The following is a 112,097-nucleotide window of genomic DNA, read 5'->3' as shown; positions in this document are numbered from 1 at the left end:
GCCGAACGCGGTGCGCGAAGCCACAGCCGGAACGCGGCTCGCGATCGCGACCCCGGCACGGCCCTTCGCCGTCGCCTCGTCGTGCACGAACGACCAGCCGGGGAGAGCGGCTTCGAGGTGCTCGTCTTGTCCGCGGACCTCCTGGAGCGTGAGGATGTCGACACCGGCGTCGTCCAGCCACCCGCTCATCCCGTTGCGAGCCGCCGCTCGGATCCCGTTGACATTGACCGTGGCGATACGCAGATGAGGCATGCTCCCAGCCTAACGAGAGCCGCCGACATCCCTTCCCGACCGGTTCAGCTCCGCCAGCAGACGCTGCGCGAGCGGCGTCGTCGCTGCCGCGGGTGGGGGAGGGGACGCTTCGAGGTCGGCGAGTTCCTCCTCGGCGTCGCGCACGGCCCGATTCGCCACCCAGGCGCGGTACCAGGGCGCCTGGGTGCGGGCCGCGTGCGCTTCCCGCACCCGGATGCGCGCCGCCGTCAGCAGGGTCTGATACTCCGCGATCCGACGTTCGGCCTCGGTCTCCTGCAGGAGGGGGAGATCGTGGTCCTGCGCGGAGACCGCGATCCAGGAGGAGGCCACCAGCATGACGACCCCGTTCACTCGGAACCACAGCAGCAGACCGATGAAGATGGCGAACGTGGCCAGCAGCGGATTGGAGGGCGTGTAGCTCAGCAGGAATCCCGCCCCGTACTGGAGGATGGTCATCGCGCCACCGCCGAGGAGCGCGCCCGGCCAGATCGTGCGCCAGCGCAGCGACGTTCCGGTCAGGAAACGCACCATCGCCGCCAGCGCGGATGACATGAGCGCGAAGGACACGATGACCGTGCCGATGCGGATGCCGAGGTTGAGGCCGTCCGATCCGGAGTCCCAGCCGAGGAGGCTGAGCAGCCAGCTCAGCACCGCGGCGCTGGCCGAGCTGAGGAGCGAGCCGACGATCAGGGAGATGCCGAAGATCAGCGCAGCCAGCAGGTCGCGCGCCTTCAGGATCACGTAGCTGCGGCGGTCCGGTGGTAGCCCGAAGATGTCCCTGGTCGCGCGGCGGGAGAAGGTCACCCAGCCGATCGCCGTCCAGATCACGGTGCCGAGGGCGATCAGACCGGTGATGCTCAGCACTCCGGTGGTGCTCGCCGCGATCTCCTGCACCTGCTCGGGGGTGACGACACCGCCCTGTCCCTCGGGGAGGATCAGGTTCGGGATGTAGCTGTTGATCATGGCGATCAGGCCGTTGACCGCGTCCTCGCTGCCGCCGAGCCAGAGGCCGGCGATCGCGAAGGCGAGATAGATCGCCGCGAAGATGGCGAACAGCGCCTGGTAGCTCACGCCCGCCGCGAGGAGGAAGCCGTTGTGCTGCAGGAAGTGGCGCCAGACCCGCACGGGGAAGAGCGCGAGCGTGCGCTGGGTCAGCGCAGTGGCGCGTTCGACGGCCGCATCGAGGCGACCGGGCTCGGACGCGGCGTCAACGGGTTCAGACACATCCCCACCCTATCCAAGCGTGTGGGGCGGGAGAGAGGCGCCGACGCGAGAACAGGCGGTCCCCGGAAGGGAACCGCCTGTTCTCGAAGGAGTCTGAATCAGTGGGTCAGGGCTGCCCGCGGAGGATCGCCTGCTTGACCTCGGCGATCGCCTTGGTGACCTCGATGCCGCGGGGGCACGCCTCGGAGCAGTTGAAGGTCGTGCGGCAACGCCAGACGCCCTCCTTGTCGTTGAGGATGTCGAGGCGCACAGCGGCGTTGTCATCGCGCGAGTCGAAGATGAACCGGTGGGCGTTCACGATCGCTGCGGGGCCGAAGTACTGTCCGTCGGTCCAGAACACGGGGCACGACGAGGTGCACGCGGCGCACAGGATGCACTTGGTGGTGTCGTCGAAGATCTCGCGGTCGGCGATGGACTGGACGCGCTCCTTGCCCTTCTCCGGCACCGAGCTGGCGACCAGGAACGGCTGGACCTCGCGGTACGACGCGAAGAACGGCTCCATGTCGACGACGAGGTCCTTCTCCAGCGGCAGACCCTTGATGGCCTCGACGTAGATCGGCTTCGAGATGTCGAGGTCCTTGATCAGCGTCTTGCAGGCGAGGCGGTTGCGGCCGTTGATGCGCATGGCGTCGGAGCCGCAGATGCCGTGCGCACAGGAGCGGCGGAAGGTCAGCGAACCGTCGACCTCCCACTTGATCTTGTGCAGGGCGTCGAGCACGCGGTCGGTGGAGTACAGCTCCACGTCGTAGTCGACCCAGTGCGGCTCGGCGTCGACCTCGGGGTCGAACCTGCGGATGTTGAAGGTGACGATGAAGGACTGGATGGCGGTCTCTTCGGTCGTGTCGGCAGGTGCTTCTGCGATGGCAGTCGACATGCTCAGTACTTCCTCTCCATCGGCGGGTAGTTGAACTCGCCCTGCTCGTTCTTCGTGAACACCACCGGCTTCCAGTCGAGCTTGATGTGATCGCTCGGCGTGGAGGAGTGCGGGTCGCCGGTCAGGTACGCCATGGTGTGCTTCATGTACTTGTCGTCGTTGCGCTTCGGGAAGTCGTCGCGCATGTGGCCGCCGCGGCTCTCCTCGCGGTTCTGCGCGGCGTAGACGACGACCTCGGCGATGTCGAGCAGGAAGCCGAGCTCCACGGCCTCGAGGAGGTCGGTGTTGAAGCGCTTGCCCTTGTCGTCGACGTGCACGTTCTTGTACCGCTCGCGCAGCTCGGCGATGACACCGAGCACGTGCTGGAGGGACTCGTGCGTGCGGAAGACCTGCGCGCCCTTGTCCATCTCGTCCTGGAGCGTCTTGCGGAGCACGGCGATGCGCTCGGTGCCCTGGTTGTTGCGCAGATCCTCGAGCATGCCCGAGACGAATCCCGCGGGGTTCTCGGGGAGCGGCACGAACTCGGCGGTCTTGACGTACTCGACCGCGTTGCGACCTGCGCGCTTGCCGAACACGTTGATGTCGAGCAGCGAGTTGGTGCCGAGGCGGTTGGCGCCGTGCACCGAGACGCACGCGCATTCGCCGGCCGCGTAGAGACCGGGGACGACGGTGGTGTTGTCCGCGAGGACCTCGCCGTCGTTGTTCGTGGGGATGCCGCCCATGGCGTAGTGGGCGGTCGGCATGACGGGCACGGGCTCGACGACCGGGTCGACGCCCAGGTACGTGCGAGCGAACTCGGTGATGTCGGGCAGTTTGGTCTCGAGGACCTCGGCGCCCAGGTGCGTGCAGTCGAGCAGCACGTAGTCCTTGTGGGGGCCGGCGCCACGGCCGTCCAGGACCTCCTGCACCATGCAGCGCGCGACGATGTCACGAGGAGCGAGGTCCTTGATGGTGGGGGCGTAGCGCTCCATGAAGCGCTCGCCCGAGGCGTTGCGCAGGATCGCCCCCTCTCCTCGTGCGCCCTCGGTGAGGAGGATGCCGAGGCCGGCGAGACCGGTCGGGTGGAACTGGAAGAACTCGAGATCCTCGAGGGGGAGGCCCTTGCGCCAGACGATGCCGACCCCGTCGCCCGTGAGGGTGTGCGCGTTGGAGGTCGTCTTGAAGATCTTGCCGAACCCGCCGGTCGCGAAGATGACGGCCTTGGCCTGGAAAACGTGCAGCTCGCCGGTCGCCAGGTCGTAGGAGACGACTCCCGCGACCTGGGTGTTCCCGTCGGCGTCCTTCACCGTCAGCAGGTCGAGCACGTAGAACTCGTTGAAGAAGTTGATGCCGAGCTTGACGCAGTTCTGGAACAGCGTCTGCAGGATCATGTGGCCCGTGCGGTCTGCGGCGTAGCAGGCGCGGCGGACCGGGGTCTTGCCGTGCTCGGCCGTGTGTCCGCCGAAGCGTCGCTGGTCGATCTTGCCCTCGGGCGTGCGGTTGAAGGGGAGACCCATGTTCTCGAGGTCGATGACCGCGTCGATGGCCTCCTTCGCGAGGATCTCCGCGGCATCCTGATCGACGAGGTAGTCGCCGCCCTTGACGGTGTCGAAGGTGTGCCACTCCCAGGAGTCCTCTTCGACGTTGGCGAGCGCCGCGGCCATACCGCCCTGCGCCGCACCGGTGTGCGAACGCGTGGGGTACAGCTTGGAGATCACCGCGGTCTTCGCGCCGGGTCCGGCCTCGATGGCCGCACGCATCCCGGCGCCGCCGGCGCCGACGATCACGATGTCGAACTGGTGGTAGTGCACGCCGTCACGGACGACGGAATCCTGCGTCTCGGTAGTCACTTCTTCTTAGCCTTCTTCTCAGTTCCCGACCAGTGCGGCGCACTCGGACCACAGGACGCTGTCCTCGGTCACTCCCAGGCACGGGTCGAACGTGAAGACCACGAGCGTGCCGAGGATGATGAGCAGACCGGCGGCGAGGCCGAGCGCCCAGGTGAGCGCCTTACGAGCGGTGGTGTTCGTGACGTAGTCGTTCACGATCGTGCGCATGCCGTTCGCGCCGTGGATGAGCGCGAGCCACAGCATCAGGACGTCCCACCACTGCCAGAACGGCGTGGCGAACTTGCCGGCGATGAACGCGAAATCGAGGGCGTGGATGCCCTCGCCGAGCATGAGGTTGACGAAGAGGTGGCCGAAGATCAGGACGACGAGCACGATGCCCGACGCGCGCATGAAGACCCAGCCCCACTTCTCGAGGTTCACTCCGCGGCGACGGCGCACCGGGGCGGCGACGGTCTGTGCAGACATCAGTGTCCTCCTCCGAACCCGGCGAATGCGAGCATCAGGTGGCGGGGCACGAAGCCGGCCATGATGATGCCCCACACCAGCAGCACGCCCCAGAAGAGCTGGCGCTGGTACTTCGCACCCTTCGACCAGAAGTCGACGGCGATGATGCGCAGCCCGTTCATGGCGTGGAAGACGATGCCCGCGACGAGCACGACCTCACCGAGCGCCATGATGGGGTTCTTGTACGTGCCGATGACGGCGTTGTACGCCTCCGGCGACACCCTGATGAGTGCCGTGTCGAGCACGTGCACCAAAAGGAAGAAGAAGATGGCGACTCCGGTGATGCGGTGAAGCACCCACGACCACATGCCTTCGCGTCCCCGATAGAGGGTGCCGCGGGGGGTCTTTGACGTGGTTTCCGAAATCGACGGTGTCAAGCGCGCGCTCGTGGACACGGTCGTCCTCCCTGATCGATGTGCGTCGGTCGCGTGCGCTGCTCTCGTTCAAGTGTGTGCTCGTCGAAGTGGCAGGCACGCCCGATCGCTGTCCATCCTATTCCTGTCCGAACACGGGGAGCGACGAAGGCGAGCCTAAGTGTCCGCAACGGCTCAGGAGGCCGCGGGTACCCTGGCAGGGTGAGCGAGACCATCGAGGATTTCTATGCGGTCATTCCCGCCGGCGGCATCGGCAGTCGGCTGTGGCCGCTTTCCCGCGCGGATGCGCCGAAGTTCCTGCACGACCTGACGGGATCCGGGCACTCCCTGCTCCACGACACCTGGGATCGCCTGGAGCCGCTCACCGGGCCGGACCGGATCGCCGTCGTCACCGGACGCGCCCATCGCGCTGCGGTCGAGGCGGAGCTGCCGGGCATCGCCGATCTGAACGTGTTCCTGGAGTCGGAGCCGCGGGAGTCGGCGGCGGCGATCGGACTGGCCGCCGCGATCCTGCATCGCCGTGAGCCCGACGTGATCGTCGGGTCGTTCAGCGCGGATCATGTGATCCGTAGCACCCGGGTGTTCGAATTCGCCGTCCGCGACGCCGTCGAGGTCGCCCGCGAAGGCTACATCTGCACGATCGGCATCACACCGACGGAACCCGCGATCGGCTTCGGCTACATCAAGAAGGGCCCGGAGCTCGTGGTCGAGGGCGCCAGGGAGGCCGCGCTCGTGGAGAGCTTCGTCGAGAAGCCCGACCTGGACACGGCGAAGGCGTACCTGGCGGACAGGGGCTACCTCTGGAACGCCGGCATGTTCATCGCGAAGGCGAGCGTGCTGCTCGACGAGATCGCGGCGAACGAGCCGGAACTGCATGCCGGCCTGCTCGAGCTCGCCGAGGCCTGGGACGATCGCGATCGGCGCGGACCCGCGGTGGATCGAATCTGGCCGCGCCTCAAGAAGATCGCGATCGACTACGCCGTCGCCGAGCCGGCCGCTCGCCGAGGACACCTCGCGGTCGTCCCCGGGCACTTCGACTGGGACGACGTCGGCGACTTCGCCTCGCTGACCAAGCTCATCAACAACGGACGCAAGAACGACCTCGCCGTCCTGGGGCCGAACGCACGTGTGCTCACGGACGGGGCGAGCGGGATCCTGGTCAGTCAGACGTCGCGGGTGATCAGCCTGGTGGGTGTCCAGGACATCGTCGTGGTCGACACCCCCGACGCCTTGCTCGTCACCACGGTCGAGCATGCCCAGCGGGTGAAGGGCGTCGTCGAGTCACTCAAGCTCACCGGCCGGGGGGACGTGCTCTGAGGCGTGCGCCGATGAGCACGATCCCACGCTCATCCGGTGGGTTGATTTCAGCTTTGTAACCTTTGGCCAGCACATGCGGGGCGAGCGTGTGCAAAAGCTGAAACAGTAGGTAACTTTGATCGATCCGCGATGGCCGCGGGTTCGTTGAGGGAGGCATCAGTTGACCATCTCCACCACCAAGAAGCTGCTCGGCGCGACGGTCGCCGCGGGCGTCATCTTCGCACTCGCCGGCTGCGGCCAGGCCCCGACCGACAGCGGGTCGGGTTCCGAGAAGCCGGTTGACTCCGACTTCCTCCCGTGCCTCATCTCCGACGCCGGCGGATGGAACGACAAGTCGTTCAACCAGTCCGCGAAGGAAGGCATGGACGCCGCCGCCGAAGAGCTGGACATCAAGCCGCTCGAGTTCGAGTCGGCGAACGACAACGACTACGCGCCCAACCTCGAGACCGCGGTCTCCGAGGGCTGCTCGCTCATCGTCTCGGTCGGCTTCAAGCTGTCGGCTGCGACCGTCGAGTCCGCCCTCGCGAACCCCGAGATCGACTACGCGATCATCGACGACTGGGCCGACAACGACTTCGACGGCAATGTCGACGCCCCGAACATCAAGCCGCTGGTCTTCGACACGGCTCAGGCCGCCTACCTCGGTGGCTACGCCTCGGCCGCCTGGTCGGCGCAGAGCGGCGTGAACAAGGTCGGCACCTTCGGCGGGATGCAGATCCCGTCCGTCGCCGTGTTCATGGACGGCTACCAGCTCGGTGTCGAGAAGTACAACGAGGACAAGTCCGCTTCGGTCCAGGTCTTCGGTTGGGACGCCGCGACGCAGAAGGGCTCGTTCACGGGCGGCTTCGACGCGAACGACACGGCCAAGCAGACCGCTCAGGGCGTGCTCGACCAGGGCGTCGACGTGATCCTGCCCGTCGGTGGCCCGGTCTACCAGAGCGCGGCAGCGGCGATCGCCGACAGCGGCAAGGACACGCTGATGCTCGGTGTCGACAGCGACCTGGCCGTGGCTGACCCGAGCGTCGCCGACATCACCCTGGTCTCGATCATGAAGGCGATCGACGTCGCCGTGAAGGACGCGACCATCGCGGCCGCCGCCGGCGACTTCGACCCGGCCCCGTACGTGGGAACGCTCGAGAACGAGGGAGTGAAGCTCTCCGGCTTCGGTGACTTCGAGTCCCAGCTGCCCGACGGGCTCCTCGACGAACTCGCCGAGCTGCAGAAGCAGATCATCGCGGGCGACATCACGGTGGAGTCCGAGAACTCCCCGTAAGTCGTCGCAGGTCCAGCACGGGGCGAGTGGTGAGCAGGCTGCCACTCGCCCCGTGCCGTGGACGGACGATGATTCTCCTGGATGACTCTTCTGGATAAGGTGCAGATATGAAGCTCGAACTTCGCGGCATCACCAAGCGATTCGGCAGCCTCGTGGCGAACGACCACATCGACCTGGTGGTCGAACCGGGCGAGATCCACGCGCTGCTCGGCGAGAACGGCGCGGGCAAGTCCACGCTCATGAACGTCCTCTACGGCCTGTATCAGGCGGATGAGGGCGAGATCCTCCTCGATGACGAGGTGCAGCGCTTCCGCGGACCCGGTGACGCGATGGCGGCGGGGATCGGCATGGTCCACCAGCACTTCATGCTCGTTCCCGTCTTCACGGTCGCCGAGAACGTCATGCTCGGCCACGAGCAGACCAAAGCCCTCGGCACGCTCGACATCGCGAAGGCGCGAGAGCACGTGCGGTCGGTCGCGGCCCGCTTCGGATTCGACATCGACCCGGATGCGCTCGTGGGTGACCTCCCCGTCGGAGTGCAGCAGCGCGTCGAGATCATCAAGGCGCTGTCGCGCGACGCGAAGGTGCTCGTGTTCGACGAGCCGACCGCCGTGCTGACGCCGCAGGAGACCGACGAGCTGATGAACATCATGCGTCAGCTGCGCGACGAGGGCACGGCGATCGTGTTCATCACGCACAAGCTGCGCGAGGTGCGCGAGGTCGCCGACAAGATCACCATCGTCCGGCTCGGACGCGTCGTGGGTGAGGCATCGCCCACCGCGACGAACGCCGAACTCGCCTCCCTCATGGTGGGCAGGGCCGTCGAGCTCACGGTCCAGAAGGATCCGCCGCGCCTCGGCGAAGGAGGTCTCGAGGTCTCGGGACTGCGCATCCTCACGCCCACCGGCGCGATCGTCGTCGACGGCATCGATTTCTCCGTCCGCCCGGGCGAGGTCCTCGCGATCGCGGGTGTCCAGGGCAACGGCCAGACGGAACTGGTGGAGGCCATCGTCGGCCTCGCCGCCCGCGTGGAAGGCAGCATCTCCCTCGACGGCAAGGAACTCGTCGGCCGGAGCGTGCGTGCGATCCTCGACGCGGGGGTCGGGTTCGTGCCGGAGGACCGCACGGAGGACGGCCTGGTCGCCGGCTTCTCCGTCGCCGAGAACCTCATCCTGGACCGCTCGGACGATCCGGCGTTCAGTCGCGCGGGCACACTGCGCCGCGCCGCGCTCGACGAGTTCGCCCGTGCGCGCATCACCGAGTACGACATCCGTACCCAGGGGCCGGAGACGGCGGCAGGCACGTTGTCGGGCGGAAACCAGCAGAAGGTCGTCATCGCCCGTGAGATGAGCCGCGACCTGCGGCTGCTCGTCGCCGCGCAGCCGACCCGCGGCGTCGACGTCGGCTCGATCGAATTCATCCACAAACGGATCATCGAGACGCGGGATGCCGGCATTCCGGTGATCGTCGTCTCCACGGAGCTCGACGAGGTCGCGGCTCTGGCCGACCGGATCGCGGTCATGTACCGCGGCACGATCGTCGGCATCGTCCCCGGCGACACGCCCCGGGAGACGCTCGGACTCATGATGGCCGGAGCGGCCGAAGGGGAGGTGGCCGCGTGAGCGGAGCGACACCCGGCGCAGGAGATGTGACCAAGGGCATCCCGCCGCAGGAGCTCGCGACGAGCACCGGCACGGTTCCGCGCGACCCGTCCGACGTGCCGCCGCCTCCGCGCGGCAACGTCATCCTCAAGGAGATCCTCCGCGGCAACGCCGTGACGACGATCCTCGCGATCGTGCTGGCGCTCATCGTCGGCGGCATCCTCATCGCCGTCACGAACGAAGACGTGCAGGCGGCATCCGTCTACTTCTTCGCCCAGCCCGGTGACACCTTCGTCGCCGCCTGGAACGCCGTGTACAACGGCTACGAGGCGCTGTTCCGCGGGGCGATCTTCAACGCGAGGGGTGCCGACTTCGCGGCGCAGATCCGGCCGCTGACGAACACCCTCGGCTTCGCCGCCCCGCTCATCGCCGCAGGTCTCGGCGTCGCTCTGGCGTTCCGCGTCGGGCTGTTCAACATCGGTGCCCGCGGTCAGATGCTCATCGGTGTCGCCGTCGCGGCGCTGTTCACGTTCTCGCTCGACCTGCCGATCTGGCTGCACATCCCGGTCACCCTCATCGCCGGTATCGCGGGCGGTGCGCTCTGGGGTGCGATCGCAGGACTCATCAAGGCGCGCACCGGTGCGCACGAGGTGATCCTGACGATCATGCTCAACTACATCGCGTACTACCTGCTGCTGTGGATGATCCGCACGCCGGGCCTGCTGCAGAAGCCGGGCACGAACCAGGCGCTCGGCTCGGCGACGCCCGAGAGCGCGCAGTTCCCGACGCTGCTGGGCCCGCAGTTCCCGCTGCTCGACCTCGGCTTCGTGATCGTGATCGTGGCGACGCTCTTCGTCTGGTGGCTCATCGAGCGCTCCTCGCTCGGCATGCGCATGCGCGCCGTGGGGGAGAACCCGCATGCCGCGCGCGCCGCGGGTATCAGCGTGCAGCGCGTCTACGTGTACGCGATGCTGTTCGCCGGGGGGCTCGCGGGCCTCGCCGGGATGAACCAGATCCAGGGGGCGGTCACGACGGGCGTCACCGAGACCATCGACGCCGGCATCGGGTTCGACGCGATCACAGTCGCGCTCCTGGGCCGCAGCCGCGCGTGGGGCACGTTCGCGGCCGGTATCCTGTTCGGCGCGCTCAAGGCGGGCTCGTTCTCGATGCAGGCGCAGGACATCCCGGTCGACATCGTCCTCGTGGTGCAGTCGCTCGTGGTGCTGTTCATCGCTGCGCCGCCGCTGCTGCGCTCGGTGTTCTTCCTGCCGAAGACCGATGCGGAGAAGGCCGCCAAGGCGAGAGCCAAGGCCGCGAAGAAGGCGGTGGCCGCATGATGTCCCTCACTCAGACCGTGTCCGCAGGCGGCGCCGTCCAGCTCGAGACCGTCAAGGAGCGGCACCTCAAGGCGCCGATCGTCCTCGCCGTCGCCACCGCGCTGCTGGCCCTGCTTTTCCTCACCGTGCCGCGCGACGGCATCAGCACGTTCCGGCTCTCCGACCCTTCGGCGGCGCTCGGGCTCCCGGATGTCGCCTTGCCCACGGCATCGACCTTCTGGGTCGTGTTCGGCATCCTGGTGGTTCTGACGGTCGGGGCGTTCCTCCGAGCCTGGATCTACCGTCCGCCGTCCCTCTGGCTGGTCATCGCCTACAGCGTGCTCGCCGTTTTCGCGTTCCTCGTCTGGGCGTCCGCCGGGGGACTGGTCCCCGTCACGAGTCTGCTGTTCGGAGCGGTGTCCCTGTCGGTGCCGCTCGTGTTCGGTGCGTTGGGCGGGGTGATCGGCGAACGTGCCGGCGTCGTGAACGTGGCGATCGAAGGACAGCTGCTCCTCGGGGCGTTCTCCGCCGCGCTGCTCTCCAGCATCACCGGCAACCCGTTCGTCGGTCTGATCGGCGCGATGGTCGGTGGCGTCCTGGTGGCCAGCGTGCTCGCCGCGTTCGCCATCAAGTACCTCGTCGAGCAGGTCATCGTCGGTGTGGTGCTGAACGTGCTCGTCACGGGTCTCACCGGATTCCTCTACGGCGCGCTCCTCGCGCCGAACGAGGAGGCGCTGAACACGCCGGTGCGGTTCCCCCGAGTGGAGATCCCGCTGCTGAGCGACATCCCGATCATCGGACCCGTGCTGTTCAACCAGACCTTCATCGGATACCTGATGTTCGTGACCGTCGCCGTCGTCGCGTGGGGGCTGTACCGCACGCGGTGGGGCCTGCGCGTCCGCGCCGTGGGAGAGCACCCGCAGGCGGCTGACACCGTCGGCATCAAGGTGAACCCGACCCGCTTTTGGAACGTGCTGCTGGCCGGCGCGATCGCCGGCATGGGCGGCGCGTACTTCACACTCGTCTCGGTGCCGCAGTTCGGCAAGGAGATGACGGCGGGTCTCGGCTTCATCGCCCTCGCGGCCGTGATCTTCGGGCGCTGGGATCCCATCCGTGCGACGCTCGCGGCCCTGCTGTTCGGTTTCGCCACGAACCTGCAGAACCTGCTCTCGATCCTGAAGACGCCGATCCCCGGCGAGTTCATGCTCATGCTGCCGTACGTCGTGACTCTGCTCGCGGTCGCCGGGTTCGCCGGACAGATCAAGGCCCCTGCCGCCGACGGCAAGCCGTACATCAAGTCCTAGCCCTGCCGGGAAAGAGAGAAGTATCGCAATGACCGACATCGACTGGGATGAGTTGCGCCAGGTCGCCACGGAAGCCATGACGAAGGCGTACGCGCCGTACTCGCGCTATCGCGTGGGGGCGGCCGCTCTCGTCGGGGACGGGCGGATCGTGGCCGGGTGCAACGTCGAGAACGCCTCCTACGGGGTGACGCTGTGCGCGGAGTGCGCGCTCGTCGGAGACCTGCACATGTCGGGTGGCGGCCAGCTCGTCGCCTTCGTGTGCGTGAACAACGAAGGGCAGACGATCATGCCGTGCGGCCGCTGCCGTCAGCTGCTGTTCGAGCACGCGATGCCCGGGATGCTGCTCGAGACCGTCTCCGGCATCCGCACGATCGACGAGGTGCTGCCCGACGCGTTCGGGCCGCGCGACCTGGAGGACGCACGATGACGACGGTGGAGCCTTTCGACGCGGTGGATGTCATCCGCGCCAAGCGCGACGGGGGCGCGGTCCCCGAGGCCGCGCTGCGCTGGATGGTGGACGCGTACACGCGCGGCTACGTCTCGGACGCGCAGATGGCCTCGTTCGCGATGGCCGTCTTCCAGCGGGGGATGGAGCGTGACGAGATCCGCGTGCTCACCGACGCGATGATCGCCTCGGGGGAGCGGATGAGCTTCGCCTCCCTCGGCAAGAAGACCGTCGACAAGCACTCCACCGGCGGTGTCGGGGACAAGATCACGCTTCCGCTCGCGCCGCTCGTCGCGGCCTTCGGCGTAGCCGTCCCGCAGCTCAGCGGCCGCGGACTCGGTCACACCGGTGGCACGCTCGACAAGCTCGAGTCGATCCCCGGCTGGCGCGCGGCGCTCAGCAACGAGGAGATGTTCGCCCAGATGCAGGGCGACGTCGGCGCGGTCATCTGCGCCGCCGGTTCGGGGCTCGCCCCCGCCGACAAGAAGCTGTACGCGCTCCGCGACGTCACCGGAACCGTCGAAGCCATTCCGCTGATCGCCTCGAGCATCATGTCGAAGAAGATCGCGGAGGGAACGGACGCGCTGGTCCTGGACGTGAAGTTCGGCTCCGGCGCCTTCATGCAGGACATCGATCGTGCCCGCGAGCTCGCCCGCACGATGGTCGCGCTCGGCACCGATTCGGGCGTGGCGACCACCGCGCTCCTGACCGACATGAACGTCCCGCTCGGACTCGCGATCGGCAATGCCAACGAGGTCCGCGAGTCGGTGGAGATCCTCGCCGGCGGTGGTCCCGCCGACGTGCGGGAGCTGACGCTCGCCCTGGCGAGGGAGATGCTCGCACTTGCCGGACAGCCGGATGCCGACGTGGAAGCCGCCCTCGACGACGGGCGTGCGATGGACACCTGGAAGGCGATGATCCGCGCGCAGGATGGAGACCCCGACGCCCCGCTGCCCACGGCACGCGAGACGCACGTCGTCACCGCCCCGGAAGACGGTGTGCTCACGCGCCTGGACGCGCTCCCGTTCGGGGTCGCCGCCTGGCGACTGGGGGCGGGCCGTGCCAGGGCTGAGGACCCCGTGATCTTCGAGGCAGGAATCGACCTGCACGCGAAGCCGGGCGACCGCGTCACCGCCGGGCAGCCGCTCTTCACGCTGTCCGCGGCGGACGAGGCCCGCTTCCCCCGCGCGATCGAAGCTCTCGAGGGCGCCTGGGCGATCGGTGGCGAGGTGCCGGAGGCCGGTCCCATCGTGCGCGAGCGCATCACGGCGTGACCGCGGACCGCTAGCCTGAACTGAGCACATCCGCGACGGAGGAGGATCACCATGTCGATCGACGCGAACGGCGATGTCACGCTGCAGGGCGTCTCCCTGCGGAGCCTCCCCAAGGTGTCGCTGCACGATCATCTCGACGGTGCCCTGCGCCCCGCGACGATCATCGAGCTCGCGGACGCGATCGGCCTCGAGGCCCCGAAGTCCGACCCCGCGGCGCTCGGTGCCTGGTTCGCGAAGCAGAGCGACTCGGGGTCGCTGGTGGAGTACCTCAAGACCTTCGATCTGACGACCGCCGTCATGCAGACCCCGGAAGGGCTCACGCGCGTCGCGCGCGAGTTCGTCCAGGATCTCGCGGCCGATGGTGTGGTCTACGGCGAGGTGCGCTGGGCTCCGGAGCAGCACCAGGCCCGTGGACTCACGCTCGAACAGACCGTCGAAGCGGTGCAGCAGGGCATCGAAGAGGGCGAGGACGCCGCCGACCGCGATGGTCGGAGCATCCGCGTCGGCCAGTTGATCACGGCCATGCGCCACACCGATCGGGCGAGGGAGATCGCCGAGCTGGCGGTCGACTTCCGCGGTCGCGGCGCCGTCGGGTTCGACATCGCGGGGCCGGAGGACGGCTTCCCGCCGTCGAATCATCGCGCCGCGTTCGACTATCTCGCCGGCAAGTTCTTCCCGGTGACCGTACATGCGGGAGAGGCCGCGGGGCTCGCGTCGATCCGTTCGGCTCTGCTGGACGGGCGTGCGCTGCGACTGGGCCACGGCGTCCGCATCGCCGAGGACCTCCAGGTCGTGACGCAGGAAGGCGATGAGGTGCAGGTGCAGTTCGGCGACCTCGCCCGGTGGGTCCGCGACCGCGAGATCCCGCTCGAACTGTCGCCGTCCTCGAACCTGCAGACCGGGGCGATCGCGGCCTGGGGCAACACGCTGGCAGACCACCCGTTCGACCTGCTGTACCAGCTCGGGTTCTCCGTGACCGTGAACGTCGACAACCGCACCATGAGCGCCACGTCGCTCACGCGCGAGCTCGCGCTGCTCGTCGAGACTTTCGAGTACGACCTCGACGACCTCGAGACGTTCCAGTTCAACGCCGCCGCAGCTGCCTTCCTCCCGGTCGAGGAGCGGGAAGAGCTCGTCGAGTTGATCGCCGAGGGCTTCGACATCTGATCGGACGCGTCAGGCCTCGCGGGCTGAGGCTCAGGGGGCGAGCGGTGCGAGGAAGTCGTCGACCAGGCGCGTGACCTCCGCATGCATCTCCTCGGAGGAGATCGTCGGGATGCCGTCGCCGTCCTGCGGCCCGTAGTCGCCGAACGAGGCATGAGAGGCGCCGTCGATCTCGACCATCTCGGCATCCGCAGGGAGCTCATCGCGTGCATCGGCGATCTTGTCCGCCGTCGAGAGGCCGTCCTCACTGCCCGAGATGCTCAGGACCGGGAGCCCGCTCTGCGAGAGGTCGTTGGCGCAGTAGGAACCGAACAGCACCAGCGCATCGGCGTCCGGGGCGAGCTGGCAGGCGCGCACACCACCGAGCGAGTGTCCTCCGACGGCCCACACACCGACTTCCGGAGCGGCGGACGTGAAGGCATCGAGGCCCCGAGGGTCGAAGAAGGCCAGATTCAGCCAGGGGCGGGTGATCACGACCGTGACACCGTCTTCCGCGAGGCCCTGGAGGATGGCGGCATAGGCCCAGGGGTCGACCTTGGCCCCGGGGATGAAGACCAGCCCGACGTCGGACTCGCCGTCCACCGGCTCGAGCACGATCCCCTGATCGGCATCCGTCACCGTGATCTGCGGGTTCTCCTGCACCGTCGCGAGCGGCTCGGGCTCCGCGGCCATGACACCGATCTGGCTCCACGCGACGACGCCGCCGACGGCGAGCACCACCACGATCGCCAGGCTCCACAGGACGCGCTTCAGGATGCGACGGCCACGAGTCTTCTCCACGCGTCAACGTTACTCCGCGGCGCGGCCCTCACCGGCGACGGCAGGGTGCGTGCGGAGGTACTCCTCGAAAGCCTCAGCGGTCGTGCGTCGCGGTGTGTATCCGAACTCGTTCTTCAGACGTCCGTTCGCCAGCACCGGCCGATAGCGGAGGAAAGGCACCTTCTCCGGTCCGTGCTCCGTGAGGCGGAGCGTCCGTCCGATCCGGAGACCTGCGGCCAGCACCCCCGCGGGGACCACGAGCTCGGGCTTGCGCAGTCGAGCCGCGATCTCCGGCACGGTCATGCGTCCGTCCCCGGCGACGTTGAAGATCCCGGGCGGGCCGTCCGTCGCCGCACGGACCATCGCTGCGGCGACGTCGTCCACCCAGACGAAGACGAACGGGGAATCCGAACCGGCGATGCGAAGGATCCGCCTTCCGTCCCAGAGCGCGGTGATCTGATTCCGCACGGACGGACCGAGGATCGTGCCGATGCGGAAGACCACCTGCTCGAGCTCCGGGTGGGCCGTACGGTACTCGGCGAGCATCTCCTCGACCAGACGCTTGTGCCGTGCGTAGGGGAAGGCGTCGTTGCCCCGCAGCGGCTGGTCCTCCTCGATCCAGTCCGCATTGTCCGCGTGATAGCCGTAGGCGGCTCCGGAGCTGGAGACGACGATGCGGCGGACGCCGGCGTCCACGCAGGCGGCGAGGACGTTGGCCGAGCCGGTCACGTCGACGCGGTACTCGAGGGCGACGTCGCGGCCCGGATTCACGATCGCCGCCAGATGCACGACCGTGTCGATCCGGTGCTTCCGGAGCGTCGGAGCGATGGCGGCGGCATCGGTCACATCCAGTGTCTCGTCGATGATGCCGTGGCGCGGCGTGCCCGGGCGCAGGTCCGCGGCGACGACGAGTTCGACATCGTCGCGCGCGGCGAGGGCCTCGGCGACATGCGACCCGAGGAAGCCTCCGCCGCCGGTGATGAGCACCCGCGACATCAGGCGGCCTCGATGGGTGCGCGGCCGCTGCTGTCTCCGGTCGCGGTCCCCGTGCGGCGTCGCGTGTGGCGGGCCCAGAGCCCGGCGAGCACGAGACCCGCGATGATGTCCCAGATGCCCCACCAGCCCGCGACGACGGCCATGCCTCCGAGCCCGTCGAAGAACAGGAACACCAGGCCCAGACCGAGGCCGGCGTTGCGGATGCCGACTTCGAACGTCATCGCCTTGCGCTCACGGGTGCCGAGGCCGCCCACGACGGCGGTGCCGTAGCCGAGTGCGAGCGCGACGGCGTCGTGGACGGCGACGACCAGCAGGATGACACCCAGGACCTGCACGAAGACCGCCCAGTTGCCGATGAGCGCCGCCACGATGAACCCGAGCAGGGCGATCAGGCTGAACCACTTCACGAACGGCTGCACCCGCGCGCTCATCCCCGGCACTTTCGCGCGGAGGAGCAGTCCCACCGCGAAGGGGAGACCGATGATGAGGAAGATCTCCAGCAGCATCCGCCAGGGGTCGAGCGAGACATCGCGCAACAGGGCGCTGGCGGTGGGATGCAGGGACGCCCAGAACGTGATGCTGAGGGGCATCGCGAAGATGTAGATGAGGTTCCCGACCGCGGTGAGTGAGACCGAGAGCGCGACGTTGCCGCCGGCACGATGTGTCAGCACCTGCGAGATGTTGCCAGGCGGGCAGCACGCGACCAGGATCATCCCCAACGCCATCGACGGGGGGATGGGCAGCACGAGGGTCAGCAGGAACGTCGCGACGGGCAGCAGGAGCAGCTGCGCGAGGATCGCGATCACGAACGGCTTCGGGTGTTTCGCCACCACACGGAAGTCGCGTGGCGAGGTGTCCAGGGCGATGCCGAACATGATCAGCCCCAACACCACGTTCAGGATCGTCAACGTGCCGGGCGTGAACGACAGGACGACGTCGTCGATGTTCATGCCGAGGCCTCCAGTGCGCTCATCTCGCGTCGCACCGCGCTGCGATAGGCGTCCTTGTTGACGTAGTACGCCATCCGGCCGAGGCCGAGGTAGTGATAGCCGCCGGAGGTGTCCGGCCACGCCGTGCCGGTCACGCGGTCGCGGAAGCGTGCGGCCCGCGCCGGGTCGTGCTCTGCGGCGTCGAGGTAGGTCGCGAGCAGATCGGCCTGTTCGTACCGGCCCTGCCAGCCGATCCCGGAGGCCTCGATCATGCCCATCACGTACAACCCGTTGAAGGAAGCGGGGAAGACGTTGAGGAACAACCGAGGCGACGCGCCGCGCCAGTGGAGGTGTTCGCGATCCACGAACGGATAGTCCAGGGTGTAGCCGGTCGCCAGCAGCACGAGGTCGTACTCGTCCGAACCCCCGTCGCGGAAGTGCACGGTCTTCCCGTCGAACCGATCGATGTCCGCACGGATGCGCAGATCGCCCTGCCCGAGGTGGTTGAGGATGAGGGTGTTCACGATCGGGTGAGACTCGTAGATGCGGTAGTCGGGCCGGGGGAATCCGAACCGCACGGGGTCTCCCGTGAACGCACGCAGCACGCGGCTGTCGACAGCCTGCTTGATCCGCGCCGGCAGGGGGCGCCCCTGGTTGAGGGTGTCGCTCGGCTTGCCGAACAGGTAGCGCGGCACGAAGTAGTACCCGCGGCGGACACTCATATCGATCGAGTCGGCATGATGCACGGCGTCCACCGCGATGTCGCAGCCGGAGTTGCCCGCGCCGATGAGCAGCACCCGCTTGCCCCGGAGCATCTCCGGGGATTTGTAGGCGCTGGTGTGCAGCAGCTCGCCGGTGAACTCGCCGCGGAACGAGGGCACGTTCGGTTCCGCGAGGGTGCCGTTCGCCAGCACGACCCCGGCATACCAGCGGGTCTCCTCGCCGTCGGGGCCGCTGCTCGTGAGGTCCCACCCGCCGTCGCGCGGTTCGAGACGCGTGACCTTGGTCTCGAACCGGAACAGGTCGGTCAGCCCGAAGCGGTCGGCGTACTCCTGGAAGTACTCCTTCAGCACGCGGTGGCCGGGGTAGTCGACCCGGGTGCGCATCGGGAACTCCGAGAACTCGGTCGTGGTGCGGGAGGAGATCAGGTGCGCCGACTCGTACATCGTGCTGCGTGGGTTCGTGATGTCCCACAGCCCGCCGACGCCGTGGGACGCCTCGTACCCGTCGATGCCGATACCGCGCCGGTGGAGCGCACGCGCCGCGGCCAACCCCGATGGTCCCGCCCCGATGACGGCATATCTGTTCATGATGCTCCCCGCACGTCGCTGTGCTCGAAAAAACGCCCCCGTCCACCGATCGTATCCGGTGGGCGGGGGCGTCGAGATCCGTGGATCAGTCGGGCCGGAGGTGCTGCTGCCGGTCCACCACGGCGTCGCGCACGCGAGGGAACAGCGGGTGCTCGGGATCGAGTCCCGTCGTGCGTGTCGTGAACGCGGTGGCGTCCTCGGTGCGCAGCAGCGCCTGCAGTTCGACCGACTGCTCATCGGCGGGGTCATCGAACTCGAGCGCGGCGGCGACGGCGGCGACGAGCGCATCCGTCGGCAGGTCGCGTTCCGCAGCCATCGCGGCGGGTCCGATGAAGCGCTCGTGTCGCGAGATCTTGCGCAACGGCTGACGGCCGACGCGCTGCACGGTGTCGACGAGCGCGGGATTGCGGAAGCGGTCCAGGATGGTGGCCCGATAGGCGGCCAGGTCAGCGGGGTCGAGCCCGTGTTCGGCCACCAGGACGGCCGAGGTCTCCTCCAGCGCGGCTGAGACGCTCGAGGCGATCGCGGGGTCGGCCAGGGCATCCGAGATGCGCTCGATACCCGCGCGTGCGCCGAAGTATGCGGTGGCGGCATGCCCCGTGTTCACGGTGAAGAGCTTGCGCTCGATGTACGGCGCCAGGTCGTCGACGAAGTGGGCACCGGGGATGTTCGGCAGCGCGCCGCCGAACGGGCCGGCCTCGATGGCCCACTCGTAGTACGGCTCCACCGTGACGTCGACGCCGCCGTCCGCCGGCTGCGCCGGGACGATGCGGTCGACCGCGGTGTTCGCGAAGACGGCGCGCGCGAGCAGCAGGTCGGCATCCGCCCCGGCCGCGGCCACGACCTCGCGGCGCAGCAGGTCGGTGGCCCCGATCGCGTTCTCGCAGGCCATGACCTGCAGCGGCGCGGCATCGGGGGAGCGGAGAGCCAACCCCGCCACGATCGTCGGTGCCACGAACCGCAGCACGGTCGGCCCCACTGCGGTCGTGACGACATCGGCCGAGGCGACCTCCTCCGCCACGGCGGCCGGATCGGTGCGGCTGTTGACGGCGCGGAAGCCGGTGACGACGTGATCGGTCCCTCCGGGGCCGGCCTCGTGCACGGTGTACTCGGCGGCCGCATTGATCGCGTCGACCAGGGCATCGGCGACGTCGGAGAACACGACCTCGTAGCCTCCCTGGCGCAGCAGCAGACCGACGAAACCGCGACCGATGTTGCCGGCCCCGAAGTGGACCGCCTTCATCCCTCGTTCACCTCCGAGAGGAGGGCGTAGAGCGCCTCCGGTGTCTGAGCGGCGGAGAGCCGAGCCACGTCATCCTCCTCGGAGAACAGGATCGCGATGCGCGAGAGGATCTCCAGATGCTCGTCGCCGACGCCGGCGATGCCGATCACGAATGTCGTGGGATCGCCTGACCAGTCGACCCCGCCGTCGTAGCGGACGACCGACAGCGCGGAGGCGAGGATCGCGTCCTTCGCGTCGTTGGTGCCGTGCGGGATCGCCAGTCCGTTGCCCATGAAGGTCGAGACCGTCTCCTCGCGCTGTCGCATCGCGTCGACGTAGGCCGGGGTGACGGCTCCGGCGGCCACGAGGATGTCCGTCGCCTCCTGCAGGGCCTCGTCCCTGGTCGCGCTTCCGGGATGGATGCGCACCTGTTCGGGGGTGAGAACGCTCATTCTGCTTCCTTTCGCTGCTCGCGCACCATGTCCACGACCTCGTCGTACTTGGGCGAGTTCATGAAGTTGTCGACCGACACGTGGACCGAGTCCGGCGACTTGGCCGTGGCGCGCTCGGTGAGCTGCTGCTGGGTGATCACCACGTCGGCCGTGCCGTCGAGGTTGGCGATCGCCTGGTTGGTGACCGTGATGTCCTCGATGCCCGCCTTCTTGAGCTTGTTCCGCAGGACGCTCGCGCCCATGGCGGAGGAGCCCATACCGGCGTCGCAGGCGAAGACGATGCGCTCGATCGGAGTGGTCGCGACCGCGGTGGTGCTCGGGGCGGCCGCGGAGGCCGTGGTCGCCGTCGACGTGCGCAGCGCGTCCATCGCGGCGGACGACTTGCCCTTGTTCGCCTCGGTCTGCGCGATCGCGGCACCGAAGGAATCGCCCTCGGCTTCGAGGTCGCGCTTGCGCGAGGCCCGCAGGATGACGCCGGTGATGAGGAACGTCACCGTCGCGGCGATGATGACCGACAGGTACACGACGAGGAGATTGCCGACACCGGGTCCGATGGCCGCGGCGGTCACCGCGATGATGCTGCCGGGGGCCGCGGGGAAGGCCAGGCCGCCGCCGAGGACCATGTTCGTGGTGACACCGGCTGCGCCACCCGCGATGAGTGCGAGGATCGTGGTCGGCTTGCTCAGCGCGTACGGGAAGTAGATCTCGTGGATACCGCCGAAGAACTGGATGATCGCCGCTCCGGGGGCCGAGGCCTTCGCAGCGCCCACGCCGAAGAAGGTGAATGCCAGCAGCAGGCCGAGCCCGGGCCCGGGGTTCGCCTCGATGAGGAAGAGGATCGATTTGCCGGTCTCCGCGGCCTGCTCGATGCCCAGCGGGGTGAACACACCGTGGTTGATGGCGTTGTTCAGGAACAGGACCTTCGCCGGCTCGACGATGATCGACACCAGCGGCAGCAGGTTGAGCGTGACGAGCCAGTCGACGGCTGCCCCCAGTACGGCACTGATGCCGAGCATGACGGGCCCGAAGGCGAAGAACCCGACGATCGCGAGGATCATGCCCAGGATGCCCGCCGAGAAGTTGTTGACCAGCATCTCGAAGCCGGGGCGGATCTTGCCGTCCCACAGGCGGTCCACCTGCTTCATGATCCAGGCGGCGATCGGCCCCATGATCATGGCGCCGAGGAACATCGGGATGTTCGTGCCGACGATGACGCCGACGGTCGCGATCGTGGCCACGACACCGCCGCGCTCGCCGTAGACCATGCGGCCGGCCGTGTTCGCGATCAGCAGCGGGAGCAGGTAGGTGACCATCGGGCCGACGAGGCCGACGTAGGCCAGGACGTTTCCGTCGGCACTCTCGGTGACGGCCGTCATCGCGCCCTGCCAGCCGAGGACGGCGGAGTCGCCGCCACCGCCGATGATCTCGGCGACGCCGGCCCAGTGCCAGCCGAAGGGACTCTCGGCCCCGAAGAAGCCCTTCGGGATGAAGAGCATCGTGATGAAGCCCCAGGCGATGAAGGCCGCGATGTTGGGCATGATCATGCCCGAGAGGAACGTGCCGAAGCGTTGCACTCCTACGCGGACGCCGCCGGTTCTCGTGGCGGCAGGTGACGTCGTCGTCATGATGTCGTCTCTTTCTTGTGGAGGGTGATTTCCGCGGCGAGCGTCGCCACGGCGGTTCGGGCGGAGGAGGCATCGTCAGCGGCCAGGGCGGCTTCGGCGAGGCTCCGCGCCTCGGACGGGGTGTGTTCGGAGAGCGCGTGTCGCACGTCGGCCAGCGCGGACGGGGCCATCGAGAGGCTCGTGGCGCCGAGCCCGACGAGCACGACCGCCAGCAGGGGGTCCGCCGCCGCTTCGCCGCAGATGCCGACGGGCTTCGCGAGACGCGCTCCCGCATCGCCGACCTCGCGCACGAGGCGCAGGACGGCAGGATGCCAGGGGTCTTGGAAGCCGGCGACGGAGCCGAGCATGCGGTCCGCCGCCATCGTGTACTGGGTCAGATCGTTGGTGCCGATCGAGGCGAAATCGGCGTGCGCGAGCACGCGGTCGGCGAGCAGAGCACTCGCCGGGATCTCGACCATGACGCCGGCCGTCGTGAGCCCGTACTCGCGGGCGAGGTCCGTGAAGTACCTGGTCTCCTCGACGGTGGCGACCATGGGGGCCATCACCCAGAGGTCGGCCTCGGTCTCGGCGTCCGCCTCGGCGAGGGCCGTCAGCTGCTCGCGGAGGATGTCCTCGCTCGCTCGCAGGGCGCGAAGGCCCCGGAGCCCCAGCGCAGGATTCTCCTCGTGGGCGTCGTTGAGGAAGGCGAGGGGCTTGTCCGCGCCGGCGTCCAGCATCCGCACCACGACCTTCTTGCCGGGGAACGCGGCCAGCAGCTCGCGGTAGGACTCGCGCTGCTGGGCGACCGTCGGCGCCTGAGCCGAGGAGAGGAACAGGAACTCGGTGCGGAAGAGCCCGACGCCCTCGGCCCCCCGAGCGACCGCATCCGCGGCGTCTGCGGGCTTCCCCAGATTCGCGAGCAGCGCGACAGGCGTGCCGTCGGCGAGGGCGCCGGGAGTCAGCGGAGCGGCGTCGGCTGCACGACGGGCGGCCGCGCGCTCCGTGGCGCGGCTCTTCTGCTCGTCGGTGGGCTCGCGGGTCACGACGCCCGCGGCCGCATCCACGATCACCGTCTCACCCGTCATCAGCTGCGCGCCGTCCGCGACGCCCACGATCGCGACGATGCCCTTCTCCCGGGCGAGGATCGCGGTGTGCGAGGTGGGCCCGCCGTCGGTCGTGATCAGTGCGAGCACCTGATCCAGGTCGAGCAGGGCGGTGTCGGCCGGGGCGAGATCGCGTGCGACCAGGACGAACGGGTGCCCGGGGTTCGGAACACCGGGCGCCTCGACGCCGCGGAGGTGCGCGAGCACACGCTGAGCGATGTCATCGAGATCGGCGGCGCGCTCGCCGAGGTAGCCCCCGACGGCCTCGAGCGTCGCGCGGAAGCCGGCGAAGGCGTCGTGCACGGCCCACTCGGCGGTCGCGCCGGCATCGATGCGGGTGTCGACCTCGTCCTGGAGTGTCGGATCTTCGGCGATCATCGCCTGGGCCTCGAGCACCTCCTGAGCGGAGCCTCCTGCGGTCCGGCCGCGCTCGTTCAACTCCCGGGCGACGGTCGCGACGGCCTCGTGCACACGGGTGCGCTCGGCGTCTGCTCCGGCGGTGCTCGGCGTGTTCTCCGGAGCGGGCATCGCTTCGGACATGCGGATGACCGGTCCCTGTGCCACCCCGAGACCGATCCCCACACCCCGCAGCTCGCTCATCCGGCTGCCTCCTGATCATGGTCTGTGGTGAGGAGCTCGGTGAGGGTGTCGAGCACGCCCTCGGCACCGTCGCCCTCGGCGGTGAGCGTCACGTAGTCGCCGTACTCGACCGCCAGGGCGATGACACCGAGGATGCTCGCCGCATTGACAGGCTTGCCCGAATCCTTGGCGATCGTGACGGCGACGCCGGAGTCCTTCGCCGCCTGCGCGAAGAGTTTTGCCGGGCGGGCGTGCAATCCGTGGGAGGAGCCGATCCGGACGGTGCGGGTGGCGGTCATGATGTTCCTTTCGGGGTGTCGCCGGCGGCGGCGAGGATCGATCGGGCGTAGACGAGGGTGCGGGAGCCGTCCCGGTCCGTGAAGACGTCCCCGGGAAGCACCGCGACGGGCGCGTGCGCACGGGCGCGGATGGCTTCCAGCCGGTCGCCCAGGTGAGGGCCGACGAGGACGAGGTCGACATCGGAGTCCGACACGGAGCTCTCCATCCCCGCCGTCGCCTCCCAGCCGAGGCCAGCCGTCGCCGCCGCACTCCGGAGCCGCTGTGCGACGAACGTGCTCGACGCGCCGGCGCCGCACACCACGAGGATCCTCATCGATTCCCACCTTCCTGAGAACAGTCTGTGAACCGGAAGGATCCTGCGCCAACACGTTCCTTTCCGCCCCCGCGGAACAGCGCCTTCCGCCCGAGCGCGTCGGCAAGCTGACATCATGGAGACCACGTCGAGACAGTGCGGTCAGCACGCGGGAAGGGAAGGCTCATGTCGCGCCAGCGTCAGGACCAGCTCCTCGCCGTGCTGCTGCGACAAGAGGGCTGGGCGACGGCGGGCAGCCTCGCCGATCTGCTCGGAGTCACCCCGCGCAGCATCCGCTCCTACGTCGCCGCTCTGAACGCGCGGTCGCCCGGTGCCGATGTGATCGAGTCCTCTCCGGCGGGCTACCGCGCGGGACCCGGGGCTCGTGGAGCGCTCCGGAGGCGACAGGCCGGGGAATCCGCACCCCGTGACCGTCTGCACACGCTCGTGCGGCGGCTTCTGGATGTGCCGGCGGGGATCGACGTGTTCGACACCGCAGACGAACTCCACGTCAGCGAGGCCACCCTCGAAGCGGACCTGGTCCGCGTGCGGGGTCTGCTCGACGGCACCGAGCTCGTGCTCGAGCGCGACCGGGAGAACGTGCGACTCCGCGGCGACGAGGCGGCGCAACGACGTCTTCTCAGCCGACTCGCCCACGACGAGATGGACGACGCCTCCTTCCACCCCGAGACCTTCCGTCGTGCCCTCTCGGGGTCCGCGGTCGCCGCCAGCGCTGTGGGTCCCTTCAAGTCCGCGCTGGTCCGGGAGCTGGGCGAGCTCGGCTACTACGTGAACGAGCTCGCGATCGCCGACGTCCTCCTCCACATCGCCATCGCGGCGGAGCGTGTCGCCGCCGGACACGCGCTCGACTCCTCACCGGCCGGTGCGCGGGAGGAGATCCCCCGGGTGGGTGCGGTCATCGCCCGGCTGGCGTCCGAGCACTTCTCGGTCGTGCTCGGTGAGGGCGACAGCGGTCACCTCGCCTCCCTCGTCCTGACCCGCATCGTCGCGCCGGGGGAGGCCGCGACCCGCGAGGTGGCACGCAGCGGGGTGGACCCCGCGGTCGAGGCCGCCGTCCGTGCGGAGATCAGCAGAGCCGCCGAGGACTTCCAGGTGGACCTCGTCGACGAGACGTTCGTGCTCCGGCTCGCGCTGCACGTGCAGAACCTGTTGCGACGAGCGGAGGAGAGCGCGTTGACGCGCAACCCGCTCACCCGCTCGCTCAAGACCACCTATCCGATGATCTTCGAAGTGGCGGTGTCGATCGCGAGCGGCCTTCACGACCGCGTCGGGACGCCCATCCACGACGACGAGATCGCGTACATCGCGATGCACGTGGGCGGGAGGCTGGAGCGCAGCCGCAAGGCCGAGTCGATCCTCACGGCCACGATCGTCTGCCCCGGGTATCACGAGCTGCACGAGCTGCTCCGCTCGAGTGTCGACCGCTCGCTGGGGTCGGCGATCGAGGTCACCACCGTCGTGACCAACGTCGACCCCGATTGGGCGTCCTTCGACACCGACCTTGTGCTCAGCACGATCGAGCCGGGTCAGGCGGGCGACCGTTTCGTCCGGATCCAGCCGTTCCTGACCGATGCCGACGTCGACCGGATCCAACAGGCCGCCGCCCGGGTGCGCCGCGGACGACGGCTCACCCGCCTCCGCGGCGAGCTCGCCCGCTACTTCCTGGCGGACGCGTACGTGTTCCCGCTGCCGGACGAGGGGGAAGAGGCGATCATCCGCCGCCTCGGGGGGTTGCTGGTGCAGGCAGGGCTCATCGGTGAGGACTACATCGAGAACACGATCGTGCGCGAGCGGATGTCATCGACCGCGTTCACCGATGCGCTCGCCGTCCCGCATGCGCTGCAGATGACCGCGACCCGCACGGCCATCGCGATCGGGGTGGCGGACGGCTCGGCCGCCTGGGGCGACGGCCGGGTGCAGGTCGTCGCGCTCGCCGCGTTCAGCGAGAGCGACCGTGCGGCGTTCCAGACGGTGTTCGAGCAGCTGGTCGAGGTGTTCAGCGAACGCGAGAGCGTGCAGCGGATCGTCCGTCGGGGGTCGACCTTCGAGGCGTTCCTCGATGAGCTCGTCGCCGTGATCGACGGCTGACCCGCCGTCACCCCCGCGGGGCGAGCACCTCGGCGAGCTGATCGAGGACGGCCTCCGCGGTGTCGGAGGCCGTCGTCTCGAGCACCACGGCATCCCCGGACGAGATGCCGAGGTCCATGACGGCCAGTACGCTGCTCAGATCGACGGTGGTGCCGTCCTCCGTCCGCAGGGTCACGGGGGTGCCGTGCGACTGCGCGAGGCGCACCAGCTCCGCCACCGGACGGGCGTGCACGCCGTTGTGGGCGCTGACGATGACGCGTCGGACCGGCATGTCAGGTGCGCTCGTCGAGCAGGGTCCGCACTCCGGCCTCGAGCTCCACGACGGCCGCAGCGGCGGCCTCGGAGGAGTCGGCCCGGGCGTCGATGTAGACCTTGAGCTTGGGTTCGGTGCCGCTCGGGCGCACGATCACGCGCGAGCCGTCGCCGAGGCGGTACCGCAGCACATCCCCGGAGGGTGCGCCCGGCGCGGCGTGCATCAGGTCCTCGGCCGAGGTGATCGAACGTCCGGCGATCTGCGTCGGCGGCAGCGTGCGCAGGGCGAGCATGACGTTGCCGATGACCGCGAGGTCCTCGACGCGCACCGACACCTGTCCGCTGGCGAAGTGCCCGTAGGTCTCGCCCAACTCGGCGAGCAGGTCGACCAGCGTCGCGCCGCGGTCACGGGCCTCGGCGGCGAGCCCGAGGATCGCGACGGCCGCCGACACTCCGTCCTTGTCGCGAACCGTCTCCGGGTTCACGAGGTAGCCCAGGGCCTCCTCGAAGCCGAAGACGATCCCCGGGGCGCGCGAGATCCACTTGAAGCCGGTGAGCGTCTCGTGGAAGTCGAGTCCGTGGTGGGCGGCGACGGCGCCGAGACCGGGGGAGGAGACGAGGGAGCATGCGAGGGAGGCGCCCGGTGTGCCGGCGGCCGCGCGGGCGGCACGTGCCCCGAGCAGCAGCCCGACCTCGTTGCCGGTGAGTCGACGCCAGCCGTCCGCTGCCGTCTCGTCCGGAACTGCGACGGCCAGGCGATCGGCATCGGGGTCGTTGACCAGGATGAAGTCCGCCTTCACCCGCCGAGCCCGCGCGAAGGCGAGATCCATCGCTCCCGGCTCCTCCGGGTTCGGGAAGGAGACCGTGCGGAAGGTGGCGTCGGGCGTGAGCTGCTCATCCACGACGAAAGGCTGCGGGTAGCCCGCCTCGCGCACGATGCGCGACACCGTCTCCCACCCCACTCCGTGCATCGCGGTGTAGACCCATCGCATCCCGGTGGCACCGGCGGGTGCGGGGGCCACGGCGGCGGTGGCCGCGACATACGCGTCGACGACGTCCTCGCCGGCGGTCTCGTAGTCCGTCGAGCGCGGCAGCGCGGCGATCGAGCCGGCATCGGCCGTGCGCTGGATGTGCGCGGCGATCTCGGCATCCGCCGGGGCGACGATCTGCGAACCCTGGTCGGCGCCGCCGAGATAGACCTTGTAGCCGTTGTCGTTCGGCGGGTTGTGGCTCGCGGTCACCATCACACCGGCGTCGGCGCCGAAGTGCCGCACGGCGAAGGCGAGCACGGGCGTCGGCAGCAGGCGCGGCAGGAGGATCGCTCGCAGACCCGCGCCGGCGAACAGCTCCGCCGAGTCGGTCGCGAACACGCGCGAGTTGCGTCGTCCGTCGTAGCCGATCACGACGGTCGGGGTGGTTCCGTGCGTCTTCTCCCGCAGATACGCGGCGAAGCCCGCCGCGGCCTGGGCCACGAGCACCCGGTTCATCCGGTTGCTTCCGGCGCCGAGCTCGCCGCGGAGCCCCGCGGTGCCGAACTCCAGGCGTCCGCGGAACCGGTCGTCGAGCTCCGCGGCCGCTGCCGCCTCACCGGCGGACGCCCGCGTGATCAGGCCCGCGAGCTCGTCGCGTGTCTGGTGATCCGGGTCCTGACGCAGCCAGGCGCGCGCCTGCGCGAGTCTCTCCTCGTTCACAGGGCCTCGACCACCCTCGCCAGGAGAGCGGAGATCACCGGCTCCGCCTCACGACCGGCTTCGATCACCTCGGCGTGGCTCAGCGGGGTCTGCTGGATGCCTGCGGCCAGATTCGTGATGAGCGAGAACCCGAGGATCTCCATGCCGGCCTCGCGGGCGGCGATCGCTTCGAGCGCGGTCGACATGCCGACGATGTGTCCGCCGATGTGCTTCGCCATCTGCACCTCCGCCGGGGTCTCATAATGCGGACCGCGGAACTGCGTGTACACGCCCTCATCGAGCATCGGATCGATCGTGCGCGCGAGGTCGCGCAGTCGCTTCGAATACAGGTCGGTGAGGTCGATGAACGTGGCGCCCTCGAGCGGCGAATCGGCGGTGAGGTTGATGTGATCGCTGATGAGCACCGGCTGACCGGGTCGCCAGGTCTCACGGATGCCACCGGCGCCGTTGGTGAGCACCATGATCTTGGCGCCCGTGGCCGCGGCGGTGCGGACACTGTGCACGACGCGCCGGACGCCGTGGTCTTCGTAGTAGTGCGTGCGCGCGCCGATCACCAGGACGTTCTTGCCGCCGGGCGTGCGGATGCTGCGCAGCGTGCCGACGTGGCCCTCCAGTGCGGGCTTGGAGAAGCCGGTGACCTCGGTGGCGGGGATCGTGGCGACCGTCTCGCCGATGATGTCGGCGGCCTTGCCCCAGCCGCTGCCGAGGGTGAGGGCGATGTCATGGTTCTCGACACCGGACAGTCGCGCGATGTCGGCGGCGGCCTGCGCGGCGACCTCGAAGGGGTTCGCGGTCGGGTCGTCGAGGGGGTTGCTGTGCGTTTCGGGCATGGATCCACTCTAGGAAGGTGCAGGCTCGGGGGCCAGGATTGGGGAAGAATGGATTCCATGTCTTCCACCACTTTCGAGCGCACTCAGCGCGTCGCCGTCCTCGGCGGCGGTCCCGGCGGTTACGAGGCGGCCCTCGCGGCCGCTCAGCTCGGGGCCGAGGTCACCCTGGTCGAGCGGGTGGGGGTCGGCGGATCGGCCGTCCTCACCGACGTGGTCCCCTCCAAGAGCCTGATCGCGACCGCGGATGCCGCCGTCGCCATCTCCGAGGCGAGTGACCTCGGAGTCAACTTCTACGCCAAGGGCGAGAACGGCAAGCCCCTCAAGCCCGAGATCGCGATCAATCTCGCGGCCGTCAACAAGCGCCTCCTGGCCCTCGCCGGTCAGCAGTCGGAGGACATGCGTGCCACGCTCCTCGAGGCCGGGGTGCGCATCCTCTCCGGGCACGGACGACTCGAGGGGCCGACGGCGATCGTCGTGTCGACCGGTCAGGGCGGCACCGACTTCGACCGGGTCGAGGCCGACACGATCGTCGTGGCCGTGGGGGCATCGCCGCGTGAGCTCGACTCCGCCAAGCCCGACGGCAAGCGCATCCTCACATGGACCCAGCTCTACGACATGAAGGCGCTGCCCGAGCACCTCATCGTGGTCGGGTCGGGGGTGACCGGAGCGGAGTTCGCCTCGGCCTACATGAACCTCGGTGCGAAGGTCACGCTCATCTCCAGCCGCGAGCAGGTGCTCCCGGGGGAGGACCAGGACGCCGCGCGCGTGCTGGAGAAGGTGTTCAAGCGCGGCGGGATGCAGGTGCTCTCGAAGTCCCGCGCCGACCGGGTCGAGGTCACCGACGACGGGGTGACCGTGACGCTGTCCGACGGCCGCACGGTCGACGGGAGCCACTGCTTGATGGCCGTCGGCTCCATCCCCAACACCGCGGGCATCGGTCTGGAGGAGGCGGGCGTCGAGCTCGATGATTCAGGTCATGTGCGCGTGAACCGCGTCGCCCGCACCTCGGTGCCCAACATCTACGCGGTCGGCGACTGCACGAACTTCTTCCCGCTGGCCTCCGTCGCCTCCATGCAGGGACGCACGGCGGTGTTCCACGCACTCGGCGACATCGTGATCCCGCTCGAACTGATCAAGATCACCTCGAACATCTTCACGGCACCCGAGATCGCGACCGTGGGTTTCTCGCAGAAGGACGCCGAGGACGGGGTGACCGACGGTCTCGTCTACAAGCTTCCCCTCGCCGCCAACCCCCGCGCCAAGATGATGGGCATCAAGGACGGCTTCGTCAAGATCATCGCCCGCAAGGGGTCCGGCACGGTGATCGGTGGCGTGATCGTGGCCCCGAAGGCGTCGGAACTGATCTACCCGATCGCCGTGGCCGTCGAACGTCGTCTCACGGTGGACCAGGTCTCGCGGGTGTTCGCCGCGTACCCCTCGCTGTCGAGCAGTATCACCGATGCGAGCAGGGCGATGCACCTCGTCAACATCTCCTGAGCTCTACGGCTGAGCTCTGCGGCTGAGTTCTGCGGCGCGACGGATCGCCGAGACCCCCGCCTGACGCCGAAACCCCGTGTGGCAGACATCTGCACCACGGGGTTTCGGCGTTCACCGGGGGTCTCGGCGAACAACGCGATGAGACCGGACGGTGGAGGTCAGCTGATGGTGAGCAGCTGATGTCCCGCGGAGACCGTCGTTCCGGCGTCCGCGTTGATGTTGCCGATGACGCCGTCCTTGTGCGCCTGGAGCGGCTGCTCCATCTTCATCGCCTCGAGCACGACGACGAGGTCGCCCTTGACGACCTGCTGACCGTCCTCGACCGCGATCTTGACGACGGTCGCCTGCATGGGGGACTTCACCGCATCGCCGGAGGCTCCGGCATTGGCGGTGGTCGCGTGGCTGCGACGGGACGGCGGCACGGCAGCCGGGCGACCCGCGGTGCCCGGGGCGACGGCGACGCGATCGGGGAGGCTCACCTCGAGGCGCTTGCCGGAGACCTCGACGACGACCGTGTGGCGCGAATCGGCGGGTGCCGGGGCTTCGAGCTCACCGTCCCAGGCCGGGATGTCGTTGACGAACTCCGTCTCGATCCACCGGGTGAAGACTCCGAACTCGCCGTTCTCCGCGGTGAACGCGGGATCGCGGACGACCTTGCGGTGGAACGGGATGACCGTGGGGAGTCCGGCGACCTCGAACTCGTCGAGTGCGCGGCGCGAACGCTCGAGCGCCTCGGCGCGGTCCTTGCCCGTGACGATGATCTTCGCGAGGAGCGAATCGAAAGCCCCCGAGACCGCGTCCCCGGCGGTGACGCCCGAGTCGAGGCGGATGCCGGGACCGCCGAAGGTCTTGAACACGTGGATCGGCCCGGGCTGGGGGAGGAATCCGCGACCGGGGTCCTCGCCGTTGATCCGGAACTCGAACGAGTGTCCCTGGGGCTCGGGGTCGTCGTAGTCGATGGTGCCGCCGGCCGCGATGCGGAACTGCTCGCGGACCAGGTCGATGCCGGTGACCTCTTCGGAGACCGGATGCTCGACCTGCAGTCGGGTGTTCACTTCGAGGAACGACACCGTGCCGTCGGCACCGATGAGGAACTCGCAGGTGCCGGCACCGACGTAGCCGACCTCCTTCAGGATGGCCTTCGAGGCGGAGTACAGCTGCGCGTTCTGCTCGTCCGTCAGGAACGGGGCCGGAGCCTCTTCGACGAGCTTCTGATGACGGCGCTGCAACGAGCAGTCGCGCGTCGAGATCACGACGACGTTGCCCGCGGCATCGGCCAGGCACTGGGTCTCGACGTGGCGCGGCTTGTCGAGGTACTTCTCCACGAAGCACTCGCCGCGGCCGAACGCCGCGACGGCTTCGCGGGTGGCCGACTCGAAGAGCTCGGCGACCTCGTCGAGCTCGCGGGCGACCTTGAGGCCGCGGCCGCCGCCGCCGTAGGCGGCCTTGATGGCGATGGGGAGGCCGAATTCCTTCGCGAAGGCGATGACCTCGTCGGCACCGTCGACGGGACCGGGTGTGCCGGGCGCGAGGGGCGCGCCGACCTTCTCGGCCACGTGGCGCGCGGTCACCTTGTCGCCGAGAGCCTCGATGGCCTCGGGGGACGGGCCGATCCAGGTCATCCCCGCATCGATGATCGCGCGCGCGAACTCGGCGTTCTCGGCCAGGAAGCCGTAGCCGGGGTGCACGGCGTCGGCACCGGCACGGCGGGCGATCGACAGGATCTTCTCGATCTGGAGGTACGTCTCCGCGCTGGTCGAGCCGCCGAGAGCGTAGGCCTCGTCGGCCAGACGCGTGTGCAGGGCGTCCCGATCCTGATCGGCGTAGACGGCGACCGAGGCGATCCCGGAGTCACGAGCGGCGCGGATGATGCGTACGGCGATCTCGCCGCGGTTGGCGATGAGCACCTTGGCGATAGCAGGCATGCTTGCCAGCCTAGCGAGAACGCCCCCGATCCCTTTGACGACTCCCCACAAGAAAGTGGCAGAAACGTGGAGGGGAGTCTACGACCACAGGTCCGTCCACGGCACGCCGAGCTCGGTGGCCAGGCGCCGCACGGTCGACAACGACATCCCCACGACGGTGGAGGGGTCGCCGTCCACGCGGGTGATGAAGGCCCCGCCCAGGCTGTCGACCGTGAACGCCCCCGCCACATGCAGGGGTTCGCCCGACGCCACATACGCGGCGATCTCGGCATCGCTGACATCGTCGGCGAAGGTCACCGCGGCCTCGGCGACCGCGGTCGCCTCGACGGGCGTCCGGCCGGGCGCGACACGGAAGACGGAGTGCCCGGAATGCAGGATGCCCGTGGCACCGCGCATCTCCTGCCAGCGTCGCGTGGCCTCCTCGGGGGTGTAGGGCTTGCCGTAGACGCGCCCGCCGAGTGCGAACATCGAATCCCCGCCGATCACGAGGCCGTCGAAGACCCCCTCCTCGGCGAGACCCCGCGCGACCGCGGCAGCCTTCGCCCGGGCGAGCAGCAGCACGAGCTCCGCAGGGGCCAGCGGGGTGCCGCGCTCTTCCTCCGCGGCGGCGGCGACGGCGTCTTCGTCGACGTCCGGGGAGACGGTGAGCGGTTCGATGCCCGCCTGCCGCAGCAGCATGAGTCGGGCCGGTGAGGTCGAGGCGAGGCAGACGCGCATGTCCACCACCGTATCCTCGAAGGATGACTTCCTCCGCAGCCGACGTGCTCGAGCTCGACATCACCGGCATCGCACACGGGGGCACCTTCATCGCCCGCCACGAGGGGCGCGTGGTCTTCGTCTCGGACGCGGTCCCCGGGGAGCGCGTCCGTGCGCGACGGATCGCCCCGCAGGACGGGGCCGATGCCTCGACCCGCAGCTTCTGGCGAGCGGAGACGATCGAGGTGCTGGAGGCGTCGGAGCATCGGCGGCCGCACATCTGGGCCGAGGCCGACGTCTCGAGGGATCCCGCGGACCGCCCCGGCGGCGCCGACCTCGGGCACATCGCGCTCGACCACCAGCGAGTGCTCAAGCGCCAGGTGCTGACCGAGGCGCTCGACCGTTTCGCCGGGGAGGGACTCGTCGCCCCGGAGATCGAGGCCGTCGAATCCGGAGACGGCACCGGATGGCGTACGCGTGTGACCCTGCACGTCGACGACGCGGGCGAGGTGGGGCCGTTCGCCGCACGCAGCCACCGGGTCGTCCCCGTGTCCTCCCACCCGCTCGCTCGCCCGGCGATCGCGGAGGCCGCGCTCGCGCTCCGCGGTGAGGCTCCCGGTCGTATCGAGCTCGTCGAGCCCGCCGACGGTCGCGTGCGCATCATCCGCCGCGAGGAGACGGCGCGTCCGGCCAAGGTCGCGCGCGGCTTCCGGCGCCGTCCGACTCCCGAGACGATCCAGGAACTCGTCGGAGACCGGCCCTTCCAGCTGGACGCGACGGGATTCTGGCAGGTCCATCCGCGGGCGGCCTCCGTGCTCGACGCCGCGGTGTACGGCATCCTCGACGGACACGTCGACGAGGCGAAGACGCACTACGACCTGTACGGCGGTGTCGGTCTCTTCGCCGCGACACTCGCCGATCTCGGCGGCACCGACATCGTCACGGTGGAGTCGAGCGCACGGGCCACTGAGCACGCGGCCGCCAACCTCGCGCCGCTCGAGGTCACCGCGGTCACCGCGCGGGTCGACCGCTTCCTGTCCACGCGCCGGAGCAGCGGTCGCACGGGGGCCGTGATCCTCGACCCGCCTCGCGCAGGAGCGGGCCGTCAGGTCGTCGAGGCCGTGCACGCGCTCGCGCCGGAGGCCGTCGCCTACGTCGCCTGCGATCCGGTCGCCCTCTCCCGTGATCTCGGGACCTTCCGGGCGCTGGGGTGGAACGTCGATCGTCTTCGAGGTTTCGATCTGTTCCCGCACTCGCACCACTTCGAGGTCGTCGCGCTGCTGACGCGCTGAGCCGTCGGCGACCGTCTGCGCGGACTCACTAGGCTGGGTGGATGAGCAGGGTCGCACTCATCGACGATCACGAGTCCGTTCGCCTCGGCCTCGAGGCCGCGTGCGCGCGCGACTCGCAGACGGTGGTCTTCTCCGGGAGCACGGTCGTGTCGTACCTGGAATGGCGGGCCTCGGCGTCTGCCGCTCCTGCCGACGTCGTGGTCCTCGACCTCACCCTGGGCGACGGCAGCACCGTGACCGAGAACGTGTCATCGCTGGTGAACGACGGCGCGAGCGTGGTCATCCACAGCGTCGCCGACCGTCCCGCGGCCGTGCGTGAGGCTCTGTCCGCCGGTGCCGCAGGGGTCGTCAGCAAGTCGTCCGCTCTCGATGACGTGATGGATGCGATCCGGACCGTCGCTCAGGGCGAAGCGCTCAATAACGTCGAATGGGCCAGTGCCGTCGACGGTGACCGGGCCTTCGCCGACGCGCAGCTCTCCAGCCGGGAGCGGGAGGTGCTCCGGCTGTATGCCGCGGGCCTTCCGCTGAAGGCGGTCGCCGAGCGTCTCGGCGTCGCCTACTCGACCGCCAAGGAGAACATCACGCGCGTACGCGTCAAGTACGTCGAGGTCGGTCGGCCCGCACCCACGAAGGTCGATCTCCTCCGTCGAGCGATGGAGGACGGCATCGTCGCGGCAGACGGGGCGTCGAGTGCCCGCTGATCCGCTCAGCATCCGCGATGCCTGGAGCAAGATCCCGTCTCCGGGCAGCACGGAGACCGAGTTCGAGCGATTCACGGGCAAACGCATGGAGCGGATCCTCGCGATCGTCGTCGCGATCGGATCCTCGGCCTTGGGCGCCCAGGCGCTGTTCGCCGCGGTGAACACCCTGTCCCAGGCGGACGTGGTGCACATCGTGATGGTCGTCGTGGTGTTCGTCCCGCTCGCGGCGATGCTGGTCGCCTGCCTGGTCGGCCGCGGCGTGCGCACCTTCTCGGGCCTCTTCGCCGTGGTCTACCTGCTGGCGCTCGCCGCGTGGCCGACGGTCGTGGACCCCGCCGACAAGAGTGCCGGCGATCAGCCCTGGATCTTCTTCCTCGTGAACGTGGGGGTGGTCGCGGCGATGCTCGCGTTCCCCCTCCGGCTCCAGTTCGCGTGGGCGGCCGTGATGCCGTTCGTCTACGGTTACGTGCGTCTCGTGCAGGGCGAGTTCTCGCGGGAGTTCTGGGTCACGACCGCCTTCGATGTCTCCTTCACGCTCATCCTCGGCGTGGTGATCATCTCGCTCGGCTGGATGTTCCGCTCCGTCGCAGCCGGCGTCGACGAGGCACGAGGGCAAGCCGTCGCCTCCTACTCCACCGCAGCCGCTGCCGCCGCGGCCGAGGAGGAACGCGTGGCGATGTCGGCGCTCATGCATGACAGCGTCCTCGCGGCGTTGATCGCCGCCGAGCGGGCGGAGGGGGAGCGGGCGGAGGAGCTCGCGGTCGCGATGGCTCGGGAGGCTCTCACACGTCTCGCGAACACGGAAGCCGCCGTGTCCCAGGAGGGCACCGACGAGCCCGTGGGGATCGCGCAGATCGTGGTCGAACTCCGCCGTTCGCTCTCGGAGCTCGGTGCCGACGCGATCGTCGAGGAGCGCGGCGGGATCGGAATGATCCCCGGACGGGCGGCGCGAGCCCTCGTGCTGGCCGCACGGCAGGCGATCGGGAACGCCGTGTCCCACGCGAACAGCCGCGGGTTGCACATCATCGTCGAGGCGTGTGGTGACCGAGGGATCTCCGTGACCGTGTCGGACACGGGGCCGGGTTTCGACATCACGGCGATCGGCGCCGACCGGCTCGGGATCCGCGCCTCCATCTTCGCCCGCATGGCCGGAGTCGCCGGCACCGCGGACATCCGATCCGATGAGCAGGGCACGACCGTCGTGCTGGGGTGGGAGCGCTCGTGAACCGGACCGTCCGCAGCGTCGCCACCTCGCTCGCCGTGGGGTTCGCGCTGTACTTCGCCGCGCGCGCGATCTGGTGGATCGAGCAGCCGACGGCGCCGTTGTTGATGATCGTCGCGATCGGCATCTACCTCGTGGCCGTGAACATCGCGATCCTGGGCGACGCGACGTCTGTGCGGATGCCTCTGTGGTCGGCGGTGCTGGCCCTGCTCGCGAGTGCCCTCATCCCCGCCCTGGTCACGTTCTCTCTGGAGCCCGCCGACCGCACCGCCCCTTTCGCCACCTGGTACATCGGCGGGCTCGGGCTCCTCGGTGTCGTATGCATCGTCCGCCGTCGGTTCCTGATCGGCTGGCTGACGCTCGCGGTTCTCGTCGCGGCCTCCTCGGCATACCTCGGGATCGGCGTGGCGCTCACCCTCGGCCTGGTCGGCTCGATCATGTGGATCGTCGTCGCCCGACTCCTCGTGATGTTCTGGGATCGCGCGGTGCGCGACACCGAACGGCTCGCCGAGATCCAGCAGGCGGTCTCGGCCTGGCACGCCACCCAGAGCGTGCGCCAGCGGGAGAGGCGTCTGCGCACGCAGTTCGCCCTGGCGGTCGCCGGGCCGGTGCTCGGTCGTGTCGTCGCCTCCCGTGGCGCCCTCGACGACCGGGAGCGACTCGAAGCGCGCCTCGCCGAGGGGCGGCTGCGCGACGAGCTGCGCGGAGCGGATCTGCTCAACGACGCCGTGCGCAACGCGATCGACGCCGCCCGTCTGCGCGGCGCCGTCGTCACGGTCTTCGACGAGGGCGGATTCGACGGCATCGACGAAGCGCGACGCAGCGAGATCCGGGACGAGCTCGCCTCCGTGCTCATGCAGGCGCAGAGCGCGCGGCTCATCATCCGTTCGGCTCGCGATGCCCGTGTCGCGGTGACCGTCGTCGGGCGTGCGGGGACGCGTGCCTCGGGCGACGATGACGCAGTCGACCTGTGGCATGAGATCGCTCGGGAGGCCGAAGCCGTCTGAGGACGCCGCGCTCCCGACAGGATGAGGAGAGTGGGCGAGGGGCGGCGTTGTCGCCAGCCCCTCGCCGTGCGGACAGTTACCCGAAAACCGTCCGCTGGTGGCCGATCAGCGTCTGTCTACCCTGGGACAGAGAGACCAGCCGAACGCGAAGCGTCTCCTCCAGTCTGGGGGTTCTTCCATTCGTTGTCTGTAGGTATTTTGGGGGACACGATTTCTCGCTCGATGAGGGATCATAGGACGATGGGAACGCGTCGGGGAACCAACCTTCCGCGGATGGGGGACTTCAATCAGTCCGTTGTCCTGGAGGCGATCCGACAGTCCGGGGAAGGGCTGAGCCGCATCGAACTCGCCTCCGCCACCGGGCTGTCCGCACAGACGGTGACGAACATCACCCGCCGACTCCTCGATGATGGATTCATCCGTGAGGCGGGGCGCACCATCAACGGTCCGGGCAAACCCCGCGTGACCCTGCGGCTCGTCCCGGACAGTCGCTTCGCGGTGGGGGTGCACCTCGACCCCGCCATCATGACCTTCGTCCTGCTCGACCTGTCCGGCGCCGTCGTGCGTCGGAAGAGCATACGCACCCCGGCGAAGGATCCGCGGTGGATCATCTCCGCCATGGCGGCCACCATCGACGCCTTGATCGCCGAGGCGGACGTGGACCGGGACCGGATCGCCGGGGTGGGAGTCGCCGCCCCCGGGCCCCTCGATGCGGAGAAGGGCACGGTGATCGACCCGCCGAAGCTGCTCGGCTGGCACCGGGTGCGGCTGCGTGCGGTGCTCGCCGAAGCGACCGGTCTTCCCGTGCTGATCGAGAAGGACACGACTGCCGCTGCGTCGGGCGAACTGTGGACGCGGCGCGCGTCGGCCGACGATTCGTTCGTCTTCATCTATCTGGGTACCGGGATCGGGGCCGCCCTCGCCAGGGAGGGGGAGGTCGTGCCCGGGAGCACACGCAACATCGGAGAGGTCGGGCACGTGATCGTGGATCCGGACGGTCCGCGGTGCACCTGCGGTTCTCGGGGATGCGTCGAGGTCGTCTGCACGCCACAGGCCATCGTCGAACAGGCGGAGCGTGCGGGGGTGTTCCAGGACGATCGCGAGGCGAGCGATGTCGAGTCCGTCGACGAGCGCTTCGGGGAGCTCTGCGAGCGTGCCGGCCGCGACGACGTCGCCGCTCTGGCCGTGCTGCGGCAGGCGGCTGTGCACATGTCCGTCCTGACCGCCGCGCTCGCGAACATGCTCGACGTGGACCGCGTCGTGTTCGGAGGCCCGTTCTGGTCGCGGCTCGCGGAGGTGTACCTCAGCGAGATCCCCGGTCGCCTCGATCGGGCGAGCGCGACACGGGCGGTGCGCACGCTGCCCGTCGACGGGACGGTCGTCGGCGACGACGTGGGCGCGGTGGGCGCCGGCTGCGTGGTGCTCGACTCCGTGCTCAGTCCCCGCGCCTCGGGGCTCCTGCTCGACGGCTGAGCTCTCACCGCCTGACGCACGAGGCGCAGGCCGGGGGCGTCACCCGGAGAAGCGCCCCCACGGGATGTCACGGCGCAGCGGACGCCGGAGCGGACGCTGCGTGCGGGTCCAGGCGGACACGGTCGGCTCATCGGCCACGGCGTCCGCCGCTTCGGACGCATAGGCCTCGCTGATCACCGCGATGAGTGCGGCCAGCTCTTCTTCAGTGGCTGAACCGCGCGTGATCGTGAGCATCGACGCCGCCTGCTCCGATGCGTCGGCCCCGGCCTCCCGTGCGGTCACAGCGGGATGTTCCCATGCTTCTTCGGCGGAAGCTCGGCGCGCTTGCCCCGCAGCGCACGCAGTGCCTTCGCGATCGACACGCGCGTGTTCGCCGGCTCGATGATGCCGTCGAGCTCTCCGCGCTCCGCCGCGAGGAACGGTGAGGCGACGTTGTACGTGTACTCGTTCGCCAGGCGGGTGCGCACGGCGGCGACGTCTTCGCCGGCGTCCTCGGCCTTCTTGATCTCGCCGCGGTACAGGATGTTCACAGCACCCTGCCCGCCCATGACGGCGATCTCCGCCGTCGGCCAGGCGAGGTTCACGTCGGCGCCGAGCTGCTTCGATCCCATCACGATGTACGCGCCGCCGTAGGCCTTGCGCAGGATCACCGTGACGAGCGGGACCGTGGCCTCCGCGTAGGCGTAGAGCAGCTTCGCGCCGCGGCGGATGACACCCGTCCACTCCTGGTCGGTTCCCGGCAGGTAACCGGGGACGTCGACGAGGGTGACGATCGGGATGGAGAACGCGTCGCAGAACCGGACGAAGCGGCTCGCCTTCTCGCCGGCTTCGATGTTCAGCGTTCCGGCCATCTGCGACGGCTGATTCGCGATGATGCCGACGGAGCGGCCCTCGATGCGGCCGAACCCGATCACGATGTTCGGGGCGAACAGCGGCTGCACCTCGAGGAAGTCGCCCTCGTCGACCACGTGCTCGATGACGGTGTGGATGTCGTACGGCTGGTTCGTGGAGTCGGGGACGATCGTGTTCAGCACACGGTCGGCGTCGGTGGTCTCGAACTCGAAGGTGCTCTCGTACGAGGGCAGCTCCGCCATGTTGTTGTCCGGAAGGAAGCTCAGCAGCGTGCGCGCGTAGTCGATCGCGTCGTCTTCGTCCTCGGCGAGGTAGTGCGCGACGCCCGAGCGCGTGTTGTGCGTGAGCGCGCCGCCGAGTTCCTCCATGCCGACGTCCTCGCCGGTCACGGTCTTGATCACGTCGGGACCGGTGACGAACATCTGGCTGGTCTTGTCGACCATGATGACGAAGTCCGTGAGCGCGGGGGAGTACACGGCGCCACCGGCCGCGGGGCCCATGATGATGGAGATCTGAGGGATCACGCCGGAGGCGCGGGTGTTGAGGCGGAAGATCTCGCCGTACTTGCCGAGGGCGACGACGCCCTCCTGGATACGCGCACCGCCTGAGTCGAGGATGCCGATGCAGGGCATCCCGCCGGCGAGGGCGAACTCCATGATCTTCACGATCTTCTCGCCGGCGACTTCGCCGAGTGAGCCGCCGAAGGTCGAGAAGTCCTGCGAGTACACCGCGACGGTGCGCCCGTTGATCGTGCCGACACCGGTGACGACCGAGTCGCCGTAGGGGCGGGAGCGGTCCATGCCGAAGGCGGTGGTGCGGTGGCGCACATACTCGTCGAACTCGACGAAGCTTCCGGGGTCGACGAGCAGTTCGATGCGCTCACGGGCGGTCATCTTGCCCTTGGCGTGCTGCTTCTCCTTCGCCTTGGCTTCTGCGTCGACGACGGCTTCGGTGTAGCGAGCGCGCAGATCCGCGATCTTGCCGGCGGTGGTAAAGAGGTCGGGCTTGTCCGTCACGGATTCCACCCTAGCGCCGGGTCGGCCCGGTCTGTTGGATGCTCGGCACAACGGGTCGGCCGATCCTTTGGCGACCTACGCGCAGTGCTCAGTGTGCGGCGTCCGCATCCGCTGCCGTCGGGGCGTCGTTCTCCCGCTTCACGTCGGCGGTTTTCGCGGGATCGTTCTCCTCCAACTCCGGGTCCGACTTCGGGGAACGGCCGAGGGAGAGGGCCTTGCGACCGACCCAGCCGACTCCGCGGACGGTCGTTCCTGCCGCACCGGCCACGGCGTTGCCGGCATACCGCGCGCCGCGGAGCATCCGCAGCTCGAGCTTCTCCGCTCCCGGCACCGGTTCGAGCTCGAGCGGCAGATCGATCGGAGCCGCACCGAAAGCCTTGTGCGAGGTCGTGAGCACGCGACGGCCGAGGATGTTGTTCCCTGCCCCGCCGATGGCTGCGCCGACGCCGAACGGGAGGGCCTTGCCGATCATGGAGGCGCCGCCCTTCGCGGCGAACTGCTTCACGAACATGCTCTTGAGCTGATCGACCAGTGGGCCGACGGCGGCGCGGGGGAGCGACTTCGTGACGAGTTCACCCCAGTACGACGATCTGCTCCCGCCGCGTCCGGCTACCTGCCCGGCGAGCTGACCGACCAGATCGACGCCCTCCTTGCCGAGCATCAAGGTCATCACCAGGGCGCGCGCACGGTCGGGGTTGGCGACCGCGATGCCGTGCACCTCGGCGACCGACTGCGCGAACAGGGCCGTCGACTCCACGAAGCCCACGGTCTCGACACCGGACAGCGCGAGAGTCACGCCGGTGCCGATGCCGGGAACGACGGCGGTCGCGCCCACCGCGGCACCACCGGTGGTCACGGCGGCGAGATAGCGGCGTTCGAGGATCCGGATGATCTCGGTGGGCGTGGCCTGAGGGTGGCGAAGACGGATGCTGCGGATGTGCGCGAGCACGAGCGGGCGCTGGATCGAGAGCACGCGGTCGAGGCCGCGTACCATCATCGGGTGCTCGGAAGACCCGGAAGGGGGCACGCCCTTGTCCCACGGAGCGTCATCCGGCAACGAGTGGATCTTGTGCACCTGGCGAGCCATGGAGCGATCTTACGAAGCTCGGCCGCGAAAACGCCGAAAGCCCGGTCCCTCGAGGGAACCGGGCTTTCGCACGACGGATCAGATCAGACGAAGAGGTTCGCCCGCTCGAGGTCTTCCGCGAAGTCGACCTCGACCGCGTACAGGTCGGAGACATCCATCGGCTCGAGCAGCAGGGCGTCTTCCGCGATGGCGAGCTCGAGGCCGCGCTCGAAGTAGTCCTGGTCCTCGACGCGCTGCAGCTGGCGCATGAACGCCTTCTTGTGCGTGGACGAGATGTAGTTGATGCCGACCGCCTCGCCGAGCCCGCCCTTGACGGTCTTGGAGAGCTCCTTGATGAAGCCCTCGGCCGTGACCGTGTACTTCACCTCTTCGTCGCTGACCTTCGAGGTGTTGACGGTCACGAACGACTGGTCGCGCTCGATGTAGGCGGCCGCGCGGCCGAGGATCATCGGGTCGAAGACCACATCGCCGTTCATCCACAGCACGCCGCCCTTGCCGGTGGCGCCGAGAGCGCGCAGCAGGCTCTTCGACGTGTTCGTCTCGTCGTAGCGCTCGTTGTGGACGTAGTTGACCTGGGGAAAGGCTTCGATGATGGTCTCTGCGCGGTAGCCGACCACGGTCGTGATGCGCGCGTCGGACCCGAAGGCGGCGCGGATGTTGTCGTGCTGCTGGCCCATGATCGTGCGGCCGTCGCTCAGTTCGGTGAGCGGCTTCGGCAGCGCGCGCCCGAGGCGCGAGCCCATGCCGGCGGCGAGGATGACGGTCTGAAGAGTCACGAGTGCTCCTAAAGGAAGTTGTGTTCACGGTCGGTTCACCGACCAGACACTTCGTCGTGCCGCGTTCATGGTAGCGATTCAGGCTGGGAAGCTCGGGGTGCGAAGGCTCCCGTTGCCATTTCGTGACCGAGTACACACCGGACGCACAGGCTCGCACACGGAGCGCGATCGCCCCGGATCGCGGGGATCCGGCGGCGGTTTGTTGCGCGGCGGCTTGGCTTGCGCCCACCCCTTGATACCGTAGGACGGTGACTTCCTCCCCTGACGACCGCACCGCCCAGGTGGACGATACCGAAGCCTTCCCGCGGGACACGTCGGTGAGCAGTTCGGCATCGTCCACGCAGGCCTCGGAGGCGTCGATGGATGCCGAGAAGCCCGCTCCCAAGAAGTCCGCGCCCAAGAAAGCTGCGGCCAAGAAGCCCGCTCCCAAGAAGCCCGCGGCCACGGAACCTGCCGCCAAGAAGTCGGCGGCCACGAAGCCGACGACCGCACGTACCTCGGGGACGACGCCGACGAAGACCAGCACGACGAAGACCAGCACGACGAAGACCGGCGCGGCGAAGAAGCCCGCGACCTCGAAAACCGCCGCGAAGACTTCCGTGAAGGCTCCCGCGAAGTCCACGACGACAAAGGCTGCGGCGGAGAAGGCCGCCCCGACTGCCGAGGTCGTGGTCGAGCCGTTGCCGAAGGCGATGGACGAGCAGCCCGCGAAGACGACCAGCACCGCGCGAACCGCAGCGGACGCGCGGAAGGCAGCGGCGAAGAACACCGCCTCGCGAGCTGCCGCGACGAAGTCCTCCGGATCGACGGCTGCCTCGGACCGCGCCGCGGCCGTGCGTGTCGCCGCACCGCGGGCCGCCGTCACCGGGGCGAAGGCCGCTGCGCCGAAGGCTGCGGGAAAGACGCCCGCGACGAAGTCCACGGCCGCGAAGACGGCGGCGGCGAAGACCGCAGCCGCCAAGTCGGCCGCCACCAAGTCCACCGCCCGCGCGGCGACCGCGAAGACGGCTGCAGCGAAGACCACGGCAGCGAAGAAGTCGGCGGCGGCGAGGGCGGCTGCGGCGAAGGCGAAGGCCGAGGCCGATGACGTGAAGGCCGCGCAGACCGATGCCGCGCTCGTGATCGAAGACTCGCCGGTGACCGAGTCTGCCCCGGCGACCGAGTCTGCCCCGGCGACCGAGTCTGCTCCGGCGACCGAGTCTGCTCCGTCGTCCGAGCTCGAGTCCGCCCCCGAGGCCGAATCGGCGACGACGGATGCCTCCGTGGCTGCGGTTCCGGCCGTGGACGACCAGGAGACGCCCGGAACGGAGAGCGGTGAGGACCACGCCGAGCAGACGCTCGTCGCCGAGGCCGACGCAGCCGACGAGGTGACGACGCTCGAAGTCGTCGAGGCTGTCGCCGACTCCGATGATGCGGTGGTCGACGCCCCGGGACGGACCGACGCGACGTCCGCCGGGGAAGCGGTCAGCGTCCGCGGCCTCGTCAAGCAGTTCGGCGACAACCGGGCGGTCGGCGGGATCGACCTCTCGGTGCCTGCGGGTTCGTTCTACGGAGTCGTCGGTCCCAACGGTGCGGGCAAGACGACCACGCTCTCGATCGTCGCAGGCCTTCTGCGGGCCGATGAAGGCAGCGTCACGATCTGCGGTGTCGACCAGGCCGCGCAGCCGCAGGCCGCGAAACGGCTCATGGGCGTGCTGCCCGACCGGCTGCGGACGTTCGACCGGCTCACCGGACGCCAGCTCCTCTACTACTACGGACTCCTTCGGGGGCTCTCCGCCGACGTGATCGAGAAGCGTGCGGCCGATCTCGCCCGCGCATTCGACCTCGGTGACGCTCTCAGCCGGGTCGTTTCGGACTACTCGGCGGGTATGACGAAGAAGATCATGCTCGCCGGCGCGATGATCCACTCGCCGCGCGTCCTGGTGCTGGATGAGCCGTTCGAGTCGGTCGATCCGGTCTCCTCCGCGGTCATCCTGGACATCCTGCGCGCCTACGTCTCGCACGGCGGGACCGTGATCCTCTCCAGTCATGGGATGGATCTAGTCGAGCGTGTCTGCTCCCGGGTGGCCATCATCGTCGGCGGTGAAGTGCTCGCCGAGGGCACGATCGACGAGGTGCGCGCAGGGCAGACGCTCGAAGCGCGCTTCGTCGAACTTGCCGGCTCCAGCGGTGAGGTGGAGGGGCTCGAGTGGCTGCACACGTTCTCCGACTGAGGCTCGCTCTCCTTCTCGGGTCGCTCCGCGGCGAACGCCGGTTTCGGACGCTCCTCGTGTTCGCGGCCGTCATCGCGGTCACGACCGTGGTGTGCATCGCCGTGTTCACGCTGTCGGGTGCGCCCGTCCCGGTCGCGCAGGCGGTCACGGTGCTCGGCGGAGCCGCGCTGCTCCTGGGTTTCCTCGTGGGCCCGATCCTCGTCGGCGCGGTCGACCCGCTCGACCCGCGACGCTTCGCCGTGTTCGGTGTGGACGAGCGCCGGATGCCGTGGGTGCTCACCCTCGCCTCATTCGTCAGTGTGCCCAGTCTCGCCCTCGTCGCCGTCTACACGAGCGTCTGCATCGTCGCGATCGGAGACGGCACGCCCTGGCCCCTCGCGGTGCTGATGACGATCGTCGGCATCCTCACGACCGTGCTCATATCGCGGATCGGCATGGCCATCAACGCCCTGCTGCTGCCGGAGCGTCGGTCCCGCGAGCTCACGGCGTTGTTCGCCCTCGCTCTGCTCGTGATCGCGTTCCCCGTGGCGGTGTTCCTCGGCTCCCTGCGCTGGGACGGGCTCGTGCCTGATTCCTTGTCGACGTTGTCGACCGTGCTCGGGTTCACCCCGTTCGCGGCGTCGCCCGCCTTCCTCTTCGCGTCCGCGGCGGGCGAGACCGCGGCTGCCTGGGTCAGCGGCACCATCGCCGTCCTCACCGTCGGTCTCCTCTGGGCGGCCTGGACCTGGCTCGTGCGACGCCTGCTCACGACCACCGAGCGTCCCGTCGCCTCGAGAGAGCGCACCGGACTCGGCTGGTTCGGGCTGCTGCCGTCCAACGCGTTCGGTGCGATCGCCTCGCGGAGCCTCGTGTACTGGCTCCGGGATCGCCGCTACATCATGAACATCATCGTCGTCCCGGTCGCCGGTGTGCTCACGGTGCTGCCGCTGATCGTCGCCGGTGTGCCAGTCGAGATCGCCGCGCTCGTGCCGGTGCCGGTGATGGCACTGTTCTTCGGATGGCTGCCCCACAACGACGTCGCCTACGACTCGACCGCACTGTGGACCCACGTCGCGAGCGGTGTGCGTGGGCTTCCCGATCGCCTCGGTCGACTGGTTCCCGTGCTGCTCGTCGCGATTCCGGTCCTCGCGATCGCGGTACCGCTCTCGCTGCTGCTGATCGGAGACTGGAGTCTGCTCCTTCCGCTCGGCGGCCTCGCAGCGAGCCTGCTCTTCTCCGCCCTGGGCATCTCGAGCATCGTCTCGGTGGTCGCGCCGTACGCGGTCTCCCGTCCCGGCGACAGTCCGTTCCAGCAGCCGCAGCGGCCGACGTCGCGCGGTGCGTACGGGCCGGCTGCAGCGTTCCTCGGCGCGATCGTGCTCAGTGTCCCGACGATCTGGCTGTTCGCGGCCACGATCGTCGAGGGTTCGGCGTATGCGCCGGCGACGTTCTGGGTCGGCCTTCTCATCGGCCTCGGCGTCCTCGCCGCGGGTGCAGTCATCGGCGGTCGCATCTTCGAGCGCAGCGGTGAGCGGCTGATGGAGTTCGTCGAGACCGCGTGACACCCGCCCGCGAGGGGCTCGACGCCGCTAGACTCACGGGATGAGTACTCCGCTGGACAGCCCCGATCAGGGCGGCGTGGCAACGCTTGATCGCGAACTGGAAGAGCTCCTCCGCGAGGAGAATCTCGAACCGGGCGACCATGAGCGCTTCTCGCATTATGTGAAGAAGGACAAGATCCTCGAGTCTGCGATCACCGGCAAGCCGGTGCGCGCGCTGTGTGGCAAGAAGTGGACACCGGGTCGTGACCCGGAGAAGTTCCCGATCTGCCCCACGTGCAAGGAGATCTACGAGTCGATGATCGGCTGACCTCAGTCGGCCTCGACGTACACGGTGGGAATCGCCGGGTCGGACTTGCTGAGCGCGAGAGCGCGCACGGGAAGCTCCTCGCGCACCCGCAGGTGGTGCGTCCGCGCGGCCGCCGTTCCCTCCGTCCCCTCGTGTGCGGTGTCGATGTCGCCCGCCTCGACGAACGTCACCTGCAGCGGGCGGCCGTCGGGATGCTCCGATGGTGTGTCCAGCTCCTCGAAGCCGTCGGAGACCACGACCGTCTCCGCGGTCGCGACGCCGTCGACGAGCGTCCGGAACGCAGCCTTGCGTCCGCCGTACGAGGCCTTGTCCGCGGACGCCTTGGCGACCGCGATCCAGGCCCCCGCCGCGTCCTGCCGTGCCACGAGCTTGTAGACCATGCTCGCGGTCGGGTATCCGGAGCCGGTGACGACCGAGGTCCCGACACCGTAGGCGTCGACCGGCGACGCGGCGAGTGCCGCGATCGCATACTCGTCGAGATCGCTCGTCACGGTGATCCGCGTGGACGTCGCCCCGAGTTCGTCGAGCTGCACCCGCACATCACCGGCGACGATCGGGAGATCGCCCGAATCGATACGCACGCCGCCCAGGTCGGTGCCCGCGACGCGGATCGCGGTCTCGACCCCGTTCCGGATGTCGTAGGTGTCGACGAGCAGCGTCGTGCCGACGCCCATGCTGTCGACCTGTGCGCGGAACGCCTCTTCCTCGGTGTCGTGCAGGAGCGTCCAGGAATGAGCGGCGGTGCCCATCGTCGGGATGCCCCAGCTCCGGCCCGCTTCGAGGTTGCTGGTGGCGCTGAACCCTGCGATGTACGCGGCGCGTGCGGCGGCGACCGCGGACCGTTCGGCAGCACGGCGCGAGCCCATCTCCGCCAGCGGACGCTCGCCCGCGGCGATGCTCATCCGCGATGCGGCCGTGGCCACGGCGGAGTCGTGGTTGAGCACGCTCAGGGCGAGTGTCTCCAGCACCACGGCATCCGCGAACGTTCCCTCGACGGTGAGGATGGGGGAGCCGGGGAAGTAGAGCTCGCCCTCTCGATAGCCCCGGATCGTGCCCGTGAAGCGGTACTCCTCGAGGTGCTTCAGCGATGTCGCGTCCACCACCTGCTCGTCGCGGAGGAACCGAAGCTCGTCGTCACCGAAGCGGAACTCGCGCAGCAGTTCGAGGAATCGTCCGGTGCCTGCGACCACTCCGAATCGGCGGCCGCCGGAGAGTCGGCGGGAGAAGAGCTCGAAGACGCTCGGGCGGAAAGCCGTCCCGTCGCGGAGCGAGGCAGCGAGCATCGTCAGCTCGTAGCGGTCGGTGAGCAGCGCCGTCGACGTGGTCATGCGCTCAGCTTACTGAGCGTGCTGATGCACGCGGAGGTGCGCACGCGGGTAGGCTGGGGAGTCATGAACGACGCGCCCATCGGGATCTTCGACTCCGGTGTCGGCGGGCTCACGGTGGCGCGGGCCATCCGCGCCCAGCTGCCCCGTGAGTCGTTCGTCTATATCGGCGACACCGCCCATTCCCCCTACGGCCCCAAGCCCATCGCCGACGTGCGTCGCTATTCCCTCGAGGTGCTGGACACACTCGTCGAGCAGGGCGTGAAGATGCTCGTGATCGCGTGCAACACCGCGTCGTCGGCCATGCTCCGCGACGCACGCGAGCGCTACGACATCCCGGTGGTCGAGGTGATCGGTCCCGCCGTCCGCCGCGCCGTCTCCACCACGAGGAACGGGCGCGTCGGCGTGATCGGCACGGTCGGCACGATCGGATCGCGCGCGTACCAGGACATGCTCGAGGTGAATGAGCGGCTGCAGGTGTTCACGGCTGCCTGTCCGCGCTTCGTCGAGTTCGTCGAAGCGGGGATCACCGGTACTCCCGAAGTGCTCGCCGTCGCCGAGGAGTACCTCGCCCCGCTGCGGGACGCCGGCGTCGACACCCTGGTCCTCGGCTGCACGCACTATCCGTTCCTGCGCGGTGCGATCAGCTACGTGATGGGGGAGGGCGTGACGCTCGTCTCCAGCGACGATGAGACCGCCGGCGACGTCTACCGCCAGCTGGTGCGGGGAGATCTGCTCGCGTCGCCCGATGCCACGGCCACCTATGTCTACGAGGCCACCGGCGTCTCGGCCGATGACTTCACCGCGCTGGCCAATCGCCTGATGGGCCGGGAGGTCCGCGACGTGCAGCTCGTCCAGACCGGCGTGATCACCCTTCCCGAGCACACCTTCGAGTAACACCGTGTCGAGCCATCCCGACTCGACGCATCACCCTGACCCGAGAGAAGCACATGACCGACATCGTCCGCGTCGACGGCCGTTCCACCGATCAGCTGCGTGAGATCACCATCGAGCGCGGCTGGAGCGCACAGGCCGAGGGTTCGGCCCTGATCAGCTTCGGCGGCACGAAGGTGCTGTGCACCGCCTCGTTCACCAACGGCGTCCCGCGCTGGTTGACCGGCAAGGGCAAGGGGTGGGTCACGGCCGAGTACGCCATGCTCCCGCGCGCCACGAACAGTCGCAACGACCGCGAGAGCGTGAAGGGGCGCATCGGCGGACGCACGCACGAGATCTCCCGGCTCATCGGTCGCGCCCTTCGCGCCGTGGTCGACACCAAGGCGCTCGGTGAGAACACGATCGTCATCGACTGCGACGTGCTGCAGGCGGACGGGGGCACGCGCACCGCGGCCATCACCGGCGCATACGTCGCGCTGGCCGACGCGATCGAGTGGGGGCGCGAGAAGAAGTTCATCGGCAAGAACTCCACGCCGCTGCTCGACTCCGTGGCCGCGGTGTCGGTCGGGATCATCGACGGCGAGCCCATGCTCGATCTGGCATACGTCGAGGACGTGCGCGCCGAGACCGACATGAACGTCGTGGTCACGGGCCGCGGACTGTTCGTCGAGGTCCAGGGCACAGCCGAGGGGGCGCCGTTCGACAAGCGCGAACTGGATGCGCTGCTCGAGCTCGGGGTGTCCGGATGCGACGAGCTGAAGGGCAAGCAGCTCGCCGCGTTGGCGGGGGAATGACGATGAAGGTCGTCCTCGCGACGCACAATCCGCACAAGGTCGCGGAGTTCCAGCAGATCGTCGCGCAGGCGCGACCCGACCTCGAGGTCGTCGGCTACGACGGCCCGGAACCGGTCGAGGACGGTGTGACCTTCGCCGAGAACGCACTGATCAAGGCGCGGGCGGCGGCGACGCACACCGGGCTCCCCGCTCTGGCCGACGACTCCGGTATCTGCGTCGACGTCCTGGGCGGTTCGCCCGGGGTCTTCTCCGCGTACTGGGCGGGCCAGAAGAAGGATGCCGGGGCGAATCTCGCGCTCCTGCTGGATCAGCTGCGCGACATCGCCGACCCGCATCGGACCGCGCACTTCACCTCGACCATCGCCCTGGTGATGCCCGACGGCCGGGAGCGGGTCGTCGAAGGCCGGTGGCCGGGGCGTCTGTCACACGAGGCGTCCGGTGGCGGTGGTTTCGGCTACGACCCGATCTTCATCCCCGACGGTCAGCCGCACGGCGAGGAGCGTACGGTGGGCGACTTCAGTGCGGAGGAGAAGCAGTCGCAGTCGCATCGTGCGCGTGCGTTCGCGGAACTGCTGCCGGTGCTCGCTGCACTCTGACGGCCGAAGAAGCGTAACCACTACGGTTGACGTACTTCACGTGTAGTGCTTATCGTGACGGCATGCGTGAACTGACCTACTACATCGGTGTCTCCCTCGACGGCTTCATCGCGGGCCCCGCGGACGAGGTCGACTTCTATCCCGTCACCCCGGCGTTCGCCGAGTCGCTCGGCACGGAGTTCGCCGACGTGCAGCCGACCTTCGCCCGCGCGGGGCGCGGAGGGGCAGACGCTCCGGTGACGCAGTTCGACACGGTCCTCATGGGGCGCCGGACCTACGAGCCGGCGTTGCAGGTGGGGGTGACCGACCCGTACGCGCACCTGCGCACCATCGTGTTCAGCCGCACGCTCGCCGATCCCGCGGATCCGAACGTCGAGATCGTGCGCACCGATCCGGTCGAACGCGTGCGGCAGGTGAAGGCCGAGGACGGGCTGGGGATCTACCTCGCCGGAGGCGCTGTGCTCGCCGGAGCGCTGATCGACGAGATCGACCGCCTCATCGTCAAGAAGTATCCGGTGATCGCGGGAGACGGGATCCCGATGGCGAGGTTCGCGTTCGCGCCGAAGTCGTTCGACCTCGAGGAAGCCCGGACCTTCGACAACGGATGCGTCGTGCTCACCTACGTGCGCACCCGTCGGTGAACCGCTGGTGACGCTGAGAATCGTTACCCTTCCCGACTAGCGCGAACAGGCTTTCCGGCTGTGATTCCCGGTCTAGCCTGGGGGCATGCACGATCACGCACCCGCCGCCGGCGGCATCCGTTCGGCCAACAGTCGACGCCTGCTGGCGATCTCGCTGACGCTCACGGCGACCGTGATGGTCGTGCAGGTCGTCGGTGCGATCCTGACCGGTTCGCTCGCCCTGCTCGCCGACGCCGCGCACATGTTCACGGACGCCTCCGCGCTCGTGATCGCGCTCATCGCCGCGACCGTGGCCGCGCGACCAGCCGATGATCGACGGACCTTCGGGTATCAACGCGCCGAGGTGTTCGGCGCGTTGATCAATGCCGTGATCCTGATCGCCCTGGCCACGTGGGTGGCGATCGAGGGCATCGGCCGCCTGCTGAACCCCGGCGACGTCGAGGTCGCCGGCGGGCTCATGCTCGTGGTCGCCGTCGTGGGCCTGCTGGCGAATGCCGTCTCGATGTGGTTGCTCAGCCGTGCGCAGCGCACGAGTATCAATGTGCGCGGCGCTTATCTCGAGGTGATGGGTGACCTGATCGGGTCCGCCGCGGTCATCGTCGCCGCGATCGTTATCCTCCTGACGGGATGGATGCCGGCCGATGCGATCGCCTCCCTGTTCATCGCGGCGATGATCATCCCGCGAGCGATCGCGCTGCTGCGCGAAGTGTTCTCGGTCCTCGCCGAGTCGGCGCCCAGGGGGACCGCCGTCAGCGACATCCGCACCCACCTTCTGGGGTACGACGGTGTGGTCGGCGTGCACGATGTGCATGTGTGGCAGCTCACGCGGGGCGCGCCGGTGTTCACGGCGCATGTCACCGTCGAGCCGCAGCTGTTCGCCGACGGGAGGTCGACGCAGCTCCTCTCCGACATGCAGGCGTGCCTGGCCGATCACTTCGATGTCGAGCATTCGACCTTCCAGATCGAGCCGGCTGAGAAGTCGGACTGCGAGCCTCATCACGCCTGAACGCTCCGAACGCTCCGGTGCGGGGGAGTGGTCAGCGCTCCACGACGATGTCGTCCGGCTCCTTGTCGGGCCGCAACCCTCGCCATCGTGCGTGTCGGAGCACCCCATCGGGGGTCCAATTGGCGAACTCGACTTCGCCCACGAGCTCGGGATGCACCCAGAGCGCGTCGGACGCGTCGGGCGCGGGCACGCCGTCGAGGGGCGCTGTCTCCCTGCGCAGCGGGTCGAGGCGTGCGAGCAGATCGCGGAGGATGCGGTCGGTGAATCCGGTTCCCACCCTCCCGACGTAGCGCAACGGCGCTGATCCGCCTCGGCCGCCGGATCGGTCGGGCACCGCGAGCAGGAGCGAGCCGAGTGTGCTCTCGCGATCGCCTTTGCCCGGCCGGATCCCGACGATCACGGCCTCCTGCATACGCGTGTGCTTGAGCTTCAGCCAGGACGGGCTGCGCTGCCCCGGGCGGTAACGGGACTGCGGGTCCTTCACCACGACGCCTTCGAGACCGAACTCCCTGCTGGCAGCGAGGGCCGCGTCGACGTCGTCGAAGACCGGAGGGATCTGTATCGGGGCGTCGAGGCCCGCGACGACGTCTTCGAGCAGGATGCGGCGCTCGCGCAGCGGCATGCCCGTGAGATCGTGCCCGTCGAGGCTCAGCAGGTCGAAGAGCATGTACACGATCGGCGTGCGGACCACCTCCCGCTCGATCTCGCGCGGACGGGTCAGATGCATGCGGTTCTGCAGCAGGGAGAAGCTCGGGCGTCCCTGGCCGTCGAACGCCACGATCTCCCCGTCCACGATCGCGTCGGCGACGGGCAGGAAAGGGGCGCCGTCGGCGGTGAGTTCCGGATAGCGGGTCGTGATGTCGGTGCCGCGCCGCGCGTGCAGAAGCATCCGTCCGTCGGCCCAGGTGCCCAGGGCTCGGATGCCGTCCCATTTCACCTCGACCCAGGACGGATCGCTCAGCGCCCGCGCGACCCCGGCGGTGCCGTTCTCGGCGAGCATCGGCGCGAGGGGCGCGGCCGTGGCGCCCCCTGAAGGGGCCGAAGCGCCCCGCGGGTGGCGGGGCCGGTGAGCCGGGGCAGGTGCTGGTGCCGACGAGGCCTCCTGCGGGCGGAGCCCGGCGAGCGGATCGATTCCCGCGGCTGCGCGGGCGAGCACCTCGTCGAGGTCGAGCTGGGCCAGATCCGGGTCATCGAGTTCGTCCCAGGTGCGCGGAGCCGCGACCCACGGCTGTGCCCGCCCTCGGAGCGAGTACGGCGAGATGGTCGTCTTCTTGCCGTTGTTCTGGCTCCAGTCCAGGAACACCTTCCCGCCTCGCTCGGCCTTCGACATGACGCTCGTGGCCAGATCGGGATGGTCGTTCTCGATCAGGCGGGCGAGTTCCTTCACGACCGCCGAGATCTCGTCGCTCGTCTGCTCCCCGGGGAGGGCCGCATACAGGTGCAGACCCTTGCTCCCGCTCGTGACCGGGAGGGGATCGAGGCCCATGTCCGTCAGGATGACCCGTGCGAAGCGCGCGACTTCGGCACACTGTGCGAGTCCGACACCGGGGCCCGGGTCCAGGTCGAGAACGAGGCGATCGGGGCGACCCGGGGTCCCGTCCGGAGCGAAGCGCCATTGCGGCACGTGCAGTTCGATCGCGGCGACCTGAGCGAGCCACACCAGCGTCGGCACGTCCTCGACGAGGGGGTACTCCTTCGGGCCGTCCGAATGCTGGATCGCCTGCCGCGGGATCCAGGCCGGTGCCCCCGGTTCGAGCTGCTTCGTGAAGAACGCATCCGCGGGAGCGTCCCTCGTTCCGACGCCTTCGACCCAGCGCTTGCGCGTGACCGGGCGTCCGTCGAGGAGGGGCAGGATGAGCGGGGCGATCGCGCTGTAGTAGGCGATGACCTCGCCCTTGGTCGTGCCGGTGTCGGGGTAGACGACCTTGTCGAGATTCGTCACGCGCAGACGGCGACCGTCCACCTGCACGATCTGCCCTGGTCCGACCATGCAGCCAGCGTAGTCAAGGGACTGGTCGCGACGGCTTCGACTGGTGTTCACTGGTGTCATGAGGACGATCTGGAAGGGCGCGCTGACATTCGGGCTCGTGAACGTGCCGGTGAAGGTGTACTCCGCCACGGAGGATCACGATGTGCCGCTGCATCAGGTGCATGAGAAGGACGGCGGCCGGATCCGGTACCAGCGCACCTGTGAGGTGTGCGGCGAGACGGTGGCCTATGCCGACATCGATCGCGCGTACGTCGACGACGGGCAGACGGTGGTGCTCACCAAGGACGACTTGGCCGCGCTGCCGGCGGAGAAGAGCCGGGAGATCGACGTCGTCGAGTTCGTGCCGTCCGACCAGGTCGATCTGCTCACCCTCGACAAGCCGTACTACCTCGAGCCGGACTCGAAGTCCCCGAAGGCGTACGTGCTGCTGCGCAAGACCCTGGAGCAGACGGATCGCACCGCGATCGTGCGCTTCACCCTGCGGCAGAAGACCAGGCTGGCCGCGCTGCGGGTCCGGGGGAAGGTGCTCGTGCTGCAGACTCTGCTGTGGGCCGACGAGGTGCGCGAAGCGGAGTTCCCTGCACTGGATGAGGACGTGCGGATCTCGAAGAAGGAGCTCGAGCTCTCCGCCTCCCTCGTCGACAGCTATTCGGCCGACTTCGATCCCGAGGACTTCGTCGACGAGTACCAGAAGGAGCTCCGCACCCTCATCGACGCGAAGATCGAGGCGGGGGACACGTTCGACGTCGCCGAGACGTTCGGGGAGGCCGAGAAGGCTGCGGAGGGTGGCGAAGTCATCGACCTCATGGAGGCACTCCGCGCCAGCGTCGCGCGCACCAAAGAGGAGCGCGCGAAGAACGCAGGCTGACGTCGTCCGCCGAGAGCTCGGCGCACGAGGTCAGGATCAGTGCTTGCCGTCGCCGTCCAGGTCGGGGGCGCGGTCGAACACGTCGGCATCCAGGACGAGTTCCTGTGCCTCCTCGGCGTCGGTGACGACGTCTTCGCCTGCCGCCGCGGCCTTCTTCGCCTTGTGGCGCTCCGAGAAGTAGTGCCACAGGGTGACGAGGGCGGTGCCGCCGACGGCGATCAGCAGGATCACGTCGATGTACTGAACCACGAGTGTGCGCACCCACGGGATGTAGGCGATGAGGTATCCGACCATCGTGAGGCCGAAGCCCCAGATCATGGCGCCGATGAAGTTGTAGAGCGAGTAGCGGCGCCACGGCATGTGTCCCACACCGGCTGCGACGGGGGCGAAGGTGCGCACGATGGGGACGAAACGGGCGAGGATGACCGTGAGACCGCCGAAGCGCTCGAAGAACGCGTTCGTGCGCTCGACGTTCTTCTTGCTGAAGAGGCCCGACTCCTTGCGCTCGAACACCGCCGGTCCGCCCTTGTGACCGATCAGATAGCCGACCTCGCCGCCGATGAAGGCCGACAGCGCGATCAGGAGCGAGACGACCCAGATGTTCACGCCGAACACATTGCTGGTGTGCGTCAGGAGCCCGGCGATGATGAGCAGGGTGTCGCCGGGGAGGAGGAACCCGACCAGGAGACCGGTCTCGGCGAAGACGATGAAGCACACCACCAGAAGCGCCCAGGGGCCCGCCGCGCCGATGATCGTCTGGGGGTCGAGCCAGGGGATGAGGGCGGTGGGAGCGTGCAGCATGGATTCGAGCACTGGCGGGATTCCCGTCGGTCGTGAGTGGTCGGCGTCAGAGCGGAGCGACGTCAGGGTGGTCTCGCGACGGCACCATCGTCTCTCGTGCGGAAGGTGGGACTTGAACCCACACGCCCTGGGGCACAGGAACCTAAATCCTGCGTGTCTGCCAATTCCACCACTCCCGCGCGGTGGAATCAGTCTACTGACCGGCGAAACCCGCTGTCTGAGCATCAGCCCGCAGTTCATCGCCCCCCCCGGAGCGGTCGGGGGTCGGCGTGCCTGTGGATAACTCCGACGCGGGGGAACCGATCGTTGCGAGGATGCCGGGGTGAGTCATCCGTCTGCCCTGGTCACCGAGCAGGTTCGGCGTCGCCTGCGCACGGAAGGGGTGGATCCCACGATCGATCCCGACGCCGCGCGGCGCATCGCGCACGCGGAGGTCCGTCGTCACGATGACGCTGCTCTCGCACGCGGCGGCGGCCTCATCGAAGACGAAGCGGCCTGTGTCCGTGACGTGCTGGCGTCTCTCAGCGGGTTCGGAGCGCTGCAGCCTCTGCTGGACGATCCCGAGATCGAGGAGATCTGGCTCAACGGCACCGGACACGTGCATGTCGCCCGTGAAGGCGTGGCGGAGCGGACCGGACTGCGTCTCAGTGACACGACGGTGCGTGACCTCGTCGAGCGGATGCTGCAGGCCACCGGTCGGCGGGTCGACATCAGTCAGCCCTTCGTCGACGCCTCGCTGCCGGACGGCTCCCGTCTGCACGTCGCGATCGCCGACGTCGTGCGCGGGTCATGGGCGGTCAACATCCGGAAGTTCCTCCCGAAGTATCGGTCGCTCGAGGCTTTGACGGCCCAGGGGATGATGCCCGCGGCGGTGGCTGAGCGGCTGCGGGTGGCGATGAACGACGGTCGCACGGTGATCGTCTCCGGCGCGACCCACGCAGGGAAGACCACGGTGCTCGGTGCGCTGCTGGCCTCGTGCGCCGACTCGCAGCGCATCGTCACCGTCGAGGAGACCTTCGAGCTCGCGATCGAGGGTCCTGATCTGGTCGCATTGCAGGGGCGCCAGTCCAGTCTGGAAGGCACAGGGGAGATCACCCTGCGTCGATTGGTGAAGGAAGCGCTCCGGATGCGGCCGGACCGCCTGGTCCTCGGTGAGGTGCGTGATGCTGAAGCGCTCGACCTCGTGCTCGCGCTCAACACCGGAGTGCCGGGAGCGTGCACCGTGCACGCGAACTCCGCGACGGAGGCCCTCGAGAAGCTCAGCATGCTGCCGCTCCTGGCCGGCCGCAACATCGATCGCGGTTTCATCGCGCCGGCGATCGCCACGTCGATCGACCTCGTCGTCCATTGCGTGCGCGACCGCTCGGGCCGCCGCTTCGTGCAGGAGATCGTCGCGCCCACCGGAGAGATCGTCGAGGGACGCATCCGCACAGCGCGGGTCTATCTCGACGGCTCGACGACGCAAGGGCGTGCCGACATGGATCGTGGCCCCGTGCACCGGATCGGGGTGAACTCGTGACGGTGCTGCTCGGGGCCGCGCTCGCCGCAGGTGTGCTCCTGTGCGTCTCGCCGTGGATGTGGCCGCCTCGTGCGAACGCGCAGCCGGCCGGCAGAGACGGACGACTCACGCGGTTGATCGAGGAAGCGGGCCTCGTCGCGCTCGTGCCGCGCGTGCTCATCGCGGTGATCGTGGCCGCGGGGATGCTGGCCGCTTCCGTGGTCTGGCTCCTGAGCGGACTGCCCGTGCTTGCCCTGCTCGCCGGAGCGGCGGGGGCGTCTGCGCCGATCCTGTTCCTGCGCGGTCGGCGGCTTCGGCTGCTTCGCGTACGTCGGCAGCTCTGGCCGGACATCTGTGACCTCCTGATCGCCTCGATCCGCGTCGGGCTCTCGCTCTCCGACGCGGTGGCGAGCCTGGCCGAGTCCGCGCCGACCATGCTCCGACCGGCCTTCGTCGTGTTCGCCCGAGACCTCCGGGCGAGCGGCAGATTCGAGACGAGCCTCGACCGGTTGAAGTCGTCCCTCGCCGATCCCATCGGCGATCGGATCGTGGAGACTCTGCGCATGGCCCGTCAGGTCGGCGGCACCGAGTTGATCAGTGTGCTCCGCGCGTTGTCGGCGTCCGTCCGCGCAGATGCCGCGCTTCGAGGAGAAGTCGAGGCGCGGCAGTCGTGGATCCGCGGTGCGGCGATCCTCGGGGCCGTTGCGCCGTGGATCATCCTCGGACTGCTCGTCATGCGCCCGGAGGGGGCTTCGGCGTACGGCACGCCCGAGGGGGTTCTGGTGATCTGCGTCGGAGCCGCGATCTCGGTCGCTGCCTTCCGGATCATGGTCCGCATCGGTCGACTTCCCGAGCCGCGGCGGTGGTTCGGGTGACGGAGGTGTCGGTCGTCGCGGTCGCGGTGCTGGTCGGTGGCACGTTCTCCGCCGGTGTGCTGAGCGTCCTGTTCGTGCTTCCGCGCTGGCGGGCAGCATCCCTGATCGTCCGTATCGGGCCCTACGTCCGTGACGTCGTGACCGACGAGCGGCTGCCCCCAGGCATCTTGCCTTCCTCCGGCGTGCTTCCCGCGCGTTCTCGAACGTTGTGGGACGCCGTTCGAGAGGCGTTCGAGCGTCTGCTCGGCGGGGGAGCCGCCCTTCGACAGCGACTCTCCCAAGCCGGAGTGGCGATCGAACCGTCCGTGTTCCGAGGCAAGCAACTGGGGTGGACGCTCGCCGGGATCGGCGGAGGTGCCATCGTGGTCATCCTCCTCGCACTGGCGGGGCGGATGTCGGTGCCCACGAGTGTCATCCCGGTGGTGTTCGGGGCGCTCGCCGCCGTCGTGTACGACATGCAGCTCTCCGCACGGGCGAGGGCTCGCCGGGTGCGTCTCGCCGACGAGCTTCCGACGACGCTGGAGTTCCTGGCGCTGTGCCTTGCCGCCGGCGAAGGGTTCCTCGACTCCCTCCGACGTGTCGCCGCCGTCGGCACCGGTGAGCTGACAGCCGAACTCCGCCAGGTCGTCCTCGCGGTCGGGACCGGGTCGCCGCTGGCTGACGCGCTGAGCGAGACGGCGCGACGTCTGCAGCTGCCCGGGCTCTCGCGTGCCGTCGACCAGGTGATCGCGGCTCTCGAGCACGGAGCGCCGCTCGCCGCGGTGCTGCACGCACAGGCCGGCGATGCGCGCGAGGACGCGAAACGCACGCTCATCGAGCAGGCAGGGCGCAAGGAGATCCTGATGCTCTTCCCGCTGGTCTTCCTCATCCTGCCGCTGTCAGTGCTCTTCGCCGTGTATCCAGGACTGTTCATCCTGCGGCTCGGCATCGGCTGACCTCCTCGCAGGGGAGCGGCCTCAGCCCTTGATGTACCGCCGCGTCATGTAGCTGCGGACGAGAGGGAAGGAGGCGAGGCGGAGGGGCAGCGTGCTCAGCCAGAGGGTCAGGGGATGGGCGGGGGCGTAGATTCCCTTGACCCGTCGTCCGAGCCTCTGCTTGCGTTCCGCTTCGGGGCGGATCGCTGTCTCCCACGCCTGCAGCGCGGCCGGGATGTCGTCAGGTCTGGCGGTGAGTTCTGTGACGAGCCGGTCCGCTCCGCCCACGGCCAGAGATGAGCCGTAGCCGGCGAACAGCGTGACGCACCACGCGGAGTCGCCGAGGAGCGCGACTCGACCCTTGCTCCAGGACGGCACCACCACTTGGCTGACGGTGTCGAAGTAGACGGAGTCGGCTTCCTGGAAGCCGGTGAGTACTTCGGGGATGATCCAACCGAGATCGCCGTAGATACGTCTCAGCTCGGCGTGCACGTCGGCACCCGGGCGCGCATGATCGGCGCGGTAGCCGAAGAAGGCGACGTTGCGACCGTCGCCGGCGCTGATGACGGCGGCGGTGCGACCGCGCGAGGAGTGCGTGCCCGTGGTGCCCGCTGCGATGGATGCAGGGCGCCGCTCGAGCATGGACACGGCGATCTTGTGTTGCAGGTCAACGAGGAAGTCCTCCTCCGGCCCGAACAGCAGGGCGCGGGTGGCCGAGTGCAACCCATCCGTGCCGATCAGCAGATCGGCTGTCTCGACGGTGCCGTCGGTCAGTGCGACGTGGACCTCTCGGTCGTCCTGCTCGAAGGAGGTGAGCGTGGTGCCGAAGCGGATGGTCGTGTGATCCCGGACCCTTTCATACAGGACCGACTCGAGGTCGCCCCGCAGGATCGTCAAGGAGCGCGCGCCGGTGGTGGCAGCGATCGTGGCGCGATCCAGAGCGAAGAGGCGTGAGCCGTCGGACCGGTGATAGCTGAGCTCCGTGGTCTCGAACGAGCGGGCCTGGAGATCGCTCAGGATGCCGATTCGCTCCGCGGCGTCATACCCGATGCCGCCGAAGGTCACGGCATAGCCCCCGTCGCGGCGTGCGGGTGCGCGTTCGACGAGGAGAGTCTCCCACCCGGCCTGGTGCAGGCGGAGGGCGGTGGCGAGTCCGGCGATGCCGGCTCCGATGATGACTGCGCGCATGGATGTCGTCCTTCCTCGCGTCGTGGTTGAGATGACGTGGTTCCGACAATATCGGAGTTTCAGGAATTATTGAACAGTCATGATGTTTGATATCGTGCTGCGTGGAGGGTGAGATGACCGACAGGCACACGCAGTGGCAGACCGCCGAACGCTTGGCGCTGACATTGACCGAGGGCGGGATGCAGCGGATGGCTGCGCGCACGCTCGCCGTGTTCCTGTTCACCGACCAGGAGACGGTCACAGCGGGTGAGATCGTCGAGCGGTTGGATGCCAGCGCAGGCGCGGTCTCCAGTGCGATCAAGTCGCTGCTCTCGGTGGGTCTCATCGAGCGTCTGCCCGCTCCCGGGAGTCGCCGGGAGCACTTCCGACTTCGCGACGATGCCTGGGCGACCCTGTTCACCGGCCAGAACACGATCATCGACGCCATGCTCCAGGTCGCCTCGGAAGGCGTCTCCGTGACCGGTGACGATGATCCGGCGCATCAGCGCCTGGCGCAGATGCACGCGTTCTATGAATTCCTGCGGGGCGAGATTCCCGCTCTGCTGCACCGCTGGCAGGAGCGGAACGGCTGACGCGAACTCTCTGGCAGGGGAGGCGCGGACGGCGGCGTCCTGCGGGCTGTGGATAACTTCCGCGCGGGTGATCTCACCCCGGGCAGACTGGCCGCATGATCACACGCCTGCGCTCGTTCTTCCGCGCTCTGTCGGCCGATGAATCCGGTGACGTTCCCGGCTGGGTGCTCGTGACACTGATGACGGCCGGGCTGGTGGTGCTGATCTGGGCGGTCGCAGGACCCGCGCTGACCGCGCTGTTCGAACAGGCGATCCAACGGGTGTCGGGGCTCTGACATGGCGGAAGGGCCCCGGTTCGCGGATGAGCGCGGTTCGAGCCCGGTGGAGTTCCTGCTGGTGGGAACGCTGCTCACGGCGCTCACACTCGCCGTCCTCCAACTCGCGCTCGCCGTCTACGTGCGAAACGTCGTCCACGATGCAGCGGTCGAAGGCGCGTATCACGCTGCTCTCGCCGACACGAGTCCGGCCGAAGGAGTCGAGCGCACCCGCGAGGTGATCACGCGTGCGATCGGCGCGGGATATGCCGAGGACATCCGGATCGGTACCTCGGGGCTCCCGGAGGAGGAAACCGTCGACGTGCGAGTGCGCTCGACCTTCCCCCTGCTGGGCCTGATCGGAATCCCGTTCGCGATGGAGGTGGAGGCCCATGCGCCCGTGGAGACGTTCGGAGACCGATGAGGAAGGATCAGCGGCGCTCGAGTTCATCGCGGTCGGCGTCATCCTCCTGGTACCGATGGTCTACCTCGTGATCGCGCTCGGCGGCATCCAGGAGCAGACGCTCGGCGCAGAGGCGGCGGCACGGCACATGGCGCGCGTCATCGCGCGGGCTCCAGACACCGCATCCGCGACCGAGCGCGGAGAGGCGGTGCTCCGCGGGGTGATCGACGAATACGGTCTGGATGCCGACGCGGTGGACGTGACGCTGACATGCACTCCGTCGGGCGTCGAATGCCCATCGTCGGGAGCGACCGTCTTCGTCACCGTCAGCGCCCGGGTGCGGTTGCCCCTGGTGCCGGAGCTCTTCGGGCTCGACCGTTCCACCGCGGTCCCCGTCCAGGCCACTTCGGCGCAGAAGGTGTCGCGGCTGTGGGGCGAGCGATGACGCGCGCCGTTCGGTCAGCGGACACAGCGGTGCCGGGGCAGGACGAGGGCAGCGTCCTCCTGCTGACGCTCGGCTACGTGCTCCTCGCGCTCGTGGTGATCTACGTCTGCGTCTGCGCGACGGATCTCTACATCGCGCAGAAGCGGCTGGACGCCCTCGCGGACTCGGCGGCGCTCGCCGGGGCGGATGGCTTCATCCTCGCGGTGACGGCCGACGGCGTCCGCGCCGAGTTGACGGATTCCGGGGTCGAGCAGCAAGCGGCAGCCCTGGTCGAGGGGGTGCCGGGCGAGACGGACCTCGTCGCGGCGGGGACACCCGACGGGGTGTCGGCACGTGTGACGGTCGGCGTCGACTGGCGTCCGCCCTTGCTGTCGCCCTTCGTTCCGGACGGCGTGCGCCTGGAGTCCACGGCCACGAGCCGCACGGCCCTGTGGTGACCTGCCGCGAGGGGGCGCTCAGTTGCCGTCCGGCCCCGACTCCGGCTCCGGTTCCGGCTCCGACTCCGGCCCCGGCTCCGACTCCGGCCCCGGCTCCGACTCCGGCCCCGGCTCCGGGCGCGACCTGGGTATGAACTTCGGGATCCACCGCAGGAATCCTGCTGCCCCGACGAGGCCGATGACGCCCATCGCTGCGGCCGCGAAGGGGAGCGCCGAGAAAGCGGTGATCGCTGACACCAGCAGCGGCGCGATCGCACCCCCGGCGTCGGTGAGCGTGCGCCAGGATCCGAGGAAGGCGGCGGGCTCGCGCTTCGGGGCGACATCCGCACCGAGGGTGAGCAGGATCCCGCTCGACAGGCCGTTGCCGACGCCGAGCACCGCGGCGAACATCCCGAACCACAGCACCGCCGCATCGAGCTCGTGCGTGAACGACAGCGCGAGGAAGCCGGCGCCCATGAGCACCATCGCGGGCATCGCCGCCCACAGTCGTCCGAAGCGGTCCATCACCTGCCCACTGGCGTAGAAGAGCGCGAAGTCGATCGCCCCGGAGACGCCGACCACGAGGGCGATCGTCGAGGCGTCCAGCCCCAGGGAGAGCCCCCACAGCGGGAGGACGACCTGCCGCGCGGAGCGCACCGCCGACAGCGACGCCGCGGCGAGTCCGAGACGGCCGAGCACCGCGCGCTGTCGCCACATGGTCTGGAAGATGCCCGTGCGCTCGACGGTCGGGATGGATCCGCTCACCGCCTCGCCGGAGTCCTCCATTGAGCGCTCGGCCGGGGTGAGCGGAGCGGGCGGTGTCGTCTTCTCCGGATCGGGGCCGAAGAGCACGAGAATCACCATCACCACGAGGCAGCCCAGGAAGAACCAGATCGCGGCGCTCTCGGTGCCGAACAGCTGCAGCAGACCCGCTGCCACGAACGGGCCGATGAAGATGCCGAGGCGGAAGCTGCCGCCGAGCAACGAGAGCGAGCGCGCGCGGAAGGCGACCGGAACCCTGGTCGTCATGAACGCGTGACGGGCCAGGCCGAAGGCGGCCGCGCACACGCCCAGGACGAACACTGAGGCCGCCAGCACGCCGAGCGTCGGGGCGAAGACCATTCCCACAGCCGACAGGATCGCGATCACGCCGGCGATCACCATCGTGAACCGCTCGCCGATCCGCCCGACCGCCCATCCGGCGGGGAGGTTTCCGCAGAGCTGGCCGATGACGAGCGCGGAGGCGACGAGGGCCGCGAAAGCGACGTCGGCACCCATGGCGGCTGCGAGTACCGGGATGAGCGGGATCACGGCGCCCTCGCCGAGGGCGAAGAGGACCGTCGGCAGATACACCATCGGTCCGAACTGCCGAAGGACCGTCGATGCACTGCTCACGCCCTCACGCTACTCCTCGCAGGGAGGTGCTCCTGGACCCGGTCCCCGCGTGGGCAGACGGCACGTTAGGCTGAGGTGTCATGCTCGAACTAGATCTCTCCGCCGAAATCCAGGCGCTCAGGCACACCTTCGGCGACATCAGCGAGGTCGTCGATGTCTCCCGTCTCCGCGACGACATCGCGCGTCTCAGCGAAGAGGCCGGTGCTCCCGACCTCTGGGACGACACCGACAACGCGCAGAAGGTGACCAGCGCGCTCAGCCATCGTCAGTCCGAGCTCGCCCGCATCACCGGCATCGCGCAGCGCCTCGACGACCTCGAGGTGCTCGTGGGTCTCGCCAACGAGATGGACGACGAGGATTCCGCGCAGGAGGCGCGCACCGAGCTCGCGGCACTCACCGACCTGATCAACCAGCTCGAGGTGCAGACGCTCCTCGACGGCGAGTACGACGACCGGGCAGCGATCATCACGATCCGCTCCGGCGCGGGGGGCGACGACGCCACCGACTTCGCCGAGATGCTGATGCGCATGTACCTGCGCTGGGCAGAACGCCACAAGTACCCCGTCAAGGTGATGGACACTTCGTACGCGGAGGGTGCGGGCATCAAGTCCGCCACCTTCGAGATCGATGCGCCCTACGCCTTCGGAACCATCTCGGTCGAAGCCGGCACGCACCGCCTCGCGCGTATCAGTCCGTTCGGATCCGCCGACAAGCGCCAGACGTCGTTCGCCGCGGTCGAGGTCATCCCGCTCATGGAGGAGGCGACCGAGGTCGACATCCCCGAGAGCGACATCCGTGTCGACGTCTTCCGCTCGTCCGGCCCCGGCGGACAGTCGGTCAACACGACCGACTCCGCGGTGCGCCTCACCCACCTTCCGACCGGCATCGTCGTGTCGATGCAGAACGAGAAGTCGCAGATCCAGAACCGGGCAGCCGCCATGCGCGTGCTGCAGACGCGGCTCCTGCTGCTCCAGAAGGAGCAGGAAGCAGCGAAGAAGAAGGAACTCGCCGGCAACATCACCGCGAGCTGGGGTGACCAGATGCGCTCCTACTTCCTCTACGGACAGCAGCTGGTGAAAGACCTCCGCACCGGCCAGGAGTCCGGGAACCCGGCCGCCGTGTTCGACGGCGATCTCGATGACTTCATCTCGGCGGGAATCCGCTGGCGCAAGCGCAAGATCGAGGACTGAGACAAGAAGGGCCCCGGGAGTGATCCCGGGGCCCTTCTTCTTGTCTCAGCGACAGCGCAGGAGTCAGTATGCGGCATCTTTCAGCGTGCCGGTCACGTCCTCATAGCTGTAGAGGATGCAGTGCACGGTGCGGTCGTCGCCACGGACCCAGGACGACTCCGTCGGCTGATACGTGTAGTAGTCGAGAACCGAATCCATGTAGGACGTGCCCACGTAGGCCTCGAATTCCGACAGGCAGCCATCCCAAGCCTGGTCTTGGAGGGCGCCGTCACCGGGGAACTCCTCGCCTTCGAGGTCGTAGATGAAGAAGACCTCGTCCGTGTGGGGGTCGGCGCAGGGCACCACGGGGAGTTCGTAGATGTTCCCCTCTTCGTCGGAGTAGTCGACGAACGGCAGGCAGTCGCCCACGCGGAGATCGGCGAAGCTCACCATCTCGGCACCCTCGATGGCGCTCGAACCATCGTCCGTCGACAGGCGCTCGCCCGGGGCTCCGCTCGGAGAACCGGCTCCTCCGGCTGCGGACGCGACTCCCAGCAGGACGAGCGATACGGCGACCGCGAGGACGGCGCCGATCGCCGCCACCACCATCCCGGTGATGCCCGGCCACTTCCGGCCCCGCAGGAAGAGCGAGACGAGCGACAGGATGAATCCGATGGCGAGCAGGCTCCAGCCCGCGATCGCGATCACGGGGACGCAGGCGCCGATCACGCCGACGACCACCGTCACCAGGCCGATGATGCCGAGCACCGGCGTCCCGGTCGCGGCGGGGGGAGCGGCCGGGACCGCCCACGGATCACCGACGACGCCGGAAGCGCCCGGATAGCCGGTCATGGTCGGGCCCGCGACGGGTGTCGGATCCGCAGGCGCCATCATGTACGGCGGAGCGAACGGAGCAGGTTCCGGTGTGGCGGGGACGGGATCACCGTCGGGAGCGGGAGCGGGAGCGGGAGCGGGAGCGGGAGCAGGAGCGGGATCGGGCTCGGCGGGCCGCGGGGGAGCGGCCACGACGTGCTCGGTCCATTGCTGTCCGTCCCACCACCGCTGGTTCCCCGAACCGTCGTCGTACCACCCCGCAGGCGTAGTCATCTCGCGCTCCCGCTGTCGTGGTGTCTCAGGAGACGAAGCAGGCGGTGATGGCCTCGGTGTCCCCGAGGACCTCGGCCAGACCGTTGATCGCGTCGAGATCCGTCAGAGTGCCGTCACTCTCGGCGATCGCACGCAGCGTGGCGTTGTCGAGGTCGGAGACGACGAGCAGGTCGGCGAGGCACAGGACCTGTTCCTCGGTGTACCCCTCGGTGCCGTCCAGCATGAGGATCGCCGTCAGTCCTGCGGCCACCTCGGGCGTGGTCGGGCGGGTGCCGTCGTCGGCACCGTCCGTCTCGCCCGGGTCGGTCGCCTCGCTCGACGGGGAGGTGCTCGGGAGGTTGTCGAGCTCTTCGCTCGCCGTCTGCGCGACCGCGAAGACGAACACCAAGAACATCACGACGCCGATGATCGTGCCGACGACGGCGAGGATCAGGCCCGCGATGCCGGGCCACTTCTTGCCCTTCAGGAACAGCGAGATCAGCGAGACGATGAAGCCGGCGCCGAGCAGGATGAACCCGAAGAACCCGATCACGGGGATGAAGGCGAGGATCGTTCCGACCGCCGCGAGGCCGAGGCCGACGAGTCCGAGGATCGAGATCTTCTTCGGAGCGTCCTGGCCGGGCTGAGTGTACGGCGAAGCGGCGGGGTAACCCGACGGCGACGTCGTGTACCCCGCAGGGTAGTTCGGGGCGGAACCCGGGTAACCGGCGGCCGGCTGAGCCGGGGAGCCGTATTCGGGGACCTCGGAGGCGGGGACCTCGGGGGCTGACGGAGTCTCAGCCGCAGCGGGGGCCTCGGGCTCGACCGGGGCCGCGGCCTCGGGAGCGAAGTGCTCGGTCCACTGCTGGCCGTCCCACCAGCGCTGGCGTCCGGATCCGTCGTCGTACCAGCCTGCTGGTGTCGTGGTCATGATTCCCCCTCGATGAATGCGATCGCTCCCTGGTGCGGCGACCCCTTCATGTATAGCAGTGGGCGGTGACCGGGGTGAGGCCTCCGGATGGGGAACAGTCCCCATTTCGTGCGCACAGGGACACGGCGTGCGGGGTGTCGCTCGCGACCAGCCGGAGGGGCGCGCTTAGGCTCGAATCGCCATGATTCGGTTCGAGAACGTCACCAAGCGCTACAGAGGGACGAAGAAGCCCGCTCTCTCCGGTGTCGACTTCGAAGTGCAGCGCGGGGAGTTCGTCTTCCTCGTCGGTGCCTCGGGGTCCGGGAAATCCTCCTGTCTGCGCCTCATCCTGCGTGAAGACGTGCCGACCTCCGGCCGCGTCGCGGTCCTCGGCCGGGATCTCCGCTCGCTCGCCAACCGCAAGGTGCCGTACTTCCGGCGCCATATCGGCTCGGTGTTCCAGGACTTCCGCCTCCTCCCTTCGAAGACCGTCTATCAGAACGTGGCTTTCACGCTGCAGGTCACCGGATCCTCGCGAGGATTCATCCAGCAGGCCGTACCGGAGGCACTCGCTCTCGTCGGACTCGACGGCAAGCAGAAGCGCATGCCGCACGAGCTGTCCGGTGGGGAGCAGCAGCGCGTCGCGATCGCCCGCGCACTGGTGAACCGCCCCCAGGTGCTGCTGGCCGACGAGCCCACCGGCAATCTCGACCCCGCGACCTCCGTCGACATCATGCAGCTCCTCGCCCGCATCAACGCGGGAGGGACCACCGTGCTGATGGCCACGCACGAGGCCGGCTTCGTCGACCAGATGCAGCGTCGCGTGATCGAGTTGCGCGACGGCGAGATGGTGCGCGACGAGGTGCACGGCGGCTACGGCGACACCTCGAACATCCCGCGCCTCGTGCCGGAGGAGGTGCGCGGTGCCGCTGCGGCCGCCGCCCTCACCGCGGTGCAGGAGGTGCAGCGCCAGACGGCCGACCTCTCGGTGGTGCGCGCTGCCCTCGCCGAGGAGCTCGCCGCGCAGCGGACCGCGGCCGCGGACCGGGCCCCCGATGTCGAAGCCGAGCCGTCCCCGCGGACGGTCGAGCCTCCGCAGACCGTCGAACCTCCGGAGCAGGCCTTCACGCCCGAGGCGGACGAGGCCGCGCGGATCGTCGAACCGCCCGCCGTGGTCGAGCCGCCCGCCGTCAACCGGCCCCGCACGCATCCGATCACCCTCCCGAACGTGGATGTCGCAGAGCTCGGAGTCGCCGACCGCCTCGGCCTCTCCGACGAAGACGACGAGGAAGTGGGCCCGACCTCATGAGAATCGGACTCATCCTCGCCGAGGCCCTGGGCGGCCTCCGGCGGAACATCTCGATGGTGATCTCCGTCGTCCTCGTGACCTTCGTGTCGCTGACCTTCGTCGGCGCAGCGATCCTGATGCAGGGGCAGATCGGTGTCATGCGCGGGTACTGGGCCGAGCGCGCCCAGGTCGCCGTGTACATGTGCTCGGAGGTCTCCGAGTCGGAGACCTGTATCGACGGTGCGGCCAGCGAGGAGCAGGTCGCCGCGGTCCGCGCCCAGCTCGAGGGCGAGGCCCTGGCGCCGCTGATCAGCTCCATCACCTTCGACACGAAGGAAGAGACCTACGCCAAGCTCGTCGACCAGCTCGGCGCGGAGCAGGCGAGCGTTCTCACGCCGGACCAGGCGTTCGAGGTGTTCTTCGTCACGATGAAGGATCCTGGCCAGTCACAGGTGCTCGCCGAGGCCTTCAGCGGCCAGGCGGGGGTCGAACAGGTGACGGATCAGCTGCAGTACCTCGATCCGCTGTTCTCAGCGCTGACCGTCGCCACGTACATCGCGGTCGGCATCGCCGTGCTGATGCTCATCGCTGCGACGCTGTTGATCGGCACGACCATCCGGCTGTCGGCGTACGCCCGACGGAAGGAGATCGGCATCATGCGTCTGGTCGGTGCCTCGAACCGATTCATCCAGACACCCTTCGTCTTGGAGGGCGTCTTCGCGGCGTTCCTCGGCTCGGCGCTCGCCAGCGCTGCGGTCGTCGCCGGTATGCACTTCGGCGTCGAGGGCTACCTGAGAGGTCGGGTCCCCTTCATCACGACCTGGGTGACGATGCAGGATGCGGTTCTCGTCGTGCCCGTGCTGATCGGCATCGGGGTGGTGCTGGCCGCTCTGTCCGCCGGGTTCGCAATCCGCCGCTGGCTCCGTACCTGATAGCCTGAAAGGCTGCTCGGCCGGAAAGATCGATCGAGCTCATCACGGCAACAGGAGAGCATCATGCCCAGGGAACGCGGAGAGAAGGTCGTCGCGACCAATCGTCGCGCACGTCACGACTACACGATCGAGAAGTCGTACGAGGCGGGGATGGTGCTCACCGGCACCGAGGTGAAGTCGCTGCGTCAGGGACGCGCCAACCTCAGCGACGGCTACGCGTTCGTTAAGGGGAATGAGGTCTTCCTCGATTCCGTGCACATCCCGGAGTACTCGCAGGGGCACTGGACCAATCACTCGGCGAAGCGCGTCCGCAAGCTGCTGCTGCATCGCGAGGAGATCGCGAAGATCGCGCATGCGGTTTCGGCGGGCGGATACACGCTGATCCCTCTGAAGCTCTACTTCTCGGACGGTCGCGCGAAGGTCGAGATCGCCCTCGCGAAGGGCAAGCGCGAGTACGACAAGCGTCAGACCCTGCGAGAGCGTCAGGACACGCGCGAGGCCGAGCGCGCGATGCGTCTGCGCAACCGCGTGGGGGAGTAGCGCCCCGCCCTCAGCGGCGCGGTTCGAACCCGAACACCCGGCCGAGGAACGCGAGTTCGCGTTCGAGGGAGTCGACGATCGTCTCCGCACTGCGGAAACCGTGGCCCTCGCTCGGGTACAGCACGTACTCGTGATCGACGCCGCGCGCTGCCAGGGCATCGCGGATCGACTCCGACTGCGACGGCGGAACCACGCGGTCCTCGCCGCCCTGGAGGAGCAGCACCGGAACGTCGATGCGGTCGGCGTGGGTCAGCGGCGAACGCTCGATGTACACGTCTTCGTATTCGAGGAGGGGGCCGACGAGTCCGTCGAGGTACGTCGCTTCGAAGTCATGGGTCTCCGCGGCCAGCAGCCGCAGATCCGCCACGCCGTAGCGGCTGATCCCTGCGGCGAACGCCCCGCCACGGACCAGCGCCGACAGGACCGTCCAGCCTCCGGCCGACCCTCCGCGGATGGCGATGCGGGCGGGGTCGGCGAGTCCCGCGTCCGCGAGACCGCGGGCGGCGGAGATCACGTCATCGACGTCGACGACGCCCCATCGCCCGTCCAGGCGCTCGCGGTAGGCCCGGCCGTAGCCCGTGGATCCGCCATAGTTCACGTCGAGCACGCCGATGCCCCGGCTCGTGTAGTAGGCGATCGCCGTCGAGGAGGCGCCGGAGACGTGCGCCGTCGGTCCTCCGTGCACGAGCACGATGTACGGCGGGAGCTCGTCGTCGGGTGCGCTCGCATCCGGGTTCGCGGGAGGATACGCGAAGGCGTGCACCTCGCCATGCGCACCATCGACCTCGATCGGCACCGCGCGCGGCATCCACCGGGCGTCCACGGGCTCCCCGCCGCGCACCGTGATGGTCTCTCCGGAGTCGACGTCGACGACCCACAGGCCCGGTGTGACGTGTGAGCCGTTCCCGGAGAGCAGCACCCGGGTGCCCTCGGCGTCGTCCACGCTCACATGTCCGTCCCCGGGGACATCGATCGGACGTGCGGCGCCATCCGCATCGATCACGACCACCAGGTCACGGCCGTTCGTCCGCACGGCCACGATCCGCCCGTCGTTCAGCGGCTGGTACCAGCGGTTGCCGAGCACCCAGAGCCCGTAGCCCGTGTCGGCGTCCGCCGGTGCGAGCGGCTGCGGCTCGGCGCCCGGGACGTCGCCGTCGAGAGCGACACGGTGCAGCCCCCAGCGGCCGGCGGAGTCATCGGCGAACACCAGTTCCGCGTCGCCGAGCCACTCCGGTTGCAGAGCCGCTCGCGAGGGCACGGTGTGCACGTCGCCTGAGGGGAGAGCGACGATCCGAACGTGTGCCTCTTCCCACGGCATCCGGCCGGTGTCCCACTCGACCCAGGCGATCCGCTTGCCGTCGGGGGAGAGCGCCGGATGGGCGACGAAGCCTTCACTCTCCCGGATCACCCGGATCGCGCCCGCGTCGTCCGCCGCCGAACCGTCGACCGGGATCTCGATGATCGATCGGGTGTGCGGGGTCGTCGACAGGTCTTCACGCACGGCCAGCAGACGCCCGGCCTGCACCCGCAGGCCTCCATGCGCCGCGCCCTGCGGGGTGAGGGGGACAGGCTCGGTGCCAGGGACGAGTCGACGCACCCGCTGATCAGCCGCATCGACGAAGTAGAGCGTGCCCTGGCGATCGGCGGTCCACGCGCCTCCCCCGTACTCGTGCACCCGCGAACGTGCGCTCCACGGGGCGGGAAGGATCTCGTCCCCGGACGAACTCCGCACCGTCACGCGCCCCTTCTCGGACGGGACGGATTCCCCCCACCAGATCTCGGAGCCGACGAAGCGGGCGCCGTCGATGCGCGGGGACGAGACCGCCACGGATGCGGCGGAGAAGGGCGAGGGCCAGGAACCGTAAGGGGACGACATGCTTCGAGCCTATGGGCCGATGACATACGGCGTCACACACGTGCGGCGACCCGACAGGGTGATCTAGGTTTCTGGAAACGCCCCGGTTCGCCCCGGAGCGTGGAGCGACAGCCGAGCCCGGCACCCGCCCGCGAACGACGTCCTCTGTGTCGTGCGCGGTCCCCGGCCCGACTTGTCCCCAGGAGAGAAGATGTCTTCCGAGACCGAGACCTCAGGCACTCCTCGCGTGCCGTTCTCCTTCGAGCTCTACCCACCGCGTTCGGCGTCGAGCGAGGAAGCGCTGCACGACACCGTCCGCCGCCTCGCCGCCGCGGGGCCCGACTTCCTCTCGGTCACCTACGGGGCGGGCGGATCGACCGGTGGCCGCTCCCTCGACGTGCTCCGGTTCATCCGCACGCAGACCGACGTCGAGCCACTCGCGCACCTGACCTGCGTCGGCAACAGCTACGCGGGCGCCGCGACGCTGATCCGCGAGTTCCTCGATGCCGGCATCCTCAGCTTCCTCGCCCTGCGCGGAGACCCGCCCACCGGGCAGACCGACGACGACCTCGGCGATCTGGAGAGTGCGGCCCAGCTCGTGCAGCTGATCGACCGCGTGCAGGCCGAACGGGCCCCCTACGAGGAGGCACCCGTCCCCGGACTCCCCGGTGCCGCGAGGGTCGATCCCCGCCGCAAGGTGAACATCGCGGTCGCCGCATTCCCGAAAGGGCATCCGCGGGCCACGCACCGCACGCAGGATGTGGAGGCGCTGCTCGCGAAGCAGGCCGCCGGGGCGACCTTCGCGATCACGCAGCTCTTCTTCCACCCTGACGACTACCTGGCGTTCGTCGAACGGGCTCGCAGCGCCGGGGTCACGATCCCGATCCTGCCGGGCATCATGCCGATCACCTCACCGGCGCGGCTCACACGCGTGCTCGAGCTCACGGGAGAGGACCTGCCGAGCGAGCTCGCCATCGCGCTCGACGTCGAGCCGACCGCGGAGGGGCGTCGAGATATCGGCATCGAGTGGGCCGCACGCCTCGCTCGCGAGGTCGTCGCCGGGGGAGCGCCGGGCGTGCACCTCTACGCCTTCAACCAACACGAGACCGTCCTCACCGTCCTCGCAGAAGCCGGGATCCTCCCGGCCCTGCGTCACTAGACCCCGCCGAAAGGAAAGATCATGACCGCATTCCCCGAGGGCACCATCCTCGGCTATCCCCGGATCGGCCGTCGCCGTGAGCTCAAGAAGGCCGTCGAGGCGTTCTGGGCGGGCCGCATCGACGAGGAGGAGCTCGAGCGGACCACCCGTGAGCTGCGCGCATCGACGCGTGAGCGCCTCGCCGAGTTGGGGCTTGGACGCAAGGACTCCGCGATCCCCGAATCCTTCTCGTACTACGACCAGGTGCTCGATGCCGCCGTGACCGTCGGGGCCATCCCGACACGCTTCGAGGACCTCCGCGGTGCCGATGGCGCGGTGGGACTCCCCGCCTACTTCACGATCGCCCGCGGGGAGGGCGAGCGTGCGCCGCTCGAGATGACCAAGTGGTTCGACTCCAACTATCACTACCTGGTGCCGGAGATCGGCCCGGAGACGGTGTTCTCGCTTTCCAGTGACCGCCTCGTCCGGCAGGTCTCCGAGGCTGCCGAGGCGGGACTGGTCACGCGACCGGTCATCGTGGGCCCCGTCACCCTCCTCGCGCTGGCGAAAGCCTCGGATGACGCCCCGCAGGGCTTCGACCCGCTCTCGCGCCTCGATGACCTGCTCCCGGTCTACGTGGAGCTGCTCGCGCGACTTCGCGCCGAGGGAGCCGAGTGGGTGCAGCTCGACGAGCCGGCGCTCGTGAGCGAGTCGCTCCCTGCATCCGTCGCTCAGCTGTCGGATGCTGCCGCCCGAGCGCTGGACGTGCTCGGACGCGCACCGGAACGCCCCGCCATCCTCGTCGCCGCCCCGTACGCCGACCTCGGTGAGGTCTTCCCGGTGCTCGCGGCCGCGCCGATCGAGGCGATCGCCGTCGACCTCGTGCGCGGCGGCGTGCCCGCCCCGGCCGAAGGACTCGAGGGCAAGACCCTCGTCGGCGGGGTGGTCGACGGGCACAACATCTGGCGCGGCGACCTCGCGCACGCGTTCGACCGGCTCGAGGCCCTCCGTGCGCTCGGCGCGGCCGTGTCCGCGTCGACGTCGACGTCGCTGCTGCATGTGCCCCACGATGTGACCGACGAGTCCCGGCTCGACGAGCGTCTGGTCTCGTGGTTGGCGTTCGCCGACCAGAAGGTCCAGCAGGTCGGTGTGCTGGCCCGGGGGCTCAGCGTCGGCCGCGCGTCGATCGCCGCCGAGCTCGACGCGTCGTCCGCCGCGCTGGCGGATCGTCTCGCCGCACCGGGCGTTCGTGACGGTGCCGTCCGCGATCGTGCGCTCAGCACGGCCGACTTCTCCCGCGTCGGGTACGAGGAGCGTGAGACCGCGCAGGAGGCGCTCGGCCTGCCCGTGCTGCCGTTGACGACGATCGGCTCCTTCCCGCAGACCGGCGACATCCGGCGTGCGCGCGCCCGGTTCACCCGTGGCGAGATCCCCGCCGAGGACTACGACGACTTCCTGCGTCGCGAAGTGGCCAGCGTCGTCTCCCTGCAGGAGGACCTCGGGCTCGATGTGCTGGTCCACGGGGAGCCCGAGCGCAACGACATGGTGCAGTACTTCGCCGAGAACCTCGATGGCTTCGCGGTGACCGAGCACGGCTGGGTCCAGTCGTACGGATCCCGGGCCACGCGCCCGTCGATCCTCTGGGGTGACGTCTCGCGACCTGCGCCGATCACCGTGGGATGGTCCGCCTACGCGCAGTCGTTGACGAGCAAGCATCTGAAGGGCATGCTCACGGGTCCCGTGACGATCCTCGCCTGGTCGTTCGTGCGCGACGACCAGCCGCTCGGTGAGACCGCGAACCAGGTCGCGCTGGCGCTGCGCGATGAGATCGCCGACCTGGAGGCTGCCGGCATCGCGATCATCCAGGTCGACGAGCCCGCGCTGCGTGAACTCCTGCCGCTGAAGAAGGCGGACCAGCCCGCGTACCTCCGCTGGTCCGTCGACTCATTCCGACTCGCGACCGGTGGTGCCGCTGCGGGTACCCAGGTGCACACGCACCTCTGTTACTCCGAGTTCGGTGTCGTGATCGATGCGATCCGGGCGCTCGATGCCGACGTGACCTCGATCGAGGCGGCGCGCAGTCGCATGGAGGTCGTCGCCGACATCGCCGAGGTCGGGTTCGACCACGGCATCGGTCCGGGCGTCTACGACATCCACTCGCCGCGCGTGCCGACGGTCGAGGAGGTCGAGTCGCTGCTGCGTCGCGCGGTGGAGGAGATCCCGACACGTCAGCTCTGGGTGAACCCGGACTGCGGCCTGAAGACCCGCGGCTACGACGAGACGACCGCCTCGCTGCGCAACATCGTCGAGGCGACGCGCCGGGTGCGTGAGGACGTGAGCGTCCGGGCGTAGCCCACCCCGGGTCGACACCCCCGCGCAGGGTCGACACCCCCGCAGCGCGTCGACACCCCCGCACAGCGTCGACACCCCCGCGCAGCGTCGAGGCCCCCTCTCAGAAACGTATCTGGGAGGGGGCCTCGACGGTCAGCGGGGGCCTCGACGGTCAGCGGAGCACGTCAGACCGCTCGGAGCACGGCCACGACCTTGCCGAGCACGACGGCCTCATCGCCGAGGATCGGTTCGAAAGACGAGTTGCGGGGCAGCAGCCAGGTGTGCCCGTCGCGACGGCGCAGGACCTTGACGGTGGCCTCCCCGTCGAGCATCGCGGCCACGATCTCGCCGTTCTCCGCATTGTTCTGGGAGCGGACGACCACCCAGTCGCCATCGCAGATCGCGGCGTCGATCATCGACTCGCCGGAGACCTTGAGCATGAACAGGTCGCCCTTGCCGACCAACTGGCGTGGCAGGGGGAAGATCTCCTCCACCTGCTGGTCCGCCGTGATCGGCACCCCCGCGGCGATGCGCCCGACCAGGGGTACGAGCGCGGCATCGCCCACGGGGGTCGCGACATCGGCCGGGTTCTCGCCGCTCGCACCGGGCAGATCGATCAGGACCTCCATCGCGCGCGTCTTCCCGGGGTCGCGGCGCAGGTAGCCGCTGAGCTCGAGCTGTCCGAGCTGGTGCGTCACGCTCGAGAGCGACTTGAGGCCGACGGCGTCACCGATCTCCCGCATGCTCGGCGGGTACCCGTGGTGGGCGATCGAATTCTGGATGACCTCGAGGATCGCCATCTGCTTCGGGCTCAGGCTCTTGCGACGGCGGGTCCGCGGTGCCTCCGACTCGGGGGCTGAGTACTCGCTCATGGTGCTCCTTAAGTGCGTGATCCGACGTCGCTCTTCGAATGTCGGAGGCCCGTGGTGTGGTGTTCTCATCGAAACCGTATCCGAGAAACAGTCCGATCTGGAAGATCTGTTCGAGCGTGTCGGGCGAATCGCGTTTCCGGTTTCGAAGAACACTTGACAGATGTTCGAACTCGAAGATACCTTCGGAACGTAGCTTCGCATTCACGGCTCCCGGCCGAGACGGGAATGCGAACGCTACGCCAACTTCCTCCGGGCCATCGCCCCGAGACAGGCTAAGGAGCACGACATGAGCAGCATCAGCGTCAGCACCGCAACGATCCTCCCGGCACCCGCACGCCCCCACACGCGACTGCGGCTGACGGCACGGGGTCGCGGTGTGCTGCTGGCTCTCGCCTCCGTGCCGCTGGCCATCGGAATCGCTTTCGCGGCACTCAGCGGTGGCAGCGCCATCGCCTCCGGTGTCGATGCTCCCGCCGCGAGTGTCGAGACGCTGACAGTCCTGCCCGGGGACACCCTGTGGTCGATCGCCACCTCGGTCGCGCCGAACGCCGACCCGCGCGTCGTCATCGGAGAGATCAGCCGGATGAACGTGCTCCGTGGTGGCGAGCTCCAGATCGGTCAGGAGCTCGCGATCCCGGCGCAGTACGTGGACTGAGCCCTCACCGGGATGTGCGTCATCCGCCCGACCAGCGGCCTAGCATGGGAAGGGTGACGCTCTCCCTCCACGATCTGCCGCTCCGTGACGACCTTCGCGGGCTGAAGCCGTACGGTGCCCCGCAGGCCCCTCTCCCGGTCGCTCTCAATGTCAACGAGAACACTCATCCGATCCCGGAGGCGGTCGCGAGTGACATCCTCGACGACATCGCGGTGGCGATCCGCGACGTGAACCGGTATCCGGACCGGGAGTTCACGACGCTTCGCGAGGCGTTCGCGGATTACCTCGGTCATGGGCTCACCGCCGACCAGATCTGGGCGGGCAACGGATCCAACGAGGTGCTGCAGCACATCCTGCAGGCGTTTGGAGGACCCGGGCGCACCGCCTTCGGGTTCGCGCCCACGTACTCGATGTATCCGCTCATCGCGCAGGGAACGGGGGCACGGTGGATTGCCGGCACCCGGGAGCCCGACTACTCGATCACGCCCGAGGATGCGGCGGCGCAGGTACGCGCTGCTGACCCCGATGTGGTCATCCTCTGCTCGCCGAACAATCCGACCGGGACGCCTCTCGGTCTCGATGTCGTCGAAGCCGTCTACGACGCTGCGCGCGGCGTCGTCATCGTCGACGAGGCGTACCAGGAGTTCGCTCCGCACGACGCGCTCTCCGCGCTCACGCTCCTCGAAGGGCGGCCTCGCCTCGCGATCTCCCGCACCATGAGCAAGGCATTCGCGTTCGCGGGCGCGCGGGTGGGCTATCTCGCGGCCGATCCTGCTTTCATCGACGCCCTCCGCCTGGTCCGACTGCCGTATCACCTCAGCGCGCTCACACAGGCCGCCGCCGTCGCTGCGCTACGTAACGCCGACGTGATGCTCGGCATGGTCGAGGAGATCGTCGAGCAGCGCGACAGGATCACCGCGACGCTAGAGGCCCTCGGCTACACGCCGCACGAGACGTGGTCGAACTTCGTCCTGTTCGGAGGAGTCGCCGACCCGCGCGCGACCTGGCAGCAGTTGTACGACCGTGGTGTGCTGGTGCGCGACGTCGGCATCCCCGGGCACCTCCGAGTGAGCGCAGGAACCGAGTCCGAGACCACCGCATTCCTCGACGCCTTGGCCTCGATAGGATCGGCATCATGAGCAGCCCCGCACTGACCCCGCGCACCGCCAGCCGTGTGCGCAGCACGTCGGAGTCCACCGTCGAGCTCGAACTGAACCTCGACGGGACCGGTGCGAGCCGTATCGACACTTCGGTGCCGTTCTTCGACCACATGCTCACCGCCTTCGCGAAGCACTCGCTCACCGACCTGACGGTACGGGCCTCGGGCGACACGGACATCGACGCGCACCACACCGTCGAAGACGTGTCGATCGTGCTCGGACAAGCCATCCTCGAAGCGCTCGGCGACAAGTCGGGCATCTCGCGGTACGGCGATGCGCTCGTGCCCCTCGATGAAGCCCTCGCGCAGGCGGTCGTCGACATCTCCGGGCGTCCGTACCTCGTGCACACCGGCGAGCCGGCCGGGTTCGAGCACCACCTGATCGGTGGACACTTCACCGGGTCTCTCGTGCGCCACTCGTTCGAGGCCATCACCTTCAACGCCGCACTCACGGTGCACGTGCGCGTCCTCGGCGGGCGCGACCCGCACCACATCGCCGAGGCCGAGTACAAGGCCTTCGCGCGCGCCTTCCGCCAGGCCAAGGCTCTGGACCCGCTGGTCGACGGCATCCCGTCGACCAAGGGTGCGCTGTGAGCAGCGCGCCCCGCGTCGCCGTCTTCGACTACGACTCCGGCAACGTCCACTCCGCGGTGAAGGCACTGGCCGAGGCCGGCGCGGATGCGGTGCTCACCCGAGACCGTCAGACGGCTCTCGAGGCCGACGGACTACTCGTCCCCGGCGTCGGTGCGTTCCAGGCCGTCCGTGAGGCACTGCGTACCCACGGCGGCGACGAGATCATCGACCGGCGGTTGGCCGGGGGGCGGCCGGTGCTCGGGATCTGCGTCGGCATGCAGGTGCTGTTCGAGCACGGTGTCGAGCGCGGACACGACACCGCGGGGCTCGGCGAATGGCCGGGGGCGGTCACCGAACTGAACGCTCCCGTGCTCCCGCACATGGGGTGGAACACGGTCGAGCCCGGCGCGGACAGCGTCCTGTTCCGCGGGCTCGAGAAGGAGCGGTTCTACTTCGTGCATTCCTACGCCGCACAGTCGTGGGAGCTCGATGTGATCCCGCCCTTCCCGCAGCCGGTCCTCACCTGGACGACGTACGGCGATCCGTTCCTCGCCGCCGTCGAGAACGGCCCACTCTCGGCCACGCAGTTCCACCCGGAGAAGTCGGGCGAAGCGGGCATCCAACTGCTGCGCAATTGGATCGGCAGCCTCTGACTCCTCCCGTGGACGTCATCCGTTTTGTCACCCGCCCTCGGGCGGACTACCCTCGGTTCTCGTGCCCGCTCCGGGCCGCAGAGCTTCCCGAACCAAGGAATCCATGAACGACTTCGCGCAGTCTCCCTCGCTCACGCTCCTTCCCGCGGTCGATGTCGCCGGTGGCAAGGCCGTCCGGCTGACCCAGGGGGAGGCCGGGACCGAGACCAGCTACGGCGACCCGTTGGACGCGGCGGGTGAGTGGGCGGCGCAGGGCGCCAAGTGGATCCACCTGGTCGACCTCGATGCGGCGTTCGGCCGGGGGAGCAACGCGCCGATCCTGCGCAAGGTCATCAAGCAGTTCAAGGGTGTGGACATCGAGCTGTCCGGCGGCATCCGTGACGATGCGACCCTGGAAGCGGCTCTCGAGAGCGGGGCCGCCAGGATCAACCTGGGCACCGCCGCGCTCGAGAACCCCGAGTGGGCCGCCGACGTGATCGGCCGCTACGGCGAGGCGATCGCGGTCGGCCTCGACGTGCGCGGCACGACGCTCGCCGCCCGCGGATGGACCAAGGAGGGCGGAGACCTCTGGGAGGTCCTCGGTCGTCTCGAAGACGCCGGCTGCAGCCGCTACGTGGTCACGGACGTGACGAAGGACGGCACGCTTCGCGGTCCGAACCTCGAACTGCTGCGCGAGGTCACCGCCCGCACGCCGAAGCCGGTCGTCGCATCCGGAGGCATCTCGAACCTCGATGACATCGCCGCGCTCCGTGCGCTCGTGCCGCTGGGTGTCGAGGGTGCGATCGTCGGCAAGGCGCTCTACGCCGGCGCCTTCACACTGGCTGAGGCCCTGGATGTCGCAGGAGACTGACGCGCACTCCTGCGGGCCCGAGTCGCACAGCCACGGCGACTCCGCCGGTGTCCCCTGGGAGGGGCGCAGCTTCGAGTCGAACCCGCACGCGGCGGACGACGGCTCCGCGGACCCCGCCCTGCTGGCCGCTCTGCTCCGCTTCCGTGCGGGGGAGGGGAGTCAGGTCGAGGTCGTCGACGCGTTCCGTTCCGCGCGCGTGCTGATCCCGCTCATCGCCGAGAAGGGCGAGGAAGGCGTCGCGCCCAACGGCCTGCCGGTCGACAAGACGCAGGAGCTCTCGATCGTCACGGTCGCCGCTCCCGACGGGCGTCGCGTGCAGCCGGTCTTCTCGTCCGTCGAGACGATGCAGGCGTGGGATGCCACGGCGCGACCGATCCCGGTCGAGGCGCTCCGTGCCGCCTTGGCGGCTTCCGCTGAAGACACCGATCTGATCGTGCTCGACCCGACCTCCGAGACCGAGTTCGTCATCCGACGCCCCGCCGTCTGGGCGATCGCTCAGGGGCACCCGTGGGTGCCGAGCTTCCTCTCGACCGAGGTGGTCTCCGCGCTGCAGGAGAGCGTCGCGCACGAGCTGGCGGTGATCGATGTGGCCGTCGCTGCCGGCGACCCCGACGCGCGCCTGCGTGGTCCGGAGCTGGTCGTGATCCTCGAACTGGTCGATGGGCTCGAGCGCGAGGTGCTCGATGCTGTTCTCGCCCGCCTCGCCCAGCGCTGGGCGTCCGATGACCGCATCGCCGTGCTCGCCGACTCACTGACCGTGAAGCTCCGCCGCAGCGCCTGAGCGTCGCGTCTCGCTTGCGTTCCGGCTGTCAGTTGACCGGACCGGTCCACTTCTCGCCGGGTCCCTTGCCGATCGGGTCGGGGATGGAGGAGGCCTCGCGGAAGGCGAGCTGAAGCGAGCGGAGACCGTCGCGCAGCGAGCGTGCGTGCATGTCGCTGATCTCGGGGGCGCCGGCGGTGATGAGTCCGGCGAGGGCGTTGATGAGCTTGCGCGCCTCGTCGAGATCGAGCTGGGCTGCCGCGTCCGGGTCGTCGGCGAGGCCGAGTTTGACGGCAGCCGCGCTCATGAGGTGCACGGCCGCGGTGGTGATCACCTCGACAGCGGGGACGTCGGCGATGTCTCGGGTGGCCGACGACGCGGCTTCCTCCTGACGTGCCCAGCGCTCTTCGCGCTCGCGTGCAGCCTCGTCCGATGCCTGGTTCGTCACTTCGCCTTGCTTTCTGTTAGACTTTGGCGGGCTCCGGAGCGTCATGCTCCGGATCGAAAGAGGATTCACTTCCCACCCGCGCTTGCCGTTCAAGGCTACCGGGTCTTGCACTCCACCGGCTCCGTTCGCAAAGACGGACCCGGTAGACAGGGTGCGGAGCCGGCGTCTGAATGCCGGTGGGCGGGGACGATTCCGATTTCGCCCGTGATGCAGAGAGCGTCGCGGTGGCCGAATCACATCGTCTAAGGAGTTCCGCATCAGCGATCCCCGTACCAATGAGCGCATCCGCGTCCCCGAGGTCCGCCTCGTCGGCCCCGCGGGTGAGCAGATCGGCGTCGTCCGCATCGAGGCCGCGCTGCGCCTCGCACAGGAAGCCGATCTCGACCTCGTCGAGGTCGCCCCGAACTCGAAGCCGCCCGTCGTCAAGATCATGGACTACGGCAAGTTCAAGTACGAGGCCGCCCAGAAGGAAAAGGAAGCTCGCCGCAACCAGGCGAACACGATCCTCAAGGAAGTCCGCTTCCGTCTGAAGATCGAGGCGCACGACTACACGACCAAGCTCAAGCGCGCCGAGGGCTTCCTCAAGGCGGGCGACAAGGTCAAGGCCATGATCCTGTTCCGCGGTCGCGAGCAGTCGCGTCCCGAGCAGGGTGTGCGTCTGCTGCGCAAGTTCGCCGAAGACGTGGCCGAGTTCGGCACCGTCGAGTCGAACCCGACCATCGACGGTCGCAACATGGTCATGGTCGTCGCGCCGCTCAAGAGCAAGTCGGAGGCCAAGCAGGAGCAGAACGCCGTCCGCGATGCTCAGCGCGCCGACAAGAAGCAGGCTGCTCGCGACGCGAAGGCCGACGCCCCGGCCGCAGCTCCGGCGGAGTAGCTCCCGCCCCCAGAACTCCCGCACCGCGGGTTGACACCGTCGCCTGAGAAGGCGCCATACGAAGGAAGAGAAGATGCCGAAGCAGAAGACCCACTCGGGTGCTAAGAAGCGCTTCAAGATCACCGGTAGCGGAAAGCTGAAGAAGCAGCAGGCCGGGATGCGCCACAACCTCGAGCACAAGTCGAGCCGTCGCACCCGTCGTCTGAACCAGGACCAGGTGCTGTCGAAGGCTGACACCAAGGTCGCGAAGAAGCTTCTCGGCCGCTGACGCGTCCGAACGCACGAATAGGAACACAGGAAAATGGCAAGAGTCAAGCGGGCAGTAAACGCCCACAAGAAGCGCCGGGTCATCCTCGAGCGCGCCTCCGGTTACCGCGGTCAGCGTTCGCGCCTCTACCGGAAGGCCAAGGAGCAGGTCATCCACTCCCTGGTCTACTCGTACCGGGACCGTCGCAAGCGCAAGGGCGACTTCCGTCGCCTGTGGATCCAGCGCATCAACGCTGCGGCTCGCCAGAACGGCATGACCTACAACCGCTTCATCCAGGGCCTCGGCCTCGCGGGTGTCACGGTTGACCGTCGTATGCTCGCCGACCTCGCGATCAACGACGCGGCGACGTTCACGACGCTCGTCGAGACGGCGAAGAAGGCTCTGCCCTCCGACGTCAACGCGCCGAAGTCGGCTGCGTAAGCACCTCTTCACACAGGGCGCTCTCCTTCGGGAGGGCGCCCTGTGGCGTTTCTCGGGGGAGGGTGGCCCTTGCGTGGATGGTGCGGGAACCGGCTGTGCGTTCCCTAGACTGTGATCGTGCTGGAGAACCCGCGTTCGCCCCGAGTCCGTGCCGTCGCCAAGCTGACCAAGCGCAGCGCGCGCACCGAGACCGGCCTGTTCCTCCTCGAGGGGCCGCAGTCCGTTCGTGAGGCGCTCACCTACCGTCCGGAGGCGATCGTCGAGCTGTTCGCGACACCGAGCGGCTGGGAGAAGCACCCCGACATCCGGGGGAAGGCTGCTGACGCCGACATCGACGTCGAGTATGTGACCGAGTACGTGCTCAACGCGATGGCCGACACGGTGACTCCGCAGGGGCTGGTCGCGGTCGTCCACCAGACGCCGACATCGGTGCGTGACATCTTCGAGGCCTCTCCGCGACTCGTGGCGATCTGCGAAGAGGTCCGCGATCCCGGGAATCTGGGCACGATCATCCGTGCCGCCGACGCCGCGGGTGCCGATGCGGTCGTGCTGACGGGGCGAACCGTCGACCCGTACAACCCGAAGGTCGTACGCGCCACGACCGGTTCGCTGTTCCACCTCCCCGTGTCGGTCGGAGGTGATCTCGCCGACGTGGTCACCCGTGCGCACGCGGCAGGCCTCCGCATCCTTGCGGCAGACGTGAAGGGTGACGACCTGCTCGTAGCCCGAGCGGAGGGCACTCTCGCCGAGCCGACCGGCTGGCTCTTCGGCAACGAGGCCCGTGGTCTCGAAGACGATGCGCTCGCGCTCGCCGATCGGGTGCTGAAGCTGCCGATCTTCGGTCGCGCCGAGTCTCTCAACCTGGCGACCGCCGCCAGCGTGTGCCTCTACGAGAGCGCCTTCGCTCAGCGGGCGGACTCCGCCGGCTGAGCGAAGCACACGAAGGAAGCGGGAAGCCGAGTCGATGAGGATTCTGATCGTCGAAGACGACGACCGGGTCGCCGGCGCGCTCGAAGCGTTCCTCGCCCGCTCCGGCTACGCCACCGTTCGTGCCGCGGACGGCGCGGCAGCGCTGGAACTCCTCGGTGCGGACACCGAGGTCGTCCTCCTCGATCTGGGGCTTCCCGACGTCGACGGCATCGATCTGTGTCGCCGCATCCGCGGGCGGTCGGAGGTGCCGATCGTGATCGTGACGGCGCGCAATCAGGTCGCCGAGCGCATCAAGGGACTGCGTGCGGGCGCGGACGACTTCGTGGTGAAGCCGTATGACGTGCATGAGCTCCTCGCCCGGATCGAGGCCGTGACCCGACGATCGCGTCCGATACGCCCGGAGTCCGACGCGCGGGTCCTGCTGCACGGCGGTGAGCTGCATATCGATCTCGTGGCACGTCAACTGTCGGTCGACGGGGTGCCGATCGACCTGACGCGCAAGGAGTTCGACATCATCGCCGTGCTGGCGCGGTATCCGGGCGTCGCCGTGCCGAAGGAGCGTCTGATCCGCGAGGTATGGAACACGGACTGGCGGGGCTTCGGCCACTCGCTCGAAGTGCACGTCGGGGCGATCCGGAAGAAGAGCGGGGCCCGGGGTCTCATCGAGACCGTCCGCGGAGTCGGCTACCGGCTGGCGGGCTCCTGAGCCATGCGCCGGCGTCTGGTCATCGTCTTCCTCGTGCCCCTCGTGGCGATCCTGGTCGCGCTGGGAGGCGCCGCGGGCTGGAGCGCTGCGCGCAGTGTCCAGCAGGCCTTCTACACGCAGCAGCTCGGTGATCTCGGCTACTTCGTCACGAGCGCCCGGCAGGCCCTTCGCTCCGGCAGCGCCGCGGTGATCGAGGCGGAGGCGGCGAGGTTCCGGGAGGTCTACGGGATCGAGGTCACGGTGTTCGACCTGGGCGGGAGCATCTGGGCGGCGGGCGACGACAGCTCAGGGGTGCTCGCGGAGGAAGACGCGGAACGAGTCAGACTGGCGCTGTCCGGCCGGCGCGCGGAGCAGCCCGCGGCGGTGTACCCGTGGACGGTCGCCGATGCCGCCCTCGCCGAGCCGGTGTTCGACGACGGGGATGTGATCGGGGCGGTGCTGGTCGCCGGTGACGCCGACGCGCCGCGCGCGGCGATCCTGCAACAGCTTCTGCTCATCTCCGCCATCGCGCTGGTGCTGATCGCGCTCGGAGTGCTGCTGGTGTTCCGTCTCGCCCGGTGGGTCCTCTCGCCGGTCGGGCGGCTCGACGAGGCGATGGCGGCGATCGAGCGCGGCGAGATGGATGCGCGTGTCGCGGAGGATGCCGGTCCACCGGAGCTGCGTCGCATGGCCAGGGTGTTCAACGGGATGGCCGACCAGATCGAGCGGGTGATGACCCGACAGCAGGAGTTCGCGCTCAACGCCTCGCACGAACTGCGCAACCCCCTCAACGCTCTCCTCCTGCGCGTCGAGCACCTGGCGACCGGACTCGGACGCGAGTGGGACGACGACGTCGAGGAGACGCGGGAGGAGGGACGCCGGATGACGAGGATCCTGGAGACGCTGCTCGGCCTCGCCCGCGGCGGACGCACCGATTCGACCATCTCCGCGGTCGACCTGGCGACGCTGGCAGCCCGTCGTCTCGACGCCTGGCGGGACGTGGCAGGACAGCGGGGGATCTCGTTGCAGACGTCAGGGGAGTCGTCCGTCATGAGCGTCACCGACCGGACGATCGTGGAGAGCGCGTTGGATGCCGTCATCGACAACGCCGTGAAGTACTCGCCGGAAGGTTCGGGCATCGAGATCGGTGCGGAGCGCTCGGGTGACGTCTGCCGGGTCACGGTCCGCGATCACGGGCCCGGGCTGACGCCGGAGCAGGCGGCCGCGGCGACGGACCGGTTCTGGCGGAACGCCGACACTCAGGACACGCCCGGTTCCGGTCTCGGGCTCGCGATCGCAAGCGACCTGCTCGAGACCGTCGGCGGGGAACTGACGGTCTCGTCGGCCGAGGGCGGCGGTCTCCTCGTCTCCCTGCTGCTCCACGACAGGACGAGGCCATGACCGCGCCGGTGCTGCGGCGACTCACCGCCGGCCTCCTCTCGTTCCTCCTGGTGGGAGCGTTGGCCGCGTGCAGTCAGCGCGCGAACGAATGGACCGACGGGGAGTACGTGATCGCCGCCGGCGGGTCCACCGGCGTCTACTACGACTACGGCAGTCATCTCGCCGAGGAGCTGTCGGGCTCGCTGGACATCGCGATGTCGGCCGACGAGACGGCCGGATCCGTCGACAACCTGTTGCGCGTGAGTTCCGGAGAGGCCGTGATCGGGTTCGCCCAGGGCGACGCGGCCGCGGATGCCGTGGCGGGAACGGGCGCGTTCGATGACCCGCTCCCGGTGCGCGCTCTCGCGCGTCTGTACGACGAGTACGTGCAGATCGTCGTGCGCGGGGACTCGGAGATCGACGACATCGGCGACCTGGCGGGTCGGACGATCTCGCTCGGGGCGGAGAACTCCGGGGTGACGGTGATCGCCGGACGCGTGCTGGACGCGGCCGGCGTCGACATCGCCACGATCCGGAACCCGCAACTCGACCTCAGCGAGTCCATCGACGCGATGGGGCGGGGAGAGATCGACGGCTTCTTCTGGGTCGGCGGATTGCCCACACCCGGCGTGGCGGAACTCGCCGACACCTCCTCCGTCCGGTTGCTCCCGATCGAGCAGGAGTGGGTGAACGAGGTGAACGACCGATACTCGCACGCGTACCGACCCGCGGAAGTGCCGGCGGGGACCTACGGACTCGTCGCCTCCGCGCCGACCATGGCGGTGCCGAACTATCTCGTCACGGCGTCCACCACCCCGGACGCCGTCGCGAGGGACATCCTCGCCGGACTGTTCGAAGCACGCCTGCGTCTCGCGGCAGAGGTGCCCACGGCCGCGCTGCTGGACCGTCGCTCGGCGATCTTCACCGCCCCGGTCCCGCTGCATCCCGGCGCGATCGACTACTACCGGGACTTCCGCGGCTGACGCCTCAAGAAATCCTCAAGAAGTCTGACACCGGGCTCGACGCTCTGCCAAGGTGAGGTCGATCGCACACGATCGGATCCTGCTGCTCAGCTGTCGTTGGGGGGCGAGGCGGCAGGACCATCCCGCGGCCCGTGGGGGCGGGCCGTGGGGTACCCATGCAGAGCTGCATTGGTGCCGCGATCAGGTGATTACGAACGTGTAAATCTCACCGATGACCCTGGAACCCGGGGTACGACGTGGCTAGCTTGGAGAAATGATGACCTCTGATACCCCGCTCGTGGTGGTCGAGAACGTCCAGAAGCACTACGGCGAGTTCCAGGCGCTCACCGACATCGACCTGAGCGTGAACCCGGGAGAGGTCGTGGTCGTGATCGGCCCGTCCGGCTCCGGCAAGTCGACGCTGTGTCGCACGATCAACCGCCTCGAGACGATCACCAGCGGCAGCATCCGCATCGACGGCAAGGAGTTGCCCGCCGAGGGCAAGGGGCTCGCTCACCTGCGGGCGGACGTCGGCATGGTGTTCCAGTCGTTCAACCTCTTCGCCCACCTCACCATCCTCGAGAACGTGACCCTCGGTCCGATCAAGGTCCGTGGGCTCAAGAAGGCCGATGCCGAAGCCGAGGCGATGCTCCTGCTCAAGCGCGTGGGCGTGGAGCAGCAGGCGTCGAAGCTCCCGGCTCAGCTCTCGGGTGGTCAGCAGCAGCGCGTGGCGATCGCCCGTGCTCTGGCCATGCAGCCCAAGGTCATGCTGTTCGACGAGCCGACCAGCGCCCTCGACCCGGAGATGATCAACGAGGTCCTCGACGTCATGGTCGAGCTGGCCCAGGACGGCATGACGATGATCGTCGTCACCCACGAGATGGGCTTCGCTCGCAAGGCCGCCGATCGCGTCGTCTTCATGGCCGACGGACGGATCGTCGAGGAGGCCAAGCCCGAGGAGTTCTTCACGAACCCGAAGAGCGACCGCGCCAAGGACTTCCTCTCGAAGCTCCTCACGCACTGACGGCCCCCACACCGACCACACAGACCCTGCACACACAGCACACGAAGGAGACGCACATGCGACGCACACGGACACTGGCGGGCATCGGAATCGCGGCGACAGCACTGCTCGCGCTCACGGCCTGCAACAGCGGCAGCCCGTCGACGCCCGGTGGCACCGATGGCGGTGACGCCGGAGAGGACAGCACCTGGTTCGAGGTCGCGACCGACGTCCAGCTCGAGGGCAGCCCCACGTTCGACAACATCAAGGACCGCGACCAGGTCGTCATCGGTGTCAAGGAAGACCAGCCCGGTCTCGGCTACCTCGACGTGACCACCGGTGAGCGCACCGGATTCGATGTCGACATCGCCCGCTGGATCGCCGCCTCGCTCGGCTACGACGAGGACAAGATCGAGTTCAAGCCGATCGCCTCCGCCAACCGCGAGCAGGCCATCGTGAACGGCGACATCGACTACTACGTGGGCACGTACTCGATCACCGACAAGCGCAAGGAGCAGATCGCCTTCGCCGGCCCGTACTTCATCACCGGGCAGGGACTGCTCGTCGCGGCCGACGACGACACCATCAAGAGCGAGGATGACCTGAACGCCGACACCACCGTGTGCTCGGCCACCGGCTCCACGCCCATCCAGAACATCCGCGAGAACTACCCGGATGTCCCCACCAAGGAGTTCGACCTGTACTCGGCATGTGTCGAGGCGCTGCTCTCCGGCGAGGTCCAGGCGGTCACGACCGACCAGGCCATCCTCATCGGCTACGCGGCTCAGGACCCCGACAACCTGAAGGTCGTCGGTGAGCCCTTCACCGAGGAGCGCTACGGTGTCGGCCTGGCGAAGGACGACGCCGCGCTGCAGGAGTTCATCAACACGATGTTCACCGATGGCGGCGACATCTGGCAGGCGATCTTCGACAAGAACCTCGGATCGTCCGGCATCGAAGTCAGCCAGCCGGCCGTCGACTGATCGAACAGAGGGGGCGGCTCCAGGGCCGCCCCCTCTCCGAATCGTGAAGGGGAGGGTGGCGTGGACGTCATCTTCGGAAACCTCGACCTGTGGGGCGAAGCGCTCAAGAACACGCTGATCATCTTCTTCGGCGGTGGACTGCTCGCGCTCATCCTCGGGATCATCGTCGGGGCGGCCCGCGTCTCACCCGTGCCCATCGCGCGTGGTGTCGGCACGGTGTACGTGAACCTGATCCGCAACACCCCGCTGACCCTCGTCTTCTTCTTCTTCATCTTCGGCTACCCGCAGCTCGGGCTGCCGAAGCTCAGCACCACGGTGCTGGGCATCCTGGCCATCGGCATCTACACGGCCACCTACGTGGCGGAGGTGCTGCGCGCCGGTATCAACACCGTCCCCGTCGGACAGGCGGAGGCGGCCAGGGCGATCGGCCTCCCGTTCGGACAGGTGATGACTCTGGTCGTCCTCCCGCAGGCGTTCCGCTCGGTCGTGCCACCCATGATGAGCGTCTTCATCGCGCTTCTGAAGAACACCACCGTCGCGGCGGGCTTCTCGATCCTCGAGCTCGGAGCCGTCCGCTCCTACCTCAGCGAACGCGGAGAGAACGCGCTTTCGGTGCTGCTCTGGGTGGCCGTCATCTTCGTCGCGCTCGTCCTGCTCCTCAGCTGGCTGCAACGGTATCTCGAGAACAAGTGGAGGATCGCGCGATGACTTCCGTCCTGTACGACGTCCCGGGCCCCAAGGCGATCCTGCGCAACCGTCTGATCGGTGTCGCCACCGTCGTCGTGGTGCTCGCCCTGCTCGGTTTCATCGGCTACCGCTTCTCCGTGAGCGGACAGTTCGACGCGTCCCGGTGGTACGTCTTCACCTTCAGCGCCGTCTGGGAGCAGATCTTCGGTGCACTCGGCCGAACTCTCGCGGCGTTCGGGCTCGCAGCGATCCTCGCCATCGCGCTGGGGTTCGTGCTCGCCATCGGTCGGATGTCCGATCATGCCTGGGTGCGTGTCCCCGTGACGGCGATCACCGAGATCTTCCGAGCCGTGCCGGTCCTCGTCTTCATGATGCTGCTCTACTACGGTCTGCCCGTCGCCGGCGTCAAGATGGACCCGTACTGGGCCGTCGTCCTCGCGCTCATGGCGTACAACGGATCCGTCCTCGCCGAGGTGCTCCGCGCCGGCGTCGAATCCCTGCCCCGAGGGCAGAAAGAGGCCGGCTACGCGATCGGTCTGCGCAAGAGCGGCGTGATGCGTCTGATCCTGCTGCCGCAGGCGATCCGGGCGATGCTCCCCGTGATCGTGGCTCAGCTGGTCGTGACGATGAAGGACACCGCGCTCGGTTTCATCATCACGTACCCCGAACTCCTCTACTTCGCGAAGCAGCTCACGTCTCAGCAGGGACGCCCCGTGCTGCAGTCGGCGTTCGTCATCGGCGGCATCTACATCATCATGTGCCTGATCCTGTCCGGGATCGCCAAGTGGCTGGAGATCCGCACCCGGCGCTCGCCGCGTGGGCACGACGGCGTTCCGGCCGGCGGCGTGGATCCGCGTCCGCACCAGGACGGCACCGATACCGAACTGATCACGCTGCAGCGCGGTGGGGGAGGGTTCGGCGGACCACCGCCTCAGGGCATCTGATCCGGTTGCGCCGTCGGTCGGTGGGGCGACGCGCCGGTAGACTCGACTCTCGTGTCAGAGTCTCCTGAAATCACCCCGGAAGCGGTCGAAGCCGCGGTCGCCGATGCCCTCGCGGCGATCGCCGCAGCTGCCGACACCGCCGAGCTGAAGGCGGCCCGCGCCGCACACGTCGCCGACGGATCGCCGCTCGCGGTCCTGAACGCCTCGATGCGACAGGTCGCCCCCGAGAACAAGGCCGCGTTCGGCAAGCTCGTGGGGCAGGGACGCGGGCAGGTGACGAAGGCGCTCGCCGCCAAGGAGGCCGAGCTCGCCGAGGCGGAGGTCGCTGCGCGACTCGAGGCCGAGCGCATCGACATCACGGCTGTGCCTTCTCGCACCCGCGTCGGTGCCCGGCACCCGCTCACGCTCCTCCAGGACCAGGTCTGCGACATCTTCGTCGGCATGGGCTGGGAGATCGCGGAGGGACCGGAGCTCGAGCACGAGTGGTTCAACTTCGACGCCCTGAACTTCGACGTCGACCACCCCGCGCGCCAGGAGCAGGACACGTTCTATGTGGACCCGACATCGCGCCATCTCGTGATGCGCACCCACACGAGTCCCGTGCAGGTGCGCTCGATGCTCGACCGCGAGGTGCCGATCTACGTGCTGTGCCCCGGGCGGGTGTACCGGACCGATGAGTTCGACGCCACGCACCTGCCGGTGTTCACCCAGTTCGAGGGCCTCGTGATCGACAAGGGCATCACGATGGCGCACCTCAAGGGAACCCTCGACCACTTCGCGAAGCTGCTCTTCGGCCCCGAGGCCAAGACGCGCTTCCGCACCAACTACTTCCCCTTCACCGAGCCCTCCGCCGAGCTCGACCTGTGGCACCCGACCTTCAAGGGCGGCGCGCGCTGGATCGAGTGGGGCGGCTGCGGCATGGTCAACCCGAACGTGCTGCGCGCGGCCGGGATCGATCCGGAGGAGTACAGCGGCTTCGCGTTCGGCATGGGCATCGAGCGGGGCCTGATGTTCCGCAGCGACGTCCAGGACATGCGCGACATGGCCGAGGGTGATGTCCGATTCAGCGAGCAGTACGGGATGGTGGTGTGATGCGCGTCCCGCTTTCGTGGCTGCGTGAATACGTCGATCTGGCAGCGGATGCCACGCCCGAGGACGTCCTCGGCGCGCTGGTGACCGTCGGCTTCGAAGAGGAGGACGTGCACCGCTTCGACATCACGGGTCCCGTGGTGGTCGGACAGGTCGTGTCGCTCGAGGCCGAGCCGCAGTCCAACGGCAAGACCATCAACTGGTGCCAGGTGGATGTGGGCGAGGCGAACGGCGGCATCCGCGGCATCGTCTGTGGTGCGCACAACTTCGTGGCCGGTGACAAGGTCGTCGTGACGCTGCCCGGTGCCGTGCTGCCCGGCCCGTTCCCGATCGCCGCGCGGAAGACCTACGGTCACGTTTCCGACGGCATGATCGCGTCCGCGCGGGAGCTGGGCCTCGGCGACGAGCACAACGGCATCGTCGTGCTGTCCGATCTCGGCATCGATGCTCCTGTCGGTACCGACGCGATCGCGCTGCTCGGTCTCGACGACGTGGCAGTGGAGATCAACGTCACGCCTGACCGCGGCTACGCGTTCTCGCTGCGCGGTGTGGCCCGCGAGTACGCGCACGCCACCGGAGCGGACTTCCGCGATCCCGCCGAGCGTGACTTCGCCGAACTGCAGCCGGGCACCGGCCACACCACCGTGGTCGACGACACCGCGCCGGTCCGTGGCCGTGTCGGTGCGAGCGAGTTCGTGACCCGCGTCGTCCGGGGGGTCGACCCCTCGCGCCCGACTCCGCCGTGGATGGTCGCGCGGCTCAGCCTCGCGGGCATGCGTTCGCTGGGCGTGCTGATCGACATCACCAACTACGTGATGCTCGAACTCGGCCAGCCGCTGCACGGATACGACCTCGACAAGCTCACCGGCGGCATCACCGTGCGGCGTGCGACCCCGGGCGAGAAGATGACCACGCTCGATGGCGTCGAGCGCGCGCTGCACGTGGAAGACCTGCTCATCACCGACGAGTCGGGTCCGATCGGCCTCGCCGGTGTCATGGGCGGCGGCACGACGGAGATGAGCGACACCACCAGGAACGTGCTCATCGAGGCCGCGACCTTCGACCCGACGACCATCGCCCGCTCGGCACGCCGTCACAAGCTGCCCAGCGAGGCGTCCAAGCGCTTCGAGCGCGGTGTCGACCCGCTCATCCCCTTCGCGGCCGCGCGCCGGGCGGCTGACCTGATGGTCGAGCTCGCCGGTGGCACGCTCACCGAGGAGGGCGGCGCACTGTTCGCCGAGGTCTTCGTCGGCGAGATCGAGCTCCCGGCCGGATTCGTGCCGGGTCTGATCGGCGTCGACTACACCGACGACGAGATCACCGGGGCGCTGACCACCATCGGCGCCGACGTCACCGCTTCCGAGACAGGGTCCGGCTGGATCGTGATCCCGCCGACCTGGCGTCCCGACCTGACCGACAAGTGGACGCTCGCCGAGGAGGTCGCCCGCATCCACGGGCTCGACCGCATCCCCTCGGTGCTGCCGACGCCGCCGTCCGGTCGCGGGCTCACCGCGCATCAGCAGGGTCGCCGTCGCGTGGCCGATGCCCTGGCCGCCGCGGGGCTCGTCGAGACACCGTCGTTCCCGTTCACCACCGAGGTGCAGAACGACCTGCACGGTTCCGCGTCGGGGGAGCACCTGCCGAGCATCCGCCTGGCGAATCCGCTCGATGGCCAGGCGCCCTCCCTGCGTCGATCGCTCATCCCCGGTCTACTGCAGACCGCGCACCGCAACATCTCGCGCGGGCTCACCGACCTCGCGATCTTCGAGACCGGTGTCGTGTTCCTGCCCGAGCCCGGTGTGGAGTACGGCACGGAGGATGTGCCGCCCCTGGGGGAGCGCCCGTCGGAAGAGACGCTGGCCGCGCTGAACGCCTCGATCCCGCCGCAGCACCGGTTCGTCTCGGCGCTGCTCACCGGCCACGTGTCACCGCGCCAGCCCGGTCGCCCGGCCGAACCCGCCGGTCTGGTCGAGGCGCTGGACGCCGTCCGTGTGATCGCCGCCGCCGCCGGAGTCGAGATCGACGTCGTGCAGGCCGAGCGCGCCGCACTCCACCCCGGCCGCACCGGATCCCTCCGGATCGCCGGGGATGAGGTCGGCTACGTCGGCGAGCTGCACCCCGCGGTGGCGGAGGGGGCCGACCTCCCCGGCCGTGCGACCGTGTTCGAGCTGGACCTCGACCGCGTCCTGTCGCTCGCGGGCGGCCGTGTCGTGGCCGCGTCGCTGTCGACGTTCCCTGCTGCCACGCAGGACGTCTCGTTGACGCTGTCGGCCGAGGTGCCCGCCGCGGATGTACAGGCGGCCCTCGCCGAGGGCGCCGGTGCGATGCTCGAGTCCGTGCGTCTCGTCGACGACTACCGCGGGGAGGGGGTGCCGGAAGGCTCCAAGAGCCTGACGTTCGCTCTGCGGTTCCGCGCCGACGACCGCACCCTCACCGCTGCGGAGGCCACCGAGGCCAAGCTCGCGGGCGTCGCGGTGGCGGCCGAACGGTTCGGGGCGGCGCTGCGCGACTGAGCACTGCCCCGGGCGCAATCTGCTCTGAGCGGAAGCTCTTTCGCGGGTGGTCGATTCCTGCTGACATGAAGCCATGTCGAATGTGCTGATCCTCGGCGGTACGGGCTGGCTCTCGGGGCGGATCGCGCGTCGATGGGTCGATGCCGGTGCGGCAGTGACCTGTCTCGCCCGCGGAACACGACCTGCGCCCGAGGGTGCCGAGCTCGTGCGCGGAGACCGGGAGGCTGCCGAGGCGTACGACGCACTCGCGCAGCGCGACTGGGACCATGTGGTCGACATCTCCTCGCAAGCGTCGCACGTCGCTCGTGCCGTCGACGCTCTCGGTGCGCGCGCGGCACGGTGGACCTATGTGTCCTCGATGTCGGTGTACGCCGATGATGAGACGGTCGGGGCCGACGAATCAGCTCCCCGTCATCCGCCCGCCCGTCCCGGAGACGTCTACGAGTACGGGGCGCAGAAGGCCGCGGCCGAAGACGCCGTCTCGGCGCTCGGAGCGCGGGCGTTCATCGTGCGCCCCGGGCTCATCGTCGGGGACGGAGATCCGAGCGACAGGTTCGGATACTGGGCGGCGGCGTTCACGCGCGCCGGCGCGGAGCCTGTGCTGCTGCCACCGCTCGAGGGGAGAGCTGCGCAGGTGATCGATGTCGACGACCTGGCCGAGTTCATCGTCACGGCGACTCGGAGCGGCGTGGTGAACGCGATCGGTGACAGGCATTCGCTCTCCGACGTGCTGGAGGCGGTACGTTCGGCAGCAGGGCACACCCGTGACACGGTCGTCGCTGACGAGGACTGGCTCGTCGCTCGGGAGGTCGAGCACTGGGCCGGACCGCGTTCGCTTCCGCTGTGGCTGCCGCCGGAGATGACGGGATTCATGACGCGGTCCAACGCAGCGTTCCGTGCGTCGGGAGGCTCGCTCCGCGCCCTCGCCGACACGATCGGGCGGGTCCTCGTCGACGAGCGCGCCCGCGGCGTCGATCGGCCGCGCCGTGCCGGACTCACCCGGGCGGAGGAACGCGCGCTCCTGACCGATCGCTAGACTGCGAGCAGTGACACGGGGTGCCGCATCCGCGGCTGAGAACAGACCCGTCGAACCTGATCTAGTTCGTACTAGCGAAGGGATGTCGCGATGAGCGATCTTCTGCGTCCTGAATCCACCACCGATCTCGTCGGCTCCGCCGCGGCGCTGTGGGAGGTGGTGCGTGAGGCTCCGCCCTTGACGCATTGCATCACCAACGCGGTCGTCACGGGGTTCACGGCCAACGTGCTGCTCGCCGCCGGTGCGGCACCCGCGATGGTCGACATCGTCGGCGAGGCCGAGCTGTTCGCCGGGGTCGCCTCCGGCCTGCTGATCAACCTCGGTACGCCCACGCCGGAGCAGCGGGCTGCGATCCTCGAAGCCGTCGCCGGCGCGACCGCGTCCGGGACACCGTGGGTGCTCGATCCGGTCGCGATCGGCACCCTGCCGATCCGCACGGCGCTGGCGCATGACCTGGCGAATCAGCGACCGACCGCGATCCGAGGCAACGCCTCCGAGATCCTCGCCCTCGCCGGCGTCAGCGCGGGTGGCCGAGGCGTCGACGCGACGGACAGCACGGATGCCGCTGCCGATGCTGCGACTGCCCTGGCGACGAGGACGGGTGCCGTGGTCGCGGTCTCGGGGCCGGTCGACCTCCTCACCGACGGCGAGCGGGTCCTGCGACTCGCGAACGGTCATGAGCTCCTGACCAGGGTCACCGGTGGTGGTTGTGCCCTCGGCGCGGTCATGGCCGCGCTCCTCGGCGCCGCCAGGGTGACGGGGCACGATGCGCTCACGGCGGTCGCCGCCGCGAGCCTCGGATACACGATCGCTGCCGAGCATGCCGCAACGACAGCACGGGGTCCGGGCAGTTTCGCGGTCTCGCTGCTGGATGCACTCGCAGCGCTGCGCCCGGAAGACCTCGTCGCCGAGGCTCGCGTCGAGAGCGGTGCACGGTGACCGTTGATCTCTCGCTCTATCTCGTGACCGATCCCGAGCTCTGCGGTGATCGTGGTGTCGTCGAGACCGTCCGTCAGGCTGTGGAGGGTGGTGTGCGCGTCGTCCAGGTGCGGGACAAGACCGCGACGGAGGCCGAGATCGTCGAACAGCTGATCGCGGTGTCGCGGGTGATCGACGGACGGGCGCTCCTCGTCGTGAACGACCGGTTGGATGCTGCCGTCGCCGCCCGCGAACGGGGTGCGCGCGTCGACGGCGTGCATCTGGGGCAGGGCGATGCGTCCGTGCGGCGGGCGCGCGAGGTACTGGGACCCGATGCGCTGATCGGCCTCACGGCGAACAGTGCCGCGCACCTCGAGGCCGTGCTCGCCCTGCCGGTGGGGACGGTCGACTACCTGGGGGTCGGCGTGATCCGTCCCACCGCGACGAAACCGGATCACCCGGCGCCGCTCGGAGTCGACGGATTCCGTGACTTCGTCGCACGCAGTTCTCTCCCGTGCGTCGCGATCGGCGGTGTGGGGCTCGACGATGCCGAGGCACTGCGGGATGCCGGTGCAGCCGGCATCGCCGTGGTCTCGGCGCTGTGCGCGGCGGAAGACCCCGCGGCGACCGCCCGTGCTTTCCGGCGGCGGTGGCTCGCAGGTTCCGTTCCGCGTGTGCTGAGCATCGCCGGGAGCGACCCGTCCGGTGGCGCAGGGATCCAGGCCGACATCAAGTCGATCGCGGCCAACGGCGGATACGGCATGGCCGTGCTCACCGCACTGACCGCGCAGAACACCCAGGGCGTGCGCGGCGTGCACGTGCCGCCGGCGGAGTTCCTCCGCGCCCAACTCGACGCGGTGTCGGATGACATCGTGATCGACGCGGTGAAGATCGGGATGCTCGCCGACGCCGAGGTCATCCGGACGGTCGCTGCCTGGCTCGACCGGGCCCGTCCGCCGATCGTCGTCCTCGATCCGGTGATGGTGGCGACTTCGGGGGATCGGCTGCTGGAGCCGGATGCGGAGCGGGAACTGCGGGATCTGCTCCGTCGCGCCACGCTCGTGACCCCGAACCTGGCCGAGCTCGCCGTGCTCTCGGGGCGCGACGTCGGGGACTGGTCGGAGGCGATCGCCGCTGCGGAAGACCTGTCGACGGATGTCGGGGTCGCCGTGCTGGTCAAGGGCGGACATCTCGCGGGGAACGACGCCCCGGATGCGCTGATCGACGCTCGTCACGGGCGACGTCAGGAGTACAGCGGGACGCGTATCGTCACCTCGAGCACCCACGGCACCGGCTGCTCGCTCTCCTCTGCCCTCGCCACGCTGTCGGCACGGGGTCTGGAGCCGGAGCAGGCGGTCCGCGCGGCGCGGAGCTGGCTGCGTGAATCGCTCCGTGCGGGGGAAGCACTGCGGGTGGGGCGCGGGCACGGCCCCATCAACCACTTCTCCGGACTGTGGGCACGGGCGGACACGACGAGCGGAGTCGCTGCGTCGGAGGTCGCTGCCTCGGAGGTCGCTGCCTCGGAGGTCGCTGCCGAGTGGTGGGAGCGCATCGCCGACGTCCGCACACAGATCGACGAGTTGCCGTTCATCCGTGCTCTTGCAGACGGCTCGCTGGAGCGCGAGCCCTTCCTCGCGTACCTCGCGCAGGATGCCCTGTACCTGCGCGAGTACGCCCGGGTGCTGTCGGAGGCGGCGCGACGAGCCCCGACATCGGCTGAGCAGGCGTTCTGGGCGCATTCCGCCCACGGCTCCATCGTCGGCGAGCTCGAGCTCCATGCGTCCTGGTTGACGCCGCAGCAGGGGGTGAGCGCGGCGACGTTCGCCGCGGAGCCGTCGGCGGCGACCACGGCCTACCTCGATCACCTCAGGTCGGTCGCATTCGGCGGGGACTACGCCGAGATCGTCGCAGCCGTCCTTCCGTGCTTCTGGCTCTACACCGACCTCGGCCGGCGCCTGCGTGCCGGGGAGTTCGGCGAGTACGCGCGGGATCCGCAGCATCCCTTCGCCTCCTGGCTCGCGACATACGCCGACCCTGCGTTCGAGGAGGCGACCGAGACGGCGATCCTCTACGCCTCCGGAGCAGCCGCACGGGCGGACGCCGCGACCCGCGCGAGGATGAGCCGCGTGTTCGAGGTCTCGAGCGCGCACGAGCTGGCCTTCTTCGCCGCACCGATGGAGTTCTCGCCCGCCGGATGACGGCCCGGATTTGCGGTGGCCGCCGGGGCCGCGCTACTGTCGCGACATGCCTTCGGCCGCCACCGCTTCTCCGACGCTCGCTCCGAGCGTCATCGCTGTGCGCCGACGCCGCGGCCGCCGACTGTAGGCGACCCCGCCCTCCTGCCTGCCCCCTTGCGGCGGTGAGTGCCGGTGTCGCCGCCTCGGGCCCCGCCCCTCGGTCCTCCTTTCGAGGAAGACCCGACCGTTAAGGTAGAAGCATGACGTATTCCGTCGCCGTCTCCGGCGCATCCGGCTACGCAGGCGGCGAGATCCTACGCCTCCTGGCAGACCATCCCGACATGGAGATCCGCACCGTCACGGCGCATTCGAACGCCGGGCAACCCCTCGTCGATCACCAGCCGCACCTGCGCTCCCTGGCGCACCTCACGCTGCAGGAGACCACACCGGACATCCTCTCCGGCCACGACATCGTCTTCCTGGCGCTCCCGCACGGGCAGTCCGGTCAGTACACCGACGCGTTGGGCGACGCCCCGCTCGTGATCGACGCCGGAGCCGACCATCGGCTCACGTCGGCCGCGGCCTGGGACGCGTTCTACGGCGGTGCGTTCCATGAGGCGTGGACCTACGGCGTGCCGGAGCTCCTGGTCGACGGCGTGAAGCAGCGCGAGCACCTTCGGGGTGCGACGCGCATCGCCGCTCCCGGCTGCAACGCCTCCACCGTGAGTCTCAGCCTCGCCCCGGGAGTGGCCGCCGGGGTCATCGACGCCTCCGACATCGTCTCGGTGCTGGCGGTCGGCCCGTCCGGTGCGGGGAAGAGCCTCAAGACGAATCTCCTGGCGAGCGAGATCCTCGGATCCGCGAACCCGTATGCCGTCGGTGGAACCCACCGGCACATTCCCGAGATCCGTCAGGCGCTCGCCGCAGCCTCCGGCGCAGACCCCGACGGCATCCGGATCTCCTTCACCCCGGTGCTGGTCCCGATGTCGCGCGGCATCCTCGCCACCTCGACGGCGCCGATCGCGTCCGGCGCTACGGATGCGCAGATCCGGGACGCCTGGCAGAGCGCGTACGGGGAGGAGACCTTCGTGCAGCTGCTCCCGGAAGGACGATTCCCGCGGACCGCCGACGTGATCGGCGCGAACACCGCGCTGATCGGTCTCGCGATCGACCGTTCCGCCAACCGCGTCACCGTGGTCACCGCCGTCGACAACCTCGTCAAGGGCACCGCCGGCGCTGCCATCCAATCCATGAACATCGCGCTGGGACTGCCCGAGGCCCGCGCCCTCTCACTGAACGGAGTCGCGCCGTGAGCGTCACCGCCCCCGCAGGATTCGAAGCGGCCGGTGTCGCCGCAGGACTCAAGTCGACAGGCAAGCCGGACGTGGCCGTCGTCGTCAACCGGGGACCGCGCAAGGTCGGCGCCGCCGTCTTCACCGGCAACCGTGCCAAGGCGAATCCGATCATCTGGTCGCAGCAGGCCGTGGCTGATCGCGTCGTCGAAGCCGTCGTGCTCAACTCCGGAGGGGCGAACTGCTTCACCGGCTCCTTCGGCTTCCAGACGACGCACCAGACCGCGGAGAAGGCAGCCGAACTCCTCGGGGTCAGCGCCGGCGACGTGCTGATCTGCTCCACGGGGCTCATCGGCACCGGAGACGAGACCTTCCGGGCGAGGGTGCTCGCCGGCACCGAGCAGGCGATCGCCGAGCTCAGCGCAGACGGCGGGGACGACGCCGCTCACGCGATCATGACCACGGACACGGTCGCGAAGACGGCGGTGATCAGCCGCGACGGCTGGACCATCGGCGGCATGGCCAAGGGGGCCGGGATGCTCGCGCCCGGACTCGCCACGATGCTCGTGGTGATCACGACCGATGCCGTCCTCGAACCGCTGCAGGCCGACGAGGCCCTGCGCCGCGCGACCGGGAAGACGTTCGACCGGCTCGATTCGGACGGGTGCATGTCGACCAACGATCAGGTCACGCTTCTCGCCAACGGTGCCTCGGAGGTCGCCCCGGACCTGGACGACTTCGCCGCCGCCCTCAGGGAGCTGTGTCAGGAACTCGCGGTGAAACTGCAGGGTGACGCGGAAGGCGCGAGCCACGACATCACGATCGAGGTCCGGCAGGCGGTGTCCGAGCAGGACGCGGTCGAGGTCGGCCGGTCCGTGGCACGCAACAACCTCTTCAAGGCGGCGATCTTCGGCAACGACCCGAACTGGGGACGTGTGCTCGCCGCGATCGGCACCACGAACGCGCAGTTCGATCCCTATGACGTCGACGTCTGGATGAACGGCGTCCGCGTGTGCACCGAAGGCGGTCCCGACCGTCCGCGGGAAGAGGTCGACCTCACCCCGCGCGCCACCCACGTCGTGATCGATCTGAAGTCGGGCGAGGCCGCGGCCACGGTGCTCACCAACGACCTCACGCACGATTACGTGCACGAGAACAGCGCGTACGCCTCATGACCGACATCCAGGACACTCCGGCCGAGGTCGCCGCGCAGAAGGCCACGACCCTCATCGAGTCCCTCCCGTGGCTGAAGAAGTTCCGCGATCAGATCGTCGTCATCAAGTACGGCGGCAACGCGATGGTCTCGGAAGAGCTGCAGGACGCCTTCGCGCAGGACATCGCGTATCTCCGGTACGTCGGGGTGCTGCCGGTCGTCGTCCACGGAGGCGGTCCGCAGATCTCGAACATGCTGCAACGCCTCGAGATCCCGAGTGAGTTCAAGGGCGGCTACCGCGTCACCAACACCGAGGCGATCAGCGTCGTGCGCATGGTGCTCACCGGTCAGGTGAACCCGCAGCTCGTCTCCAAGATCAACTCCCATGGGCCGATCGCCACCGGGCTCAGCGGTGAGGACGCCGGTCTTTTCGGCGGACGCCGTCGCGGCGTCGTGATCGATGGAGAAGAGGTCGATCTCGGACGCGTCGGCGATGTCGTCGAAGTCGACCCGACCCCGGTGCACGACCACCTCGTGGCCGGGCGCATCCCCGTGGTCTCGAGCATCGCGCCCGACCTCGACCACCCCGGTCAGTCGCTGAACGTCAACGCGGATGCGGCGGCGGCGGCGCTGGCGGTTGCTCTGAACGCCCGCAAGCTCGTGATCCTCACCGACGTGCCCGGACTCTACGCCGATTGGCCGAACCGCGACTCGCTCGTCTCGCATCTCACATCGGAGGCTCTCATCGACATGCTTCCGACGCTCGAGTCGGGGATGATCCCGAAGATGCGCGCGTGTCTCGACGCGGTCGAGGGCGGCGTCGATGCCGCGGCGATCATCGACGGACGGGTGCCGCATTCGGTGCTCGTCGAACTCTTCACCAGCAAAGGAATCGGGACCGAAGTGGTCCTGGGAAGGAATGAGGTGACGGCATGACCGTCTGGCAGGACGATGCGGCACGCGATCTCGTGCTCAACGCGGGGGAGCGGCTCGCGCTGCTGGTTCGCGGTGAGGGTTCGTACCTGTGGGATGCCGACGGCCGACGCCACCTCGATTTCCTCGCGGGAATCGCGGTGACCTCCCTCGGGCATGCGCACCCGGCCTTCGTGGAGGCGGTGTCGGCCCAGGCGGCGACGCTCGCCCACGTGTCGAACTACTTCGCCACTCCGCCCCAGCTCGCCCTCGCCGCACGTCTCAAGCGCCTCGCCGGCGCCGGAATCGACGGACGTGTGTTCTTCTCGAACTCCGGTGCAGAAGCGAACGAAGCCGCGTTCAAGCTCGCCCGTCTGCACGGCGGCGTCGAGCGGCCGCGCATCCTCGCGCTCGAGAACGGCTTCCACGGACGCACCATGGGCTCGCTCGCCCTGACGGCGAAGACCTCCATGCGCGCGCCCTTCGAGCCGATGCCGGGTGGCGTCGAGCACATTCCGGCCACGATCGAGGCGCTGCAGGCGGCGATGGATGATCGGGTGGCCGCCGTCATCGTCGAGCCCATCCAGGGCGAGGCCGGTGTGGTCGAGCTGCCGGACGGCTACCTCGCCGCTGCACGCTCGCTGACCCTCGCGCACGGCGCGCTGCTGATCGTCGACGAGATCCAGACCGGTGCCGGCCGCACGGGCGCATGGTTCGGATTCAGTCATGAGGGCATTACCCCCGACGCGATCACCCTGGCCAAGGGCATCGGTGGTGGCTTCCCGGTCGGTGCTCTGGTCACCTACGGTTCCGCCAGCGCGCTCTTCACGCCGGGGTCCCACGGCTCCACCTTCGGGGGGAACCCGCTCGCGACCGCGGTCGCCGACGCGGTGCTCGCCGAGATCGAGAGTGCCGGGCTGGTCGAGAACGCCGCCCGCCGGGGCGCGGAGCTGCGTGAGTTCCTGCTCGGCATGGACTCCCCGCTCGTCGACGGCGTGCGCGGACGCGGTCTGCTCATCGGTGTGGCGCTGTCCGCGCCGGTGGCCGGAGCCGTGGTCGCCGCTGCTCAGGAGCGCGGCCTCATCGTCAACGCCGCCAATCCGGAGACGGTCCGCATCGCGCCCGCCCTCACGATCGGTGACGCCGAGCTCGCGGAGTTCCGTGAGTTGTTCACCGCTGCCCTCGCCGACGTACAGGCTTCCCTCTCCGGAAAGGTATCCGCATGACCCGCCACCTGCTGCGTGACGACGACCTGACGCCCGCCGAGCAGGCCGAGATCCTCGACCTCGCCCTCGAACTGAAGAAGGACCGCTGGGCGGACAAGAGTCTTGCGGGGCCGCAGACCGTCGCGGTGATCTTCGACAAGTCCTCGACGCGCACCCGGGTGTCGTTCGCGGTGGGCATCGCCGACCTCGGTGGCTCGCCGCTCATCATCTCCACCGCCAGCAGTCAGCTCGGGGGCAAGGAGACACCGTCCGACACCGCACGCGTGCTGGAGCGCCAGGTCGCCGCGATCGTCTGGCGCACCTACGCGCAGTCCGGACTCGAGGAGATGGCCGCCGGCACGCGCGTGCCGGTGATCAATGCGCTCTCCGACGACTTCCACCCCTGCCAGCTGCTCGCTGATCTGCTGACGATTCGTGAGCACAAGGGCGAGTTGAAGGGTCTCACGCTCACGTTCTTCGGTGATGGGCAGAGCAACATGGCGCATTCCTACGCCCTCGCCGGCGTGACGGCGGGGATGCACGTGCGCATCGCATCGCCCGAGGACTATGCGCCGCGCGCCGACGTCATCGAGGCAGCCGACCGCCGTGCGGCCGAGACCGGCGGATCGATCACGCTGTACACCGACGCGGTCGAGGCCGCCGCCGGGGCCGACGTGGTCGTGACCGACACCTGGGTCTCGATGGGCAAGGAGGAGGAGAAGATCGCGCGCATCCGTGACCTCGGCGGCTACAAGGTCACCCCCGAGACGATGACGCTCGCCGACCCGGAGGCGATCTTCATCCACTGCCTCCCGGCGGACCGCGGCTACGAGGTCGATTCCTCGGTCATCGACGGACCGCAGAGCGTCGTCTGGGATGAAGCAGAGAACCGGCTGCATGCGCAGAAGGCGCTTCTCGTGTGGCTGCTCGGCAAGAAGGACGCGTGATGACCGACTCGACGCATGAAGGCACCAACGAGGGGGCGCTCTGGGGCGCACGTTTCGCCACCGGGCCCTCGCCCGAGCTGGTCGAGCTCAGCCGTTCCACGCATTTCGACTGGATCCTCGCTCCGTACGACATCGCCGGCTCGCATGCCCATGCGACCGCGCTCGAGGCCGCGGGATACCTCGAACCCGACGAGGCGCGACGGATGCACGAGGGGCTGGATGCCGTGGCTCGCCGTGTCGCAGACGGTTCCCTCCGCCCGGTGCCGACCGACGAGGATGTGCACGGTGCGCTCGAGCAGGCACTGATCGCCGAGCTGGGACCGGAGCTGGGCGGTCGTCTGCGCGCAGGTCGCAGCCGCAACGACCAGATCGCGACGCTCGTGCGCATGTATCTGATCGACCACGCTCGGGTCATCGCGCGAGACATCCTGCGCGTCGTCGACGCACTGGTCGCCCAGGCGGAGGCGCACCCGACGGCGATCCTCCCCGGGCGCACCCACCTTCAGCACGCACAGCCCGTCCTGCTCGCCCACCACCTGCAGGCGCACGGGTGGCCGCTGGTGCGGGAGCTGGAACGGCTCGTGGATTGGCGTCGCCGCGCCGGTGTCTCGCCCTACGGCGGGGGAGCGCTGGCGGGTTCCACGCTCGGTCTCGATCCTGTGCTCGTGGCGACGGAGCTGGGCCTCGACCGTCCGGCCGAGAACTCGCTCGACGGCACTGCCGCTCGTGACGTCGTCGCGGAATTCGCCTTCATCACGGCGATGACCGGTGTCGATCTCTCGCGCCTCTCCGAGGAGATCATCCTCTGGAACACCCGCGAGTTCGGCTTCGTCACCCTCGATGACGGGTACTCGACCGGTTCCAGCATCATGCCGCAGAAGAAGAACCCCGACATCGCCGAGCTCGCTCGGGGCAAGTCCGGCCGTCTCATCGGCAACCTGTCGGGGCTGCTGGCCACGTTGAAGGGCCTCCCGCTCGCGTACAACCGCGATCTGCAGGAGGACAAGGAGCCGGTCTTCGATTCGGTGCAGACGCTGGAGGTCGTGCTCCCCGCTTTCGCCGGCATGATCGCGACGCTCCGCTTCGACACCGCGCGGATGGCGGAACTCGCACCGCAGGGCTTCTCGCTCGCGACCGACGTCGCCGAGTGGCTCGTGAAGCGCCGGGTGCCCTTCCGCGACGCCCATGAGATCTCGGGTGCGCTCGTGCGCGCGTGCGAGGAGCAGGGGATCGGACTGGAGGACGCTTCCGATGAGCTGCTGCTCTCGGTGTCCCCGCATCTCGTGCCCGAGGTTCGCGAGGTCCTCACGATCGAGGGTTCGGTCGGATCGCGGACCGGCGTCGGCGGCACCGCTCCGGAGCGGGTCGCCGAGCAGCGCGCCGAGCTCATCGCTCGCGCGCAGGCGGCCGCCCACGCCCTCGGCCTCTAGTCGACGTCGGGGCCGCCGGCCCGCAGCGGATCAGTGGAGGTCGGTGTCTGCCGACGACCGTTCCCACCGGGTGAACCGGACCGTGAGTCCGCTGCGCGTGGGCGCGGCGAGGAACGGTCCGGCGGATGCCGTCGCCGTACCGTCGAACGGGGCGACCCGAACGAGACGCCACGGTCCGTCATCGGCGCGGGCGCGCACGATCACGGAGTCCGCCCAGCGGCTGACGCGTACCGTGATCTCGCTCTCGAGCCACTCATCGACGTGACCGACCGACCAGTCGGAGCCCCCGGCGGTGACCACGGCGCCGAGTCCGAGGTGATCGTCGGCGTACTCCAGGCCGGTCTTGATCCAGTGCTCGTCGTCGATCCGCACGAAGACACCCGCCTGGTCGAACTGTCCGTCCCAGGGCGCGCGGAACGACACCTCCATCGCCTCGCCGACCGCGAGGGGTGCGAGCAGGGCGTGCTCGGTGTCGTGCACGAAGCCGTAGGCGGTGTGCCGCCAGGCGTCGCTGCCCTCCACGGCGGTGATGTCGAGGGGAGCCGAGCCGTCGGGGAGACCGGAGGGGGAGGCGGGGGCGGTGGTCCATGTTCCGTGGGACCAGGGGATGATGTGCGATTCAGGCATGTTCGCAGAATATAGCCATTTAGAGCATAAGTCGAGAGTTATGCGTGTTATGGTTATGCCATGGTCATCGCGGTACTCGCAGACATCGTGGGCTCTCGCCGGCTCGACGATCGCACCGCCGCGCAGCACGTCCTCGACGACACCATAGCCAGGGTCGAGGTCGACTTCCCGCTGGCCGCGCAGCCGCTCACGCCCACCGTAGGAGACGAGCAACAGGGTGTCTACCTCGATCTGAGCGACGCGATGGTGTCGCTCCTGATGATCCAGCTGCGGCTGCCGGACGGTATCGCCTTCCGGTTCGGGATTGGGGTGGGGGAGGTGCGTCAGGTCGAATCCGTCCATCGCGAGCTCGCGGACGGACCCGGCTGGTACGCGGCCCGCGCCGCGATCGAGACCGTGCATGAGCGCGAGGGTCGCGCCGTGCCGCGCACGCGGTCCTGGATTGTCGGAGCCCCGGGGCAGGATGAGGTCATGGAGAGCACGATCGCCGCATCGAACGCCTACCTCCTCGTCCGCGACGAGCTGGTCGGCGCGATGAGCGAGCGGGAACGGCGACTCACCTACGGCCGTCTGCTCGGTCGATCGCAGCAGGAGCTCGCGGCTGAGGAAGGGATCACGCAGCCCAGCGTCTCGAAGTCGCTGCGCACCGCGGGCACGGCCGCGCTCATCGAGGGAGTGGCCGCGCTTCGAGGGGAGCGCGCATGATCGTCGCCGGCTTCATCCTGCTGGCAGTCGGCGCCGCCGACCTGGTGCGTCAATTCGCCCCGCGCCGGTGGATCGGCTACCTCACCGTCACCGTGGTCCTGCTCCTGCTCGGCAGCGTCAGCGACGCGCTTCTCCCCATGGCTCTCGCGCTGGTGGTCGGAGCGCTCTGGGTGTGGAGCATGCCCACCGAGCGCCCCGCCCCTCTGGGGTTCTGGCCCGCCGTCCTGCTCGCGGTCGTGAGCGTCGGCGCCGTCGTCGGGCTCGGTGCTCGTCCAGACGCCGGCCTGATCGGCGCGGTCTGGCGTCTCCGGTCACCGTTCGGAGAAGTCCCCTTCGATCTGGCTCTGCTGGCACTGGGTGCTGGGGTGTTCCTCCTGGAGTCCGCGAACCTCGTGGTCCGTGCGGCGCTCGACGGGGAGCACACCTGGCGCCCGGCAGACCCGGCCGCGTCGCCGGTGACAGCGGTCGCCGACACCGCCGCCGCCCCAGAAACCGCCGCCGCCAGTGAAACTGCCGCCGCCACGCAGACAGATGCTGAGGTGGCGTCAGCACCCCGCGATCCTCGCGGCGGATTCAAGGGTGGACGACTGATCGGACCGCTGGAGCGCATCCTCGTCCTGATCCTCACTCTCGCTGCGGCGTATCCGATCCTCGCCGCGATGCTCGCCGCGAAGGGCATCGTCCGATTCCCGGAGATTTCCCGCGACGGGGAAACCGGTGCTCGGGCGGAGTACTTCCTCGTCGGCAGCCTCGTCAGCTGGGTGATCGCCCTCGGCGCCGCTTTCCTGGTCTGGTGGGCGGCGCACAGCTGACGGAGTCAGTTCGACGACCGGTACCAGTCCAGCTTCTCTTGGAGACGCCGCTGCTGCGCGAGAACGTCGGCGAGTTGCTTCTCGACCGTCGCGGCGTGCTCTTCGAGAAGAGCTATCCGCTCCGGAACGGTGTCGTCGCGCTGGCAGAGCTGGCCGTAGCGACGCAGGCGTTCCACCGGCATACCGGTCTCCCGGAGGCACTTGAGGAATTCCAGGAGTCCGAGCTCGGTATCGGTGTACGCGCGATGGCCGCCGGCCGTGCGAGACACCGCGGGCAGGATGCCCTCGCGTTCGTAGTAGCGCAGTGTGTCGATGCTGAAACCGGAGCGTGCCGCAGCCTCCGCCGGCGTGTACGTGGTCATGGTCCGAGCATAGAGCTTGACCTGGAGCGCACTCCAGGTTGCAGAGTGAGGTCATGACCACTCGGAACACCCCTGTATCCCCGCTCGTCCTGGGAGCGATGTCCTTCGGCACACTCGTCGATGAGGAGACCTCGTTCGCTCTGCTCGACCGCTTCGTCGAGCGCGGAGGAGTCTGGATCGACACCGCCGACTGCTACAGCTTCTGGGTGAGCGACACGGGGCAGGGCGGAGCGTCCGAGGAGGTGCTCGGACGGTGGCTCGCGGCGCGACCACATGCACGGCAGCAGATCCGCATCTCGACCAAGGTCGGCGCCGAGCCCCTGTGGCCGGGGTCGTGGCCCGAGCACCGGGCCGGGCTCTCTCCGCGTGCGATCCGCGCTGCCGTCGAGGGGAGCCTCGAGCGTTTGGGCATCGACCGGATCGATCTGCTCTGGCTCCACCAGGAGGATCGGACGGTGGCGATCGAGGAGACCGTGGATGCTCTCGCGGCGCTCACCGCCGACGCCACCGTGAGCCGCGTCGGCGCCTCGAACCACCCGGCCTGGCGCATCGAGCGTGCCCGTGCGCACGCGAAGTCCCTCGGAAGCATCCCCATCGACGCGTTCCAGCTGAACAGCACGTACCTGCGCACGCGCCCGGGCACGCTTCCGCCCGGGGTGGCCCATCCCTTCGGCGTGCTGAGCGACGAGCAGCGGGACTTCGCGGCGGCGAACGGGATCGAGATCTGGGCGTACACCCCGCTGCTCTCCGGCGCCTACGACAACCCCGCGAAGCCCGTGCCCGAGGTGTATGAGCACCCGGGAACCGCACGTCGGCTCGCCGCGCTGGATGAGGTCTCGGACGCACGGGGTCTCGGACGGGGGCAGATCGTGCTGGCATGGCAGCTCGCGCGGGGCATCCGCCCGATCCTCGGTGGCAGCAAGCTCGACCAGCTGGAAGTCGCGATGGACGCCGCCGCGATCGCCCTGTCCGTCGACGAGATCGCTCTCCTCGACGGACCGCTGTGAGGCGATTCGCCCCTGCCCGCGCTGATAGCCTGGAGCGCGTGTCAACTGCTGATCTGACGACCGCACCCCAGGCGATCGACCCCACGTTCGAGAACGTGTGGGACGAGCTCGTGTGGCGTGGCCTGGTCCATGTGTCCACCGACCAGGAGGCGCTGCGCGCCCTTCTCGCGGGGGACCCGATCACGTATTACTGCGGGTTCGACCCGACGGCACCCAGCCTGCACCTCGGCAATCTCGTGCAGCTGCTGACGCTGCGCCGCATCCAGCTCGCCGGTCACAAGCCGCTCGGGCTCGTCGGCGGATCGACCGGACTCATCGGCGACCCCCGCCCCACGGCGGAGCGCACCCTGAACACGCGGGAGACCGTCGAGGAGTGGGTCGGGCGTTTGCGGACGCAGGTCGAGCGCTACCTCAGCTTCGAGGGGGACAACGCGGCTCGCATCGTCAACAACCTGGACTGGACCGCGCCGCTGAGTGCGATCGACTTCCTGCGCGAGATCGGCAAGTACTTCCGCGTCGGCACGATGTTGAAGAAGGATGCGGTGGCCGCGCGCCTCAACTCCGACGAAGGCATCAGCTACACCGAGTTCAGTTACCAGATCCTTCAGGGGATGGACTTCCTCGAGCTGTACCGCCAGTACGACTGCGTCCTGCAGACGGGTGGATCCGACCAGTGGGGCAACCTCACCAGCGGCACCGACCTGATTCGTCGCGCCGAAGGCGTCTCCGTGCATGCGATCGGCACCCCGCTGATCACGAACAGCGACGGGACCAAGTTCGGCAAGAGCGAAGGGAACGCCATCTGGCTCGATGCCGCGATGTGCAGCCCGTACCGCATGTACCAGTTCTGGCTGAGCACGGCGGACAGTGACGTCATCGACAGGCTCAAGGTCTTCACGTTCCTCGGCAGGGCCGAGATCGAGGAGTACGCCGCGCTCGTCGAGACGGAGCCGTTCCGTCGCGCCGCTCAGAAGCGTCTCGCGCTCGAGGTGGTCGCGACCGTGCACGGCATCGATGCGACGGCAGCTGTGATCGCCGCATCCGAGGCGCTCTTCGGGCAGGGGGACCTGACCGCGCTCGATGCCGGCACGCTCCGCACCGCGCTCGAGGAACTCCCGAATGCCACGGTCGCCGCGGATACCCCGGTGACTGAAGCGCTGGTGGCGACCGGACTCGTGGCGAGCCTCTCCGAGGCTCGGCGCGCGATCGGCCAGGGTGGCGTGACGCTGGACGGCGAACGCGTGGAAGACGAGGCCGCCACCGTCCGGGGGACGCTCCCCGGAGACGTGTCGGTGCTGCGTCGCGGCAAGAAGACCCTCGCCGGCGTCTTCATCGGCTGACCCAGACGGATGCCGTTCACTCCCAGCCACGCGCTCGTCGCGCTGCCGTTCCTGCGGACGCCCCTGGTGCCCGCGGCGATCGCGATCGGTGCGATGACCCCGGATCTTCCGCTGTTCGTGCGGGGCGTCGGACTGAACTACACCTTCACCCACACGTTCGGGAACGTGCTGTGGACGGCGCTGCTCGCGTTCGTCCTGTTCCTGGTGTGGCGTGTGCTGCTGCGCCCCGCGGTACCCGAGCTCGCTCCGCTCTGGCTGGCCCGCCGACTTCCCCGTGAGTGGAGTGAGGGTGGGGCTGCCGCGGCGGGACGAGCCGTCGGGGTGGGGGAGAAGCGCTCGTATCCGGTCCTTCTCGCGGTGTCGTTCCTGATCGGTGTGCTCTCACACATCGTGTGGGACCTGTTCACGCATGAGGGCCGATGGGGTGTGCAGCAGACCCCCGCTCTCGATGAGATGTGGGGCCCGCTTCCCGGGTTCAAGTGGCTTCAGCACGGATCGAGCCTGATCGGTCTCGCGATCATCGGGATCTGGGCGTTGCTCTGGCTCCGTCGTCGTGTGCCGCGGCTGGACACCGCGCAATCGATCCCGCACGGGGTCCGCCTGGCGTGGTGGGTGTCGCTGCCGGTCATCCTGGTCGGAGCCTGGGCGGTGGGTCTCGCCGTCTTCGGTCCGCTCGATGCGGAGTTCACGGTTCAGCGCCTCGCCTACCGTGTGCTGCCTCCGGCGTGTGCGCTCTGGGGCGTGATCACCGTGGTGCTCTGCGTCGTGCTCGCGGTGCGCGGGCGTCGTCACCAGCGGGGCTGATCCGACCCCCAGGGGTGGGGAGCGTCGAACTCGAATCCGGGCAGGGCCGGACGAGCGGTCGTGAGGCTCGTTTCTCCGAGGACGAAGCGGGCGACGTGAGGATCGACGGCGAAGCCGAGTGCCGCGTTCGGCTGCCGACGTCGAGGCATCAGGAGGAGTTCTGCGGCGACCCGGCGCAGCGACGTCCGAACCACCCACGAGCCATCCGGGCGCGGGGGACGCTGTCGAAGCAGCGTCGTCACCGCGGCCGCGAGGAGGTAGCCGGCGCTGTGATCGAGGGCCTGCACGGGGAGTGCTCCCGGGCGGTCGCCATCGGGAGTTTCGATGAGCGCGATGCCGGACTCGGCTTGGACCAGGCTGTCGAATCCGGCCCGATCCGGATGCTCCGTGCCCCAGGCGCTGAGCTGGGCGACCACCAGCCCGGAGTGGCGGCGGGCGAGCTCCTCCGGATTCAACCCGAGCCGATCGAGAGCGGCCGGACGGTATCCGAGGACGACGGCATCGGCCCGGTCGATCAGCTCCTCCAGTTGCGGGTCACGCGCATCCAGCACCGCGGACCGCTTGCCGTGGCCCGTGTCGAGATGCTGCCATTCCGGCTCGGGCAGCTGCGGTGGATCGATCCGCAGGACATCGGCACCGAGCAGCGCGAGCGTCCGTGTGCACACAGGGCCGGCGATCACCCTCGTCAGGTCGAGTACGCGCATTCCCTGGAGGGGGCGGTGCTCTGAACGGGCATCGGCCGATGTCGAGCGCGACAAGGGGGAGGGCGACACCGCCTCCACGCGGTTGATCTCGAGCAGCGGGCGCGCACCGAGGAGCCGGTCGGTCGCGGGGGCCTCCGCCATCACCCGAACGGCCAGGCCCCCTGCGGCCGTGATGGTGGCGACGGCCGGTGCGCTCTGTTGCTCCGCGAGCACGTCACGAACCGCCTCGGCACCTGCCCCTTCCTGCAGGCCGAGACCTGCGCGCAGGCCGGCGGCGTGATGGGGGTAGTTCCCGTGGGTGCGGATCCAGCCGTCGGAGGTTCGCCAGAACCCGGAGTACGGCGACCACACCGGCGGAGCGGCGCCGTCGACGGTGAGCACACGGTCGCTTCCGTACGCGACGGCGACCCGCGCGGGGTCGAGATCCTCGGGTGAGCGACCGGCGGCGACCATCACGGCGCTGACACTGGCCCAGGCGAGAGCGGCCGTGTCCAGCCGTGAGGAGAGCGCGACGACAGGGCGCGCCGCAGACGACCGGTCAGTGACCGCGATCCCGAGCTCACCGAGCACACGCTCGAACAGCGCACCGCCGTCACGCGAGCCCCGACGATCGTCGTCATCCGCTTGTGCGTGCGCCGTCTCGAGGAGCGGCTCATCCGGGGGCGTGGGCATGGCGCGATCGTACTCCGCCGCACCTGGCGCAGCCGAAACGTCCCCTGATCCGGTGGAAACCTGACGGGCGAGGCGTCGACACGCCCGGGCGGTGGCCCTCGATTTGCCAGAACCCGGGAACCCACGTAACTTATTACTTGTTCGCCCCACAGGGACGCGGAGGAGCCGAGTGCTTCACCCCCCTCAAGCGGAGAACGAATCCCTTCCACTCTCTCTCTTGAGAGATCTGGCGCTTGCGTCTAGGATAGGGAATCCACCCTTCTGCGGCTGTCAACAGCTGCGCTGCGGATCACTGATCTGCACGGCGCGCCGATTTGACAAGCGGGACGGGGTGGGTAAGATAGAGAAGTTGCCCTGCGGGCCTGGTTGTGATGA

The 112,097-nt window shown here is 69.0% G+C and carries 109 protein-coding genes, 1 tRNA gene and 1 riboswitch (1 of these 111 running past the window's edge); of the genes, 71 read left to right on the top strand and 39 right to left on the bottom strand.

Translation table 11 applies throughout. The annotated features are described in order from the left end of the window. The 6 genes from ACLF6J_RS12155 to sdhC all read right to left on the bottom strand — a co-directional run. Nucleotides 1-252, bottom strand: partial view of an exodeoxyribonuclease III gene (locus tag ACLF6J_RS12155; protein ID WP_134351764.1) — the start only. 588 nt of this gene lie to the left of the window's left edge; 252 of the gene's 840 nt are visible here — the first part of the coding sequence; the start codon lies at nucleotides 250-252; its stop codon lies off the left edge, out of view. 9 nt (nucleotides 253-261) lie between these two features. Further along, entirely contained in the window at nucleotides 262-1,476 is a 1,215-nt protein-coding gene (locus ACLF6J_RS12150) for a YihY/virulence factor BrkB family protein (protein WP_131492694.1), read from the bottom strand. A 106-nt stretch (nucleotides 1,477-1,582) separates the two neighbouring features. Then, the gene (locus tag ACLF6J_RS12145; protein ID WP_047523608.1) at nucleotides 1,583-2,350 is read right to left on the bottom strand and encodes a succinate dehydrogenase iron-sulfur subunit; all 768 of its coding nucleotides are present in this window, start codon (nucleotides 2,348-2,350) and stop codon (nucleotides 1,583-1,585) included. Nucleotides 2,351-2,352: 2 nt separating this feature from the next. Further along, the gene (sdhA, locus tag ACLF6J_RS12140; RefSeq protein ID WP_047523607.1) at nucleotides 2,353-4,179 is read right to left on the bottom strand and encodes a succinate dehydrogenase flavoprotein subunit; all 1,827 of its coding nucleotides are present in this window, start codon (nucleotides 4,177-4,179) and stop codon (nucleotides 2,353-2,355) included. Nucleotides 4,180-4,197: 18 nt separating this feature from the next. Further along, nucleotides 4,198-4,644: a succinate dehydrogenase hydrophobic membrane anchor subunit gene (locus tag ACLF6J_RS12135; protein ID WP_047523606.1), complete on the bottom strand. Its 447-nt coding sequence runs from the start codon at nucleotides 4,642-4,644 to the stop codon at nucleotides 4,198-4,200. Next, nucleotides 4,644-5,078 (bottom strand): succinate dehydrogenase, cytochrome b556 subunit, encoded by a 435-nt coding sequence (gene sdhC, locus ACLF6J_RS12130; protein WP_072591539.1) that lies wholly within the window; start codon nucleotides 5,076-5,078, stop codon nucleotides 4,644-4,646. The genes ACLF6J_RS12135 and sdhC overlap by 1 nt, the downstream gene beginning before the upstream one ends. A gap of 180 nt (nucleotides 5,079-5,258) precedes the next feature. Here sdhC and ACLF6J_RS12125 point away from each other — a divergent pair, with 180 nt between their 5' ends. From ACLF6J_RS12125 to ACLF6J_RS12090, 8 genes are all read left to right on the top strand, one after another. Beyond that, nucleotides 5,259-6,374: a mannose-1-phosphate guanylyltransferase gene (locus ACLF6J_RS12125; protein WP_421076897.1), complete on the top strand. Its 1,116-nt coding sequence runs from the start codon at nucleotides 5,259-5,261 to the stop codon at nucleotides 6,372-6,374. Nucleotides 6,375-6,534: 160 nt separating this feature from the next. Further along, the gene (locus ACLF6J_RS12120) at nucleotides 6,535-7,647 is read left to right on the top strand and encodes a BMP family lipoprotein (RefSeq protein ID WP_047523604.1); all 1,113 of its coding nucleotides are present in this window, start codon (nucleotides 6,535-6,537) and stop codon (nucleotides 7,645-7,647) included. 107 nt (nucleotides 7,648-7,754) lie between these two features. Then, a complete protein-coding gene (locus ACLF6J_RS12115; protein ID WP_047523603.1) occupies nucleotides 7,755-9,269 on the top strand; it encodes an ABC transporter ATP-binding protein in 1,515 nt (504 codons plus the stop codon). After that, nucleotides 9,266-10,585: an ABC transporter permease gene (locus ACLF6J_RS12110; RefSeq protein ID WP_047523602.1), complete on the top strand. Its 1,320-nt coding sequence runs from the start codon at nucleotides 9,266-9,268 to the stop codon at nucleotides 10,583-10,585. Before ACLF6J_RS12115 ends, ACLF6J_RS12110 begins: the two co-directional genes overlap by 4 nt. Beyond that, on the top strand, nucleotides 10,582-11,868 hold the full coding sequence (locus ACLF6J_RS12105; protein WP_047523600.1) for an ABC transporter permease: 1,287 nt from the start codon (nucleotides 10,582-10,584) through the stop codon (nucleotides 11,866-11,868). The genes ACLF6J_RS12110 and ACLF6J_RS12105 overlap by 4 nt, the downstream gene beginning before the upstream one ends. Nucleotides 11,869-11,896: 28 nt before the next feature. Continuing rightward, entirely contained in the window at nucleotides 11,897-12,295 is a 399-nt protein-coding gene (locus ACLF6J_RS12100; RefSeq protein ID WP_047523598.1) for a cytidine deaminase, read from the top strand. Further along, nucleotides 12,292-13,587: a thymidine phosphorylase gene (locus ACLF6J_RS12095; protein WP_047523596.1), complete on the top strand. Its 1,296-nt coding sequence runs from the start codon at nucleotides 12,292-12,294 to the stop codon at nucleotides 13,585-13,587. The genes ACLF6J_RS12100 and ACLF6J_RS12095 overlap by 4 nt, the downstream gene beginning before the upstream one ends. 51 nt (nucleotides 13,588-13,638) lie before the next feature. Beyond that, entirely contained in the window at nucleotides 13,639-14,754 is a 1,116-nt protein-coding gene (locus tag ACLF6J_RS12090; protein WP_134351762.1) for an adenosine deaminase, read from the top strand. Nucleotides 14,755-14,784: 30 nt separating this feature from the next. Here ACLF6J_RS12090 and ACLF6J_RS12085 read toward each other — a convergent pair whose 3' ends face one another. From ACLF6J_RS12085 to ACLF6J_RS12040, 10 genes are all read right to left on the bottom strand, one after another. Continuing rightward, a complete protein-coding gene (locus ACLF6J_RS12085) occupies nucleotides 14,785-15,531 on the bottom strand; it encodes an alpha/beta hydrolase (protein WP_166804648.1) in 747 nt (248 codons plus the stop codon). Nucleotides 15,532-15,540: 9 nt separating this feature from the next. Then, nucleotides 15,541-16,506 (bottom strand): SDR family oxidoreductase, encoded by a 966-nt coding sequence (locus ACLF6J_RS12080; protein WP_134351760.1) that lies wholly within the window; start codon nucleotides 16,504-16,506, stop codon nucleotides 15,541-15,543. After that, a complete protein-coding gene (locus ACLF6J_RS12075) occupies nucleotides 16,506-17,456 on the bottom strand; it encodes a bile acid:sodium symporter family protein (protein WP_134351758.1) in 951 nt (316 codons plus the stop codon). The genes ACLF6J_RS12080 and ACLF6J_RS12075 overlap by 1 nt, the downstream gene beginning before the upstream one ends. Beyond that, on the bottom strand, nucleotides 17,453-18,745 hold the full coding sequence (locus ACLF6J_RS12070; RefSeq protein ID WP_134351756.1) for a flavin-containing monooxygenase: 1,293 nt from the start codon (nucleotides 18,743-18,745) through the stop codon (nucleotides 17,453-17,455). The genes ACLF6J_RS12075 and ACLF6J_RS12070 overlap by 4 nt, the downstream gene beginning before the upstream one ends. A gap of 85 nt (nucleotides 18,746-18,830) precedes the next feature. Beyond that, entirely contained in the window at nucleotides 18,831-19,988 is a 1,158-nt protein-coding gene (locus tag ACLF6J_RS12065) for a mannitol-1-phosphate 5-dehydrogenase (protein ID WP_134351754.1), read from the bottom strand. Further along, the gene (locus tag ACLF6J_RS12060) at nucleotides 19,985-20,419 is read right to left on the bottom strand and encodes a PTS sugar transporter subunit IIA (RefSeq protein ID WP_047523583.1); all 435 of its coding nucleotides are present in this window, start codon (nucleotides 20,417-20,419) and stop codon (nucleotides 19,985-19,987) included. Before ACLF6J_RS12060 ends, ACLF6J_RS12065 begins: the two co-directional genes overlap by 4 nt. Then, on the bottom strand, nucleotides 20,416-22,044 hold the full coding sequence (locus ACLF6J_RS12055) for a PTS mannitol transporter subunit IICB (RefSeq protein ID WP_134351752.1): 1,629 nt from the start codon (nucleotides 22,042-22,044) through the stop codon (nucleotides 20,416-20,418). Before ACLF6J_RS12055 ends, ACLF6J_RS12060 begins: the two co-directional genes overlap by 4 nt. Continuing rightward, entirely contained in the window at nucleotides 22,041-23,726 is a 1,686-nt protein-coding gene (ptsP, locus tag ACLF6J_RS12050) for a phosphoenolpyruvate--protein phosphotransferase (protein WP_134351750.1), read from the bottom strand. Before ptsP ends, ACLF6J_RS12055 begins: the two co-directional genes overlap by 4 nt. Next, the gene (locus ACLF6J_RS12045) at nucleotides 23,723-24,004 is read right to left on the bottom strand and encodes an HPr family phosphocarrier protein (protein WP_047523581.1); all 282 of its coding nucleotides are present in this window, start codon (nucleotides 24,002-24,004) and stop codon (nucleotides 23,723-23,725) included. The genes ptsP and ACLF6J_RS12045 overlap by 4 nt, the downstream gene beginning before the upstream one ends. Continuing rightward, on the bottom strand, nucleotides 24,001-24,318 hold the full coding sequence (locus tag ACLF6J_RS12040; protein ID WP_047523580.1) for a PTS sugar transporter subunit IIB: 318 nt from the start codon (nucleotides 24,316-24,318) through the stop codon (nucleotides 24,001-24,003). The genes ACLF6J_RS12045 and ACLF6J_RS12040 overlap by 4 nt, the downstream gene beginning before the upstream one ends. Nucleotides 24,319-24,483: 165 nt before the next feature. Here ACLF6J_RS12040 and ACLF6J_RS12035 point away from each other — a divergent pair, with 165 nt between their 5' ends. Beyond that, nucleotides 24,484-26,406 carry a BglG family transcription antiterminator gene (locus tag ACLF6J_RS12035; RefSeq protein WP_134351748.1) on the top strand — a complete coding sequence of 641 codons (1,923 nt, stop codon included), beginning with the start codon at nucleotides 24,484-24,486 and terminating at the stop codon, nucleotides 26,404-26,406. 7 nt (nucleotides 26,407-26,413) lie between these two features. Here the strand turns inward: ACLF6J_RS12035 and ACLF6J_RS12030 are convergent, their stop codons facing one another. From ACLF6J_RS12030 to ACLF6J_RS12020, 3 genes are read right to left on the bottom strand one after another with little or no spacing between them, the layout of a single operon-like run. After that, nucleotides 26,414-26,677: an HPr family phosphocarrier protein gene (locus ACLF6J_RS12030; RefSeq protein WP_047523578.1), complete on the bottom strand. Its 264-nt coding sequence runs from the start codon at nucleotides 26,675-26,677 to the stop codon at nucleotides 26,414-26,416. A gap of 1 nt (nucleotide 26,678) precedes the next feature. After that, nucleotides 26,679-28,349: a phospho-sugar mutase gene (locus tag ACLF6J_RS12025; protein ID WP_134351746.1), complete on the bottom strand. Its 1,671-nt coding sequence runs from the start codon at nucleotides 28,347-28,349 to the stop codon at nucleotides 26,679-26,681. Then, entirely contained in the window at nucleotides 28,346-29,179 is an 834-nt protein-coding gene (locus ACLF6J_RS12020) for a purine-nucleoside phosphorylase (RefSeq protein ID WP_131492674.1), read from the bottom strand. The genes ACLF6J_RS12025 and ACLF6J_RS12020 overlap by 4 nt, the downstream gene beginning before the upstream one ends. 48 nt (nucleotides 29,180-29,227) lie before the next feature. Here ACLF6J_RS12020 and ACLF6J_RS12015 point away from each other — a divergent pair, with 48 nt between their 5' ends. Beyond that, entirely contained in the window at nucleotides 29,228-30,676 is a 1,449-nt protein-coding gene (locus tag ACLF6J_RS12015) for an NAD(P)H-quinone dehydrogenase (protein WP_047523575.1), read from the top strand. A gap of 158 nt (nucleotides 30,677-30,834) precedes the next feature. On the opposite strand, the gene ACLF6J_RS12010 is transcribed toward ACLF6J_RS12015, so the two are convergent. Further along, complete coding sequence (locus ACLF6J_RS12010; protein WP_047523574.1) at nucleotides 30,835-32,601, bottom strand: acetyl/propionyl/methylcrotonyl-CoA carboxylase subunit alpha; 1,767 nt, start codon at nucleotides 32,599-32,601, stop codon at nucleotides 30,835-30,837. A 78-nt stretch (nucleotides 32,602-32,679) separates the two neighbouring features. Continuing rightward, a complete protein-coding gene (locus ACLF6J_RS12005; protein WP_134353858.1) occupies nucleotides 32,680-33,318 on the bottom strand; it encodes a Maf family protein in 639 nt (212 codons plus the stop codon). Between the two features lie 23 nt (nucleotides 33,319-33,341). Between ACLF6J_RS12005 and ACLF6J_RS12000 the strand changes: the two genes are divergently transcribed. The 5 genes from ACLF6J_RS12000 (at nucleotide 33,342) to ACLF6J_RS11980 (ending at nucleotide 38,992) form a co-directional block, all read left to right on the top strand. Then, on the top strand, nucleotides 33,342-34,589 hold the full coding sequence (locus ACLF6J_RS12000; protein ID WP_134351742.1) for a class I SAM-dependent RNA methyltransferase: 1,248 nt from the start codon (nucleotides 33,342-33,344) through the stop codon (nucleotides 34,587-34,589). 41 nt (nucleotides 34,590-34,630) lie between these two features. Next, nucleotides 34,631-35,290, top strand: coding sequence for a response regulator transcription factor (locus tag ACLF6J_RS11995; RefSeq protein ID WP_047523572.1), 660 nt, complete (start codon nucleotides 34,631-34,633; stop codon nucleotides 35,288-35,290). Continuing rightward, nucleotides 35,280-36,515: an ATP-binding protein gene (locus ACLF6J_RS11990; RefSeq protein ID WP_134351740.1), complete on the top strand. Its 1,236-nt coding sequence runs from the start codon at nucleotides 35,280-35,282 to the stop codon at nucleotides 36,513-36,515. The genes ACLF6J_RS11995 and ACLF6J_RS11990 overlap by 11 nt, the downstream gene beginning before the upstream one ends. Further along, the gene (locus ACLF6J_RS11985) at nucleotides 36,512-37,519 is read left to right on the top strand and encodes a hypothetical protein (protein ID WP_244093478.1); all 1,008 of its coding nucleotides are present in this window, start codon (nucleotides 36,512-36,514) and stop codon (nucleotides 37,517-37,519) included. The genes ACLF6J_RS11990 and ACLF6J_RS11985 overlap by 4 nt, the downstream gene beginning before the upstream one ends. Before the next feature lie 273 nt (nucleotides 37,520-37,792). Then, nucleotides 37,793-38,992, top strand: coding sequence for an ROK family transcriptional regulator (locus ACLF6J_RS11980; protein ID WP_134353857.1), 1,200 nt, complete (start codon nucleotides 37,793-37,795; stop codon nucleotides 38,990-38,992). 39 nt (nucleotides 38,993-39,031) lie between these two features. Here the strand turns inward: ACLF6J_RS11980 and ACLF6J_RS11975 are convergent, their stop codons facing one another. The 4 genes from ACLF6J_RS11975 to ACLF6J_RS11960 form a co-directional block, all read right to left on the bottom strand. Continuing rightward, entirely contained in the window at nucleotides 39,032-39,274 is a 243-nt protein-coding gene (locus tag ACLF6J_RS11975; RefSeq protein WP_231555063.1) for an acyl-CoA carboxylase subunit epsilon, read from the bottom strand. Further along, nucleotides 39,271-40,860, bottom strand: coding sequence for an acyl-CoA carboxylase subunit beta (locus ACLF6J_RS11970; RefSeq protein WP_372491404.1), 1,590 nt, complete (start codon nucleotides 40,858-40,860; stop codon nucleotides 39,271-39,273). The genes ACLF6J_RS11975 and ACLF6J_RS11970 overlap by 4 nt, the downstream gene beginning before the upstream one ends. 88 nt (nucleotides 40,861-40,948) lie before the next feature. Beyond that, nucleotides 40,949-41,947 carry a hypothetical protein gene (locus tag ACLF6J_RS11965; RefSeq protein WP_244093477.1) on the bottom strand — a complete coding sequence of 333 codons (999 nt, stop codon included), beginning with the start codon at nucleotides 41,945-41,947 and terminating at the stop codon, nucleotides 40,949-40,951. Between the two features lie 83 nt (nucleotides 41,948-42,030). Beyond that, nucleotides 42,031-42,723, bottom strand: coding sequence for an NTP transferase domain-containing protein (locus tag ACLF6J_RS11960; RefSeq protein ID WP_047523569.1), 693 nt, complete (start codon nucleotides 42,721-42,723; stop codon nucleotides 42,031-42,033). 248 nt (nucleotides 42,724-42,971) lie between these two features. Between ACLF6J_RS11960 and ACLF6J_RS11955 the strand changes: the two genes are divergently transcribed. The 3 genes from ACLF6J_RS11955 to ACLF6J_RS11945 are packed head-to-tail and all read left to right on the top strand — an operon-like array spanning nucleotide 42,972 to nucleotide 46,784. After that, complete coding sequence (locus tag ACLF6J_RS11955; RefSeq protein WP_244093476.1) at nucleotides 42,972-44,936, top strand: ABC transporter ATP-binding protein; 1,965 nt, start codon at nucleotides 42,972-42,974, stop codon at nucleotides 44,934-44,936. Then, complete coding sequence (locus ACLF6J_RS11950; RefSeq protein WP_134351734.1) at nucleotides 44,912-46,477, top strand: hypothetical protein; 1,566 nt, start codon at nucleotides 44,912-44,914, stop codon at nucleotides 46,475-46,477. Before ACLF6J_RS11955 ends, ACLF6J_RS11950 begins: the two co-directional genes overlap by 25 nt. A gap of 40 nt (nucleotides 46,478-46,517) precedes the next feature. Then, nucleotides 46,518-46,784: a DUF3039 domain-containing protein gene (locus ACLF6J_RS11945; protein WP_026049764.1), complete on the top strand. Its 267-nt coding sequence runs from the start codon at nucleotides 46,518-46,520 to the stop codon at nucleotides 46,782-46,784. A gap of 2 nt (nucleotides 46,785-46,786) precedes the next feature. On the opposite strand, the gene ACLF6J_RS11940 is transcribed toward ACLF6J_RS11945, so the two are convergent. Beyond that, on the bottom strand, nucleotides 46,787-48,112 hold the full coding sequence (locus ACLF6J_RS11940) for a nicotinate phosphoribosyltransferase (RefSeq protein ID WP_134351732.1): 1,326 nt from the start codon (nucleotides 48,110-48,112) through the stop codon (nucleotides 46,787-46,789). Nucleotides 48,113-48,175: 63 nt separating this feature from the next. Between ACLF6J_RS11940 and murI the strand changes: the two genes are divergently transcribed. From murI to ACLF6J_RS11915, 5 genes are all read left to right on the top strand, one after another. After that, on the top strand, nucleotides 48,176-49,006 hold the full coding sequence (gene murI / locus ACLF6J_RS11935; RefSeq protein WP_131492660.1) for a glutamate racemase: 831 nt from the start codon (nucleotides 48,176-48,178) through the stop codon (nucleotides 49,004-49,006). A gap of 53 nt (nucleotides 49,007-49,059) precedes the next feature. Further along, a complete protein-coding gene (gene rph / locus ACLF6J_RS11930) occupies nucleotides 49,060-49,797 on the top strand; it encodes a ribonuclease PH (RefSeq protein WP_131492658.1) in 738 nt (245 codons plus the stop codon). Then, nucleotides 49,794-50,393, top strand: a complete 600-nt coding sequence (gene rdgB / locus ACLF6J_RS11925; protein WP_134351730.1) for an RdgB/HAM1 family non-canonical purine NTP pyrophosphatase — start codon at nucleotides 49,794-49,796, stop codon at nucleotides 50,391-50,393. The genes rph and rdgB overlap by 4 nt, the downstream gene beginning before the upstream one ends. Before the next feature lie 62 nt (nucleotides 50,394-50,455). After that, nucleotides 50,456-51,034 (top strand): dihydrofolate reductase family protein, encoded by a 579-nt coding sequence (locus ACLF6J_RS11920; RefSeq protein WP_134351728.1) that lies wholly within the window; start codon nucleotides 50,456-50,458, stop codon nucleotides 51,032-51,034. An 85-nt stretch (nucleotides 51,035-51,119) separates the two neighbouring features. After that, complete coding sequence (locus tag ACLF6J_RS11915; RefSeq protein ID WP_134351726.1) at nucleotides 51,120-52,040, top strand: cation diffusion facilitator family transporter; 921 nt, start codon at nucleotides 51,120-51,122, stop codon at nucleotides 52,038-52,040. A 31-nt stretch (nucleotides 52,041-52,071) separates the two neighbouring features. Here ACLF6J_RS11915 and ligD read toward each other — a convergent pair whose 3' ends face one another. Beyond that, entirely contained in the window at nucleotides 52,072-54,030 is a 1,959-nt protein-coding gene (gene ligD / locus ACLF6J_RS11910; protein WP_134351724.1) for a non-homologous end-joining DNA ligase, read from the bottom strand. Nucleotides 54,031-54,088: 58 nt separating this feature from the next. Here ligD and ACLF6J_RS11905 point away from each other — a divergent pair, with 58 nt between their 5' ends. Then, complete coding sequence (locus tag ACLF6J_RS11905; protein WP_047524296.1) at nucleotides 54,089-54,898, top strand: Ku protein; 810 nt, start codon at nucleotides 54,089-54,091, stop codon at nucleotides 54,896-54,898. A 36-nt stretch (nucleotides 54,899-54,934) separates the two neighbouring features. On the opposite strand, the gene ACLF6J_RS11900 is transcribed toward ACLF6J_RS11905, so the two are convergent. Further along, nucleotides 54,935-55,699, bottom strand: coding sequence for a DedA family protein (locus tag ACLF6J_RS11900; RefSeq protein ID WP_047524355.1), 765 nt, complete (start codon nucleotides 55,697-55,699; stop codon nucleotides 54,935-54,937). 97 nt (nucleotides 55,700-55,796) lie between these two features. Continuing rightward, a tRNA-Leu gene (locus ACLF6J_RS11895) sits at nucleotides 55,797-55,878 on the bottom strand. A gap of 143 nt (nucleotides 55,879-56,021) precedes the next feature. On the opposite strand from ACLF6J_RS11895, the gene ACLF6J_RS11890 reads away from it, so the two are divergent. The 3 genes from ACLF6J_RS11890 to ACLF6J_RS11880 are packed head-to-tail and all read left to right on the top strand — an operon-like array spanning nucleotide 56,022 to nucleotide 59,007. Then, entirely contained in the window at nucleotides 56,022-57,218 is a 1,197-nt protein-coding gene (locus tag ACLF6J_RS11890; RefSeq protein WP_134351722.1) for a CpaF family protein, read from the top strand. Continuing rightward, entirely contained in the window at nucleotides 57,215-58,072 is an 858-nt protein-coding gene (locus ACLF6J_RS11885; RefSeq protein ID WP_134351720.1) for a type II secretion system F family protein, read from the top strand. The genes ACLF6J_RS11890 and ACLF6J_RS11885 overlap by 4 nt, the downstream gene beginning before the upstream one ends. Further along, on the top strand, nucleotides 58,060-59,007 hold the full coding sequence (locus ACLF6J_RS11880; protein ID WP_248570079.1) for a type II secretion system F family protein: 948 nt from the start codon (nucleotides 58,060-58,062) through the stop codon (nucleotides 59,005-59,007). Before ACLF6J_RS11885 ends, ACLF6J_RS11880 begins: the two co-directional genes overlap by 13 nt. A gap of 21 nt (nucleotides 59,008-59,028) precedes the next feature. Here the strand turns inward: ACLF6J_RS11880 and ACLF6J_RS11875 are convergent, their stop codons facing one another. After that, nucleotides 59,029-60,174: an FAD-dependent oxidoreductase gene (locus ACLF6J_RS11875; RefSeq protein ID WP_134351692.1), complete on the bottom strand. Its 1,146-nt coding sequence runs from the start codon at nucleotides 60,172-60,174 to the stop codon at nucleotides 59,029-59,031. Nucleotides 60,175-60,287: 113 nt separating this feature from the next. Between ACLF6J_RS11875 and ACLF6J_RS11870 the strand changes: the two genes are divergently transcribed. From ACLF6J_RS11870 to ACLF6J_RS11850, 5 genes are all read left to right on the top strand, one after another. Then, a complete protein-coding gene (locus ACLF6J_RS11870) occupies nucleotides 60,288-60,746 on the top strand; it encodes a GbsR/MarR family transcriptional regulator (protein ID WP_047524307.1) in 459 nt (152 codons plus the stop codon). Between the two features lie 95 nt (nucleotides 60,747-60,841). Next, a complete protein-coding gene (locus ACLF6J_RS11865) occupies nucleotides 60,842-61,021 on the top strand; it encodes a hypothetical protein (protein ID WP_047524308.1) in 180 nt (59 codons plus the stop codon). Nucleotide 61,022: 1 nt separating this feature from the next. Further along, nucleotides 61,023-61,424, top strand: a complete 402-nt coding sequence (locus tag ACLF6J_RS11860) for a TadE/TadG family type IV pilus assembly protein (protein WP_134351690.1) — start codon at nucleotides 61,023-61,025, stop codon at nucleotides 61,422-61,424. Next, nucleotides 61,393-61,848: a TadE/TadG family type IV pilus assembly protein gene (locus ACLF6J_RS11855; protein ID WP_134351688.1), complete on the top strand. Its 456-nt coding sequence runs from the start codon at nucleotides 61,393-61,395 to the stop codon at nucleotides 61,846-61,848. The genes ACLF6J_RS11860 and ACLF6J_RS11855 overlap by 32 nt, the downstream gene beginning before the upstream one ends. Next, on the top strand, nucleotides 61,845-62,285 hold the full coding sequence (locus ACLF6J_RS11850) for a pilus assembly protein TadG-related protein (RefSeq protein WP_134351686.1): 441 nt from the start codon (nucleotides 61,845-61,847) through the stop codon (nucleotides 62,283-62,285). Before ACLF6J_RS11855 ends, ACLF6J_RS11850 begins: the two co-directional genes overlap by 4 nt. An 18-nt stretch (nucleotides 62,286-62,303) precedes the next feature. On the opposite strand, the gene ACLF6J_RS11845 is transcribed toward ACLF6J_RS11850, so the two are convergent. Beyond that, nucleotides 62,304-63,620 carry an MFS transporter gene (locus ACLF6J_RS11845; protein ID WP_134353854.1) on the bottom strand — a complete coding sequence of 439 codons (1,317 nt, stop codon included), beginning with the start codon at nucleotides 63,618-63,620 and terminating at the stop codon, nucleotides 62,304-62,306. Between the two features lie 119 nt (nucleotides 63,621-63,739). Between ACLF6J_RS11845 and prfB the strand changes: the two genes are divergently transcribed. Beyond that, nucleotides 63,740-64,849, top strand: coding sequence for a peptide chain release factor 2 (prfB, locus tag ACLF6J_RS11840; RefSeq protein WP_047524313.1), 1,110 nt, complete (start codon nucleotides 63,740-63,742; stop codon nucleotides 64,847-64,849). Nucleotides 64,850-64,912: 63 nt separating this feature from the next. On the opposite strand, the gene ACLF6J_RS11835 is transcribed toward prfB, so the two are convergent. Continuing rightward, the gene (locus ACLF6J_RS11835) at nucleotides 64,913-65,935 is read right to left on the bottom strand and encodes a DUF2510 domain-containing protein (protein ID WP_134351684.1); all 1,023 of its coding nucleotides are present in this window, start codon (nucleotides 65,933-65,935) and stop codon (nucleotides 64,913-64,915) included. A gap of 25 nt (nucleotides 65,936-65,960) precedes the next feature. Beyond that, nucleotides 65,961-66,845, bottom strand: coding sequence for a DUF2510 domain-containing protein (locus ACLF6J_RS11830; protein ID WP_134351682.1), 885 nt, complete (start codon nucleotides 66,843-66,845; stop codon nucleotides 65,961-65,963). Between the two features lie 181 nt (nucleotides 66,846-67,026). On the opposite strand from ACLF6J_RS11830, the gene ftsE reads away from it, so the two are divergent. From ftsE to smpB, 3 genes are all read left to right on the top strand, one after another. Next, the gene (gene ftsE / locus ACLF6J_RS11825; RefSeq protein ID WP_134351680.1) at nucleotides 67,027-68,133 is read left to right on the top strand and encodes a cell division ATP-binding protein FtsE; all 1,107 of its coding nucleotides are present in this window, start codon (nucleotides 67,027-67,029) and stop codon (nucleotides 68,131-68,133) included. Next, nucleotides 68,130-69,044: a permease-like cell division protein FtsX gene (gene ftsX / locus ACLF6J_RS11820; protein ID WP_047524316.1), complete on the top strand. Its 915-nt coding sequence runs from the start codon at nucleotides 68,130-68,132 to the stop codon at nucleotides 69,042-69,044. The genes ftsE and ftsX overlap by 4 nt, the downstream gene beginning before the upstream one ends. Nucleotides 69,045-69,107: 63 nt before the next feature. Further along, entirely contained in the window at nucleotides 69,108-69,584 is a 477-nt protein-coding gene (gene smpB / locus ACLF6J_RS11815) for an SsrA-binding protein SmpB (protein ID WP_047524317.1), read from the top strand. A gap of 10 nt (nucleotides 69,585-69,594) precedes the next feature. On the opposite strand, the gene ACLF6J_RS11810 is transcribed toward smpB, so the two are convergent. Further along, nucleotides 69,595-71,460 carry a S9 family peptidase gene (locus ACLF6J_RS11810; RefSeq protein WP_134351678.1) on the bottom strand — a complete coding sequence of 622 codons (1,866 nt, stop codon included), beginning with the start codon at nucleotides 71,458-71,460 and terminating at the stop codon, nucleotides 69,595-69,597. Nucleotides 71,461-71,650: 190 nt separating this feature from the next. Here ACLF6J_RS11810 and ACLF6J_RS11805 point away from each other — a divergent pair, with 190 nt between their 5' ends. Next, the gene (locus ACLF6J_RS11805) at nucleotides 71,651-72,598 is read left to right on the top strand and encodes a methylenetetrahydrofolate reductase (RefSeq protein ID WP_134351676.1); all 948 of its coding nucleotides are present in this window, start codon (nucleotides 71,651-71,653) and stop codon (nucleotides 72,596-72,598) included. A gap of 21 nt (nucleotides 72,599-72,619) precedes the next feature. Continuing rightward, a complete protein-coding gene (gene metE / locus ACLF6J_RS11800) occupies nucleotides 72,620-74,929 on the top strand; it encodes a 5-methyltetrahydropteroyltriglutamate--homocysteine S-methyltransferase (protein ID WP_134351674.1) in 2,310 nt (769 codons plus the stop codon). A gap of 164 nt (nucleotides 74,930-75,093) precedes the next feature. Here metE and lexA read toward each other — a convergent pair whose 3' ends face one another. Next, entirely contained in the window at nucleotides 75,094-75,780 is a 687-nt protein-coding gene (gene lexA, locus ACLF6J_RS11795) for a transcriptional repressor LexA (RefSeq protein WP_047524321.1), read from the bottom strand. Between the two features lie 286 nt (nucleotides 75,781-76,066). Between lexA and ACLF6J_RS11790 the strand changes: the two genes are divergently transcribed. The 6 genes from ACLF6J_RS11790 (at nucleotide 76,067) to ACLF6J_RS11765 (ending at nucleotide 80,451) form a co-directional block, all read left to right on the top strand. After that, nucleotides 76,067-76,435 carry a LysM peptidoglycan-binding domain-containing protein gene (locus tag ACLF6J_RS11790; RefSeq protein ID WP_134351672.1) on the top strand — a complete coding sequence of 123 codons (369 nt, stop codon included), beginning with the start codon at nucleotides 76,067-76,069 and terminating at the stop codon, nucleotides 76,433-76,435. 44 nt (nucleotides 76,436-76,479) lie between these two features. Then, on the top strand, nucleotides 76,480-77,574 hold the full coding sequence (locus tag ACLF6J_RS11785; RefSeq protein WP_197055679.1) for a histidinol-phosphate transaminase: 1,095 nt from the start codon (nucleotides 76,480-76,482) through the stop codon (nucleotides 77,572-77,574). Beyond that, the gene (hisB, locus tag ACLF6J_RS11780; protein ID WP_047524324.1) at nucleotides 77,571-78,188 is read left to right on the top strand and encodes an imidazoleglycerol-phosphate dehydratase HisB; all 618 of its coding nucleotides are present in this window, start codon (nucleotides 77,571-77,573) and stop codon (nucleotides 78,186-78,188) included. Before ACLF6J_RS11785 ends, hisB begins: the two co-directional genes overlap by 4 nt. Then, a complete protein-coding gene (gene hisH / locus ACLF6J_RS11775; protein WP_047524325.1) occupies nucleotides 78,185-78,820 on the top strand; it encodes an imidazole glycerol phosphate synthase subunit HisH in 636 nt (211 codons plus the stop codon). The genes hisB and hisH overlap by 4 nt, the downstream gene beginning before the upstream one ends. 103 nt (nucleotides 78,821-78,923) lie before the next feature. Continuing rightward, the gene (gene priA / locus ACLF6J_RS11770) at nucleotides 78,924-79,670 is read left to right on the top strand and encodes a bifunctional 1-(5-phosphoribosyl)-5-((5-phosphoribosylamino)methylideneamino)imidazole-4-carboxamide isomerase/phosphoribosylanthranilate isomerase PriA (RefSeq protein ID WP_047524326.1); all 747 of its coding nucleotides are present in this window, start codon (nucleotides 78,924-78,926) and stop codon (nucleotides 79,668-79,670) included. Next, nucleotides 79,654-80,451 (top strand): SseB family protein, encoded by a 798-nt coding sequence (locus ACLF6J_RS11765; protein WP_134351670.1) that lies wholly within the window; start codon nucleotides 79,654-79,656, stop codon nucleotides 80,449-80,451. Before priA ends, ACLF6J_RS11765 begins: the two co-directional genes overlap by 17 nt. Before the next feature lie 28 nt (nucleotides 80,452-80,479). Here ACLF6J_RS11765 and ACLF6J_RS11760 read toward each other — a convergent pair whose 3' ends face one another. Beyond that, complete coding sequence (locus tag ACLF6J_RS11760) at nucleotides 80,480-80,878, bottom strand: DUF1844 domain-containing protein (RefSeq protein ID WP_047524328.1); 399 nt, start codon at nucleotides 80,876-80,878, stop codon at nucleotides 80,480-80,482. A gap of 232 nt (nucleotides 80,879-81,110) precedes the next feature. On the opposite strand from ACLF6J_RS11760, the gene infC reads away from it, so the two are divergent. From infC to argH, 22 genes are all read left to right on the top strand, one after another. Then, entirely contained in the window at nucleotides 81,111-81,755 is a 645-nt protein-coding gene (gene infC, locus ACLF6J_RS11755; protein WP_081997100.1) for a translation initiation factor IF-3, read from the top strand. A gap of 73 nt (nucleotides 81,756-81,828) precedes the next feature. Continuing rightward, on the top strand, nucleotides 81,829-82,023 hold the full coding sequence (rpmI, locus tag ACLF6J_RS11750; protein WP_017828564.1) for a 50S ribosomal protein L35: 195 nt from the start codon (nucleotides 81,829-81,831) through the stop codon (nucleotides 82,021-82,023). A 33-nt stretch (nucleotides 82,024-82,056) separates the two neighbouring features. After that, on the top strand, nucleotides 82,057-82,443 hold the full coding sequence (gene rplT / locus ACLF6J_RS11745) for a 50S ribosomal protein L20 (protein ID WP_047524330.1): 387 nt from the start codon (nucleotides 82,057-82,059) through the stop codon (nucleotides 82,441-82,443). Between the two features lie 117 nt (nucleotides 82,444-82,560). Continuing rightward, entirely contained in the window at nucleotides 82,561-83,373 is an 813-nt protein-coding gene (locus ACLF6J_RS11740) for a TrmH family RNA methyltransferase (RefSeq protein ID WP_134351668.1), read from the top strand. Between the two features lie 34 nt (nucleotides 83,374-83,407). Further along, nucleotides 83,408-84,079 (top strand): response regulator transcription factor, encoded by a 672-nt coding sequence (locus ACLF6J_RS11735; RefSeq protein ID WP_421076896.1) that lies wholly within the window; start codon nucleotides 83,408-83,410, stop codon nucleotides 84,077-84,079. Between the two features lie 3 nt (nucleotides 84,080-84,082). Next, entirely contained in the window at nucleotides 84,083-85,459 is a 1,377-nt protein-coding gene (locus tag ACLF6J_RS11730) for a sensor histidine kinase (protein WP_134351666.1), read from the top strand. After that, nucleotides 85,456-86,421, top strand: coding sequence for a TAXI family TRAP transporter solute-binding subunit (locus ACLF6J_RS11725; RefSeq protein ID WP_244093472.1), 966 nt, complete (start codon nucleotides 85,456-85,458; stop codon nucleotides 86,419-86,421). Before ACLF6J_RS11730 ends, ACLF6J_RS11725 begins: the two co-directional genes overlap by 4 nt. Nucleotides 86,422-86,677: 256 nt before the next feature. After that, nucleotides 86,678-87,424, top strand: coding sequence for an amino acid ABC transporter ATP-binding protein (locus ACLF6J_RS11720; protein ID WP_194239376.1), 747 nt, complete (start codon nucleotides 86,678-86,680; stop codon nucleotides 87,422-87,424). Nucleotides 87,425-87,480: 56 nt separating this feature from the next. After that, complete coding sequence (locus ACLF6J_RS11715; protein ID WP_047524335.1) at nucleotides 87,481-88,386, top strand: glutamate ABC transporter substrate-binding protein; 906 nt, start codon at nucleotides 87,481-87,483, stop codon at nucleotides 88,384-88,386. A 60-nt stretch (nucleotides 88,387-88,446) separates the two neighbouring features. After that, nucleotides 88,447-89,094: an amino acid ABC transporter permease gene (locus ACLF6J_RS11710; RefSeq protein WP_047524336.1), complete on the top strand. Its 648-nt coding sequence runs from the start codon at nucleotides 88,447-88,449 to the stop codon at nucleotides 89,092-89,094. Beyond that, the gene (locus ACLF6J_RS11705; protein ID WP_134351664.1) at nucleotides 89,091-90,017 is read left to right on the top strand and encodes an amino acid ABC transporter permease; all 927 of its coding nucleotides are present in this window, start codon (nucleotides 89,091-89,093) and stop codon (nucleotides 90,015-90,017) included. The genes ACLF6J_RS11710 and ACLF6J_RS11705 overlap by 4 nt, the downstream gene beginning before the upstream one ends. Before the next feature lie 51 nt (nucleotides 90,018-90,068). Then, a complete protein-coding gene (gene pheS, locus ACLF6J_RS11700) occupies nucleotides 90,069-91,109 on the top strand; it encodes a phenylalanine--tRNA ligase subunit alpha (RefSeq protein ID WP_047524337.1) in 1,041 nt (346 codons plus the stop codon). Then, nucleotides 91,109-93,619, top strand: coding sequence for a phenylalanine--tRNA ligase subunit beta (gene pheT, locus ACLF6J_RS11695; RefSeq protein ID WP_134351662.1), 2,511 nt, complete (start codon nucleotides 91,109-91,111; stop codon nucleotides 93,617-93,619). Before pheS ends, pheT begins: the two co-directional genes overlap by 1 nt. A 73-nt stretch (nucleotides 93,620-93,692) precedes the next feature. Next, nucleotides 93,693-94,655, top strand: coding sequence for an NAD-dependent epimerase/dehydratase family protein (locus tag ACLF6J_RS11690; protein WP_134351660.1), 963 nt, complete (start codon nucleotides 93,693-93,695; stop codon nucleotides 94,653-94,655). 6 nt (nucleotides 94,656-94,661) lie between these two features. Further along, nucleotides 94,662-94,755: riboswitch (TPP riboswitch) on the top strand. Continuing rightward, complete coding sequence (gene thiM, locus ACLF6J_RS11685) at nucleotides 94,746-95,594, top strand: hydroxyethylthiazole kinase (RefSeq protein ID WP_134351658.1); 849 nt, start codon at nucleotides 94,746-94,748, stop codon at nucleotides 95,592-95,594. Its footprint overlaps the riboswitch before it by 10 nt. Next, nucleotides 95,591-97,771 (top strand): bifunctional hydroxymethylpyrimidine kinase/phosphomethylpyrimidine kinase, encoded by a 2,181-nt coding sequence (locus ACLF6J_RS11680; RefSeq protein ID WP_134351656.1) that lies wholly within the window; start codon nucleotides 95,591-95,593, stop codon nucleotides 97,769-97,771. Before thiM ends, ACLF6J_RS11680 begins: the two co-directional genes overlap by 4 nt. 239 nt (nucleotides 97,772-98,010) lie before the next feature. Then, nucleotides 98,011-99,063 carry an N-acetyl-gamma-glutamyl-phosphate reductase gene (gene argC / locus ACLF6J_RS11675; protein WP_131492609.1) on the top strand — a complete coding sequence of 351 codons (1,053 nt, stop codon included), beginning with the start codon at nucleotides 98,011-98,013 and terminating at the stop codon, nucleotides 99,061-99,063. Further along, nucleotides 99,060-100,217, top strand: coding sequence for a bifunctional glutamate N-acetyltransferase/amino-acid acetyltransferase ArgJ (gene argJ / locus ACLF6J_RS11670; RefSeq protein ID WP_047524343.1), 1,158 nt, complete (start codon nucleotides 99,060-99,062; stop codon nucleotides 100,215-100,217). Before argC ends, argJ begins: the two co-directional genes overlap by 4 nt. After that, nucleotides 100,214-101,131: an acetylglutamate kinase gene (gene argB / locus ACLF6J_RS11665; protein WP_131492606.1), complete on the top strand. Its 918-nt coding sequence runs from the start codon at nucleotides 100,214-100,216 to the stop codon at nucleotides 101,129-101,131. Before argJ ends, argB begins: the two co-directional genes overlap by 4 nt. Next, a complete protein-coding gene (locus ACLF6J_RS11660) occupies nucleotides 101,128-102,333 on the top strand; it encodes an acetylornithine transaminase (RefSeq protein ID WP_134351654.1) in 1,206 nt (401 codons plus the stop codon). The genes argB and ACLF6J_RS11660 overlap by 4 nt, the downstream gene beginning before the upstream one ends. After that, a complete protein-coding gene (gene argF, locus ACLF6J_RS11655; RefSeq protein WP_131492602.1) occupies nucleotides 102,330-103,259 on the top strand; it encodes an ornithine carbamoyltransferase in 930 nt (309 codons plus the stop codon). Before ACLF6J_RS11660 ends, argF begins: the two co-directional genes overlap by 4 nt. Continuing rightward, the gene (gene argH, locus ACLF6J_RS11650; RefSeq protein WP_131492600.1) at nucleotides 103,259-104,689 is read left to right on the top strand and encodes an argininosuccinate lyase; all 1,431 of its coding nucleotides are present in this window, start codon (nucleotides 103,259-103,261) and stop codon (nucleotides 104,687-104,689) included. Before argF ends, argH begins: the two co-directional genes overlap by 1 nt. Before the next feature lie 30 nt (nucleotides 104,690-104,719). Here the strand turns inward: argH and ACLF6J_RS11645 are convergent, their stop codons facing one another. Next, on the bottom strand, nucleotides 104,720-105,316 hold the full coding sequence (locus ACLF6J_RS11645) for a DUF1349 domain-containing protein (protein ID WP_047524348.1): 597 nt from the start codon (nucleotides 105,314-105,316) through the stop codon (nucleotides 104,720-104,722). A gap of 60 nt (nucleotides 105,317-105,376) precedes the next feature. Here ACLF6J_RS11645 and ACLF6J_RS11640 point away from each other — a divergent pair, with 60 nt between their 5' ends. Together ACLF6J_RS11640 and ACLF6J_RS11635 are read left to right on the top strand one after the other, a co-directional pair. After that, nucleotides 105,377-106,021 carry a SatD family protein gene (locus ACLF6J_RS11640; RefSeq protein WP_134351652.1) on the top strand — a complete coding sequence of 215 codons (645 nt, stop codon included), beginning with the start codon at nucleotides 105,377-105,379 and terminating at the stop codon, nucleotides 106,019-106,021. Beyond that, nucleotides 106,018-106,833, top strand: coding sequence for a hypothetical protein (locus tag ACLF6J_RS11635; RefSeq protein WP_134351650.1), 816 nt, complete (start codon nucleotides 106,018-106,020; stop codon nucleotides 106,831-106,833). The genes ACLF6J_RS11640 and ACLF6J_RS11635 overlap by 4 nt, the downstream gene beginning before the upstream one ends. A 5-nt stretch (nucleotides 106,834-106,838) precedes the next feature. Here ACLF6J_RS11635 and ACLF6J_RS11630 read toward each other — a convergent pair whose 3' ends face one another. Beyond that, complete coding sequence (locus ACLF6J_RS11630) at nucleotides 106,839-107,195, bottom strand: MerR family transcriptional regulator (RefSeq protein WP_047524351.1); 357 nt, start codon at nucleotides 107,193-107,195, stop codon at nucleotides 106,839-106,841. A gap of 53 nt (nucleotides 107,196-107,248) precedes the next feature. Here ACLF6J_RS11630 and ACLF6J_RS11625 point away from each other — a divergent pair, with 53 nt between their 5' ends. Genes ACLF6J_RS11625 through ACLF6J_RS11615 form a run of 3 tightly spaced genes read left to right on the top strand, consistent with a single transcriptional unit; the run spans nucleotide 107,249 to nucleotide 110,346 of the window. Then, entirely contained in the window at nucleotides 107,249-108,202 is a 954-nt protein-coding gene (locus ACLF6J_RS11625) for an aldo/keto reductase (RefSeq protein WP_134351648.1), read from the top strand. 38 nt (nucleotides 108,203-108,240) lie between these two features. Further along, nucleotides 108,241-109,542 carry a tyrosine--tRNA ligase gene (gene tyrS / locus ACLF6J_RS11620; RefSeq protein WP_208526470.1) on the top strand — a complete coding sequence of 434 codons (1,302 nt, stop codon included), beginning with the start codon at nucleotides 108,241-108,243 and terminating at the stop codon, nucleotides 109,540-109,542. Between the two features lie 9 nt (nucleotides 109,543-109,551). Next, nucleotides 109,552-110,346: a DUF4184 family protein gene (locus ACLF6J_RS11615; protein WP_134351646.1), complete on the top strand. Its 795-nt coding sequence runs from the start codon at nucleotides 109,552-109,554 to the stop codon at nucleotides 110,344-110,346. Here the strand turns inward: ACLF6J_RS11615 and ACLF6J_RS11610 are convergent. Next, entirely contained in the window at nucleotides 110,331-111,722 is a 1,392-nt protein-coding gene (locus ACLF6J_RS11610; protein ID WP_134351644.1) for a CoA transferase, read from the bottom strand. The genes ACLF6J_RS11615 and ACLF6J_RS11610 overlap by 16 nt on opposite strands. Nucleotides 111,723-112,097 lie beyond the last annotated feature (375 nt).

The sequence above is a fragment of the Microbacterium sp. IO18 genome, assembly GCF_049099505.1.
GTDB lineage: Bacteria > Actinomycetota > Actinomycetes > Actinomycetales > Microbacteriaceae > Microbacterium > Microbacterium aurugineum.
This window is presented reverse-complemented; position numbering and strand designations above follow the sequence as displayed.

Coding starts and splice junctions, on each gene's coding strand:
- ACLF6J_RS12145 (WP_047523608.1), bottom strand. CDS start 2,350: ATGTCGACTGCCATCGCAGAAGCACCTGCCGACACGACCGAAGAGACC.
- ACLF6J_RS12135 (WP_047523606.1), bottom strand. CDS start 4,644: ATGTCTGCACAGACCGTCGCCGCCCCGGTGCGCCGTCGCCGCGGAGTG.
- ACLF6J_RS12115 (WP_047523603.1), top strand. CDS start 7,755: ATGAAGCTCGAACTTCGCGGCATCACCAAGCGATTCGGCAGCCTCGTG.
- ACLF6J_RS12105 (WP_047523600.1), top strand. CDS start 10,582: ATGATGTCCCTCACTCAGACCGTGTCCGCAGGCGGCGCCGTCCAGCTC.
- ACLF6J_RS12100 (WP_047523598.1), top strand. CDS start 11,897: ATGACCGACATCGACTGGGATGAGTTGCGCCAGGTCGCCACGGAAGCC.
- ACLF6J_RS12095 (WP_047523596.1), top strand. CDS start 12,292: ATGACGACGGTGGAGCCTTTCGACGCGGTGGATGTCATCCGCGCCAAG.
- ACLF6J_RS12090 (WP_134351762.1), top strand. CDS start 13,639: ATGTCGATCGACGCGAACGGCGATGTCACGCTGCAGGGCGTCTCCCTG.
- ACLF6J_RS12080 (WP_134351760.1), bottom strand. CDS start 16,506: ATGTCGCGGGTGCTCATCACCGGCGGCGGAGGCTTCCTCGGGTCGCAT.
- ACLF6J_RS12075 (WP_134351758.1), bottom strand. CDS start 17,456: ATGAACATCGACGACGTCGTCCTGTCGTTCACGCCCGGCACGTTGACG.
- ACLF6J_RS12070 (WP_134351756.1), bottom strand. CDS start 18,745: ATGAACAGATATGCCGTCATCGGGGCGGGACCATCGGGGTTGGCCGCG.
- ACLF6J_RS12065 (WP_134351754.1), bottom strand. CDS start 19,988: ATGAAGGCGGTCCACTTCGGGGCCGGCAACATCGGTCGCGGTTTCGTC.
- ACLF6J_RS12060 (WP_047523583.1), bottom strand. CDS start 20,419: ATGAGCGTTCTCACCCCCGAACAGGTGCGCATCCATCCCGGAAGCGCG.
- ACLF6J_RS12055 (WP_134351752.1), bottom strand. CDS start 22,044: ATGACGACGACGTCACCTGCCGCCACGAGAACCGGCGGCGTCCGCGTA.
- ptsP (WP_134351750.1), bottom strand. CDS start 23,726: ATGAGCGAGCTGCGGGGTGTGGGGATCGGTCTCGGGGTGGCACAGGGA.
- ACLF6J_RS12045 (WP_047523581.1), bottom strand. CDS start 24,004: ATGACCGCCACCCGCACCGTCCGGATCGGCTCCTCCCACGGATTGCAC.
- ACLF6J_RS12040 (WP_047523580.1), bottom strand. CDS start 24,318: ATGAGGATCCTCGTGGTGTGCGGCGCCGGCGCGTCGAGCACGTTCGTC.
- ACLF6J_RS12035 (WP_134351748.1), top strand. CDS start 24,484: ATGTCGCGCCAGCGTCAGGACCAGCTCCTCGCCGTGCTGCTGCGACAA.
- ACLF6J_RS12030 (WP_047523578.1), bottom strand. CDS start 26,677: ATGCCGGTCCGACGCGTCATCGTCAGCGCCCACAACGGCGTGCACGCC.
- ACLF6J_RS12020 (WP_131492674.1), bottom strand. CDS start 29,179: ATGCCCGAAACGCACAGCAACCCCCTCGACGACCCGACCGCGAACCCC.
- ACLF6J_RS12015 (WP_047523575.1), top strand. CDS start 29,228: ATGGATTCCATGTCTTCCACCACTTTCGAGCGCACTCAGCGCGTCGCC.
- ACLF6J_RS12010 (WP_047523574.1), bottom strand. CDS start 32,601: ATGCCTGCTATCGCCAAGGTGCTCATCGCCAACCGCGGCGAGATCGCC.
- ACLF6J_RS12005 (WP_134353858.1), bottom strand. CDS start 33,318: ATGCGCGTCTGCCTCGCCTCGACCTCACCGGCCCGACTCATGCTGCTG.
- ACLF6J_RS12000 (WP_134351742.1), top strand. CDS start 33,342: ATGACTTCCTCCGCAGCCGACGTGCTCGAGCTCGACATCACCGGCATC.
- ACLF6J_RS11995 (WP_047523572.1), top strand. CDS start 34,631: ATGAGCAGGGTCGCACTCATCGACGATCACGAGTCCGTTCGCCTCGGC.
- ACLF6J_RS11980 (WP_134353857.1), top strand. CDS start 37,793: ATGGGGGACTTCAATCAGTCCGTTGTCCTGGAGGCGATCCGACAGTCC.
- ACLF6J_RS11965 (WP_244093477.1), bottom strand. CDS start 41,947: ATGGCTCGCCAGGTGCACAAGATCCACTCGTTGCCGGATGACGCTCCG.
- ACLF6J_RS11945 (WP_026049764.1), top strand. CDS start 46,518: ATGAGTACTCCGCTGGACAGCCCCGATCAGGGCGGCGTGGCAACGCTT.
- ACLF6J_RS11940 (WP_134351732.1), bottom strand. CDS start 48,112: ATGACCACGTCGACGGCGCTGCTCACCGACCGCTACGAGCTGACGATG.
- murI (WP_131492660.1), top strand. CDS start 48,176: ATGAACGACGCGCCCATCGGGATCTTCGACTCCGGTGTCGGCGGGCTC.
- rph (WP_131492658.1), top strand. CDS start 49,060: ATGACCGACATCGTCCGCGTCGACGGCCGTTCCACCGATCAGCTGCGT.
- rdgB (WP_134351730.1), top strand. CDS start 49,794: ATGACGATGAAGGTCGTCCTCGCGACGCACAATCCGCACAAGGTCGCG.
- ACLF6J_RS11920 (WP_134351728.1), top strand. CDS start 50,456: ATGCGTGAACTGACCTACTACATCGGTGTCTCCCTCGACGGCTTCATC.
- ACLF6J_RS11915 (WP_134351726.1), top strand. CDS start 51,120: ATGCACGATCACGCACCCGCCGCCGGCGGCATCCGTTCGGCCAACAGT.
- ligD (WP_134351724.1), bottom strand. CDS start 54,030: ATGGTCGGACCAGGGCAGATCGTGCAGGTGGACGGTCGCCGTCTGCGC.
- ACLF6J_RS11905 (WP_047524296.1), top strand. CDS start 54,089: ATGAGGACGATCTGGAAGGGCGCGCTGACATTCGGGCTCGTGAACGTG.
- ACLF6J_RS11900 (WP_047524355.1), bottom strand. CDS start 55,699: ATGCTGCACGCTCCCACCGCCCTCATCCCCTGGCTCGACCCCCAGACG.
- ACLF6J_RS11875 (WP_134351692.1), bottom strand. CDS start 60,174: ATGCGCGCAGTCATCATCGGAGCCGGCATCGCCGGACTCGCCACCGCC.
- ACLF6J_RS11870 (WP_047524307.1), top strand. CDS start 60,288: ATGACCGACAGGCACACGCAGTGGCAGACCGCCGAACGCTTGGCGCTG.
- ACLF6J_RS11865 (WP_047524308.1), top strand. CDS start 60,842: ATGATCACACGCCTGCGCTCGTTCTTCCGCGCTCTGTCGGCCGATGAA.
- ACLF6J_RS11860 (WP_134351690.1), top strand. CDS start 61,023: ATGGCGGAAGGGCCCCGGTTCGCGGATGAGCGCGGTTCGAGCCCGGTG.
- ACLF6J_RS11855 (WP_134351688.1), top strand. CDS start 61,393: ATGCGCCCGTGGAGACGTTCGGAGACCGATGAGGAAGGATCAGCGGCG.
- ACLF6J_RS11850 (WP_134351686.1), top strand. CDS start 61,845: ATGACGCGCGCCGTTCGGTCAGCGGACACAGCGGTGCCGGGGCAGGAC.
- ACLF6J_RS11845 (WP_134353854.1), bottom strand. CDS start 63,620: ATGGTGTATCTGCCGACGGTCCTCTTCGCCCTCGGCGAGGGCGCCGTG.
- prfB (WP_047524313.1), top strand. CDS start 63,740: ATGCTCGAACTAGATCTCTCCGCCGAAATCCAGGCGCTCAGGCACACC.
- ACLF6J_RS11835 (WP_134351684.1), bottom strand. CDS start 65,935: ATGACTACGCCTGCGGGGTGGTACGACGACGGTTCGGGGAACCAGCGG.
- ACLF6J_RS11830 (WP_134351682.1), bottom strand. CDS start 66,845: ATGACCACGACACCAGCAGGCTGGTACGACGACGGATCCGGACGCCAG.
- ftsE (WP_134351680.1), top strand. CDS start 67,027: ATGATTCGGTTCGAGAACGTCACCAAGCGCTACAGAGGGACGAAGAAG.
- ftsX (WP_047524316.1), top strand. CDS start 68,130: ATGAGAATCGGACTCATCCTCGCCGAGGCCCTGGGCGGCCTCCGGCGG.
- smpB (WP_047524317.1), top strand. CDS start 69,108: ATGCCCAGGGAACGCGGAGAGAAGGTCGTCGCGACCAATCGTCGCGCA.
- ACLF6J_RS11810 (WP_134351678.1), bottom strand. CDS start 71,460: ATGTCGTCCCCTTACGGTTCCTGGCCCTCGCCCTTCTCCGCCGCATCC.
- ACLF6J_RS11805 (WP_134351676.1), top strand. CDS start 71,651: ATGTCTTCCGAGACCGAGACCTCAGGCACTCCTCGCGTGCCGTTCTCC.
- metE (WP_134351674.1), top strand. CDS start 72,620: ATGACCGCATTCCCCGAGGGCACCATCCTCGGCTATCCCCGGATCGGC.
- lexA (WP_047524321.1), bottom strand. CDS start 75,780: ATGAGCGAGTACTCAGCCCCCGAGTCGGAGGCACCGCGGACCCGCCGT.
- ACLF6J_RS11790 (WP_134351672.1), top strand. CDS start 76,067: ATGAGCAGCATCAGCGTCAGCACCGCAACGATCCTCCCGGCACCCGCA.
- ACLF6J_RS11785 (WP_197055679.1), top strand. CDS start 76,480: ATGGGAAGGGTGACGCTCTCCCTCCACGATCTGCCGCTCCGTGACGAC.
- hisB (WP_047524324.1), top strand. CDS start 77,571: ATGAGCAGCCCCGCACTGACCCCGCGCACCGCCAGCCGTGTGCGCAGC.
- priA (WP_047524326.1), top strand. CDS start 78,924: ATGAACGACTTCGCGCAGTCTCCCTCGCTCACGCTCCTTCCCGCGGTC.
- ACLF6J_RS11765 (WP_134351670.1), top strand. CDS start 79,654: ATGTCGCAGGAGACTGACGCGCACTCCTGCGGGCCCGAGTCGCACAGC.
- rpmI (WP_017828564.1), top strand. CDS start 81,829: ATGCCGAAGCAGAAGACCCACTCGGGTGCTAAGAAGCGCTTCAAGATC.
- rplT (WP_047524330.1), top strand. CDS start 82,057: ATGGCAAGAGTCAAGCGGGCAGTAAACGCCCACAAGAAGCGCCGGGTC.
- ACLF6J_RS11735 (WP_421076896.1), top strand. CDS start 83,408: ATGAGGATTCTGATCGTCGAAGACGACGACCGGGTCGCCGGCGCGCTC.
- ACLF6J_RS11730 (WP_134351666.1), top strand. CDS start 84,083: ATGCGCCGGCGTCTGGTCATCGTCTTCCTCGTGCCCCTCGTGGCGATC.
- ACLF6J_RS11725 (WP_244093472.1), top strand. CDS start 85,456: ATGACCGCGCCGGTGCTGCGGCGACTCACCGCCGGCCTCCTCTCGTTC.
- ACLF6J_RS11720 (WP_194239376.1), top strand. CDS start 86,678: ATGACCTCTGATACCCCGCTCGTGGTGGTCGAGAACGTCCAGAAGCAC.
- ACLF6J_RS11715 (WP_047524335.1), top strand. CDS start 87,481: ATGCGACGCACACGGACACTGGCGGGCATCGGAATCGCGGCGACAGCA.
- ACLF6J_RS11705 (WP_134351664.1), top strand. CDS start 89,091: ATGACTTCCGTCCTGTACGACGTCCCGGGCCCCAAGGCGATCCTGCGC.
- pheT (WP_134351662.1), top strand. CDS start 91,109: ATGCGCGTCCCGCTTTCGTGGCTGCGTGAATACGTCGATCTGGCAGCG.
- ACLF6J_RS11690 (WP_134351660.1), top strand. CDS start 93,693: ATGTCGAATGTGCTGATCCTCGGCGGTACGGGCTGGCTCTCGGGGCGG.
- thiM (WP_134351658.1), top strand. CDS start 94,746: ATGAGCGATCTTCTGCGTCCTGAATCCACCACCGATCTCGTCGGCTCC.
- argC (WP_131492609.1), top strand. CDS start 98,011: ATGACGTATTCCGTCGCCGTCTCCGGCGCATCCGGCTACGCAGGCGGC.
- argB (WP_131492606.1), top strand. CDS start 100,214: ATGACCGACATCCAGGACACTCCGGCCGAGGTCGCCGCGCAGAAGGCC.
- ACLF6J_RS11660 (WP_134351654.1), top strand. CDS start 101,128: ATGACCGTCTGGCAGGACGATGCGGCACGCGATCTCGTGCTCAACGCG.
- argF (WP_131492602.1), top strand. CDS start 102,330: ATGACCCGCCACCTGCTGCGTGACGACGACCTGACGCCCGCCGAGCAG.
- argH (WP_131492600.1), top strand. CDS start 103,259: ATGACCGACTCGACGCATGAAGGCACCAACGAGGGGGCGCTCTGGGGC.
- ACLF6J_RS11645 (WP_047524348.1), bottom strand. CDS start 105,316: ATGCCTGAATCGCACATCATCCCCTGGTCCCACGGAACATGGACCACC.
- ACLF6J_RS11640 (WP_134351652.1), top strand. CDS start 105,377: ATGGTCATCGCGGTACTCGCAGACATCGTGGGCTCTCGCCGGCTCGAC.
- ACLF6J_RS11635 (WP_134351650.1), top strand. CDS start 106,018: ATGATCGTCGCCGGCTTCATCCTGCTGGCAGTCGGCGCCGCCGACCTG.
- ACLF6J_RS11630 (WP_047524351.1), bottom strand. CDS start 107,195: ATGACCACGTACACGCCGGCGGAGGCTGCGGCACGCTCCGGTTTCAGC.
- ACLF6J_RS11625 (WP_134351648.1), top strand. CDS start 107,249: ATGACCACTCGGAACACCCCTGTATCCCCGCTCGTCCTGGGAGCGATG.
- ACLF6J_RS11615 (WP_134351646.1), top strand. CDS start 109,552: ATGCCGTTCACTCCCAGCCACGCGCTCGTCGCGCTGCCGTTCCTGCGG.
- ACLF6J_RS11610 (WP_134351644.1), bottom strand. CDS start 111,722: ATGCCCACGCCCCCGGATGAGCCGCTCCTCGAGACGGCGCACGCACAA.